Origin of the sequence: Aeromonas sp. ASNIH1 (assembly GCF_002934285.1) — a bacterium.
Lineage (GTDB): Bacteria > Pseudomonadota > Gammaproteobacteria > Enterobacterales > Aeromonadaceae > Aeromonas > Aeromonas caviae.
In genome coordinates, this window is record NZ_CP026228.1 from 510,107 (window position 1) to 621,077 (window position 110,971).

The 110,971-nt window shown below is 61.1% G+C and carries 118 protein-coding genes, 1 pseudogene and 1 riboswitch (2 of these 120 cut by a window edge); of the genes and pseudogenes, 34 read left to right on the forward strand and 85 right to left on the reverse strand.

The genetic code is table 11. The features are described 5' to 3' along the window. On the forward strand, positions 1–457 hold the 3' portion of the coding sequence (locus C2U37_RS02405; protein WP_041211190.1) for a putative RNA methyltransferase. 344 nt of this gene lie to the left of the window's left edge; 457 of the gene's 801 nt are visible here — the last part of the coding sequence; the start codon falls outside the window, past its left edge; it ends in the stop codon at positions 455–457. 139 nt (positions 458–596) lie between these two features. Here the strand turns inward: C2U37_RS02405 and C2U37_RS02410 are convergent, their stop codons facing one another. The 4 genes from C2U37_RS02410 to C2U37_RS02425 form a co-directional block, all read right to left on the reverse strand. Then, complete coding sequence (locus tag C2U37_RS02410) at positions 597–3,194, reverse strand: glycosyl hydrolase family 18 protein (RefSeq protein ID WP_104451754.1); 2,598 nt, start codon at positions 3,192–3,194, stop codon at positions 597–599. Positions 3,195–3,305: 111 nt separating this feature from the next. Further along, positions 3,306–3,392, reverse strand: a riboswitch (cyclic di-GMP riboswitch). A 201-nt stretch (positions 3,393–3,593) separates the two neighbouring features. Further along, entirely contained in the window at positions 3,594–7,055 is a 3,462-nt protein-coding gene (locus tag C2U37_RS02415) for a hybrid sensor histidine kinase/response regulator (RefSeq protein WP_104451755.1), read from the reverse strand. Between the two features lie 63 nt (positions 7,056–7,118). Continuing rightward, on the reverse strand, positions 7,119–8,261 hold the full coding sequence (locus C2U37_RS02420; protein ID WP_010673233.1) for a 3-phenylpropionate MFS transporter: 1,143 nt from the start codon (positions 8,259–8,261) through the stop codon (positions 7,119–7,121). A gap of 260 nt (positions 8,262–8,521) precedes the next feature. Continuing rightward, positions 8,522–10,615, reverse strand: coding sequence for a TonB-dependent hemoglobin/transferrin/lactoferrin family receptor (locus tag C2U37_RS02425; protein ID WP_104451756.1), 2,094 nt, complete (start codon positions 10,613–10,615; stop codon positions 8,522–8,524). Positions 10,616–10,811: 196 nt separating this feature from the next. Here C2U37_RS02425 and C2U37_RS02430 point away from each other — a divergent pair, with 196 nt between their 5' ends. From C2U37_RS02430 to C2U37_RS02440, 3 genes are read left to right on the forward strand one after another with little or no spacing between them, the layout of a single operon-like run. Further along, positions 10,812–11,780: a ChaN family lipoprotein gene (locus C2U37_RS02430; RefSeq protein ID WP_104451757.1), complete on the forward strand. Its 969-nt coding sequence runs from the start codon at positions 10,812–10,814 to the stop codon at positions 11,778–11,780. Positions 11,781–11,794: 14 nt separating this feature from the next. Beyond that, complete coding sequence (locus C2U37_RS02435) at positions 11,795–12,346, forward strand: cysteine hydrolase family protein (protein ID WP_010673230.1); 552 nt, start codon at positions 11,795–11,797, stop codon at positions 12,344–12,346. Between the two features lie 39 nt (positions 12,347–12,385). After that, positions 12,386–12,793: a hypothetical protein gene (locus tag C2U37_RS02440; RefSeq protein ID WP_041211184.1), complete on the forward strand. Its 408-nt coding sequence runs from the start codon at positions 12,386–12,388 to the stop codon at positions 12,791–12,793. A 64-nt stretch (positions 12,794–12,857) separates the two neighbouring features. Here the strand turns inward: C2U37_RS02440 and hutZ are convergent, their stop codons facing one another. Together hutZ and hutX are read right to left on the reverse strand one after the other, a co-directional pair. After that, positions 12,858–13,415 carry a heme utilization protein HutZ gene (hutZ, locus tag C2U37_RS02445; protein ID WP_104451758.1) on the reverse strand — a complete coding sequence of 186 codons (558 nt, stop codon included), beginning with the start codon at positions 13,413–13,415 and terminating at the stop codon, positions 12,858–12,860. Further along, positions 13,412–13,924, reverse strand: coding sequence for a heme utilization cystosolic carrier protein HutX (gene hutX, locus C2U37_RS02450; RefSeq protein ID WP_041214612.1), 513 nt, complete (start codon positions 13,922–13,924; stop codon positions 13,412–13,414). The genes hutZ and hutX overlap by 4 nt, the downstream gene beginning before the upstream one ends. Positions 13,925–14,091: 167 nt before the next feature. Here hutX and C2U37_RS02455 point away from each other — a divergent pair, with 167 nt between their 5' ends. Genes C2U37_RS02455 through C2U37_RS02465 form a run of 3 tightly spaced genes read left to right on the forward strand, consistent with a single transcriptional unit; the run spans position 14,092 to position 16,772 of the window. Beyond that, positions 14,092–14,937, forward strand: a complete 846-nt coding sequence (locus C2U37_RS02455; protein WP_103260746.1) for a heme/hemin ABC transporter substrate-binding protein — start codon at positions 14,092–14,094, stop codon at positions 14,935–14,937. Next, positions 14,934–15,965 carry a FecCD family ABC transporter permease gene (locus C2U37_RS02460; protein WP_164882007.1) on the forward strand — a complete coding sequence of 344 codons (1,032 nt, stop codon included), beginning with the start codon at positions 14,934–14,936 and terminating at the stop codon, positions 15,963–15,965. Before C2U37_RS02455 ends, C2U37_RS02460 begins: the two co-directional genes overlap by 4 nt. A 15-nt stretch (positions 15,966–15,980) precedes the next feature. Next, a complete protein-coding gene (locus tag C2U37_RS02465) occupies positions 15,981–16,772 on the forward strand; it encodes a heme ABC transporter ATP-binding protein (protein WP_104451759.1) in 792 nt (263 codons plus the stop codon). Between the two features lie 97 nt (positions 16,773–16,869). Here the strand turns inward: C2U37_RS02465 and C2U37_RS02470 are convergent, their stop codons facing one another. Continuing rightward, positions 16,870–17,478 (reverse strand): YitT family protein, encoded by a 609-nt coding sequence (locus C2U37_RS02470; protein ID WP_039040037.1) that lies wholly within the window; start codon positions 17,476–17,478, stop codon positions 16,870–16,872. 292 nt (positions 17,479–17,770) lie between these two features. Here C2U37_RS02470 and C2U37_RS02475 point away from each other — a divergent pair, with 292 nt between their 5' ends. Both C2U37_RS02475 and C2U37_RS02480 read left to right on the forward strand, forming a co-directional pair. Then, positions 17,771–19,120: a UDP-glucose dehydrogenase family protein gene (locus tag C2U37_RS02475; RefSeq protein WP_104451760.1), complete on the forward strand. Its 1,350-nt coding sequence runs from the start codon at positions 17,771–17,773 to the stop codon at positions 19,118–19,120. Beyond that, entirely contained in the window at positions 19,117–20,115 is a 999-nt protein-coding gene (locus C2U37_RS02480; RefSeq protein WP_104451761.1) for an NAD-dependent epimerase, read from the forward strand. The genes C2U37_RS02475 and C2U37_RS02480 overlap by 4 nt, the downstream gene beginning before the upstream one ends. A 42-nt stretch (positions 20,116–20,157) precedes the next feature. Here C2U37_RS02480 and C2U37_RS02485 read toward each other — a convergent pair whose 3' ends face one another. The 3 genes from C2U37_RS02485 to C2U37_RS02495 are packed head-to-tail and all read right to left on the reverse strand — an operon-like array spanning position 20,158 to position 22,935. Then, a complete protein-coding gene (locus tag C2U37_RS02485) occupies positions 20,158–21,846 on the reverse strand; it encodes an ArnT family glycosyltransferase (protein ID WP_052815197.1) in 1,689 nt (562 codons plus the stop codon). After that, positions 21,836–22,195 carry a lipid-A-disaccharide synthase N-terminal domain-containing protein gene (locus C2U37_RS02490; RefSeq protein ID WP_039040033.1) on the reverse strand — a complete coding sequence of 120 codons (360 nt, stop codon included), beginning with the start codon at positions 22,193–22,195 and terminating at the stop codon, positions 21,836–21,838. The genes C2U37_RS02485 and C2U37_RS02490 overlap by 11 nt, the downstream gene beginning before the upstream one ends. Next, positions 22,195–22,935, reverse strand: coding sequence for a glycosyltransferase family 2 protein (locus C2U37_RS02495; RefSeq protein WP_042016786.1), 741 nt, complete (start codon positions 22,933–22,935; stop codon positions 22,195–22,197). Before C2U37_RS02495 ends, C2U37_RS02490 begins: the two co-directional genes overlap by 1 nt. Positions 22,936–23,247: 312 nt before the next feature. On the opposite strand from C2U37_RS02495, the gene C2U37_RS02505 reads away from it, so the two are divergent. Continuing rightward, positions 23,248–24,093: a lytic transglycosylase domain-containing protein gene (locus C2U37_RS02505; RefSeq protein WP_104451762.1), complete on the forward strand. Its 846-nt coding sequence runs from the start codon at positions 23,248–23,250 to the stop codon at positions 24,091–24,093. A 566-nt stretch (positions 24,094–24,659) separates the two neighbouring features. Here C2U37_RS02505 and C2U37_RS02510 read toward each other — a convergent pair. The 30 genes from C2U37_RS02510 to C2U37_RS02650 all read right to left on the reverse strand — a co-directional run bounded on the left by C2U37_RS02510 (position 24,660) and on the right by C2U37_RS02650 (position 51,893). Then, entirely contained in the window at positions 24,660–24,944 is a 285-nt protein-coding gene (locus C2U37_RS02510) for a DUF2845 domain-containing protein (protein WP_158654933.1), read from the reverse strand. 302 nt (positions 24,945–25,246) lie between these two features. After that, positions 25,247–25,756, reverse strand: a complete 510-nt coding sequence (locus tag C2U37_RS02515) for a GspH/FimT family pseudopilin (protein ID WP_104451763.1) — start codon at positions 25,754–25,756, stop codon at positions 25,247–25,249. Between the two features lie 78 nt (positions 25,757–25,834). Next, a complete protein-coding gene (locus C2U37_RS02520; RefSeq protein ID WP_103244353.1) occupies positions 25,835–26,059 on the reverse strand; it encodes a hypothetical protein in 225 nt (74 codons plus the stop codon). Next, complete coding sequence (locus C2U37_RS02525; protein WP_104451764.1) at positions 26,056–28,002, reverse strand: hypothetical protein; 1,947 nt, start codon at positions 28,000–28,002, stop codon at positions 26,056–26,058. Before C2U37_RS02525 ends, C2U37_RS02520 begins: the two co-directional genes overlap by 4 nt. A 27-nt stretch (positions 28,003–28,029) precedes the next feature. Continuing rightward, entirely contained in the window at positions 28,030–28,434 is a 405-nt protein-coding gene (locus tag C2U37_RS02530) for a hypothetical protein (RefSeq protein WP_104451765.1), read from the reverse strand. A 22-nt stretch (positions 28,435–28,456) separates the two neighbouring features. Next, positions 28,457–28,903 (reverse strand): hypothetical protein, encoded by a 447-nt coding sequence (locus tag C2U37_RS24975; protein WP_233768446.1) that lies wholly within the window; start codon positions 28,901–28,903, stop codon positions 28,457–28,459. Positions 28,904–28,905: 2 nt separating this feature from the next. Then, the gene (locus C2U37_RS02540; protein ID WP_233768447.1) at positions 28,906–30,111 is read right to left on the reverse strand and encodes a hypothetical protein; all 1,206 of its coding nucleotides are present in this window, start codon (positions 30,109–30,111) and stop codon (positions 28,906–28,908) included. A gap of 47 nt (positions 30,112–30,158) precedes the next feature. Next, positions 30,159–33,776: a curculin (mannose-binding) lectin protein gene (locus tag C2U37_RS02545; RefSeq protein ID WP_104451767.1), complete on the reverse strand. Its 3,618-nt coding sequence runs from the start codon at positions 33,774–33,776 to the stop codon at positions 30,159–30,161. Next, a complete protein-coding gene (locus tag C2U37_RS02550; RefSeq protein WP_233768448.1) occupies positions 33,773–34,156 on the reverse strand; it encodes a hypothetical protein in 384 nt (127 codons plus the stop codon). The genes C2U37_RS02545 and C2U37_RS02550 overlap by 4 nt, the downstream gene beginning before the upstream one ends. Next, positions 34,156–37,731: a tape measure protein gene (locus tag C2U37_RS02555; protein ID WP_104451769.1), complete on the reverse strand. Its 3,576-nt coding sequence runs from the start codon at positions 37,729–37,731 to the stop codon at positions 34,156–34,158. The genes C2U37_RS02550 and C2U37_RS02555 overlap by 1 nt, the downstream gene beginning before the upstream one ends. 68 nt (positions 37,732–37,799) lie before the next feature. Next, a complete protein-coding gene (locus tag C2U37_RS02560; protein WP_199770500.1) occupies positions 37,800–38,573 on the reverse strand; it encodes an HNH endonuclease in 774 nt (257 codons plus the stop codon). Between the two features lie 82 nt (positions 38,574–38,655). Next, positions 38,656–39,405, reverse strand: coding sequence for a hypothetical protein (locus tag C2U37_RS02565; protein WP_104451771.1), 750 nt, complete (start codon positions 39,403–39,405; stop codon positions 38,656–38,658). Positions 39,406–39,444: 39 nt separating this feature from the next. Next, positions 39,445–39,867 carry a hypothetical protein gene (locus C2U37_RS02570; RefSeq protein WP_104451772.1) on the reverse strand — a complete coding sequence of 141 codons (423 nt, stop codon included), beginning with the start codon at positions 39,865–39,867 and terminating at the stop codon, positions 39,445–39,447. Next, positions 39,864–40,421, reverse strand: a complete 558-nt coding sequence (locus C2U37_RS02575; protein WP_104451773.1) for a phage tail protein — start codon at positions 40,419–40,421, stop codon at positions 39,864–39,866. Before C2U37_RS02575 ends, C2U37_RS02570 begins: the two co-directional genes overlap by 4 nt. Next, a complete protein-coding gene (locus tag C2U37_RS02580; protein ID WP_104451774.1) occupies positions 40,421–40,960 on the reverse strand; it encodes a hypothetical protein in 540 nt (179 codons plus the stop codon). Before C2U37_RS02580 ends, C2U37_RS02575 begins: the two co-directional genes overlap by 1 nt. An 8-nt stretch (positions 40,961–40,968) precedes the next feature. Beyond that, positions 40,969–41,280, reverse strand: coding sequence for a head-tail connector protein (locus C2U37_RS02585; RefSeq protein ID WP_042016765.1), 312 nt, complete (start codon positions 41,278–41,280; stop codon positions 40,969–40,971). Positions 41,281–41,282: 2 nt separating this feature from the next. Next, a complete protein-coding gene (locus C2U37_RS24520) occupies positions 41,283–41,456 on the reverse strand; it encodes a hypothetical protein (protein ID WP_154676067.1) in 174 nt (57 codons plus the stop codon). A gap of 66 nt (positions 41,457–41,522) precedes the next feature. Then, entirely contained in the window at positions 41,523–42,812 is a 1,290-nt protein-coding gene (locus tag C2U37_RS02590) for a phage major capsid protein (RefSeq protein ID WP_104451775.1), read from the reverse strand. A 68-nt stretch (positions 42,813–42,880) separates the two neighbouring features. Then, entirely contained in the window at positions 42,881–43,816 is a 936-nt protein-coding gene (locus C2U37_RS02595; RefSeq protein ID WP_104451776.1) for a S49 family peptidase, read from the reverse strand. Further along, positions 43,804–45,057 carry a phage portal protein gene (locus C2U37_RS02600; protein ID WP_104451777.1) on the reverse strand — a complete coding sequence of 418 codons (1,254 nt, stop codon included), beginning with the start codon at positions 45,055–45,057 and terminating at the stop codon, positions 43,804–43,806. The genes C2U37_RS02595 and C2U37_RS02600 overlap by 13 nt, the downstream gene beginning before the upstream one ends. Continuing rightward, complete coding sequence (locus tag C2U37_RS02605; protein ID WP_104451778.1) at positions 45,057–45,245, reverse strand: hypothetical protein; 189 nt, start codon at positions 45,243–45,245, stop codon at positions 45,057–45,059. The genes C2U37_RS02600 and C2U37_RS02605 overlap by 1 nt, the downstream gene beginning before the upstream one ends. Beyond that, the gene (locus C2U37_RS02610; protein WP_104451779.1) at positions 45,239–46,960 is read right to left on the reverse strand and encodes a terminase large subunit; all 1,722 of its coding nucleotides are present in this window, start codon (positions 46,958–46,960) and stop codon (positions 45,239–45,241) included. Before C2U37_RS02610 ends, C2U37_RS02605 begins: the two co-directional genes overlap by 7 nt. Before the next feature lie 9 nt (positions 46,961–46,969). Then, positions 46,970–47,455 (reverse strand): phage terminase small subunit P27 family, encoded by a 486-nt coding sequence (locus tag C2U37_RS02615; protein ID WP_104451780.1) that lies wholly within the window; start codon positions 47,453–47,455, stop codon positions 46,970–46,972. A gap of 95 nt (positions 47,456–47,550) precedes the next feature. Beyond that, positions 47,551–47,931 carry an HNH endonuclease gene (locus tag C2U37_RS02620; protein WP_042881759.1) on the reverse strand — a complete coding sequence of 127 codons (381 nt, stop codon included), beginning with the start codon at positions 47,929–47,931 and terminating at the stop codon, positions 47,551–47,553. A gap of 86 nt (positions 47,932–48,017) precedes the next feature. Further along, positions 48,018–48,536: a DUF2514 family protein gene (locus tag C2U37_RS02625; RefSeq protein WP_042881761.1), complete on the reverse strand. Its 519-nt coding sequence runs from the start codon at positions 48,534–48,536 to the stop codon at positions 48,018–48,020. Beyond that, positions 48,533–49,051, reverse strand: a complete 519-nt coding sequence (locus C2U37_RS02630; RefSeq protein WP_042881763.1) for a lysozyme — start codon at positions 49,049–49,051, stop codon at positions 48,533–48,535. The genes C2U37_RS02625 and C2U37_RS02630 overlap by 4 nt, the downstream gene beginning before the upstream one ends. Next, positions 49,038–49,367, reverse strand: coding sequence for a phage holin, lambda family (locus tag C2U37_RS02635; RefSeq protein WP_232038119.1), 330 nt, complete (start codon positions 49,365–49,367; stop codon positions 49,038–49,040). Before C2U37_RS02635 ends, C2U37_RS02630 begins: the two co-directional genes overlap by 14 nt. A 236-nt stretch (positions 49,368–49,603) precedes the next feature. Then, on the reverse strand, positions 49,604–50,671 hold the full coding sequence (locus C2U37_RS02640) for a DNA-methyltransferase (protein ID WP_042881766.1): 1,068 nt from the start codon (positions 50,669–50,671) through the stop codon (positions 49,604–49,606). After that, positions 50,583–50,801 carry a Com family DNA-binding transcriptional regulator gene (locus C2U37_RS25330; protein ID WP_042881768.1) on the reverse strand — a complete coding sequence of 73 codons (219 nt, stop codon included), beginning with the start codon at positions 50,799–50,801 and terminating at the stop codon, positions 50,583–50,585. Before C2U37_RS25330 ends, C2U37_RS02640 begins: the two co-directional genes overlap by 89 nt. A gap of 477 nt (positions 50,802–51,278) precedes the next feature. After that, a complete protein-coding gene (locus C2U37_RS02650; RefSeq protein WP_042881770.1) occupies positions 51,279–51,893 on the reverse strand; it encodes a tetracycline resistance transcriptional repressor TetR(E) in 615 nt (204 codons plus the stop codon). An 80-nt stretch (positions 51,894–51,973) separates the two neighbouring features. Between C2U37_RS02650 and tet(E) the strand changes: the two genes are divergently transcribed. Continuing rightward, entirely contained in the window at positions 51,974–53,167 is a 1,194-nt protein-coding gene (tet(E), locus tag C2U37_RS02655; RefSeq protein WP_042881772.1) for a tetracycline efflux MFS transporter Tet(E), read from the forward strand. Positions 53,168–53,257: 90 nt separating this feature from the next. Here tet(E) and C2U37_RS02660 read toward each other — a convergent pair whose 3' ends face one another. Further along, on the reverse strand, positions 53,258–53,896 hold the full coding sequence (locus C2U37_RS02660) for an SOS response-associated peptidase (RefSeq protein WP_052224804.1): 639 nt from the start codon (positions 53,894–53,896) through the stop codon (positions 53,258–53,260). A gap of 173 nt (positions 53,897–54,069) precedes the next feature. Here C2U37_RS02660 and umuD point away from each other — a divergent pair, with 173 nt between their 5' ends. Both umuD and umuC read left to right on the forward strand, forming a co-directional pair. After that, entirely contained in the window at positions 54,070–54,489 is a 420-nt protein-coding gene (gene umuD, locus C2U37_RS02665) for a translesion error-prone DNA polymerase V autoproteolytic subunit (RefSeq protein WP_042881774.1), read from the forward strand. A 2-nt stretch (positions 54,490–54,491) separates the two neighbouring features. After that, complete coding sequence (gene umuC, locus C2U37_RS02670; RefSeq protein WP_042881776.1) at positions 54,492–55,766, forward strand: translesion error-prone DNA polymerase V subunit UmuC; 1,275 nt, start codon at positions 54,492–54,494, stop codon at positions 55,764–55,766. On the opposite strand, the gene C2U37_RS02675 is transcribed toward umuC, so the two are convergent. The 20 genes and pseudogenes from C2U37_RS02675 to C2U37_RS25335 form a co-directional block, all read right to left on the reverse strand. Beyond that, positions 55,738–56,091: a hypothetical protein gene (locus tag C2U37_RS02675; RefSeq protein ID WP_174843546.1), complete on the reverse strand. Its 354-nt coding sequence runs from the start codon at positions 56,089–56,091 to the stop codon at positions 55,738–55,740. The two genes, umuC and C2U37_RS02675, sit on opposite strands and share 29 nt — an antisense overlap. Positions 56,092–56,138: 47 nt before the next feature. Then, positions 56,139–56,582, reverse strand: a complete 444-nt coding sequence (locus C2U37_RS02680) for a hypothetical protein (RefSeq protein ID WP_042881777.1) — start codon at positions 56,580–56,582, stop codon at positions 56,139–56,141. Positions 56,583–56,618: 36 nt separating this feature from the next. Further along, entirely contained in the window at positions 56,619–57,173 is a 555-nt protein-coding gene (locus C2U37_RS02685) for a hypothetical protein (protein ID WP_233768449.1), read from the reverse strand. Between the two features lie 77 nt (positions 57,174–57,250). Next, positions 57,251–58,150 carry a nucleotidyltransferase domain-containing protein gene (locus C2U37_RS02690; protein ID WP_081999444.1) on the reverse strand — a complete coding sequence of 300 codons (900 nt, stop codon included), beginning with the start codon at positions 58,148–58,150 and terminating at the stop codon, positions 57,251–57,253. A gap of 298 nt (positions 58,151–58,448) precedes the next feature. Continuing rightward, positions 58,449–59,069, reverse strand: coding sequence for an antitermination protein Q (locus C2U37_RS02695; protein WP_052224805.1), 621 nt, complete (start codon positions 59,067–59,069; stop codon positions 58,449–58,451). After that, positions 59,069–59,422, reverse strand: a complete 354-nt coding sequence (locus tag C2U37_RS02700) for a hypothetical protein (protein WP_042881781.1) — start codon at positions 59,420–59,422, stop codon at positions 59,069–59,071. The genes C2U37_RS02695 and C2U37_RS02700 overlap by 1 nt, the downstream gene beginning before the upstream one ends. Next, on the reverse strand, positions 59,419–60,408 hold the full coding sequence (locus C2U37_RS02705) for a DUF968 domain-containing protein (RefSeq protein ID WP_042881783.1): 990 nt from the start codon (positions 60,406–60,408) through the stop codon (positions 59,419–59,421). Before C2U37_RS02705 ends, C2U37_RS02700 begins: the two co-directional genes overlap by 4 nt. Next, the gene (locus C2U37_RS02710; protein WP_042881785.1) at positions 60,405–60,668 is read right to left on the reverse strand and encodes a hypothetical protein; all 264 of its coding nucleotides are present in this window, start codon (positions 60,666–60,668) and stop codon (positions 60,405–60,407) included. Before C2U37_RS02710 ends, C2U37_RS02705 begins: the two co-directional genes overlap by 4 nt. Next, on the reverse strand, positions 60,652–60,870 hold the full coding sequence (locus C2U37_RS02715; RefSeq protein ID WP_042881787.1) for a DUF3283 family protein: 219 nt from the start codon (positions 60,868–60,870) through the stop codon (positions 60,652–60,654). The genes C2U37_RS02710 and C2U37_RS02715 overlap by 17 nt, the downstream gene beginning before the upstream one ends. Positions 60,871–60,924: 54 nt before the next feature. Then, on the reverse strand, positions 60,925–61,734 hold the full coding sequence (locus tag C2U37_RS02720; RefSeq protein WP_052224807.1) for a BRO-N domain-containing protein: 810 nt from the start codon (positions 61,732–61,734) through the stop codon (positions 60,925–60,927). A 103-nt stretch (positions 61,735–61,837) separates the two neighbouring features. Then, positions 61,838–62,227, reverse strand: coding sequence for a DUF4406 domain-containing protein (locus C2U37_RS02725; protein WP_052224808.1), 390 nt, complete (start codon positions 62,225–62,227; stop codon positions 61,838–61,840). After that, positions 62,217–62,522, reverse strand: coding sequence for a hypothetical protein (locus tag C2U37_RS02730; RefSeq protein ID WP_042881789.1), 306 nt, complete (start codon positions 62,520–62,522; stop codon positions 62,217–62,219). The genes C2U37_RS02725 and C2U37_RS02730 overlap by 11 nt, the downstream gene beginning before the upstream one ends. Continuing rightward, a complete protein-coding gene (locus C2U37_RS02735) occupies positions 62,515–62,721 on the reverse strand; it encodes a hypothetical protein (RefSeq protein WP_130632540.1) in 207 nt (68 codons plus the stop codon). The genes C2U37_RS02730 and C2U37_RS02735 overlap by 8 nt, the downstream gene beginning before the upstream one ends. Beyond that, entirely contained in the window at positions 62,718–62,948 is a 231-nt protein-coding gene (locus C2U37_RS02740; protein ID WP_231563222.1) for a hypothetical protein, read from the reverse strand. Before C2U37_RS02740 ends, C2U37_RS02735 begins: the two co-directional genes overlap by 4 nt. Further along, positions 62,945–63,205, reverse strand: a complete 261-nt coding sequence (locus C2U37_RS02745) for a hypothetical protein (RefSeq protein ID WP_042881793.1) — start codon at positions 63,203–63,205, stop codon at positions 62,945–62,947. Before C2U37_RS02745 ends, C2U37_RS02740 begins: the two co-directional genes overlap by 4 nt. Beyond that, positions 63,205–63,690 carry a hypothetical protein gene (locus tag C2U37_RS02750; protein ID WP_081999445.1) on the reverse strand — a complete coding sequence of 162 codons (486 nt, stop codon included), beginning with the start codon at positions 63,688–63,690 and terminating at the stop codon, positions 63,205–63,207. Before C2U37_RS02750 ends, C2U37_RS02745 begins: the two co-directional genes overlap by 1 nt. Continuing rightward, a complete protein-coding gene (locus C2U37_RS02755) occupies positions 63,668–64,726 on the reverse strand; it encodes a conserved phage C-terminal domain-containing protein (RefSeq protein WP_231563224.1) in 1,059 nt (352 codons plus the stop codon). Before C2U37_RS02755 ends, C2U37_RS02750 begins: the two co-directional genes overlap by 23 nt. 52 nt (positions 64,727–64,778) lie before the next feature. Continuing rightward, positions 64,779–64,922 (reverse strand): hypothetical protein, encoded by a 144-nt coding sequence (locus C2U37_RS24525; RefSeq protein ID WP_154109895.1) that lies wholly within the window; start codon positions 64,920–64,922, stop codon positions 64,779–64,781. Continuing rightward, positions 64,915–65,574: a Rha family transcriptional regulator gene (locus tag C2U37_RS24980; RefSeq protein ID WP_231563225.1), complete on the reverse strand. Its 660-nt coding sequence runs from the start codon at positions 65,572–65,574 to the stop codon at positions 64,915–64,917. Before C2U37_RS24980 ends, C2U37_RS24525 begins: the two co-directional genes overlap by 8 nt. 42 nt (positions 65,575–65,616) lie before the next feature. Beyond that, positions 65,617–66,201: pseudogene (locus C2U37_RS25335) on the reverse strand (ash family protein); the annotation flags it as partial. 134 nt (positions 66,202–66,335) lie between these two features. On the opposite strand from C2U37_RS25335, the gene C2U37_RS02765 reads away from it, so the two are divergent. Continuing rightward, a complete protein-coding gene (locus tag C2U37_RS02765) occupies positions 66,336–66,593 on the forward strand; it encodes a hypothetical protein (RefSeq protein ID WP_042881797.1) in 258 nt (85 codons plus the stop codon). Positions 66,594–66,611: 18 nt separating this feature from the next. Here the strand turns inward: C2U37_RS02765 and C2U37_RS02770 are convergent, their stop codons facing one another. Both C2U37_RS02770 and C2U37_RS02775 read right to left on the reverse strand, forming a co-directional pair. Continuing rightward, the gene (locus tag C2U37_RS02770; RefSeq protein WP_231563226.1) at positions 66,612–67,067 is read right to left on the reverse strand and encodes a phage regulatory CII family protein; all 456 of its coding nucleotides are present in this window, start codon (positions 67,065–67,067) and stop codon (positions 66,612–66,614) included. A gap of 82 nt (positions 67,068–67,149) precedes the next feature. Further along, complete coding sequence (locus C2U37_RS02775) at positions 67,150–67,368, reverse strand: hypothetical protein (protein WP_042881802.1); 219 nt, start codon at positions 67,366–67,368, stop codon at positions 67,150–67,152. A gap of 236 nt (positions 67,369–67,604) precedes the next feature. Between C2U37_RS02775 and C2U37_RS02780 the strand changes: the two genes are divergently transcribed. Next, positions 67,605–68,168 (forward strand): LexA family protein, encoded by a 564-nt coding sequence (locus tag C2U37_RS02780; RefSeq protein ID WP_042881803.1) that lies wholly within the window; start codon positions 67,605–67,607, stop codon positions 68,166–68,168. 404 nt (positions 68,169–68,572) lie between these two features. On the opposite strand, the gene mphR(A) is transcribed toward C2U37_RS02780, so the two are convergent. Genes mphR(A) through C2U37_RS02800 form a run of 3 tightly spaced genes read right to left on the reverse strand, consistent with a single transcriptional unit; the run spans position 68,573 to position 71,297 of the window. Then, the gene (gene mphR(A), locus C2U37_RS02790; RefSeq protein WP_001137892.1) at positions 68,573–69,157 is read right to left on the reverse strand and encodes a macrolide-binding transcriptional repressor MphR(A); all 585 of its coding nucleotides are present in this window, start codon (positions 69,155–69,157) and stop codon (positions 68,573–68,575) included. Beyond that, on the reverse strand, positions 69,157–70,395 hold the full coding sequence (gene mrx(A) / locus C2U37_RS02795; protein WP_000004159.1) for a macrolide resistance MFS transporter Mrx(A): 1,239 nt from the start codon (positions 70,393–70,395) through the stop codon (positions 69,157–69,159). The genes mphR(A) and mrx(A) overlap by 1 nt, the downstream gene beginning before the upstream one ends. Then, positions 70,392–71,297 (reverse strand): Mph(A) family macrolide 2'-phosphotransferase, encoded by a 906-nt coding sequence (locus C2U37_RS02800; RefSeq protein WP_000219391.1) that lies wholly within the window; start codon positions 71,295–71,297, stop codon positions 70,392–70,394. The genes mrx(A) and C2U37_RS02800 overlap by 4 nt, the downstream gene beginning before the upstream one ends. Positions 71,298–72,446: 1,149 nt before the next feature. On the opposite strand from C2U37_RS02800, the gene C2U37_RS02805 reads away from it, so the two are divergent. From C2U37_RS02805 to C2U37_RS02850, 10 genes are all read left to right on the forward strand, one after another. Next, entirely contained in the window at positions 72,447–73,454 is a 1,008-nt protein-coding gene (locus C2U37_RS02805) for a phage N-6-adenine-methyltransferase (protein ID WP_233768450.1), read from the forward strand. Next, positions 73,451–74,086: a hypothetical protein gene (locus tag C2U37_RS24825; RefSeq protein ID WP_199770501.1), complete on the forward strand. Its 636-nt coding sequence runs from the start codon at positions 73,451–73,453 to the stop codon at positions 74,084–74,086. Before C2U37_RS02805 ends, C2U37_RS24825 begins: the two co-directional genes overlap by 4 nt. Before the next feature lie 8 nt (positions 74,087–74,094). Further along, a complete protein-coding gene (locus tag C2U37_RS24985; RefSeq protein ID WP_101149439.1) occupies positions 74,095–74,532 on the forward strand; it encodes a hypothetical protein in 438 nt (145 codons plus the stop codon). Then, complete coding sequence (locus C2U37_RS02820) at positions 74,508–74,702, forward strand: hypothetical protein (RefSeq protein ID WP_101149440.1); 195 nt, start codon at positions 74,508–74,510, stop codon at positions 74,700–74,702. Before C2U37_RS24985 ends, C2U37_RS02820 begins: the two co-directional genes overlap by 25 nt. Positions 74,703–74,759: 57 nt before the next feature. After that, a complete protein-coding gene (locus tag C2U37_RS02825) occupies positions 74,760–75,017 on the forward strand; it encodes a hypothetical protein (RefSeq protein ID WP_101149462.1) in 258 nt (85 codons plus the stop codon). A 71-nt stretch (positions 75,018–75,088) separates the two neighbouring features. Then, the gene (gene xisR / locus C2U37_RS02830) at positions 75,089–75,298 is read left to right on the forward strand and encodes an excisionase family protein (protein ID WP_101149441.1); all 210 of its coding nucleotides are present in this window, start codon (positions 75,089–75,091) and stop codon (positions 75,296–75,298) included. Beyond that, positions 75,274–76,581 (forward strand): site-specific integrase, encoded by a 1,308-nt coding sequence (locus C2U37_RS02835; RefSeq protein WP_101149442.1) that lies wholly within the window; start codon positions 75,274–75,276, stop codon positions 76,579–76,581. The genes xisR and C2U37_RS02835 overlap by 25 nt, the downstream gene beginning before the upstream one ends. A 28-nt stretch (positions 76,582–76,609) precedes the next feature. Continuing rightward, the gene (ettA, locus tag C2U37_RS02840; RefSeq protein ID WP_069651826.1) at positions 76,610–78,277 is read left to right on the forward strand and encodes an energy-dependent translational throttle protein EttA; all 1,668 of its coding nucleotides are present in this window, start codon (positions 76,610–76,612) and stop codon (positions 78,275–78,277) included. A 111-nt stretch (positions 78,278–78,388) separates the two neighbouring features. Further along, entirely contained in the window at positions 78,389–78,718 is a 330-nt protein-coding gene (locus tag C2U37_RS02845) for a hypothetical protein (RefSeq protein ID WP_104451781.1), read from the forward strand. 254 nt (positions 78,719–78,972) lie between these two features. Then, positions 78,973–80,328: an NCS2 family permease gene (locus C2U37_RS02850; RefSeq protein ID WP_104451782.1), complete on the forward strand. Its 1,356-nt coding sequence runs from the start codon at positions 78,973–78,975 to the stop codon at positions 80,326–80,328. Between the two features lie 64 nt (positions 80,329–80,392). Here the strand turns inward: C2U37_RS02850 and djlA are convergent, their stop codons facing one another. Genes djlA through C2U37_RS02865 form a run of 3 tightly spaced genes read right to left on the reverse strand, consistent with a single transcriptional unit; the run spans position 80,393 to position 82,888 of the window. After that, complete coding sequence (djlA, locus tag C2U37_RS02855) at positions 80,393–81,199, reverse strand: co-chaperone DjlA (protein ID WP_104451783.1); 807 nt, start codon at positions 81,197–81,199, stop codon at positions 80,393–80,395. A 19-nt stretch (positions 81,200–81,218) separates the two neighbouring features. Then, positions 81,219–81,887 (reverse strand): N-acetylmuramate alpha-1-phosphate uridylyltransferase MurU, encoded by a 669-nt coding sequence (gene murU / locus C2U37_RS02860; protein ID WP_104451784.1) that lies wholly within the window; start codon positions 81,885–81,887, stop codon positions 81,219–81,221. Beyond that, the gene (locus tag C2U37_RS02865) at positions 81,884–82,888 is read right to left on the reverse strand and encodes an aminoglycoside phosphotransferase family protein (RefSeq protein ID WP_104451785.1); all 1,005 of its coding nucleotides are present in this window, start codon (positions 82,886–82,888) and stop codon (positions 81,884–81,886) included. The genes murU and C2U37_RS02865 overlap by 4 nt, the downstream gene beginning before the upstream one ends. 174 nt (positions 82,889–83,062) lie before the next feature. Here C2U37_RS02865 and lptD point away from each other — a divergent pair, with 174 nt between their 5' ends. From lptD to C2U37_RS02895, 6 genes are read left to right on the forward strand one after another with little or no spacing between them, the layout of a single operon-like run. Continuing rightward, positions 83,063–85,495 (forward strand): LPS assembly protein LptD, encoded by a 2,433-nt coding sequence (gene lptD / locus C2U37_RS02870; RefSeq protein ID WP_104451786.1) that lies wholly within the window; start codon positions 83,063–83,065, stop codon positions 85,493–85,495. Between the two features lie 30 nt (positions 85,496–85,525). Then, positions 85,526–86,818, forward strand: coding sequence for a peptidylprolyl isomerase SurA (gene surA / locus C2U37_RS02875; protein ID WP_104451787.1), 1,293 nt, complete (start codon positions 85,526–85,528; stop codon positions 86,816–86,818). Positions 86,819–86,868: 50 nt separating this feature from the next. Beyond that, positions 86,869–87,864, forward strand: a complete 996-nt coding sequence (gene pdxA / locus C2U37_RS02880) for a 4-hydroxythreonine-4-phosphate dehydrogenase PdxA (RefSeq protein ID WP_042881321.1) — start codon at positions 86,869–86,871, stop codon at positions 87,862–87,864. Further along, a complete protein-coding gene (gene rsmA / locus C2U37_RS02885; RefSeq protein WP_010673207.1) occupies positions 87,854–88,666 on the forward strand; it encodes a 16S rRNA (adenine(1518)-N(6)/adenine(1519)-N(6))-dimethyltransferase RsmA in 813 nt (270 codons plus the stop codon). The genes pdxA and rsmA overlap by 11 nt, the downstream gene beginning before the upstream one ends. Before the next feature lie 4 nt (positions 88,667–88,670). Continuing rightward, complete coding sequence (apaG, locus tag C2U37_RS02890) at positions 88,671–89,033, forward strand: Co2+/Mg2+ efflux protein ApaG (RefSeq protein ID WP_010673206.1); 363 nt, start codon at positions 88,671–88,673, stop codon at positions 89,031–89,033. A gap of 6 nt (positions 89,034–89,039) precedes the next feature. Continuing rightward, entirely contained in the window at positions 89,040–89,861 is an 822-nt protein-coding gene (locus C2U37_RS02895; RefSeq protein WP_039040022.1) for a symmetrical bis(5'-nucleosyl)-tetraphosphatase, read from the forward strand. A 126-nt stretch (positions 89,862–89,987) separates the two neighbouring features. On the opposite strand, the gene C2U37_RS02900 is transcribed toward C2U37_RS02895, so the two are convergent. Next, on the reverse strand, positions 89,988–90,473 hold the full coding sequence (locus C2U37_RS02900; protein WP_041211140.1) for a 2TM domain-containing protein: 486 nt from the start codon (positions 90,471–90,473) through the stop codon (positions 89,988–89,990). A 184-nt stretch (positions 90,474–90,657) separates the two neighbouring features. Then, positions 90,658–91,647, reverse strand: coding sequence for a luciferase-like monooxygenase (locus tag C2U37_RS02905; protein WP_104451788.1), 990 nt, complete (start codon positions 91,645–91,647; stop codon positions 90,658–90,660). Between the two features lie 217 nt (positions 91,648–91,864). On the opposite strand from C2U37_RS02905, the gene C2U37_RS02910 reads away from it, so the two are divergent. Further along, the gene (locus C2U37_RS02910; RefSeq protein ID WP_104451789.1) at positions 91,865–94,750 is read left to right on the forward strand and encodes an HD domain-containing phosphohydrolase; all 2,886 of its coding nucleotides are present in this window, start codon (positions 91,865–91,867) and stop codon (positions 94,748–94,750) included. A 70-nt stretch (positions 94,751–94,820) separates the two neighbouring features. Here C2U37_RS02910 and C2U37_RS02915 read toward each other — a convergent pair whose 3' ends face one another. The 4 genes from C2U37_RS02915 to rplU all read right to left on the reverse strand — a co-directional run bounded on the left by C2U37_RS02915 (position 94,821) and on the right by rplU (position 98,536). After that, a complete protein-coding gene (locus C2U37_RS02915; RefSeq protein ID WP_104451790.1) occupies positions 94,821–96,191 on the reverse strand; it encodes a YjiH family protein in 1,371 nt (456 codons plus the stop codon). A 366-nt stretch (positions 96,192–96,557) separates the two neighbouring features. After that, positions 96,558–97,760: an Obg family GTPase CgtA gene (gene cgtA, locus C2U37_RS02920; protein WP_010673200.1), complete on the reverse strand. Its 1,203-nt coding sequence runs from the start codon at positions 97,758–97,760 to the stop codon at positions 96,558–96,560. A gap of 189 nt (positions 97,761–97,949) precedes the next feature. Next, the gene (rpmA, locus tag C2U37_RS02925) at positions 97,950–98,207 is read right to left on the reverse strand and encodes a 50S ribosomal protein L27 (RefSeq protein WP_010673199.1); all 258 of its coding nucleotides are present in this window, start codon (positions 98,205–98,207) and stop codon (positions 97,950–97,952) included. A 17-nt stretch (positions 98,208–98,224) separates the two neighbouring features. Further along, positions 98,225–98,536, reverse strand: coding sequence for a 50S ribosomal protein L21 (gene rplU, locus C2U37_RS02930; protein WP_005304210.1), 312 nt, complete (start codon positions 98,534–98,536; stop codon positions 98,225–98,227). Between the two features lie 242 nt (positions 98,537–98,778). On the opposite strand from rplU, the gene ispB reads away from it, so the two are divergent. Then, a complete protein-coding gene (gene ispB, locus C2U37_RS02935; RefSeq protein ID WP_010673198.1) occupies positions 98,779–99,750 on the forward strand; it encodes an octaprenyl diphosphate synthase in 972 nt (323 codons plus the stop codon). 88 nt (positions 99,751–99,838) lie between these two features. Here the strand turns inward: ispB and C2U37_RS02940 are convergent, their stop codons facing one another. From C2U37_RS02940 to C2U37_RS02985, 10 genes are all read right to left on the reverse strand, one after another. After that, positions 99,839–100,027, reverse strand: coding sequence for a DUF2065 domain-containing protein (locus C2U37_RS02940; protein ID WP_010673197.1), 189 nt, complete (start codon positions 100,025–100,027; stop codon positions 99,839–99,841). A 91-nt stretch (positions 100,028–100,118) separates the two neighbouring features. Next, positions 100,119–101,003: a protease modulator HflC gene (hflC, locus tag C2U37_RS02945; protein WP_010673196.1), complete on the reverse strand. Its 885-nt coding sequence runs from the start codon at positions 101,001–101,003 to the stop codon at positions 100,119–100,121. A gap of 3 nt (positions 101,004–101,006) precedes the next feature. Next, positions 101,007–102,158 carry an FtsH protease activity modulator HflK gene (gene hflK / locus C2U37_RS02950; protein ID WP_010673195.1) on the reverse strand — a complete coding sequence of 384 codons (1,152 nt, stop codon included), beginning with the start codon at positions 102,156–102,158 and terminating at the stop codon, positions 101,007–101,009. Between the two features lie 93 nt (positions 102,159–102,251). Next, positions 102,252–103,538 carry a ribosome rescue GTPase HflX gene (gene hflX / locus C2U37_RS02955; RefSeq protein ID WP_104451791.1) on the reverse strand — a complete coding sequence of 429 codons (1,287 nt, stop codon included), beginning with the start codon at positions 103,536–103,538 and terminating at the stop codon, positions 102,252–102,254. A 63-nt stretch (positions 103,539–103,601) separates the two neighbouring features. Next, positions 103,602–103,865, reverse strand: a complete 264-nt coding sequence (gene hfq / locus C2U37_RS02960) for an RNA chaperone Hfq (protein WP_011704864.1) — start codon at positions 103,863–103,865, stop codon at positions 103,602–103,604. A 72-nt stretch (positions 103,866–103,937) separates the two neighbouring features. Next, positions 103,938–104,855, reverse strand: coding sequence for a tRNA (adenosine(37)-N6)-dimethylallyltransferase MiaA (miaA, locus tag C2U37_RS02965; protein WP_104453178.1), 918 nt, complete (start codon positions 104,853–104,855; stop codon positions 103,938–103,940). A 92-nt stretch (positions 104,856–104,947) separates the two neighbouring features. Beyond that, the gene (mutL, locus tag C2U37_RS02970) at positions 104,948–106,831 is read right to left on the reverse strand and encodes a DNA mismatch repair endonuclease MutL (protein ID WP_104451792.1); all 1,884 of its coding nucleotides are present in this window, start codon (positions 106,829–106,831) and stop codon (positions 104,948–104,950) included. Between the two features lie 106 nt (positions 106,832–106,937). Next, a complete protein-coding gene (locus C2U37_RS02975; RefSeq protein WP_233768451.1) occupies positions 106,938–108,455 on the reverse strand; it encodes an N-acetylmuramoyl-L-alanine amidase in 1,518 nt (505 codons plus the stop codon). 23 nt (positions 108,456–108,478) lie between these two features. Next, entirely contained in the window at positions 108,479–108,952 is a 474-nt protein-coding gene (gene tsaE / locus C2U37_RS02980) for a tRNA (adenosine(37)-N6)-threonylcarbamoyltransferase complex ATPase subunit type 1 TsaE (protein WP_029313846.1), read from the reverse strand. A 17-nt stretch (positions 108,953–108,969) separates the two neighbouring features. Next, a complete protein-coding gene (locus C2U37_RS02985; RefSeq protein WP_104453179.1) occupies positions 108,970–110,472 on the reverse strand; it encodes an NAD(P)H-hydrate dehydratase in 1,503 nt (500 codons plus the stop codon). 99 nt (positions 110,473–110,571) lie between these two features. Here C2U37_RS02985 and queG point away from each other — a divergent pair, with 99 nt between their 5' ends. Continuing rightward, a protein-coding gene (gene queG / locus C2U37_RS02990; RefSeq protein ID WP_104451794.1) for a tRNA epoxyqueuosine(34) reductase QueG crosses the window boundary here: on the forward strand, positions 110,572–110,971 show its 5' portion. 755 nt of this gene lie beyond the right edge of the window; 400 of the gene's 1,155 nt are visible here — the first part of the coding sequence; it begins with the start codon at positions 110,572–110,574; its stop codon lies beyond the right edge, outside the window.

The following is a 110,971-nucleotide window of genomic DNA, read 5'->3' on the forward strand; positions in this document are numbered from 1 at the left end:
CAAGAATGCCATCTTCGCCGCCAACAAGGCGCAACCGGAAGGCCAGTTCGTCATCGCCGACCCGGCGCGCGCCCCGCTGCTGCCTGGCACGGCCCAGGTGCTGCTGGTCAACGACCTCAAGGTCAAGACGGAACTCCTGGTCAGCTGGCTGGCACCGGGCGGCTATCTGCTCCACGTGCAGCCAGGCCCTCGCCATCAGTGGCAATTGCGCGTCAGCCTCAATCCGGTGAGTATGGAACATCCCCTGAGCTGGCCCGCCCTCACCGGGCTTGTCAATGTTGCCCAGCAACGCGCCCAGTTCAGTACGGCGCTGGATCAGGGCCTGCGCGAGCACATTCTGGAGACCAGTCGCCTCGGCTGGCGTGCCAGCGGCGAGCAGCGTCACGCCTTCACCCATCAGGGGCCCGACGCCCTCGAGCAGGATCTGCTGCTCAGCCTGTGGCAAAAACCGCTGTGAACCGGTGACATACCATGAAAAAAGGCCCTGACGGGCCTTTTTGACAAAGCGAGTGCGCTTTTCCCCTGACAGGAAGAGACACCCGACCACGCAGCAAGACAAAAATGGGGCCCTCGGCCCCATTATTCATCACGGCAGATCAGTTGCAGCTCGCCGCGCCCTGATCGACCCAGACGGCGGCCTTGCCGGGCTCATCGCCCTTGGTCCAGTACTGGGCCTTCCACTTGCGGCCGTTGTGGCTGGTGACATCACCGCCGTTGTAGACCACTCCGGCATCCCAACCCAGTTGCACCTGGCTCACCAGTTTCCACTGATCGGCGGTGCGGCTCGGCTCGTTGCCCTGGGTCCAATACTTGGCCTGCCACACCAGTTGCTTGTGGCTCACCTTGTCATTGGTGTTGTAGACGGTACCTGCACTCCAGGCCGGATGGTTGGCCGCATCCGGATCGCTGGCCTCGCAGCCACCACCTGTACTGGCCGGCTTGACGGTCAGGCGGGTAACGGCTGTGGCATCCAGCGCCCCGTCGGTGACCACCAGGGTCAGATCGTAGGCCGTATCACTGGTCACGTTCGAACCCGTTACCACCAGGGTCGCGCTGTCCAGACCGGTGGCGCTGAGCCCGGCCGGCACTGTCCACTGATAGCTCAGGGCATCACCATTGGGGTCGGAAGCGGTGGCCTTGATGCTCACCTGCTTGCCGGCCTCGACGGTCGCACTGGCCGGTACGCTGACCACGGGGGGCAGGTTCGGCTGCGGCGCCTTGTTGGTGACCACCACCTGATCCTTGGCCGAGAGCCCCTGATCGTCGGTCACGGTCAGCTCGAACACCAGATTGATGTCGCTGCTGACGGCATCCAGTACCGCACGGGCCTTGGCCTGGGTGGCATCCAGCAGGCTGGCCTGGGGTCCGGAGACCTGTTTCCAGCTGTAGGTCAGCGCCCCGTTTTCCGGATCATGGGAGGCGCTGCCGTTGAGGGTCACCTCGGCCGGGCCGGTGGCACTCAGATCGCTGCCGGCATTGGCAACCGGCGGCTTGTTGACCGGCGGCAGCGTACCCTCGCCGTGGCCCAGCCCCTCGTGCATGGCGTTGAGGATGTCGCCGTTGTCCGCATCAATTTCCCAGGCGAACAGACCGCCGAGCTGGTTCGCCAGCACGTACTGCCCCTTGGCCTTGACCGAGCGGTCGTTGTCGAAGGTAATGAGGTCACCACTGCTGGCCTTGAAGACATAGGGGGCCTCGGCCGACTCGTCATAGCCCTGCTCCCAGCCTGCGCCCATGCGGTTGTTGACGATGTCGCGGTAATCCACCACGCCATTTTCCCAGGTACCGCTCACCGGTCCGGTGGCGGTGCCGGTGAAGGGGTTGCCGGCCTGGTAGTTCTTCACTCCGGTCCAGCCACGGCCATACATGGCCGCCCCCACCACTATCTTGCCCGGTGTCACCCCCTGACCCAGCAGCGCCTTGACGCCCTTGTCGGTGGTGTACTTGGTGGCCGGATCCCAGCTGGAGGCAAAGAGGTTGGTCTGGTGGGCCAGATTCGTCAGGTCGAAGGCGCCGCTGAAGTCGTAGCTCATCAGGAAGATGTGGTCCATGTACTGCTGGGCCGCCTGATAATCCACCTTGGCAATCTTGTCACCGCCGGCGCTGATGGCCGAGGTCAGCTCATACTGGCGGCCGGTCTCGGCTTCCAGTTCATCGAGCATGGCTCGCAACTCCTTCATCAGCACCACATAGGTGGCGCCGTCATTCGGGCCGCCCAGGCTGGGGTTGGCCCCCTGTCCGCCCGGGAACTCCCAGTCGATGTCCACGCCGTCGAAGAATTTCCAGGTCTGCAGGAACTCTTTGACCGAGGCGACGAAGGTATCGCGCTTGGTCTTGTCACCCAGGAAATAGAAGGGATCGGAGAGGGTCCATCCGCCGACCGACGGCAGGATCTTGAGGTCCGGGTGGGCCTGTTTGAGGGCCATCAGGTTGCCGAAGTTGCCCTTGTAGGGCTCATCCCAGGCGCTGAGGTTGCCCTGGGACATCTGGATCGCCGCCCAGGGATCATGGATGGAGACCTTGAAGTCTTCGCGGCCCGCACAGGAGCGCTGCAACGCCTCGAAGCTGCCCGAGATCTCTTTGAGGCTGTCGTTGATGCCGTTGCCACCGCAGATGGGGGTGAAGCCGTAGAGGATATGGGTCAGGTTCTGGGCCGGGATCTTGTCCACGGTAAATTTGCGACCATAGACACCCCACTCCACGTAGTAGGCCCCCACCACCTTGCCGGACTTGTTGGCGTAGGGCTTGTTGTTCTCCTTGAGGGGCGCATTGAGCGGCGCCAGGTGGCTGCCGTCGGTATCGGCGACCATCAGCTCCTTCTTGTCGGAGAGGGTGCAGCCGTCGGCGTTGCACAGGGCCACCTGCATCTGGTAACGCCCCCCCTTGGTGACCTTGAAGTTGGCGGTACCCGCGGCGGAGGCCGGGCCTGACCACACCTCCTTGCCATCCAGCAGTACCTTGGCGGTCTGTCCGACGTCACCGGACCAGAGGTTCCAGGTCACGCTGACGGGAGCGCCATCCTTGTGGACGGTCACCAGCTGGTTGTAGGCCGAAGCGGCCTGATTGACTTCAACGATGGCAAACTTGGTGGGGCCGGAGCCAATGGTGGGTTTGCCCGGGGCAGCGGCGAAGGCGGAGGTAGTGCAAAGCCCCCCGACCAGAAGCGCCAGCAGGGAAAGTTTTGGACTTAACATATTTGAACTTCCTTATTTCGTTATTGGAATTAACAACGAAAAAGGCAACGCAACCTGCCAGGTAACGCAGACAACATCGCAACCATGGCTTGGCCCATGGACGATACAACCTGTGGTGGCCCCGCTATCCTAGGTACGCAGACCCTTAGACCGGAAGCTTTGCGTCCCGGACTTTCATCCGGTTTGCCTTTTTGCACAACTTGATTTGCGACAAAAATAATCGCCGAATGACTATAGAGGAGAGTCGCCCGGGTGCCACCTGCCAAAAGTGACACCCAGCAAGACTCAATTATCACCAATCACGAAAAATGGCGACGAAAATGGCGCCATCATCGGCGATCATAACGCCTGGATGGCATTCAATAAATGTTCAGCCAATGCTGGATTCTGTGAGACCAGTCACTGAACCGGCATCAGCAGGCTGTTCATCAGGGCGCGCAGCTTGAGAGGTTTGACCGGTTTGCTCACGTAGCCGAAGCCGTGCTCACGGATCTGTGCCTGCAACTCGCTCTTGCGATCCGCACTGATGATGATGCCGCCGATACCGTTGCCGTGGGCCAGCCTGATCATGTGCAGCGCCTGCAACCCGGTCTTGCCGTCATCCAGGTGATAATCCGACAGCACCAGCGCAGGCAGGAAGCCGCCGCCGATGATCTCTTCCGCCTGCTCCAGGCTCTGGGCACAGCGCACCTCGCAGCCCCAGCGTCCCAGCAGCGAGGCCATGGCGATGAGGATATCCTCCTCGTTGTCGATGCAGAGGATCCTGACCCCTTCCAGCTGACTGTCTCGCAGGGCCGGGGTCGTCACCTGGCTGGGGATGACGGGCCGGGTCGCGAGGTTCAGGGTGATGGCAAAGACGGACCCCGCTCCGGGCCAGCTGCGCAGGGAGAGCTGATGACCCAGCACCAGCGAAATGCCGCGGGCGATGGCGAGCCCGAGGCCAAGCCCCTGCTCCCTGGCGGTGCGGGAGTGATCGAGGCGGGAAAACTCGTCGAAGATCGCCTCCTGCTTGCCCTCCGGGATGCCGGGGCCGTTGTCCCACACCTCGATGCGCACTTTATCCCCCATGCGGCGACAGCCGAGCAGCACCCGACCGCCGGGGTTGTAGCGAAATGCGTTGGTGAGGAAGTTCTGCAACACCCGCCGCAGCAAGCGCACATCGCTGTAGACCGCAAGGCGGCTCTCCACCACGGAGAACTGGATCCCACCGGCCTGGGCCAGCACGCCGAATTCCGCCTTGAGATTGTCCAGCACATCGCTCAGGGCGAAATCGAGCTTCTTCGCCTTGAACTTGCCCGCCTCGAGGCGCGAGATGTCCAGCAGATCCGTGATGAGATCCTCGGTCGCCCCCAGGGCGTCGTCGATGTGGCGAGCGATGCGGGCCGGTTCGTCCTCCGGGGGCAGCATCTCCAGCAAGGAGGAGGTAAAGAGCTTGGCCGCGTTCAGCGGCTGGGTCAGGTCGTGGCTCACCGCCGCAAGGAACCGGCTCTTGGACTGGTTGGCCCTCTCCACCTGCTGGTTTACCAGCAGCAGTTGGCGATTGAGTTCGGAGAGCTCGTGGGTGCGCTCGGCCACCCGCGCCTCCAGGTGCTCGTTCGCTTCTCGCAGCACCCGCTCCGCCGCCCTGAACGGGGTGATGTCGGTGAAGGTCATGACAAACCCCCCCGCTGGCATGGGGTTGCCCTGCATCTCGATGACCCGGCCATCGGGACGCTCCCGCGCCGAGACATGGGGGCTGCCACGCTTCATGAAGGCAACCCGCCGCGCCACCTGGGCCTCGATGTCTCCCTGACCGCACAACCCCTGTCCGGCGTTGTAGCGGATGATCTCCTCGATGGAACGGCCCACCTGAATGAGACCGGGGGGATAGGAGAACAGCTCGATGTAGCGTCGGTTCCAGGCCACCAGCCTGAGCTCCCTGTCCACCACGGAGATCCCCTGCCCCATGTGTTCGATTGCCCCCTGCAACAGGCCGCGGTTGAAGCGGAACATGTCGGAGGCCTCGTCCACTATGGTGGCGATCTCCTCGAGCTGCATGTTGCGCCCCTGCAGGGCGGAGGCCAGCACCAGGCGGGCGGACGAGGTACCGAACACCCCGGCCAGCAGTCGCTCCGTGTGGGCGATGAGCTCGGCGGAGGCCTGCATCTGGGGCGCCAGGGTGCCTCCCCGCTCGCCGGCGAAGCGGCCGAAGGCCCGCTTGACGCGGCTGGAACCGACGAAACGGGCCGCCAGCATCTCCAGCTCCTTCACCGAGACCCGCGCATGATAAAGCGCCGAGGTATCCCGGCTCGTCTTGCCGACGAAGTTGGCTGCCTGCAGCCGCTCACTCACCGCCGCCCGTGACAGCAGGGAGCCCGCCACATAGCCGGCGAGGTTGAGCAGAAGACTCAGGAAGAGGCACCAGGCCCCCAGGCTCAGATCCCGCACCGCCGGCCAGTCTGGGGGCGCCAGCAGGGCTTCGAGGGGGGAGCCAGCCAGCAGTCCGCTCTCCGCCAGCAGGGTCACGAACCAGAGGCTGACCCCGAGGGCGAGCCCGAGATAGACCCCCTTGCGATTGCCATGACGCCAGTACAGGCCGAGCAGCAGGGCTGGCGCGAACTGGGCCACGGCCCCGAACGAGAGATAGCCGATGCGCGACAGACTGGTGAGATCCCCGAGCCAGAGATAGAGCGCCCAGGCCGCCAGCAAAATCAGCAAGATGGCGCCCCGACGCACCTGCAGCAGCAACCGCATCAGGCGTTCGTCCCGCCCCTGTTGCCAGACCCGGCGCAGCAGGACCGGCAACACCAGATCGTTGCTCACCATGATGGCCAGGGCGATGGTGCAGACGATCACCATGCCGGTGGCCGCCGAGGTGCCGCCGAGAAATGCCAGCATCGCCATGCCGTCGAATCCGAGGGACATGGGGAGGCTTATCACATAGGTGTCCGAGGCCATGTCTGCCCCGACCCACTGCTTGCCTGCCAGCGCCAGCGGCCAGATGAAGAGCCCCATCAGGAAGAGATAGAGGGGGAAGAGCCAGCGGGCCCAGTGCAGATCCTGTCCCTGGTTGTTCTCCACCACGGTCACGTGAAACTGGCGCGGCAGGCAGATGACGGCGCACATGGCGATCAGGGTGTAGATGGCGAGCTCCAGCAGACTGCCCGGCGTCACCGCCACCACCGCATCGAGGAAGTCGCCCGCCACCAGGGTACGCGCCTCGCTCGGTCTGGCGATGATGAGCCAGAGCGCAAAGCCCCCCACCGCCATGAAGGCGAGCAGCTTGACCACGGACTCAAAGGCGATGGCCACCACCATGCCCCTGTGGTGCTCGGTGGCATCCAGGTTGCGGGTGCCGAACAGAATGCTGAACAGGGCCAGCAGCAGGGTGACCCCCAGTGCCAGCTCCGCCATGTTGCTGGTGGGGCTGACCCCCGTGCTGTTGGCCATCAGCAGATCGAGCCCGGTGACGATCGCCTTGAGCTGCAGCACCAGATAGGGAAGTATCCCCATGACGGCGATGAGGCTGATCACCATGGCCAGGCGCTGGGACTTGCCATAACGGGCGGCAATGAAATCGGCGATGGAGGTGATGTGCTCGCGCTTGGCCACCAGGATGAGGCGGGCCAGCAGGCGCCAGCCAAACAGGAACACCAGCATGGGGCCCAGGTAGATGGGCACCGGCGACCAGGGGGATTCGCTGGCCTGGCCCACGGTGCCGAAGAAGGTCCAGGAGGTGCAATAGACCGCCAGCGACAGGCTGTAGAGCAGAGGCTGCCCCTTGGGGCGACGGCGCTTGTTCTTGTCCGCCACATAGGCGATGAGGAACAGCAAGCCCAGATAGGCGAGCGACAACCCGATCAGCAGCCATCCTTGGTGCATCTCTCTACTTCCCTTTTCCAGATAAGTCGGAGGCCTGCCGCGCCAGAGACCGGCAGACCTGTGTCATCGGCCCTGTTCAGGGCTCTCTTCACGCAGCCGCAACACGAAGACCGGCAGCACTACCAGCACCATGATAAAGAAGATGCCGCCTCCCAGCGGCTCGAACAGCACGCCGCAGATCGCCATCAGGGCCGCCACCGTCATGCCGAGGCCGAGCGCCGCATAGAGCGCCTGGGTGGGGATCTGCTGCTCCGCGGGCAACTGGCGGGTCATGAAGCGGATGGCGCCAAGGTGACTGACGCAGAAGGTGACCCCGTGCAGCAGCTGGCCGAGCACCAGCACCGCCAGGTCGGTAGAACTGCCGAGCAGCACCCAGCGCACCACGCAGCCAAGGGCCCCCACCAGAAACAGGGTCTGGGCGCCGAAGCGCTGGAGGAAGCGCTTGTCCGCGGCGAACATGGCGATCTCCGCCACCACTCCCAGAGCCCAGAGATACCCGATCAGGGTGCCGCTGTAGCCGGCGCTCTTCCAGTAGATGGCGCTGAAACCGTAGTAGGCCGCATGGCTCCCCTGCAGCAGGGCGGTGATGAGCAGGAAGCGGCGCACCGGTGCCGACCTGAGCGTGACGAGCAACGAGGCCTTGGCCCGCTCCCCTTGCAGCTCCCGGGGGGCGGGTCGCAGCGGCAGCAGGCTGAGCCCCAGCATGATCAGCAGCCCGGCCACCATGGTGTGCAGCACCCAGTCGCTGCCAAAGTTGCCCACCAGGGCCCCCACCAGGGTGGAGGCGACGATAAAGGCAAAGGAGCCACACAGCCGCACCTTGCCGTAGTCGAGGTGAGTCTGAACCACCATGCGGGTGGCAAGCGCCTCTCCCATGGGCATCAGGGTCGGGTAGATGAAGTTGGCCGCCAGGGTCAGCACCACCAGCCACCAGAGGCTGTGGCCCAGATAGAAACCGAGGAAGGCCAGCAGACTCAGCAGACAGAGCAGCCGGGTGACGGGCAGCAACTGGCCGGCCCCCTTGACTCGCCCCATCACCATCAGGTTGCCGGCAAAGCGGATGGCCATGCCCACCCCCAGCAACAGCCCTATCTGTTCAGTACTCACCCCGATGCCTTCCAGCCAGAGCGACCAGAACGGCAGGTAGGCGCCATAAACGAAGTAGAAGGCGCCAAAAAACAGGGCTAACCAGGAGAACGCGGGCATAGGGGCTCGGCAGCGGGACAAGGGGCACAAATGATAACCGATTTCGGGACGGGGATCCCCAGGCGGCATGACAGATAAAAACCATAAATATCAATAAAGTTGAACCTTTGTCACATCCCCCTGTCTATTGGGTAACACCGCTTCCTGATGAGTGTTGCAATCCTTCCACCCGCCCCTGGCGGGTTTCTTTTTTGCAGACGCCGACCTTCATGACAAAAGGGGCCCGAGGGCCCCTTTTCCTTCATGCTGGTCCACGACCATCAGAACACGTACTTGACCCGTGCACTGAGGTTGCGGCCAGGCTCGGTCTGCTTGCTGGTATCCGCGGTGGCGGCAAGGCCGGTGATGCTCTCGTAGCTCACGTACTCCTTGTCAAACAGGTTGAACACCCCCACGTTGAGCTGCAGGTCCTGCACCGGCTTGAACTGGGCATAGAGATCCACCACGCCCCAGCCTGCGCTCTTGATGTTGTCGTTGCCTCGCGCATCCTTGCCCACCTTGTCCATGTCGTCGGCAAAGCGCAGGGCGGTGTTGATGTTCCAGTTCGGCTGCTCCAGACGCACTCCGACGCTGCCGTTCAGGGGGCTCAGGCTGTTGATGTAGTTGCCCTCGCCATCCTTGCCCTCGATGTAGGCCAGGTTGCCCCAGACGTTGACCAGCTCGTTCAACCAGTAGTCCGCCTTGGCCTCGGCCCCCTTGGTGGTCGCCTTGTCCAGGTTCTGGTACTGATAGAGGGCGGTACGGCCTTCGGTGCCCACGGCCGTCAGTTCGATGAAGTCGTCGAACTTGTTGTAGAAGGTGGCCACTTCATAGCTGAACCCGCCACGGCTGCCGCGCACCCCCAGATCGATGCCGTCGCTGCTCTCTGGCTTGAGGTTCGGGTTGGGCTCGATGCGATAGCCATACGCCTGGTGGTTCAGGGTGGAGAAGGCGTTGTCATACATGGGCGCCTTGAAGCCGTGGCTGTACTGGGCGAACAGGTTCGCCGCCTCGTGCGCCTTGAACACCAGCCCCTGCTTGGGAGAGAACTCCCCTTCGGAGATCTTCTTCATGCTCTCGCCCGTGTAGGCGGGATCCTCGTCCGGGGTCATCTTGTAGTAGTCGTAACGCACGCCCGGGGTCAGCACCCAACGCTCGCCGAACTTGATCTCGTCAAAGGCCCAGAGCGCACTGCGCTCGCTGGTGGTGGAGGGGAAGCTCAGCTCGTTGTAGCCGACGAAGTCACCCGGAACGGTCGGCCCCTTGAAGCGGGTGCGCTCGTTGTCGGTGTGCTCGTATTCCAGGCCCCAGGCCAGACGCTGGCTGGCGAGCGCCTTGTTGAACTTCACCTGGGCGCCCAGGCTCTCCTGCTCGAAACCGTTGTGATCCAGGGAGTTCTTGGTCACATAGGGGTTGCCCGGCATGACCGGATACTTGGACGAAGCGTACTGATCCAGGGTCTGCTTGGCGCGGCTGTAGTAGATCTTGCTGTCCACGCGATCCGCCCAGGGGGCGTTCAGGGCGAGGCCATGATCCAGTACCAGGGAGAGGTTGTCGGTCTCTTTGTCGGTAATGGGCTGGTTGAAGACGGAGCCCGCCTTGGTCAGATCGATGGCATCCGGATCCTGCCCCTCGGTGAAGTAATCCACCGTCAGTTTCAGGAACTGATCATCGGAGAGATTCCACTTGCTCTTGAACAGCACGGCCTGACTGACGATGTCGAACTCGTTCTTGTCGCCGTCATAATTCTGGGTGACACCGCCATCGCGCCAGGTGTAGCGCAGCAGGTTCTCGACTTCCCCGGTGCGCAGCGCCCCCGTGATGCCGGCCATTCTCTGGTGGCTGCTGGAGGCATAACCCGTGGTCGCATCCAGATAGCTGTCGCGGCCCTTGAGGAAGTCGCCAGCATCCTTGGTGGTGATGGCAATGACGCCTCCCAGAGCATCGGAACCGTAAGCGGCGGAGGCCGGCCCTTTGGCCACTTCCACCTGCTTGATCATGTCGGTGTCGAAGTAGGTCTGACCCACGCCGCCATTCTTGTAGGCATCGTTCTGGCGCACACCGTCCTGCACCACCTTGACCCGGTTTTCGCTCATGCCGCGAATGGTGAAGGTCTGGGCATCTCCTGCGCCTCCCTGCACGCTCACCCCGGGCTCATAGCGGAACAGATCGGCGACGTTGCTGACGACCTGCTCTTCAATCTGCTCCGAGGTAATGACGGCGATGGGACCGGAAACATCTTCCAGCTTCTGTTCCATCCGTGAGCCGCTGACGACCATGACTTCATCGGCTTTCTTGTCTGCGGCGAAAGCGGGGGAGATCAGCCCGGCCGCCACGGCGAGGGCTATCAGGGAGGGGGGGTTGTTGTGCGCCACTGCAAAGCCCTTATTGAGAATTATTATCAAGCGGAAGGCATATTACCCCGCCAGAGACAAAGATCAATAATAAAGTGAATCATTCTCATTTCACTTTATCATCATTCCCCCTTACACTGGCGCCACTTTTTCGCTCGCCATGCCGCCATCCCATGGTGCAGCCTTTTCCCATCCCCTGTTTCTTGAGTGAGTAACCATGACCCGACGACTCCCCCTGCTCGCCCTGCCCCTGCTGCTGGCCGCCTGCGCCACCACGCCGCAGACTCCCCCACCCGAGACGCTCTATGACGCACGGCTCGATACGGCCCAGGGGCAGGCGCTGACCTTCGAGCAGGCGGTGACACGGGTGGCGGATGCCGACATCGTGCTGGTGGGGGAGCTTCACACTCACCCGGCCATCCATCTGTTGCAGGCCCGTCTGCTGGCAGGGCTTGACGAGATGTCGCAAGCCGATGGCCGGGCCCTGGTGCTCTCCATGGAGCAGTTCAGCCGCGCCGATCAGCCGGTGCTGGATGCCTACCTGGCCGGACGCATCGGCGAATCGGTCCTCATTCGAGATGGCCATGCCTGGCCCAACTACCAGAGTGATTACCGCCCTCTGGTGGAATTCGCCAAGGCGCAGCACCTGCCAGTGATCGCCGCCAATGCCCCCAAACCCCTGGTGAGCTGCGTCGGTCAGGAGGGACCGGCCTGGCTCGACAAACTGCCGGCCAATCGCCGCAGCCAGCTTGCCCGCGAGCTGACTCTGGGGGATGACGGCTACCGCCAGAAGTTCATGGCCTCCATGCACCATGGGGATGCGGACGGCAATGCCCGTCGCTTCGCCGCCCAGACCAGCTGGGACGACACCATGGCCGAAAGCATGGTGGATTATCTGGGCAAGCATCCCGGCAGGCGCATCATGCATATCGCAGGCAACTTCCACGTGGAGGGGGGACTCGGGATCGCCAGTCGCATCGCCAGCCGCAATCCGGCACTCAAGGTGGCGCTCATCGTGCCGCAAACCGGTGACGAGACAGCCCCCGGGAGAGACGCAGATGTCAGGGTCCACATCGCTCCCCTGCCGGAACGCTGGCTAAATGCAAAGGAAATGAAGCAAGATATGGGCGCACTGCATCAATCCCGAAGCCGTGACTGCAGCCAATGGTTGCAACCCTCAAAATAGCCCAAGGATTTCATATGGATGTGTTACTCGTCATCGACATGCAACAGGGGTTGTTCGATAACCCCCGCCATCAGGATGCCCAGGTCATCGCCAACATCAATCGTCTGGCCGATCGCGTGCGGGGCCAACACGGACGGGTCATCTATGTGCAACACGACGAACCGGGTTCCGAACTGGAACCTGGCAGTGCGGGCTGGCAACTGCACGCCGATCTGACCCCGTCTCCCCACGACAGCCGGGTGCGCAAGACTGCCTGTGACAGCTTCCTCGACACCGAGCTCGGCTTCCTGCTGGCAGAGCAGTCGGTAGACAGACTGCTCATCTGCGGCTGTGCCACCGACTTTTGCGTCGATACCACGTTGCGCAGCGCCGCCGCCAGGGGCTTTGACGCCTTTGCGGTGACCGACGCCCATACCACGGCGGACAGGCCGCACCTGAGTGCGGAGCAGATCATCCAGCACCACCACTTCATGTGGCGGCATCTGAGCCTGCCTCAGGGCAGAAGCGTGACCCTGCTCACGACGGATGAGCTGCTGGCCACCATTCAACCCGAGCGGGCGTGTTAAGCTGCCCGTCCTGATGTGAACACCCGATTGGAGTCTTGTGTGCGTCTACTCTCTGCCGTTGCCCTCACGCTGCTGTTACCGGCGCTCACCGCCTGCTCCGGCTTGCCGGGGGCAGCCCCCGATGGCCCGGCCCCCCTGTTCCACACCCATATCAGCGACGACGGGAGCAAGCGCTTCACCTTCGAGGCCGCCCCTCTCGACGTCCTGCCAACCCGGTTGCAGGAGGGAGATGACAACCGGCTGAGCCGCCGTGACAAGAGCCTGCTGGAACGCCGGGAAGCCCTGCAGGACGAGCAGCTCACCCAGATGCTGGCCACGCGCAAGTATTGCCGAAGCGGCTATATCGTCCTCAGCCAGACCTCCTGGAAGATCCGCGGGGAATGCAACGAAAGCGCCACCCAGGCCGATCGCGATGCCTTCCCCAACCAGGCAGGCTGGCAGGAGTAACCCGGGACATAACAACAAAACGGGCAGCCCAGGCTGCCCGTTTCTCATCTCGCTAATTGTTCCCTCAAACGGGTTCATCCGCCGGGCTGGTCAGCTCGGCGCCATTGTCGATGCGTTTGTGCCCTTCCACCAGGTGAACGAAGTCCACCAGCTCGTCACCGGAGACCCGGAACGCCTGGCCGAAGCCCTTGACGAACAGACCCTGCTCTGGCTTGAGGCGAAACAGCACGAAGTCCTTGAGGTTGGAGAGCCCTTTGACTATCTCGCCGAAACGCCCTTCCAGCGCCGCGATCGCCTTGCCCCAGCGCTCGTCATCCCGTGCCACCACCTCGGCGACCGCATCGAAGGTCAGACGCTTGCGGGCAAACAGCTCGCGGGCACCGGTTTCGTCCTCAATCAGCATCAGCGATACCTTGGGCACCTGTTGCAGGTTGCGGGCGTGGCGAGCTATCTCGGAGATGAGCACATAGTATCCATCTTCCTGCAGCACGAAGGGGGCATAGCTGGCATTGGGGTTGCCTTCGCCATCCACAGTGGCGAGCTGCAGGGTACGGCAACCGTCGCGGAACTCGCGGATCTCCGGTTGCAGGCGGTTTTGCAGGCGCTCCTGACGTTCACTCATGCTTTCACTTCCTCTTGATACTGACGGCGCAGGGCCATGAAACGCTCCACCTGCTCAGGCAGCAGTTGACGCTGCTCGTCCCGGCCCAGGTAGATCTTGAAAATGCAGCGGCCACTGTGGCCGAAGAACTGGAAGGAGTGGCCTTCCTTGCCCATGAAGAGCTTGCTGACCAGGGCGATGCCCGCCACGTTATCGAGCTTGAGGTGGCCGTGCAGCTCCCCGTCCCGCCCCATCAGGTTGTAGTAGCCGCGCGCGTTCTTGCCCTTGGGGAAGGGAGCCTTCACCTCGAAGATGGAGCCATCGGATTCGACGATGGTGGTCACCTGACCCCAGCTGGCCAGGTCCGCCAGCAGGGCTTCGGCCTCCCCGGCCGGCACTTGCGTCATCAGGGCGGCAGGCAGATGGCGTACCACCTCCCATTCGCTGACTGCCAGCTCGGTGGCGAGGGTGGACGGGTGGGCGCTGGGGTCTTGCTCCAGCAGCGCGTGAATGCGTTGTGCAATGCTCATCGGTTCTCCCTGGATGATCTGGCGATGGTGCTCGGTGTCGCGGCGGATACTGTAATAAAGCGCCCCAAGTAACGCAATTGATAATCGCTTTCATTCTCAGTGCATTTTGATGGGCGACTTGATATTCTCGGCGGCAACCCTATTTCATTCACCCTTCGGAGGTTCGCATGGGCCGTCGTTTTGCCCTCGCATTCAGCCTGCTCGGCTGTGCCCTTTCCCTCTCTTCCCCATCCGTCATGGCGGGGGAGCGTATCGTCAGCATAGGCCCGGCCACCACGGAACTCATCCTGGCACTGGGGGGCGAGCAGAGCCTGGTCGCCACCGATGTCAGCAGTCCGGAGCCCAGAGGCGTGCCCAAGGTCGGCTATCACCGTGCCCTCGCCGCCGAAGGGATCCTGAGTCTCTCTCCGACCCTGGTGGTCGGCAGCGACGAGATGGGCCCGAACAGCACACTTGATCAGTTGCGCCGTGCCAACGTCAAGGTCGAGGTCATGGCCACAGCCCCTACGCTGGCCAACCTCAACGAGCGTATCGACACCCTGGCCCATCTCCTGGGTGACCAGGCGGCAGGGAGCAAGCTCAAGGAGGAGATTGCCGCCCAGAGCGACACCCTGGCGGCGCAGGCGAAGCAGAACAAGCCCCTCAAGGTCGCCTTCCTGCTGTTGCACAAGGGTCAGCCCACCAGCATCGCCGGTGGCAACACCACCGCCAGCGCCCTCGTCACCCTGGCGGGCGGCGTCAATCCGGTGGCTGGGCTCCACGACTACAAGCCCGTCTCCACCGAATCCCTCATCGAGCTGCAACCTGATCTGGTGCTGGTGAGCGGCCGCGACTGGCAGCAGTATCAGGATCCCGACGCCGTCCTGAGTCAGGTGCCCGCCCTGTCAGCCACCCCGGCAGGCAAGAACAAGGCTATCCACGCCATCGACGGACATGCCCTGCAAGGGGGCCTCAGCCTTCGTTCCTTGCAACAGGCGAACCAGATCGCCCAGTGGATCAAGCAGGGTTCCTGATGCGCCTGCCTCTGCCCTGGCTGCTCGCCCTGACCGGCTGCGCGCTGGCGTTGCTGCTGGTCGGGTCCCTCGCGACCGGCCCCATGTCCCTCTCCCTTGGTGAGAGCCTGCGCGCCCTGTTTGCCGGACCACAGAGCGGGATTGAGGCTCACAAATTATTGATCGTGCAGGAGATCCGTCTGCCACGAACCCTGCTCTGCATCGCCGTGGGGGGCATTCTCGGCCTCTGCGGCGCCGTGATGCAGGGACTGTTTCGCAACCCCCTGGCAGACCCCGGCATCATAGGGGTGTCGGGTGGGGCGGCACTCGGCGCGGCCCTGGCCATCGTGTTGCTCGCCCCGTTGGGCTCGCACCTGCAGAGCCTGCTCGGCCTGGGGTTGCTGCCCCTGCTCGCCTTTCTCGGCGGAGCCCTCACCACCACCCTCGTCTATCTGCTGGGTACCCGGGAAGGGGGCACCTCGGTCACCGTGATGCTGCTGGCCGGGGTGGCCATCACGGCGCTCTCCGGCGCCGTCATCGGACTGCTCACCTATCTCGCCGACGATCAGATGCTGCGCAACCTGAGCCTGTGGCAGATGGGCTCCCTGGCGGCAGGCAAGCCGGTCGATGTGACGCTGGCGCTGCTGACCCTGGCCGCTTTGCTGCTGTTGTTCATGCGCGATGCCAATCCCCTCAACGCCCTGCTGCTGGGAGAAGGAGAAGCACGGCATCTGGGGGTGAGCGTGCAGACACTGAAGCGTCGCCTCATCCTGCTCACCGCTGCCGGTGTCGGCGTGGCGGTGGCCGTGGCGGGCATGATCGGCTTTGTCGGCCTGGTGGTTCCCCATCTGGTACGGCTGCTGGCCGGTCCCAACCATGTCCGCCTGTTGCCGCTGTCTGCCCTGTTGGGGGCTGGCCTGCTGCTGGGGGCCGACATGCTGGCACGCACCCTGCTCGCTCCGGCCGAGCTGCCCGTCGGCATCATCACCGCCCTGCTGGGTGCCCCCTTCTTCATCTGGCTCTTGGTCAAGAGCCGCCGAACCCTGTAACAGGAGATCGCCACCTTGCCCGGATCCCCCTCCCCCCTGCTCAGTTGCCGGGGTCTTCGCCTCAGTCGTGGCAACCGGCTTATCCTGGACAGCCTGGATCTCGACCTGCATGCCGGCAGCCTGACCGCCCTGCTCGGCCCCAACGGGGCGGGCAAAAGCTCGCTGCTCAAGTGCCTGACCGGCGAGCTGGAACATGAAGGGGAGATCCACCTGTTCGGCCAGACCCGCAGGGGGTGGACCGACAACGCTCTGGCCCACCGGGTCGGTGTGCTGCCGCAAAGCTCCTCCTTGAGCTTCCCCTTCCTGTGCGAAGAGGTGGTGGCCATGGGCCGGCTGCCCCACAGCGAGCCTGCCAGCCGGCGCGACGAGATAGTCCGCGCCGCCATGACCCACGCCGGGGTCGACCATCTGGCGAACCGCCTCTATCCCGGCCTTTCAGGCGGGGAGCGTCAACGGGTGCAGTTCGCCCGGGTGCTGGCCCAGATCTGGCAGGCCCCGGAGGAACCGCAGCAAGCGCGGCTGCTGCTGCTGGACGAGCCCACCTCGGCGCTGGATCTCAAATACCAGCACCAGTTGCTCGCCATGGCCCGGGCGCTGGCCGGTCGCAACACCGCCGTGCTGGTGGTGTTGCACGACCTCAATCTGGCAGCCCGCTACGCCGATAGGCTGGTGATGCTGGAGCAGGGCAGGCTGATGGCTGACGGCAGCGCAGGCGAGGTGCTGACCCCGGCGCTCATCGCGCGCCTCTACGGCTACCCCGCCCAGGTGATCCGCCACCCCGAGAGCGGCGTCCCCATGGTGGTGTGACACCCAGGGGCAGATAGCAACAGAGCGCCATCAGGCGCTCTGTCTTTTTGCGGTATCCAGCCCTGGGCTGACCAGCAGGGCAATCCCCACGGGCACATCAGGCTATCTGGTAGCGCCCCGGCTTGTGATTGAGTGTCAACACCAGGTTACAGATGATGGCAGCCACCACAGAAAGCGCCAGCAGCCAGGGGGAGACCACGAAGAAAGAGGCGACCACGATGGCGCAATCCAGCCCCATTTGCAGCTTGCCTGCCCGCACACCCCATCTGTCCTGAATGAAGAGCGCCAGGATGTTGAAGCCCCCCAGGCTCGCCTTGTGGCGGAACATGATGAGCAGCCCCATGCCGATCAGGGTGCCGCCGATCAGCGCCGCATAGACGGGTTCGATCTTGCCGATTTGCAGCACGGCGTTGAGGTGATCCGTCATGAAGGAGACGGTGGCCACGGCGGCAAAGGTATTGAGGGTGAAGCGCGGCCCCATTCTGAGCCAGGCCAGGGCATAGAAAGGCAGGTTCATGGCGAAGAACAGCAGGCCGAAGCTGATGCCGGTCACCTGTTGCAGCAGCAGCGCCAAGCCGGCGGTGCCACCGGTGAGCAGGCCGACCTGATGGAACAGGAAGATGCCGAGGGAAACGAAGCCTGCTGCGGTCAGCAAGGCGAGCACATCCTCATAGAGCGGGTGCGCAGAGCGTGAAGTGTTGTCCATAACCAGGTATCCAGTCGCGAAGCAAGAGAGTGTTGGCCGCCCGTCGGGCGGAGCGAGCCCCGTGAACCGAGGCTTCGTTATGCCGACAGTCTCCAATTTGAGTGAGATGGATCACAAGTCCCGCCCTTCACGCGCCAAAATGGTGCGCGTCATCCAGGCGTTACAATCCTTGCACCAAAATGTCCCACACTCACCGCCGGCATGATGCTGAAAAACCTGAAACGGGCCGCTGCCCCCGCGCCCGAATCGTTCTAGAATGAGTCGCTTGTCACTGCCAGCGGAACAACAGCGGATGAGAGTCACCGTATTCGGAATAGGTTATGTCGGGTTGGTTCAGGCCGCCGTACTGGCCGAGATGGGTCACAAGGTGGCCTGCGTGGATGTGGATGCCGACAAGGTCGCGGGCCTGAAAGAGGGGCGCATTCCCCTCTTCGAGCCCGGCCTCGCCCCTCTGGTGCAGCGCAACCATCAGGCCGGTCGCCTGATCTTCACCACAGACCCGGCCCGGGCGGTGGAGTTTGCCGAGCTTATCTTCATCGCGGTCGGAACGCCGCCGGACGAGGACGGATCCGCCGACCTCCATCAGGTAATGACGGTGGCGGACACCATAGGCCGCCTGATGCAAGGGGGCAAGGTGGTGGTCAACAAGAGCACTGTCCCTGTCGGCACCGCCAGCCGGGTACGGCGACACATTGCGGAGCGCCTCGCCGACCGTGGTCTCGATCTTCCGCTCGACGTGGTCTCCAACCCCGAATTTCTCAAGGAGGGCGCCGCCGTCGCCGACTGCCTGCGGCCGGATCGCATCATCATCGGCACCGACTCCGATCACGCCTTCTCCCTGCTGGAGGAGCTCTACGCCCCCTTCAACCGCAAGCGAGACCGCATCCTGCGGATGGATGCACGCAGCGCCGAACTGACCAAGTACGCCGCCAACGCCATGCTGGCGACCCGCATCTCCTTCATAAACGAGATGGCCACCCTGGCCGAAGCCCTGGGCGCCGATATCGAGGAGGTGCGCAAGGGTATCGGTGCCGATCCGCGCATCGGCCACCACTTCATCTACCCGGGCTGCGGTTATGGCGGATCCTGCTTCCCCAAGGATGTCAGGGCGCTGATCCACACCGCGAAGGAGGCGGGGTGCGAGACCCCCCTGCTGCGCTCGGTGGAGCAGGTCAACGAGGCACAGAAGCACAGGCTCATGACCCGGCTGCACCACCATTTTGGTGCCAGTCTGTCGGGGCGCACCTTCGCGTTATGGGGACTCGCCTTCAAACCCAATACCGACGACATGCGCGAAGCCCCGAGCAGGGTGCTGATGGAGGCGATCTGGGCGGCAGGAGGCAAGGTGCAGGCGTTCGACCCCGAGGCCATGACCGAGGCCACCCGCCTCTATGGCCAGCGGGCGGACTTGACCCTGTGCGACACCCAGGAAACCGCCCTCCAGGGGGCCGACGCCCTGCTCGTCTGCACCGAGTGGCAACAGTTCCGCGCACCGGATTTCGACCTGCTTCGCCAGACCCTGAAGCAGGCCATCATCTTCGACGGCCGCAACCTCTATGATCCGGCCCGTCTGCGCCAGCGCGGTTTCACCTACTATGCCATCGGCCGTGGCGACAGCCTGGCTCATCAGGAGGAGCGATGAAGTACCTCGTCACCGGCGCCGCCGGGTTTATCGGATTTCATGTGGCGCGCAGGCTCTGTGGCGACGGCCATCAGGTGGTGGGGATAGACAACCTCAACGACTACTACGTGGTGAGTCTCAAGGAGGCGCGCCTCGCCCTGCTCACGCCTCTGCCCGGCTTTCGCTTCGAGCGCACCGATCTCGCGGACCGCGCGGCCATGGCTTCGCTCTTTGCCCGCGAGCAGTTTGACCGGGTGATCCATCTGGGGGCCCAGGCCGGAGTGCGCTACTCCCTGGACAACCCCTTCGCCTACGCCGACAGCAACCTCACCGGCCACCTTACCGTGCTGGAGGGGTGTCGCCAGACCCGGGTGCAGCATCTGGTCTATGCCTCCTCCAGCTCGGTCTACGGGCTGAACGAACAGATGCCGTTCAAGCCGTCCGATGGGGCGGATCATCCCGTCTCCCTCTATGCGGCGAGCAAGAAGGCGGGGGAGCTGATGGCCCACTCCTACTCCCATCTCTACGGCCTGCCCACCACAGGGCTGCGCTTCTTCACCGTCTACGGCCCCTGGGGCCGGCCCGACATGGCCCTGTTCAAGTTCGTGCACGCCATCCTGAACGGCGACCCCATCGACCTCTACAACCAGGGCCAGCTCAGCCGGGATTTCACCCATGTCGACGACATCGTCGAGGGGATAGTACTCATCTCTGACAGCCCCCCCGCGGGCGATGCCCACTGGCAGGGAGCCCCGGACGCCAGCCCGGCCCCCTATCGCCTCTTCAACATCGGCAACGGCAGCCCGGTCAGGCTGCTGGACTTCGTGAATGCCATCGAGTCGGCCCTCGGCAAACGGGCCATCCGCAACATGCTGCCCATGCAGCCCGGCGACGTGCTCGCCACCTGGGCCGACACCCGCTCGTTGTTCGACGCCACGGGCTATCGCCCCCGTGTCGGGCTCCAGGAAGGGGTAGACAGCTTTGTCCGCTGGTATCGGGACTACTACCGGGTCTGAGCCAGGCGAGGTGGCAGGGTCCCCTGGCTCGCGACCCTGCGCTCAGGATGAAGGGGTATAGCTGAAGGGCACCATGGTGGGGGAGAGCCCACGGCAGGCGGATTTAAGTGCCTGCGGGCCTGCCAGCAGCCAGTCGGTGCGGTGACGGTTGCCGAGATTTTCCATCTTCGCGGGGTCAAAACACCTCACCATCAGGTCGGCGCTCCCCAGTACCCAGCGCCCGGGAGCAGCCCCTATCCAGGCGGCAGCTTCCCGGGCCTGCTCCCCGTCCCCCATCAGATAAGGGTAATGTTTCACTGGTTGCAGGCTAAACAGCAGATGCTGCTCCTTGAATCCCGCCAGCAGCAGTTCATCCCCCGCAGGCACCCTCTGCGCCGCCAATGCCATGACTCCCTGAGGGGTGCGCACCTCGTTGAGGCGCACGCTTATCCAGCAGGAGTAGATCAGCCACCCCACCGCCAGGGAGCAGAGAATGGCGGTCAGTGGCGCCCGGCGAAGCCAGGCATTGATCAGCAGCAAGGATCCCCCCAGCACCAGCAGGGGAAGCCAGGGATCCGGCCCCAGTTCCCCCAGACGGCTGGCCACTCTGTCGCTAAATGCCAGCACCAGAGCCCCCACCAGCCCTGCCCCTCCCAGCAGCCAGCCGAGTCCGGCCAGCAGTCGCCCCGGCCAGACCCGGACCAGCAGGGTGCCGATGAAGGGTGCGGTCAGGAGCGCCAGGGCGGGCGTACCGGGCGTGATGTAGACGCCCCGCTTGCCCGGCGAGCAGGAGAAAAACAGCACCACCAGCACCAGATAACCCAGCAGCAGCAGGATACGCCTGTCCTGCGCCCGAATGGCGCGCCGCCAGGCTACCACCAGCCAGGGCAGCAGCAGGGAGAGCGGCAGCCAGAACGGCGGGATCACCGAGGTGAGGTAGTACCAGAAGGGTTTGACGTGGTGCCAGGCGCTGGTATAGCGAGTCACCGTCTGGCGCAGCAGTATGTTGTCTCTGTAGGCCAGCAGGAGGGGATCTCCGCTTCGGGTCACGGCCTCCAGCATGGGGACCAGCCAGAGGCCCATCGCCAGAGCCATGGCCAGCGGCCCGAGCAGGGCCTTCAGCCAGGCTGACAAGGGCGCGGCGCGGATTTGCGACCTGTGGGTCCAGAGCGCGGGAAGCAGCACCAGCAGGGCCAGTACTCCTACCCCCTTGGTGATGACGCCAAGCCCAGCAGCAAACCAGCCGAGCCAGTACCAGCGCCACCCTCCCTCGCAGAGCAGGAAGCGCAGAAAACCATAGAGACCGAGGGTGATGAAGGCCGTCGCCAGGGCATCGATCTGCGCCGTCTTGGCCTGCAGGGTGAACTGGACGGTGAACAGCAGCAATAGCCCGGCCATAAAGCCGACCGCTGGGTTCCATAACCGACGCCCCAGGTCCCACACCAGCAAGATGGTCAGCAAGCCAGACAGCAGGGAGGGCAGCAGAAAGGCCACCTTGATGGAGCCAGTCAACACATAACCGATCGCGATCCCCCACATAAACAGCGGCGGCTTGTCCGGATAGAGCTCCCCGCCACGCATGGGGAAGAGCCACTGGCCGCTCTCCACCATCTCCCGGGCGATCAGGGCAAAACGCGGCTCGTCCGCCGGCCAGGGATCCCGCAGACCCAGCCCGGCCCCCAGCACCACCAGCGCGATCAGCAGCAACCAGCCAAGGGACGTCTGATTGAGCAGGGTGCGATCACTCACCATGACGAGCCTCCCCGGTCACTGCCTTGTCCCGCCGCCAGCCCCGATGCTGGATATCGAGATAGAGGCTGTAGAGCGCGGTGAAGGTGGGGAAGAGGTTTTGCAGCACACCGACAGAGTCCTGCTTGGGAGAGAAGGTGAAGTAGCTGAGCGTCATCAGGCTACCGATCACGCTCATGTACCAGAACAGGCGCGGGATGACGGGTCGTCCCGCCCGCCTGGACGCCAGAAACTGCACCAGCCAGCGTCCGCCGAACATCAGCGCCCCTGTATAGCCGATCAGCTTCCAGCCAGTGACATGCACCCCGGTCCAGTCCAGCCAGTCGATGGGGGCAGACAGCCAGGCGTCCATCACTCCAGCATCTCCCGGATTTCAACCACCTTGGATCGGCGCTGCAACCACCAGACCCCGACCACGTCCACCAGCCCGACCCAGAGCCGGTTCCAGACCCCATATTTGGAGATGCCCGCCTGGCGTGGCCTGTGGTTGACCGGCCAGGGCGCCATGCGCCCCCCTTGTGCCTGGATCAGCGCGGGGATGTAGCGGTGCATGTGATTGAAGGCGGGCAGTTTCAGATACCAGTCGCGACGCACCACCTTGAGCCCGCAGCCGGTATCCGGAATACCGTCGCGCAGCAGCAGATCGCGAAAGCCGTTGGCCAGCTTTGAAGAGAGGCGCTTGACCCAGTCGTCACGGCGGTTGACCCGGTGGCCGATGAGGCCCACCTGGTATGGATCGCTCTGGTAGCGGCGCATCGCCTCCTCCAGCATGGCGGGAATGTCGGCGGGATCGTTCTGACCATCGCCGTCGAGTACCACCAGCCAGTCGCCACGCCCGTGGCGCACTCCGCTCAGCACCGCCATGCTCTGGCCCACGGCATGGACATGACGTAGCACCTTCAGCCTGGTGAAACGCGTCTGCAAATCGCGCAGTACCACATGGCTGTCGTCCACACTGCCATCGTCCACATAGATCAGTTCGTACTCGAACCTGCCCCCAAGGGCGGCATCTATTTCGCCGACAAGCGGGGCCAGATTGTCCCGCTCATCCTTGGCAGGCACCACGACAGAGATATCGACCGATTCGACCATATGCACATCCTGCCCTCATCAGAGGCGCTATCGATTCACCCGGCAGACCCGACGACATTGCATCGATGGCCTGGCTGACATCATGCAAATACAAGGCGTTAGAAAACAACTGTGTCAGCATATTGAACCTCAATTAACAAATCTGTCAAAGCAGTCACTGACCCGGGTGTCATACCGCCTCTCCCCTGCACCAAAAGTTCCATACCGTTTTCATCTCTGTTGCTCACCCACATAACCAGATGTTCCATCTGCTGGCTGGCGTCCCTCCCCGGATCGGGCCTATATGTTGCGGATACCAACGACGAGGTTTCCATGAAAAAACGACTCTGGGGCTGGGGACTCCTGATACTGCTGGCCACCACTTCCCACGCAGATCCCTTTCGTCAGGCCCCCAAGGCCATGAGCGCACTGCGCCAGGGTGCCGCCATGGAACAGGGAAACCCGCGGCAGGCCATCGCCCACTACTGCACCGCCGCCAACCTTGGCAACCCGGAAGCCTATTACCGCATCGGCCGCCTGCTGGCCCGCGGCCCCCAGGGGATCCGCAATGCCCGCAGCGCCAACGCCTACCTGGCCATGGCCATGCGCCTTGGCAACCAGCAGGCCGCCCGTTACTACAACGAGCGGGTCGGCAATGCCCCCCTGGGTACCTGCGGCATCGGAGGCGGTGGCGGTGGAGCTCCCTGGGTACGCCCCAGCACCCCCTTCGATCAGGAGCGCTACCTGGCCAGACAGTCACAGGCCAAGCAAAAGCTGGCCGTCATGATCCGCCTGGCCGCCCAGCGTCACAAAGTGGACCCCCAGCTCGCCCTGGCCATCGCCATCGCCGAATCCAATCTGAACAGCACCGCCGTCTCCCCCAAGCAGGCGCAGGGCGTCATGCAGCTCATTCCCGAAACCCAGGCCCGCTTCGGCGTGACCCGGCCGTTCGATGCCCAGCAGAACATCCGTGGCGCCATGATCTACCTGAAGTGGCTGGAGAAGCAGTTCGGTCCGGACTGGGTGAGGATCAGCGCCGCCTACAACGCCGGGGAACAGGCCGTGCTGCGCCACGGCGGTGTGCCGCCCTATCAGGAAACCCAGGAGTATGTGCAGCGGGTGCTCTACTACTCGGGGCAGGATCCTGACAAACCGGCCCGCCGCAACTCACCGCGCTGAGCTTGCCCGGTTGCCCCTCTTCCCTCGCGCTTGTCGGCCGTCCCGGCCTGCGGCGCCCGGCTTTGCCGCCCCTCTCCCATTGGTTTACAATCGACGGGTTTTTTGGAACCGGGTTGACGGCCCGTCGACCCGGCCCCACCACGACATCAGTTTGTTAATGCCAAGACATTAAACTGCTGAAAGGAAGAGAATTAGCCAATGGCTCAATTTATTTACACGATGAACCATTGAGGCAGAACGAAAGCTAGATAGAGCTACCAAGAGCCGCATAAAGCTGGCTAATTCATAATCTTAGGCTCACTCCCCATCAGCTAACCTCGGCTTTCCACAGCTCTTTTCGTGGCCCCATTTTGGCCCCAAACTCATCAGTTCTGTATTTTTTGGCCCCAGGATGGCCCCAATTTTTGAGGCCTTTTGCTGGAGATGATGGCTCCAATCACCAAGAGATACAGCACTGTTAGATCTGACAGTTGCCAAGATGGCAAGAGGGGGGAAGTGTGCCGTGAGTGAATGGCTCATTGATTTACCTGAGGCAGGAATGGCCACATTGCGTGGCCATTGTCACATCAGCGGGTGAGGTCTTCTATCTGGGTCACCTTGCCATTGATGATGGTCACGGCCTGAGGGATGTCACTTTCGCGGGCCTGATAGGTCCAACGTTCCCCAATCTTCGGGGCATCCAGAAGGCGTTCATCAATGATGTCCTCTTTCATCTGCGGTTGACCGCACTTCTTCTGCACGTTGAAAGATGAATCTCCCTCACTGATGAGCGCGTTCTTACAACGCATTGCTCCTGCATGAGATGTCAGTGGCACAAGAGCAATCACACACAACAGCATCCATTGTTTCATAGCCATTCCTTGTCAGAGGTGTATTGGTCAATTTCAGGCATCAATTGTAGTCCGACCTCAAAGACATGGACTCAAACTTCCATCTCAAATGTTGGTAGATCAGGGGCCCATCCTGCCATCTCACTACTTCGGTAAAACGCCTTCTGGCCGATGGCCACCCCTCCCCCCTCGCACGATCACCACGTCCCCGCCCGTGTAGCCCGCCACGAAAAATGAGAAATTCTTACGGGGAAAATGGCCATCGACTGGAACATGGTATTTATCATTCTCGGCGATGCAGATTACGCCGAGAATGAAAGATGCTATTGGCAGATGAATGCTTGAGTTTCTTGACGGGTTCGGCCACCTGGCGGCGTCACAAGATTGACCTGTGCATTACCTGAGATACAGAGGCTGATGACATGTTCATCTTCATCGTCGATATCCCGAGTACCATCCGGGCTGAAAGTGCTAGAGGTGATGCTGTTGGTTGCTGTCAGTGAGCTGGGGAAATCTGCACTTCTTACCAAAACCTGCTCTCCATTGTTCAGGACGTCATTTGCATTGTCGTCAATGAACACCAAGAAATGCGAGGGGTCTGCCGTTACGCAATTGTCGTTGGCATCAGCCAAACACGCAGTCACTACCGTCTGATTGTCAATTGCTTGGCTACGAGCGAATCTCATGATTTTCAGTATGTTACGGGACTCGAAATGCAGAGCGTTTCCGCTGAGCAAGCTGGATAAAGCCGGGGCCCCAATACCGAGTAAAATGACGCCCAAACTGACCGCTATCATCAGTTCAAGCAATGTGAATCCTTTCACATTCTTCATAGCGATATCCTCCTTGAACAAATAAAGCCTAACCACTGATTGCCATATCGCCAGAAAAAGCCAACGTTTGACAGGGGTTTAAACCTCGATTTCATAGGTTGGTAAATCAGGCGCGGGCCCAATGATGGCACCTCCCTGGTAAAACGCCTTCTGGCCGATGGCCACCCCTCCCCCACGCACGATCACCACGCCCCCGCCCGGGGTCTCCAGCGTGGTGCCAGTGCCCGTCGTTGCGGTGACGGTACCGACCAGCAGCGGGTCGGCACCGGGTATCAGCGCTTGGAACTGCTTGAACAGGTTCATACAAATCGCTCCACACTCAGTTGCTGGCGCACCGTCATGGCCTTGTTCTGCAGCTCAGCAGAAACCCTGACGCCCCGGTTGTATCCCTTCCAGCCATCCACCGCGAGCAACGCCCCGGGCAGGATGAGCCCCGTATCGGCAGACAATGGCAGCTGGATGGTCTGGGTGCGCTTCGGCAGGGTCTTGGCCAGCCCCACCACACCCTGGGCGCGGGCCGCCACCACATCGCACACCAGCGAGTGGGTGATGGCCAAAGCCTGCCGCTCCCCTGCAGTGCCTTGGCGCAGCACCCGCGCGTTGATGCCCTGATGGCCACCGCTGACATAGATGCCGTTCGCCGGCTGTCCCGGCTGGAAGTCGCTGCCCAGCGTCGTGATGATGGCGCGGGGGATGGCCACGTCTGCCAGCGCTCCATCGATCTGCCAGGGCACGGTCGGATAGCGCGGCTTGATGACCAGGTGCCGATCGCGCTGGTGCGGCAACACGAACCCACCCGCCGCCTCGGCCAGGTACTTGATCGCCTCGATGGGAGTCTGGCTATCGAGGCTGAAGAAGCCGCCAGGTACCAGCCAATCCGGCGCCTGCCAGTCCAGGGTCCAGCCGAACGGCAGCAGTGCCTCTGCGAGCTGGGCCATGGTCGCTGCACCGATCTCGCTCACAGCCTGGGGTAAGACATGAGTCGGTGACAAATAGGCCGTGCGAGAGCGCCCGGTGAGGGTCGCCGACTCACGGGCAAAGCTCTGGCTTGACTGCCAACCATCGCACACGCAATCCCACTGCTGGCCGTTGACGAAGATGCTTACCTCCTCCTCGTCCGTCATCTCGGCTGCCGCGATGCGGGGGATCTGGGCCGTGAACTGCCAGGCCCAGGAGTCGGTGTCGAGTTCGATGCTCAGCGAGGTGGCGGGAATGTCGAGCCCGTCCCTGACTCGCACTATCTGTGCTGTGTTGCTCACCAGGTAAACCCTCCGGGTTGGAATAACGATGTGGGCTTGCCCGAACCAGACAAACTCCAGGGAGGCATCCCCCCGGGGGCGGCCGAACGCCAGCTTGCGGCTGCGCTTGTCCGGGCGCTCCGGGGTGATGGGGGGCTTGGGGGGCGGCGTGATGCCCCAGGGGGGCTGTATCGCCTCATCCCACCCATCCCGCCAGCTTTTGCGAAGGGGCAGGCCCCACTGCCAGCGCTGGCCGGTCAGGGTGAACCCCAGCCCGATACCCTGGGCCCAGCCGCCCTGCCACTCCTTGTCCAGGCGCGGCAGGTCGCGATAACCGCTCACCTGCCAGCACCCCGCCCTGGTGGCCTCACGCCACAACGAGCGCGGGGTGACATCGCAGCGCGGCAGGCTGGTAAAGCCGGTGCCGTGGGTCGTGCCCAGTGCAGGGCCTTCTTCAAAGCGATCCTGCACCTGGTTATCGCAGCGCGGCATCTGAGCCGCGACACCTACCAGAGTGCTCTCCAGCGCCGTGCCCTCTTGCCAGGACTGCTGATGGTGCGCCTGGGCCACCCCGGGGCGCTCCCAGTGGCTGATGACGCTGGCCACTACATCCTGGGCTTGCTGCCATTGCCCCTGGCTGGTGTGGCTCGGCCCCCGAAACACGTTGATGTCATAGCCCGCCTCAATCTGGTAGAGCGCGGCCCGCGCCGTCACGGCCAACGTCGCATCGATCACCACGCTGGCGGTGATGTCCGTGACCGTGGCAGGGGCCGTGCTGGCCAGGGTAGCCGGATGGATGGGCGTGATCGTGACATCTGTCAGCGGTGCCTGCCCCTGCCCCTGCAAGACGGCAGGCAGCACCAGCCCGGGGGAGCTGGCGAAGGTGGGCGGCAGACAGGTGCCCTGCAGCACGGCCACATAGCGCACCACCATGGCCGGGTTCAGCTCCAGGGCAGCGGACGACTTGCGGGCCTTCTGCAGCGCCAGGCGGGCGTCGGTTCTGGCCATGCTGACCTCTTGGCTCACGCAGAGCAGTTAGGGTTCGGTGAAGGTGGCATTGTTGATGCGCACCAAGGCGCCCGCATACAGCTCGTTGGCCGGGATCTCGATGTCGGCGCCACTCTCCGGTAGCCCCACGTCGAGATCCGCCACAAAGTCGCCGTCCCGATTGGCGATGCGCCCCCAGGCCTGGACCCCGCTGGCGGTGACCATCTGTTCGGCCAGAGGCTTGAGGGTCAGCACCCCGCCCGTCACGCTCTGGGCGCAAGGGTGGGTGAACTGCAGCGTCACCAAGAGCACCTGGCTGGTGATGGCCGCCCCTGGGGCGGGGCGTCCACCGGTGTAGATCTTGAGGGTCGCGGGCCCCGCGCTGCCCTCGTCGATGGCGCTGGCCAGCAGCTGGGCGCGGCTGGTGCGCAGGGCATCTGCATACGTGAACATAGTACCTCCTGGTGCGGCCCTATCAGGCCAGGCCGACCCCCTCACCGGGGGCGTAAGGGGTGGGGAGCTGGAAATCAGCCGCCACGGCGTTGTAATCGGCCGGGCCGAACGCCGGATCGTCCTGGGCGACCAGCATGTAACGTTGGGCCAGCCAAAGACTGTCGAACCGATATTTGCCATCTCCTGCCCGGCTCATGGTCTCGGCGATCAGATCCCCCGACTGGGTGAAGCAGAGCACACGGCGAGCGACCCCTTCACCGTTGATGGTGACGGTGCTCTCGATGTAGCCCATGGCGCGGGAACGGCCTTCTGGCGTCACCATCATCAAGGCATCGTAAGCCCCCAGACCAGGTTGACAGGTCAGCGGCAGATGCCGAGTTTCAAGCAGGGGAAATGCCTCGGTCGGGGTTTCCTGATTGCCCCACACCAGCCCAGGACCGATAACGGCGAATGGATAGAGTGGGTCCATCGCTACCTCCAGGGGCCAGTGATGTCAAAGGCCACTAGCGTCGCAGCCAAAGATGAGAAGACGTTCGTGGCATACGTCGCCCTGATGAAGCGTACCGTGCGCACCCCCAAGAGCGGCAGATCGCTGAATGTTTTGCCATCGTAGGCCGTGATGTCGCCATAAGGATTGATTAAACCCGGCAAGGAACCGCGCATGGTGTCTCCTCCTTCCAACACCATTGTTGGCTCTTTGGCCAGATAAAACCCGTTGTCTGCTGGATTGGGAACCGCTAGACCGGCCCCCATTCGGGAGAATAGCCCGATAGTCTGCCAACTGATGGCTCCAAATAACTGGCTATGTGGGCGAGCAAGAATACGGTTGGCCGTTGCACCATGAGCGAGAAAATCCCCCATAACAAAGTTGTTTCCGTTACCGCTGGGGGCGGTGTTGCTGGTCCAAGAGATAGCGTTGGTGGCACCGATATTATTAATTATGCCAGCAAGCACAGCATGATAACGATCACCAGGTCGGACGGAATTGATATATCCGGCGGCCAGACAGGAACGGCCATTGCGGCTGGCATAGGCTGGCACAAAATAGAACAGTAGGTTGTCACCAAACAGATCCCAGCGACCATCGGAATACCGTTTGGTGGCTGGCCATGCTTGCATATTGATCAGCGTGAAGGTGGTCAGATCCTGCACGTCCTCAACCATGCTGACCTTGGCGAAGTAATAGTAATTGCTCGCATGTGTCCACCCACTGAACGCGCTGTTGTCAATGTGGTAGCAGACCGGGTACTGGTCCACCGACTCCGGGCTGCGGATGATCATGGTCTGTCCATCCGCACTTTCCGCCAACAGCGTCCAGCCCAGCCCCGGGATCTTGATGCTGATGGTCCCGGTGGCATTGCTGCCCGGGTTGCCCCCATCCAGCTCGAACCACACCTTGGTCGCATTCACCTGTTTGACCCGATGCTCACCATTGTAGGCGGCCGGGGTAGCGCCGCTGATGGCGATCACCGATTCAGGCAGGTAGCTGTGCCCGCTGTCGATGGTGGCCACTGCGCACCCCATGGCGGCATCCCATGCCAGGCTGCTGACCGTCAGGTTGCCAAACCCCGTGATCAAACACGCCTTGAGCAGAGCGGCCAAGGCGCCGGGAGCGGTATCCCCCAGACTCGGGGCCCCCTGCATTGCATTGCTGTACCATTTCACCGGAAACGCCATGATGATCTCCTATGGGGTGGGGCAGGTTGCCCCACCTGGTTGGTCCCTTATGGGGTGTTGATGTTGCCGCGCAGGGCCAGCTCGAACTTGTCGGTATCCTGTGACGCCACCGACTGCAACACGGTACGGATCGGCCAGAAGGGGGCGCCGGCTGCCTCGGTGGTGAAACGCAGCACGTTGCCACTAGCCCATCCTGCCCCCCAGCCCCTCGCGTCCAGCCGGAAATAGGGCTGGCCGTTGTTGGGGTTGATGGGGGCCAAGTCGGTGTTCACGTCCCCCACCGCGATCTGGCCCACATGCTCCCCAACCAGCACAAAGTTGGTGCTGGAGGTGAATATCACCGCCCAGCGCTCCTGCAGGGCGCCCCGGTTGGTGACCAGGAGCGGGTAAACCGTGTCGTTGTATTGCGCCGTGGACTGGTCGCCGATGAGGAAATCAGACCAGACATTGGTCCACGCCTTCTGATCGAACAGGTTGGTATACCTGGCCCACAGGTCGCCGATGATGAGGGCGCTGGAGACATAGGTATCTGCCGGGTCATAGGCATGGGACAGCGCCTTGGTCAGCAGCAGGCGGCCCGAGATCTCCACGTCGCTGACCAGGCTCATGTCCTCGATGCGATGCACGGCATAGAGGGGTTCGACATAGCCGGTCAGGTCTAATGGAGTGCCGAGCGTCACCACGCCGCTATCCAGGTTGACGCTGTAGAGGGTGGTCGCCAGCGCCTTGCCGTTCTTGTCCTCCACATGGGCATGCGCCAAGCGGGTGCGGCCGGTGCTGAGCTGCTGCCCGGCACTGACCCCCAGCGGGAACGCCGACTTGCGGGTGCTGTGAACCACCACCGTGGTCCCCTTGCGGATGAAGGGCACCCGGCCATCGGACGGCAGACGCACCGGATCCAGCCCGATGATGTCGGCATCGAGGGGCAGATAGCTGAACACCACACAGTTGAACAGGATGGTGTCGGCCACCACGCTGATGGGGCGCCAGATCTTGCCGTCCAGCCCCACCTGGTCAACGTCATACCAGGGCTGGCTCTCGTTGCCCGCAGCGGTGACGAACCGACCAAAGCGCACCGTCACCACCCCGGTCTGGTAGTTCACCCGGCCATCCATGTCGGTGGTGGTGAAATAGCCGTCCCCGTCCGCCGTGGCCTCGATGCGCCGCCCGCTCGCGGTGTTGGCGCTGATGTAGAGGCTACCCGGCGCCACCGGGGCCCCCGGGGTACGGAAGGTCACCTCATCCACCGACTGGGCGCTGAACGAGGTGGCCAGGGACTGCAGCGACGGCTGCGCCGTCTGCCCGGCCGCCCAGTCAGACAGCACCGCCAAGCCGTTCGAGTAGTCGATGGTGCCTGCCTGGATACCGGATCCCGTTTCCGGGTCCGGGTTGCGGTAGAGCAAGCCTTGGCGGTCTACATAGACCTCCCCCCCCAGGGTGAAGCGCAGCGACCCTTCCAGAATGGCCTCCGCAAACCCGGGGGTGACATCAATGCGCAGCGCCTGGGCGGTCAGGGTGGCGTTTTGCGCCAGGGCACTGTTGTTGTTGCGGTAGGTCACTTCGACCCAGCCCCCCTCGCCATCGGGGAAGGTGTACGCCGTGTTGTGGTACTCGATGCCGGTCATGGTCCAGCGCTGCACCGCCACCTGGTTGTTGCCCACCCATTTGGTGCCCACGGTCACCCAGGCATAGGTCGGCTTGGGCAAGGGGGCACTGCCATCCGGCATGAAATGCAGGGTGCCGGCGGCGTAGTTGATGGCCCCCAGGGTGTTGCCGCTGGCGTCCTTGAGGTTGCCCTGGCCGTCATCCAGTAGGGTGATCACCGGGTCGCGGGTCTGGATCACCAGCTCCTGATCGTCCACATCGAACTTGTGATAGAGCGCGTTGAATTTGACATGCACCGACCCGGGGGTCAGGTTGGTGGCCCCGCCGCCTGCGCCGTCCAGGGTGATGGAGAGGTGCCCCACCTGGCCGGGGGTACTCAGGCGCCCCGGTTCAACGTGGCGCTCGGTCACCGGCTCACCGTACTGGTACTGGGCGAGGTACTCCTGGCCCAGCGCCGGCAGGGTGATGTGATCGAGAATGATCACCCCCTCGGCATAGTTGATGGTGCCGGTGATGTCGCCGCGCAGGCGCCCATCCCCCACCGCATCGTTGGCCGTTTGGCCGCTGCCCCAGGTCAGGATCACGCTCTTGGGGGTGATCCCGGTGTGGGGCAGTTGCCATGCCGACTTGCTGATGCTGATGGGCTGGTTGCTGCGGTTGGTGTAGTTGACCGGGGTCGCCCAGCTGAACAGGATTGCGGTGTCCACGTCCGGCAGGGCCCCCAGGGTCAGCATGACCGACCCGGTGGCCAGGTTGACGATCCCGGTGCCGAACGAGCGATCCGCGCCGAACAGCTCGCCGCGCCCGTTGTCCTTCAAGTCGTACCATTTCCCCTGCGCCATAAACGACACCGTGAGGGTGCCCGGTGCCGGAGTCGGCAGCAGGGTGATGGTGTAGGCATAGCCCCGGTTGTTGGCCTTGATGTCGATCCTGGCCGTGTCAGCGATACGGGACGGGCGAGACGCTGGCCAGAAGCTGATGGTTTTGCTGGCGGCCCCGTAGTTCGGGCACTGGGCGTTGAACTCCAGCTGACCACGGCCATAGTCGATAGCACCCACCACGGACCCGGCCACAACCAGCTCGCCCCCCTTGTCGATGATGACGGCCGCACCGATGGTGATGGTCAGGGTGCCGGGTTTCACGCCCGTGCCGAGGAACAGGCCCCGGCTGGGGGCAATGCTGACCACGGTCGAAAAGCTGACCAGGCCCTTGCCCGAATCCACCAGGCTGGCCATTTCGCCAGCCGCTGTCAGATCCACCGCTGGGGTCTCGGTGCGGGCAGACGGCACGATCTGGGTAAAGATCGTCTTGGCCCGCACCTGCATGGCGCCCAGGTTCACCGCCTCCGCCAGCTTGGTGGTGGCGAAGTAGTTGGCGGCATCGGCCACCACGGTTTCCCGCAGGGCGGTTTTGACGTTGGTCACCACATCATAGGGGGTCGGCTGCTCCCCCTCGAAGGTGTAGCGCAACGGGTCAGCCAGCTTGCAGGTCACCACGTTGCGGGTGAACTCGGGCACTCCTGGCACCTGGAACTTGGCAAGCTGCTGGGTGACTTCCAGCACCCGCACATACTGCTCGAACTCCCCCGCCTTGCCCTCGTTGCCAACCAGCACCAGGGTCTCCCCCACTTCCGGCAGGCGCACTTCGACGCGCTGGAAGAAGCGGATCGCCCGCTGGCCTTCGAGCTGGGTGTCGTACAGGAATCCGCGCCACTTGGGACCACGGGCCAGATAGCGCTCCAGCACGTCGCGGGCATTGGCGCGGGTGTCGTGATGATCCCGGGTGTTGATGAGGCATAGCCCCACGTTCGGGTCAGCCGGGGGCACCTGCACGATGATATGGGCACCCCGATAGGTGTCCGTGTCATCCGTCTGCACCGCCAGAAACGCCTTGCGCATGCTGACCACCCCGTAAGTGCGGTCGAGATCGCTGATGTCCTGAAACAGGCCATTGTGCTCGCCGCTCACGATCTCCTGCCCGGTGATGCGGCCGCCGCCGTCCGTGGTGTCAGTCAACCGCTGACTGGCCATCAGTTTGATGTCGCCGGAATGAATGGTCATGGGGTTACCTCAAGAAGGCGAAGGGTGATTTCATAAGGGGTCTGGGCATCCGGATCCGCGATCCGGTAGAGTTGCTTTGCCTCCAGCCCACCGCTGTTTTCTCGACGCCATATGACGGTGAAGATGCGCCCGTTGAGGAAGAGCGGCATCCGAGTAGACGGGGCCGCAGCCAATGACTGCAATGCCAACACGGTCGAACGCCTTACCCATGCCTCACCATCAGAGCGAAGAGTGATGGGCCGTCCCTCGGATTGGACGGACTCTTCGACGATGATGGCCCCTGAAAGCGTTGGGGTTATGACCTGTCCAACAGGCTCCCACGCGAACTCATCTTCCCAGTCCAGGTCATCTGGCAATTCGATACCCGCTAATGTGATCATCAGCTTCTGAGTCCTTGCTGTTTCAACAGACGCAGCAACGCATCCAGGTTTTCCTCATCGGACTGGAGTTCTGCGCTGTGAGTGTCGGATTTGAGATAGATGGTGACCGTTTTATTACTGCCTGATGGCATCGGTGCACTCTGTTGTTGCGGCGGCGTGGTCCCTACAGTCGGCTGAGTCGTCGCTTTCTCCGCTTCCTTCTGCTGCGCCTTATTCAACTCCTTCTGGAGCTGGGCACGCATGGCCTCCATCTCCTTCTGAAATTTCTCTGCGTACCACTTGCTCCACTCGCTGTAGGCGGGGATGTCCCTGACTTTCTGGCTGTAGCGGGCCAGCTCGTCCTCCACTCCGGCCAGGGTGTTGGCCAGGGCATCGGCGTTGCCGCGGAGCTGGTTGATATCCACCGTTTTGTAGAAGAAGGAGCCAGCACCAACCGTGCGAGTCACATCCCCTCGCCCCGCCCCCGACAAGGCAGAGCTGCCACCACTCGTACTGCTGATGGCGTCTTCAACATCGGCTTTGGTCTTTTTGGCCTCTTCTTGCACCCCTTTGAGGTTTTCCCTCATGGTGTCGGTGGCCTTCTTCGACTTATCCGCCGCGGTGTTGAAGCCATCACCAATCTCTGCTGCTTTCGCTTTGGTCTGGCGGATATGATCATCCAGATAGGTAAGCCCGCGTCCTTGCTCCTGTGCAGAGACCTTTCCCGCCTGCCCTACCGATAACCAGACCTTTCTCAGCTCCTCCAGCTCTTGCACCGTGTCTGCCTTGTTGACGGCCGCCTTCATGGCGGCGGCAATGTCTTGCGAGGTGGCATTCACATCGGTAGCAACAGCGCGGAAGGTGTCGATGGTCTGGCGGCCTACGGCATCAATACCGGTATGGAGCGCTTGATAATCCACGCCCAGGCGGCGCAGCTTTTCTGACAGCACCGACTCGGTGATCTGGGCCGTGCTGATGGCACCATTCTTCATGGTGTCAAAAGCCGCCATTGACTGGACCTTCAATACCTCGAGATCCTGTAGGCTCATGTCCTGCAGACTCTTGCGCAGCCCCGCATCAATCTCGGTCTGGGTGACCTTGCCCTGCTCACGCAGCGACTCGAGCGCCAGGGTAATGTTCTGCAGAGAGGTGGGATCCCCCAATTGCAGCCCCTTGAACATCTCGCTGATCCCGGTAGCCGTTTCCTTCCCTTTTGCCTTGAGCAAGTCAAAGTCGGCCACCAGCTTCAGCACGGCTGGCCGAGTCTTGGCGTCAATGGTCTGGCCAGCCATGTCGGCGCCAGCCGCCAGATCGAGAAATCCCTGTCGCATGCTGGCCAGTGCAGCATCGGCCTGATACTGCATGGACTCTGCCTTGAGCCCGGAGGCTTCAAGCGCCTTTTGCACCTGCAACTGGCCCGTCAGGTACTCGCGATGGCCTTTGAGCCGCTGCTCGTAGGCTGCCCGCTCGACGGCAGAGAGGTTGGCGACCTCCTGTGCAGTGAGGATCTGCACATTCTTGAACTCGTCAAACTGCGCCATGGTGGTCATGCCCTGGCGCTGCAGTTGGGCGAAGAAGGCGCGAGACTGCTCGGCCACTCGCTGCTCAACCTCCCCAGCCTCGCCCATCTTGGCCGCCCAGACACCGGCGTCTTCGGCCAGCTTGGCCAACCCTTTTCCCCCCTCGTAGACAAGAACAGAGAGGCCAGCCGCAACTGCCCCATTACCCAGGGTAAGCGCCCCCAGCACCCCATTGAGCTTGACCGCTTTCTTGCTCGTCTTGTCGAGCTCTTTGCCGGCCTCTGCTGCCGGCTGTACCACCCCTGTTTTCATCGCCTGCCCGAAGCCGAGCAGCTGGGTACTCCACTGGATCACCTTCATGGTGCCCCAGACCTTCACCACCAGCCCGATCCCATCTCTCATCTCGACAAGGGTTTCGGTGATCCCACGAATGGCGATGGCACCAGATCTCATGCCATCGGACACACCTTGTGCCCAGGTTGCCAAACTGCCGTCTGCCGCTGCGGCTTTGATCTGGGCAGTGACCTCTGCCAGCTCGGATTTGATGAAGGCAAAAATCCCCGCATCGGCCACGGCCAGTTCGACCTGGTTGAGCTGCTCGAGAAAGTTCGACCATATTCCACTGAAGGTCTGCGCCATCTCCTCCGACGCACCGGCCGCATCCTCGCCCATCGCCTTGATCAGCAGTTCGATCTCGTTTCGACCCAGCTTGCCTGCCGTGGCCATGGCGATGATCTCGTCAGTGGTCTTGCCCATGGCTTTCGACAGCAGTTTGGCCGCTGCCACCGAGCGCTCATTGAGCTGGTTCATCTCCTCCGCTTGCAGCTTGCCTTTCACATAGGCTTGCCCGAGAGCGGTGATGACCCCTTCCAGATCCTGATAGGTGCCGGCCGTCTTGGCGGTGTAGTTGGCCGTGGCCTGCAGCACCCCGTTATAGGGGTCCAATCCGAAGTTCTTGGCCTTGATAAAGGCGGTGGTGATCTCGTTGAGTTGGAACGGGGTCTTCTCGTTGAACTCCCGCAACCAGGCCAGTGCCTTTTCACCGCCGGCGGCACTCCCTTCCACGCTCTTGAGCGAGACGCCCAGGCGCTCAATCTCATCCGCTGTTCTGACCATCCCGGTAGTGCGGGCAGCCAGTTGATCAAAACTGAGAAAGGCTGCTGCAACGCCGGTGATCTTGCCCGCCAGAGCTGCCCATCCTTGCTCGCCACTCTGAACCGCTTCATGCAGCTGTTCGGTGTTCTGCTCCGCCTGCTTGGCTTTCTTGCTGTATGCCTCCATCCCGGCGGCATTTGAGCGCAATTGCCCTGCCTGTCCAGCAAGCTGGCTCTTCAGGTATGCCACCTGGGCCCCGGCCTGTTGGCTGGCCGTTTCAATCCGCTTCTGCTCGCTGGCCAGCTTGCGGGTGTCGACCCCAGCCTCGGTCAGGGCGCGGCGCAGCCCATTGAGCGTGGTGTTCTGCCGCTGATACTGGCTATCGAGGGACTGCACTTCCCGGCGAGCAGAGTTGAACTCCCGGGCTTGCTGCCGCAGCGCCTTCTCGCTGGCATCCAGCCCGTTCTTGAGGGCATTGGTTTGCCCCGCGCTCTCTTTGTACTGGTCCCCCAGTAGGCGAACCTGATCCCGTGCATCCTTGAGCGCCTGGCGCTGTTCCTTGGTGACGCTGGTCGCCTCGCTGTTGGCCTGGCGCAGCAGGTCCACCTTGGCCTTGGCTTCCGCATGAGCGCTCGCCAGCCGCTCGGTCTCCTGCCGATTGGCACTGTAGGCAGCATTGGACGCCGTCAGCTCCTTCTTGGCATCTGCTAGTGCCTTGCCCATGCCGGTAGCACGGGTGCGGGCAGCCTCGAGCCCCTCCCCCAGATCGGCGGTGCTGCGCTTGAGGTTGGCAAACTGGGTCAGGGTCGCGTTTTGCTCACCGAGGCGCTGCAGCTCATCCCCCAGGGAGCCGACCTGCTCGCTGCTCGATTCGGTCTCACCACCCAGGGTATCCACCTCGGCGATGAGCTTGCTGATCTCGGCCAGCCCCTCAACGGCGGCGCGGATCCGCAGCTGGATATCGGTGTCATTGCTGGCCATGGGGATTCCTTAGAAATGAAAAAACCCGCCGAAGCGGGTATGTTTTTAAAATAAATTAATAGCCCTTTCTATCTACCTAACTTTTGAGACAGTATTTTCTTGAATTCTATAGCTAACATTTCCTTACCCTCACCATAATGGGCCTCTCTATGGTGCGTTGGACATAATGCAATAACATTCCTTGTGGTATCTTCACCATTATCACAAAGTGGAACGATATGATGACTTTCAAGATAGATGGCGCCACTAGCTGTTCTAAAACTACCTAACCCGCAATATTCACATTTTCCCGCAGCTCGATTCAATGCATTAGTTCGAACTTCAGCTTTCCGCTCATATACATGACCATTGACTTCATATCTCTTTGATAAAGACGTGTTCTCTTCAAATTGGTCAGCAAAACTACAACGAGGCCCCCGAATGATACGGCAGGCTCCAGTCAAATCATCATACTCTCCAACATGCCATGCCACACTATCAAGCAGTCTGCACTTCGAGTCACTAATCACCATAACCTGCAATTCTAGGTTATTTAAGAAGGCATATTGAATCCATTTATCTACGTTGTTAGCCCTGGATTTCCAAGTTGGTTTTTCATTAATCCAATCTGCTCTGTAGTTTTCAGCAAGATAAATACCATCGTCATCTCGCAATGATTCCCACCAAATGGTCAGCAAGATTTTATCACCATCATTAAATATCCACTCATAGCAGTAAGATGGATTCTGGGACGGGTGTTTACCGTCGTAATCTCGCCAACCAGATGTATCAATACCAGCTTTCTCAACCATTGAAATTACAGTTGCCCGTTTTTTGGGATTCAAGGTGTCTAGAAGTTTCACTGACTACTCTCCACATATGGGAATATAGTCATTCTTACATTTTTCAATGAGCCCATACATGGTATGAGCTCATTTTTTAGCTTTAGTTCAAAATCTCCATCCGATACGGCTCGGACTTGCCGGGCTGGGTGACCAGGGAGCCTTCCAGCTCCCCTTCCATAAACTCGCCACTCATCAGCGCCAGTGCGCCCTGGGCGGCCAGCATGGCCTGGTCGATGGTGACGCGCACCCGCTGGCCGGGGTTGGCCAGGTTCTCGCCGTCGATCAGGAAGTAGCGCGGCTTGAGGGTCTCGGTGGTGCCGGTGTAGGTGGTGCCGGTCACGGCCGCCTTGGTGTAGCTCACCTTGCAAGCGACAGCCGCCGTGTCGTTCAGCGCCATCACCATGTTGCCATTCACCTTGTAATCGGTGTCGAGCACCAGCGTGGTGCTGCCGCTGGCGAGTTTCACGACGATGGTACCGGGCTTGATGTAGGCGTTGCCCAACTCGACCCATCCCTCTTTACTGAGGGTCACCGGTTCATCCACCACCGGATCCTCGGCCTGGGTGAAGGCCACCTGCTTGCCGGCGATAGCATCGGCCAGCAGCTGCTTGGTCATGGAGTCCCACTTCAGTGAGATCTTGGCCGGGTCTTTCGGCAGTTGGACCGAGTCCAGCGCTTGCCCGAAGGTGCTGCGCTTCTTGGAGATACGCGACTTCTCCTCGGTGGTCGGCGGGGTGACGGTGATCTCGTTGACGTTGATGGGGCCAATCAGGGGCCCTTTCACGCTATTGGTGATTTCGGCGATGTAGACATCACCGGCCAGCAGCAGGCCTTTGTCGGTAAATGACATGCTTGGATGCTCCTATGGTATCCAGATGGTGGAGCCAACCTAGAGGCTGGCGGTGTAGGTGAGGCTGAATTGGATGGAGGTCAGCAAGGTGTCGCTGCCGATTTCTTCGGGTTCCAGATTGATGGTGCCAACCGAGATAGTGAGCAGCGTCGTGCCCGGCAGGGGGATCCCCGCAGTCGAGGGCACCAGCGCCGCCAGCACCTCTGACAGCAACTGGTCACGCCCTGCCCGCCCGTCACTCGCCGGTTGGTAGAGGTCCACCTGGATGTTGCGGGTACGCTTCCACTCCCGCCCCCGACGCTCCGGTTTGATCTCGGTCAGCTCCCGAAAATGGGCCAGCGGCAGCGGGGTATGCTGGTCGATCTGCGGGTCGCAGTCACACACCCTGTCTTCTGGCGACAGTGAAGGCACGCTGCGCAATTTGGCCAGCAGCGCATCGATGATGACGGTCGCTTCGGTCATGTCACTCTCCTGGTGAAGGTGCTGGCAAGGTTGGCTTGCAGCTCATCGAGGAACTGCTCGGTGATGATGTCGTTCCACCAACCCCGCAGGCCCACACCGCCCGCCATCACCAGTCGCGGCTTGCCGGCTTTCGCATAACGGATCATCGGTCGACGTTTCTTGCCGTAGGGGTTGATAAAGCCGTAGACCTGCACGCGCTTGCCGCCCCGCAGCACCCAGACGCTGGCCCGGGTGCCGGTGCCGTCGGTGCGCTGACTGGCAAATTTGACTCGGCTGAACGGGATCTTCTTCAGGTCCAGGCTGATGGTGGCAACGTCGTTGCTGGCGTTCGCCTTGTCGAGCCGGATCCGCGCCCTGACCGAGGCAGTATTGAATCCATCGGCGGCAATGCGGTTGACCATGTCACTCCGGGTGGCGGTGGCCACGTCATTGACTGCGGCCACCAGCTGCTTGCGGATCGTGGCAGGGAGCGCCTTGAATGCATCGACGCTCTCGCTCAGGCCGGTGACGTTGATCGCCCTGGCCCTGCGCTTTCGGCTTAGCCCGCCCGGCATCAGACCACCATCACTCGGAGCGTGGTGCCGTTGTCACTGCCCTCAATCAGCCCATCGATACGATGTTGCCTGCCACGCAAGGTGATCTGGTCACCCTGGCGTGCAAAGGGGGGGACGAGCTCAGGCAGGATCAGGTCTATCTGGTGTCGCGGCTCGCTACGGGCCCCCACCATCACGTTCTCAGCCGCCAAGAAGGCGGTGACCGGGTATGGCTCCCCATGCTTCGGGGTGTAGGTGGCTGGCTCGCCGGAGAGTTTGCGGGCCGAGATCTGCAAGGCGCCAGGCTCGCTGGCGGTGTCTTCGATCAAGTACCAGCAGGCATTTCCCTTCAGCAACTGCCCGGGCAGGATATCGCCCCGAGCCCGCACCGTGATCAAGGTCGAACCGGTTGCATAGATACTGGCCTGTGCCTCGCGCCCTGCCGCCTTCGGGTCAATGATCTTCGCCCACAGTTTGCCAAGCAGCGGCCATTCTGGGGGCGTGCCGGTTGCGGCGCCAAAGCGCGTCAGCCGGGTGTCGAGTTCGCCACTTTTAAGCATGCGTCCCCCTAGCCCACCACGATGTCACGGTAGGGGTGGATCAGCGAGTCATACGCCAGCGGCAGAGTCGTGGCAATGGTGCCCGTCACCACGGCCTCCCGGTTGGTGTACCAATGACCGATCAGTAGCAAGGCCGCCAGCTTGAGCGCAGGAGTGAGGGGCTGTCCCTCCTCCCCTGCAGCCACCAGCGGCTTGTTGATGTCGGACTGGATGTGGCTGATCGCCGCTTCAATCAAACCGGTCAGAAGCGCATCTTCGTCGGTCATCTCCGGTTCGATTCGGCACTGAGCCTTGGCTTCAACCACGGTGATCAGCAACATGTTTACTCCTCACCCTCGGCTGCGGTGTAGGCCTCAGCCACGCCACCGTCGATCAAGGCCTGCGCCTTGGCTGCGTCAAATCCGGTGATGTCGCCGGGGCTGTAGTTCTTGAAGGGGCGGATCACCTTGATAAGCATTACGGTGGGTTCGCTCCCCGCCTTGTCTGGTTTGGCCATGATGGCTCTCCTGAACGGTCTTGATAGGGAAATGGAAGGGGCCGCGAAGCAGCCCCATGGCAGGGTTTACCAGGTAACGGCAGTCCCCAGCACCAGCCCCTCTACGTGACGGAAGCCCACGTCGTGGTTACCGACCAGACGGATCAGGGACTGGTTGCGGGCAAAGGAGCTGACCAGCTCGCCGGCAGCATCCACATAGGTGGCTTCGCGGCTGAAGTCGATGGTCATGTTGTCCTGCTCGCCGATCACCACGTCGTTCCAGTCGGCGAAGTAGATCTCGGTCTGGTTGGTACCCGCGCCGAGGTTCACCGGGATGGTGTTGGTATGGGCAACCGGGTAGCCCTTCAGCAGGCCTTGGGCCATTTCCGGATAGACCTTATTACCGTTGCCATCGCGCAGGCCAAACAGCTTCATCCAGGAGCGCGGGCTCATGCCCCAACCCGGGTTGATCATCATGGAGTCGGAGCTCATCAGTTTCAGGATGAGCAAGTCGAGGTAAGCATCGATGGTGTCCAGATCCGCCGTGCCGGTCCAGGCAACAGTACGGCCCGCGTCGGTGGCCACTTTCTTGAAGCCGATCGGAGTATTGTTGCTGCCGTCATCGCGCAGGAACGCCTTGTCTTCACGACCGCCCATGGCCGCGAGCATGTCACCCAGCACCAGCTGTTCGACGTTGTACCCGGCACGCCCGATCAGCTGGTTGCTAATCGGCACCAGGGTGATCATGGTCTTGGCGGCCAGCTTCACGTCATCGAAGCTGCCACCGGTAGCCTTGGCATCAACTCCTTCCCCCACGTAGCTGGAGGTGGCCCCACCGGACATGCGCGGCATGCTCAGATTGCCGTTGGGCAGCGGCACCGGCCGGGCCCCGAGTTTGCGAACGATGGTGCGGGGGCGCAGCAACTCGATCACCTCGGAGTGCAGGTTCTCAGGGATGAGAGCACCGCCGGAACCAGCCGCGGTGCTGATAGCCATGGCAATCCCGGCATCACCGATCTCGTTGGCGGCAAACTGCTCTGCCAGCTTCATGTCCCCCTCACCTGCAGCAACGGCCATGGCGAGACGAGCCATACCAGCGCCGGGGTACTGCTTCAGCTCCTGCTTCACATGAACGGCAGGCGAGCCAATCATTGATACAGAGGCCGTGACTGGCACTGCCTGCTGAGCTGCCAGCCGCTCTGCAGTTTCCAGACGGGTGATCTGGGCACTGATTTCCGCGACTTTGCTCTCGAGTGAAGTGAACTCGGCCAACTGCTCAGCACTCAGAGTCCCGCCCTGCTTTTCGATATCAGCCAGGGCGGTGATCTGGGCGACGATTTCGCCACGCTCGCGGCGGAGGGTTTCGATAGTTTTCATCGAGTGGTTTCCTTTGGGTATAAAAAAAGCCCCTGATGGGGCTTATTGGGATGGGCTCCGCCGCAGGGCTAGAGCTGGTTCTGCAATTCGATGGCCCTGGCCCGCAGGCCGATGGTCTGTTGGGGTTTGCCCTGGCTGGCCAAGCTGGCGGCGAGGGCGTTGAGGTAGTCTTGGGGATTGGCCAGTTCGTCTGCCAGGCCATTGGCCACGGCTTCACTGCCGCTGAAGAGGGCAGCCTCGGTGGCCTTCACTTCCTCTACCGGCAGGTCGCGATAGCGGGCGACGGAGCTAACGAATAGCTCGTAGGCCTTATCCATCCGGTGATCGATGGCGGCCATCGCACCCTCGGAAAGGGGCTCGTGCGGGGTGCCGTCTTTCTTGCGCTCGCCGCGGTAGAAGGTGGTGAAGGTGAGACCCACTTCCTGCTCCCACTTGCTCACCTCCATGTGCTCCATGATGACGCCCACCGAGCCGCAACCGCCGGTCTCGCTCACCACCACCCTGGTGCAAGCAGCAGCGACGAAGTAGGCGGCCGAGTAGGCGGCGAAATTGACCAGGGCGGTAATCGGTTTGACGCTGCGCTTGGAAAAGATGTATTCCGCCAGCTCCTTGCAGCCCACCGCCATGCCGCCGCCAGAGTTGATGTCGAGCACGATCTCCTTGACCCGTTCGTCAGCCAGCGCGGTGGCGATCTGCATCCTCACCCACTCGTAGCTGGTCAGCTCGGTGCAGGTGGCATCAATGTGACCACGCCGCGCCATCAGGATGCCGTGCACTGGGATCACCGCCAGACCACCGATGCGGTTCTTGAACTCACCTCTGGCCTCCAGCGGCGCAGGCTCGAACCCGTCCGGCAACTCGTCGGCGGCCATGATGTCTCGCTGGTTGCCCAGCATCCGTGGCAGCAGCAGGCTCTTCACCCCGGCCAGAACTTCCTGGGTGGCATAGAGGGGTTGGCCAAACGCCATGCTGGCCAGATGGGGGTAATTGATCAGCTTCGGCATAGGATGGCCTCGATCTCGTTGAGTTGTTCGGCGCTGGCTTTGGTGATGCCTGGCGGGAGGGAGCCAGTGCTCACCATGTTTAGCGGAGTCAGGTAGATATCTCCACCTGCTACCGGCGGCAGGTTCTCCAGCCGGCGGATATCGTTGACGCTGAGCCAGCCCCATTGACGGCCGAGGGCATAGGCCTCGTAGCGGGACTTCTGATCTGCCCGTAGCAACCCGGAGACGTTGAACTCGATGTAGAGGTTCTTTCGCTCCGCTGGCAACAGCAGGTCGCGCATCATGGCGCCTTCGATCCGCTTGACCCATGCCAGCAGGGTGTAAATGACAAACTGCAGCCCCTGGTGCTCGATGTTGTTGTTCGTCGCCCGCTCCAGCTCGCCGACCATGTGCGGCGGTACCTTGTAGAGCCGGCAGATCTCGTTGGCGCCATACTTGCGGGACTCCAGCAGCTGCGCCTGCTCGTTGTTCATGGCGAGCTGTTTGTACTGCATCCCCTCCTGCAGTAATGCGACCGAAAAGGCGTTGCGCAGTCCGGAATGGCGCTCTACAAACTTGCCGAGGAACGCATCCACCTTGGCCTGTGAGTCGAACTTGGCGCCATCCTTCGGGCTCTCGATGACTCCGGAGAGCGTGGTGCCGTTAGCAAACACCCGTCCCGCATGCTCATCCACCGCCATCGCAAGTCCGATGGTGTCCGGGTTGGTCTGGATTGGTGACAATCCCAGGTAGCCGTCAAGACTGAACGCCTTGACGTGGTGCACCATCCGCATCGGCAGGATCTGGTTGCTGCCATCCAACAACTGGTAGTAGGGCAACCCATCCGGCCCCTTAAGCACAGCTACCTTGTCCGGGTTGATGGGAATGAGTTCGGTGATGAAACCCCGCCCATCCCGGTCGATCAGGCTGTAGCTGTTACCCCGCAGGCCCAGGTGGCCCATGCGTTGTTCGTTGTACTCAAACGCCGTGTCTTTCTGGTTCGGCTGGTTGTGGATCAGGTCGTAAAGAGGGTGGTCGGTGGCACGCAGCCGCTTGTCATCGTCACGGCGGTAGAGCTCGCAAGGGAGCTGGGCCACCGACTCCGCCAGCAGGGTGACACAGGCACGCACGACGCCTTGTGCCAAGGCAGTCTCCGGCGTCACCAGCACCCCAGCCTTGGTCGTCTTACCGGCCATGCTGCTGATCCACTGACTGAAGTTGCCGCCCTTGCGCCCGCTGCCGAACATCATTGGCAGGAACATCAGCTATCCCCCTTGTTGCGTTTGGCAAACTCGGTGGCCGCCACTGCCCGGCTCATCAGAAATGACCAGGCGAGGCAGAGCAGGCCACCGACCACCCAGCCAAGGGGCTGTGAGTAGAGACTGGCGCCATAGGCCAGTGCCGCAGCCCCCAGCAGGCCCACGATGAAAATTGAAAGTTGTGTCAGCATAAAACGTCCGAGGTTTCGTAGATGGAGCGCTCATCTTCACGGCCCGGCACCATGGCCCGACCGATGGCCATCATCAGCGCGACCGCACCGTCTATCTTCTGATCCGCGCTCTCCTTGACCGGGCGCACCATGTCATCGTTACCGGGCAGATGCTTGCCGATCACGTTGCCAATGCACCAGGTCATCAAGCTGTTGCCGTCGTGGTGGAAGCGGCCTGCCGTGATGGCCGCCTCCAGCTCCTTCATGGCGCCGGACATGTTCTGATAGTTCTGGGTGATGGTGATGGGGGTCATCCCTTCGTCCGCCAATGAATGCGAGAGAGCGATGGCGCCCGCCGGGTCGAGGGGTGTTTCCAGCACCTTGTTGTCGAGGTTGGCCTCTTTGGCCTCCTCGAAGATCTCGCGATAGTCGATCTCCGCGCCATCGGTGGTACTGAGTTCACCCAGATTGACCCACTTCTGGTATCGCTCCGCCAGACGCCGGTTGTCGTTATCGAACACGGTATCTTCCGGCACCCAGAATCGGGGGGCCACGGAGTAGTAGTGGCGCTTGCCGTCGATATCGCGCCAGAACAGGCGGGCCATGGAGTTCATGTCGAGCTTGCGTGCCAGGTCGAAGCCGAGAATGCACTCGTCACCGGCGAACTGCTCCAGGGTGAGGCTCTTGTCCTCGCAGGCCGCCCAGCGCTGCATGTTGTAGAACGCCGTCTTGGCCGAGACCCAGACGTTGAGGTGTTTGGTCTTGAAGATGTTGGCAAAGCGGGCCGACTTTATTGCCTTGGCCTGCTGCGCCAGCAGGTGATCTGAGTAGACCGAGATCCCCATATTGGGGTTGGCCTTGGCCAGCACCGCAGGATCTGCCCAGTCATCACCTTCGTCGATGGTGTAGATGATCCCGAACAGCTCATCGTCCGGCACTGTGCCGGCCAGCATCTCGATGACCTCCCGCCGCTTGTCGTAACAGGGCCCGTCGATGTTGTAGCCCGCGGTAGTGATGATCCACATCAGGGGCTGCTTGCGGGCCCCCATACCGGTGATCATGGTGGTATAGAGGTCGTCGCTGTCGTGCTCGTGGTATTCGTCCACGATGGCGCAGGATGGTGACTGGCCGTCACCAGGGTTGCCGATCAGCGGCTCGAAACGGGCGCCGTCAGCCGGGATGTTCATGTTGCTGGCGTTGACCTCGATGCCGTAATGATCGAGCAGCGCCGGGGTACGCTTGGCCATCAGGCGGGCCGGGCGGAATACCTCCCACGCCTGTTTCTCTGTCGTGGCGCCGGAGTAAACCTCGGCGCCAAATTCGTTATCCGCCGCGAAGCAGTAGAGGCCAACCGGGGCGGAGAGCGCCGACTTGCCGTTCTTGCGGGGGATCTCGTTGTAAACCTCGCGAAAGCGCCGCAGGCCGCTTCCTTTGCGCACCCATCCGAACACGCAGCAGAGGATGAACAGCTGCCACGGCTCAAGGTTCAGGGTCTGGCGCTTGAAGGCCCACTCCCCCTTGGTGTGGGGCATGAGCTGGACGAACTTGGCGGCCCGCTCGGCTTTGTCCTTGTCGAAACGGTAGCGAAACTTGGCCGACTTCTCCTTGGCCAGATCATCGAGATGACGCTGGCATGCCTGGATCACATAGCGGCAGGCAGGGATCTTGCCGCGCACTATGTCGCGGGCGTAGCCATTGGCCACGTTGACGTAGGGATAGATTTTGCGTGCGGCCATGGTCCATCCCTACAAAGCAGCGAACGGGTTGCCGCCTCCCTTCTTCTTGTTGCCGCCGATCAGGCGCGAGCGGCTGGAAGGGTCCAGCCCGAGCAGGGCCCCGTATGTGGTCATTTGCTTGAGTGATTCGTTGGCGACGGTACAGGCCGGATTCTTGACTGGACCACCAGTGGCCCCTTCAACCACCAGGCCGTGCTTGGTGATCTCAATCTCGGCTCTGCGCCAGCGGGAGTAAGCGGCGCAGAACGCCTCCAGGTTGTGCAGATCGGTGATGCACAGCACCTCGGCGGCGCACAGTTCTTTGATGACCATATCCCACAGCGTGGGAGCCCATGGATCCTCTGCCAGCCACTCAGGGCAGGCTACCCCGATGAGAGGGGTGAAGGTGGGTTCGTCTTTATTCAGTGCCCGCTTGCCGGCATTGCCCCCCAGGCGCTTCAGTGCGGTCGGCTTGGGCTTTCTGCCGCGCCCGGGCACGGCAGCTGCACCGGCCATCGCGCCCTCCATTTAAATTTTTAATTTCGCGGGTATAAAAATTTCGCGGGGCGGAGCAGTGGTGAGGTCGAAAGGTTGGGAGGAATTGATCCCCCCTACCCCCTCGGCAGCCCCGTCCGGCGTGCAGCCAGCGCCTCTGCTCGCGTCTTGCTGGCATGGCAAGGGTCGCAGATTGCCTGCAGGTTGCGCTCATCATCGGTACCGCCAGCGGCTTTGTTGGCGATGTGATCGACTTGAGTCGCTGGTGTCACAATGCCCAAGGCAAGGCACACCTGGCACAGGTAGCTATCCCTCACCAGGATCCGCTTGCGCAGCTTGCGCCATGCCCAGTCATAGCCGCGAACATCGGCACTGACCTTGGCCACCTTCTTCCATCCATCCAGCAAGTGCACGTGGGCAGGGCAGTAGCCGTGGCGCTCTGTCGTCAGCTGATGACAGGTGCGCTCTCGGCACACCTTTGGGACTCGTAGTGGCATGGTGATTACCTGATGGGTGCCGCACCGGCACACATAAACGCGGGACGACCCGCCTGATTGGAGAGTGACCCGGTGCGGCGATTCGGTTACTGCTTCGCACTCAGGGAGAGGTAGGCGCTTTCGCAGGCCAGGCCCGATGCTCGAGCTCGGTCATAAGCTGCTGCCAACTCTCCCGCTCGCGCATCAGCCCGGCTGAGCAGCTCGGCGAGCACCACGGCGGGCTGTCCATTTGTCGAGCCTGGCTGGGCAGTTGCGGGATGGCTGGTGCACTGACTTGCTCGCTCTGCCAATCGGCGGGCTTGCTCGTGCACCCCAGCAGCAACAGCGCTGGCAGCAGCAGCGTCAGCCTCAGCCCGAGCAATCTGTTGTTCGGCATGTTGTCTCACCTCATCAATGCTGGTTTGGCGACGGCGCTCTTCCTCACGCGCCAGCTCCAGTGCGGTAGCCTTGGCATCGACCAGCTCCTTAGCCTGTGCGTTCCACTTCAATTCCCAAGCGGTGTCGGTGACGCTGACCCCATGGCGATAGGCTCCCCACAGGCAGCCCAGTACGGTAGCGATAGTCAGCAGGTAGGGTATGGCGCGGCGGAATAGTTCTGGGTTCATGCTGCAGCCACCCCCTTCTTGATGGCTGTAGCTCCATCCATGCCCCTGAACAGGCATTCCTCTGCCACACGCCGGCGGGTCAACCCGCGCATCACCTTGCCGTCATTCTTGTTCCACTTACGGAATTCCAGTGCTGCGCCTTCATGGTCACCGGCATTCAGCTTGTACAACAGCGTGGAGTCACCCAATCCTTCGGCAAGCGTATCGGCATCGATGTCTGAACCGACGTTGTAGGCGAATGACACCAGCGCATCGAACTGGCCTTGGGTCAGTGGCACCTTGACCAGAGACAGCACATCACGTTCAAAGCGGCGTAGATCCTCAATGAATGCCGCATCTGCCTGTGCTTGCGTCCAGACCAAACCAGGCTTTACCTCCGGCCCGGTGTGGCCCCAGCCAATGGTCCAGGGTTCCCCATTCTTACTGCCGGGGTCCGGGTAAGCCTTGAGCTTGCAGGTCTCGAAGTAGTGCGTGACGCTGATGCAATGCGGCGATGCCCGCTCAATCCTGACCATTGCCGAACCTCCGATCCAGCCAGCGGCTGGCCACATCGCGGATCTTCTCAACGCCAAGGAAGCCGATGAACCCGCCGACAAAGCCTGAAGCGGTGGCCGGGATGCCAATCATGTCCATCCCTGACATAACGGACAGCGAGATGGCACCACACAGTACCGACTCAAGCAGACGCTGCCGAACGGCTCCACCGGTGTAAGTCACCCGCAGCCAGGAGATCACCACTGACAGGGTGAAGCCATACAGGGCGGGCCAGTGAGTGTCGGCCCACGCCAGCAGCCAGGCCAACAGACCAAGGTCTTTATCAGGCATCTTCATACCCACCACCCCGCAGGGCCTCTGAAATGAAAAAACCCCGGCAAGGCCGAGGTTTGGAAGGGGAAATAAAAAAGGACCGAACCCTTTCGGGTGCAGTCCTCCATCGTTGATATTCAAGTTAGCAAATAGTGTCAGGAGGGTAAAGCTGCATCGTAAGATGGCATAATGATCTACTGCTAACTCTATGGCCCAGCAAGAAAAATAACATCCCCGCTGGTCCCTGCTAGCCGTTGCGGTTAGACCTTCTCCCCCTTTTCTACCGCCGTTTCCATTTCAGCACATGTCTGCCGATACCTGGGTTCTTCCAGCTCCACGCCAAGGAAGCGTCGGCCCAACTTGATAGCGGCCTTGCCCGTGGAGCCAGACCCCATAAAGAAGTCTGCTACCACATCCCCTGGGCGACTACTGGTCCGGATGATGTGCTCCATCATGGCCAGTGGCTTCTCACATGGGTGTTTCCCTGGGTAGGCCTGCACCGATGGGTACAACCACACATCGGTGAACGGCACTTCCTGGGTGACAGAGAACGGTCGGCGCAACAGCTCATACTCCGCTCGCAACTCATCATAGGATGCCACCAAGTGGCTATAGGTCTGATGCAACCCCTGATAGGTTTCGCTCAGCCCTGCATAATCCTTCCCAAGCGCCCTGCCCCGCTCGGCAAACAACACCTGCAACTGGGAATACTGCTCTCGGCTCGGTAATTGCCACTGGCTGGCGCCGAACCAGTGGCCGGCCATCTTGGTGCCAGTTACCAGGTTGATATCCGCAGCACTGACACCAGCCATCTCCCGGGCGTGACGGAAATACTCGATGAGCGGCGCAAAAACCTGACGGCGCAGATCATGGCATGCCTTCGCATAACCTGACCCTACCTTAGCACTCCCCTCTGCCCCTACCTGCTCGGCGAAGATGATCCGTTCGCTTGCCGGCCAGAACGCCCGCATATCGGCCTTTCGCATCCGGTTCCATACCCCTGACGGTTTGGCCCACACGATATGGTTCAACACCCGGAAGCGATCCCGGATCAGCATCTCCACATCTGCATTCATCCGCGGTGAGCAGAACAGGTACACAGAACCATTTGGCTTGAGTACCCGCCGGAACTCCACCAAGAAGGCATCGAGCCAGGCTAGGAACTCGACACCATTCTCCCACTGGTTGTCCCATACCTCCTGCTTCACTCCGAAATAGGGCGGGTCCGTCGCAATCAGATCAACACTTGCCGCCGGCAGCGTCTTGATAAACTTCAGCGAGTCCGCGTTCACCAGCCGCACCCACCCGTCCTGTAATTGTCTTTCCATCACGACCTCCTAGCAGGAGCTCAGAGGCACTCGCATTGTTGATGACCTTGCATCGGGGACACTTAATGTCGATCTGTCCCACAAAATTCGCCAATTTTCGGCCGCACTGGCCGCATCGTAATTCGTACATATGATCAGGGATCCTCAAGCGTGATAAGCTCACCCCGCTCTGCAGAGCAATGGTGGCCTTGGCTTAGCCCGTGACCTCATTCATGTGGCTAGGTGATCTGGTGGCGTTGCAAGCACCACCAGGTCGCCACCATCTCTCAGGCAACAAAAAAGCCCGCCACATTGCTGTGCGGGCTTAGTTTCGAACCAATGAAAAAGGACCATTCCCGTTAGGGAACAGTCCTCTATCATTGGGATTTATCCTACAAAAAATTGCAGCACTTAGTCAACTGAGCTCTTGAGCGAACTTAGAAAACATTCCTTCCAATACATGGTCATTACAAGGTAATATCACAATAGAACTTCCATTATGGAAAACGCTAATAACGCCAGATAAAATAGAATAATCTATAAATTGATAAACACCAATCTACCCCCATTTACAACGGTTTGAATGAATATCACCACGACATTATATTCATTCATTATCCTTAGTAATTTAATCCTGTTTTTTTTCATCCAACTGCGCTGAGAACCCACTTATTAAAGATTTCAATCCAAAGTTAAAAGCCATTTCAGCAGTGGTTCTCGTCTGAACATTAAGTGCCTCTTGTAATAATGGTGGCACAGCGTCCATCGCTGTATTGTATTCTGTTGAATTTGTGGCTTGCTCTTCCAATACTGCACCAAGCGTAAAATGGCTGATAGATTGCAGAATGAAAAGAGCCTCCTCGACCGAAAACCCTGCATCGCATAGACAGCGTAGTTGCGCCTCTGCTTGTTCAAACTGGGGGGGTGTAGGAGAGGTCCCTATATGCAATCGGGCTCCATCACGATGGACCAGCAATGCTTTACGGAAACTCAGAGCATTTTCCTGAAGAAACTGTTGCCAACTCTCAGTCGGTAACGGTACTGAACGGGTGTGATGCTTCGCCAGTATTGCCTCTGAAAGCATATTCATAAGGGTCTGCTTATTGCGCACGTGCCAATACAGTGTCGGTTGCTCAATTTTGAGCGACTGCGCCAACTTACGCGTCGTCAAGCCCTCTAGCCCTTCTCTGTCCAGCAGGGTGAGCGCCATTGAAATTACGTCGTCCAAGCTTAGTCGTGCCATCACGATCTCCTTTTGCTGTTGACAATCTATCACCGATAGAGTTAATTTTCAATCCCTATCACAGATAGAGAACGTTAACAATGAACCGCACTGTAATGATGGCACTGGTCATTATTTTTTTAGATGCTATGGGGATTGGCATAATTATGCCTGTCTTGCCGGCGTTATTACGAGAGTTTGTTGGAAAGGCTAGTGTTGCAGAGCACTATGGTGTTTTATTGGCGCTGTATGCAATGATGCAAGTGATTTTTGCCCCTCTTCTCGGCCGCTGGTCAGATCGTATAGGTCGTCGCCCTGTACTATTACTTTCACTTTTAGGCGCAACCCTGGACTACGCATTAATGGCAACAGCCCGCGTAGTGTGGGTGTTGTATCTGGGACGCTTAATTGCGGGTATTACCGGTGCGACTGGAGCTGTTGCAGCATCAACAATTGCCGATGTTACACCTGAGGAATCCAGGACACATTGGTTTGGTATGATGGGAGCCTGTTTTGGTGGCGGTATGATTGCTGGACCAGTCATTGGTGGTTTTACCGGTCAACTTTCAGTGCAGGCACCGTTTATGTTCGCTGCTGTTATTAACGGGCTGGTATTTCTGGTCTCCCTATTAATTTTACATGAGACCCATAATGCCAATCAGGTTAGTGATGAGATAAAGAATGAAACAATCAATGAAACCACATCCTCCATACGCGAGATGATCTCCCCATTATCGGGATTGCTAGTTGTTTTTTTCATCATTCAATTGATTGGCCAAATCCCTGCAACATTATGGGTTTTATTCGGAGAAGAGCGCTTCGCATGGGATGGCGTAATGGTCGGTGTTTCATTGGCTGTGTTTGGGCTTACACACGCACTGTTTCAAGGACTTGCTGCTGGTTTTATCGCTAAACATTTGGGAGAACAGAAAGCTATCGTGGTTGGCATCTTGGCTGATGGCTGTGGCCTACTTTTATTGGCAGTCATTACTCAAAGCTGGATGGTTTGGCCGGTTGTACTGTTACTCGCTTGTGGTGGCATAACTCTTCCCGCTTTGCAGGGAATTATATCTGTTCGTGTCGGTCAGGTAGCACAGGGACAATTGCAAGGGTTGCTGACCAGTTTGACTCACCTTACGGGTGTAATCGGTCCACTTATTTTTGCATTTTTGTATAGTGCAACCCACGAATCTTGGAATGGTTGGGTGTGGATAGTTGGCTGCGGATTGTATGTAGTGGCACTGACTATACTGAGGTTTTTCTATCCCAGCCGGCTCCCCACAGCGAAGTGCTGATGCAGGTGATAGACAAGATTCTCTGCACGACACCACTCAGCAATCACACTTTGGTGTTGAGTGGCTAGGCGTAACATCGCAGAGTTGTCGTTAGCCTCCACGTAGGAGTGACATCGGCGTCCCGACCAGCCGCTCAGTGACCAGCTGCACCAGGTAGGTTTGCGCCAACTCCGGCTCACGGCAACCCAACCAGGTGTCGTAGTCATCTGGCGACACAATGACCAGGCTCCGCTTCTCGTCTCCTGGCTTGTGCATTCGCCGCAACAGTGGGTGCATGTCAGCATTGATTGTGAGCTGGGAGAAGCTAAAGGTGTAGCCCTGCTCCTCCGGCCATGCCCGCCAGATGCCGGCAACCGCGAAAGGCGTGCCAGCGGCCATGCTGATCCGCCAACGCTCGGCCTTGCCACTCTCGTAACAGGGCTCGAAGAAGCCGGTCATGGGCACCAGACAGAGATGCCCCTGCTGCCAGGCGCGGCGGTACGTCGGCTTTTCACCCACCGTCTCGGCCCTAGCGTTCATCGTGGCGTAGTGCTTGCCGCCGGGCTGCACCTTCCTCTTCGGCACCAACCCATAGCTGGCGACCAGAGCCTGCCGCCGACCGTCTCGCTGGATCAGGATCGGGGCCTGATAGTCTTGCCACACCTCCCCTTTCCATTCGAACCCAGGGTCATCGACCCCGAAGTATTCCACCAGCACTGCCTTTGTCGGCGGGATGTAGTTGATGCACATGAGCTGCGCCCCATTGCGTGTAGTGGTCGAGGCCTGCTGGCCGACCTATGCCCAGCATAATCCGTCACGGCGCGCCCCGCCCTGCCCTGCCCTGCCAAGACCCGATCGCCAACCGATGATCTTTCCGGATCCCTCAGTTAGAATGACTGTATGTTCATACAGTGACTTTTGCCATGATCCCCCATGCCACCGATGCACCTATCATAGAGCTCCCTTTATTCCTCACCCCTGCCGCCTGCGGGTTCCCCTCCCCGGCTCAGGACTATGTGGAACAGACCATCGACCTCAACCAGCACTGTGTCTCCCACCCGGCGGCCACCTTCTACGTGAAAGCCAGTGGTCACAGCATGGTGGAAGAAGGTATCAACGACGGCGACATGCTGGTCATCGACCGCGCCATCACCGCCCGCCACGGTGATATCGTGCTGGCCTGCCTGGATGGCGAGTTCACCGTCAAGAAGCTGCAGGTGCAGCCCGTCCCCGCCCTGCTGCCGGGTAACCCAGATTTTCCGCCGATCTACCCGCAAGAAGGCCAGGAGCTGGATATCTTCGGCGTCGTCACCTTCGTCCTGCACAAAACCCGGCGAGGGTAGCCATGCCAACCGCCATTGCACTGGTCGACGTGAACAACTTCTACGCCTCCTGCGAGCGGCTGTTTCGCCCCGACCTCAAGGGGGTACCGATCGTCGTGCTCTCCAACAACGATGGCTGTGTGGTAGCCCGCTCTGCAGAGGCCAAGCGGTTGGGGATCAAGATGGGGGTGCCCTACTTCCAGATCCGCGAGCGCTATGAGGAGCAGGGCGGTACCTGGTTCAGCTCCAACTACGCCCTCTACGGCGACATGTCGAACCGGGTGATGACGACCCTGGAGAGCATGGCGCCAACAGTCGAGGTCTACAGCATCGATGAAGCGTTTATCGAGCTCGGGGAATTTTGGGCCGGCGACTTGATGGAATATGGCCGCCAGATCCGCCAACGGGTGCAGCAGTGGACCGGCCTCACCGTGGGAGTCGGCATTGCACCGACCAAGACCCTGGCCAAGCTCGCCAACTACGCCGCCAAGAAGTGGCCGGCTACCGGTGGCGTCGTTGATCTGCGTGATGAAGAGCGCCGCGCCAAGCTGATGGCCATCACCCCGGTCGATGAAATCTGGGGGATCGGCCGCCAGCTCACCGCCAAGCTGACGGCCCAGGGCATCACCACCGTAGCTGGCCTGGTGGCGGCCGACCCCAAGAGCCTGCGCAGCCGGTATGGCGTCGTCGTCGAGCGCACCGTGCAAGAGCTGCGGGGGATCCCCTGCGCCGACTTGGAGCCCCTGGCCCCGACTAAACAGCAGATCATCTGTAGTAGGAGCTTCGGGGCGCGCATCACCCAAATCGGCCCCATGCGTGAGGCCCTGGCTGGCTACATGGAGCGGGCCGCCGAAAAGCTACGGGCCGAAGGTCAACGTTGCCGCCATGTGACCCTGTTTATCCGCAGCAGCCCCTTTTCGGAGCGAGAGACCTACTACAGCAACCAGATCGCCACCCGGTTATCCACCCCAACAGCCGACACCCGCGAACTGCTCGCCCAGATCGAACCGCTACTGCGCCGGATCTGGCGGGATGATATCCGCTATATGAAGGGCGGCGTCATACTGGCCGACTTCACCCCCATGAGCATGCAGCAAGGAGACCTGTTCGCCGCGGAGCAGCAATCCCCCCGCAGCGAAGCACTCATGCAAGTCATCGACAAGATCAACCAAGGGCGGTTGGGGAAGGTCTACTTCGCGGCTAGGGGGATAGACCGCTCGGAGTGGATGATGAAAAGGGAGCAGCTAAGCCCCCGCTACACCACCTGCATCAGCGAGCTCCCCGCGGTGAAGGCATGAGTTTGACCAGCTTGGTCAACTGTTGATGGATAGACGCCGACTTTGGCGCCGGCGGCAACTTCTGGGGCCTTGGCGGAACTTCGGGATGGATGCAGAACACCTTGATAAAGATCCGTTTAGGAGCTCTCCCCTTCTCCTTCAGCCCTCCTCGGACTTCGGCAACCAGCTCCACACTATCCAGCCGGCGCAAGTAGATCATTAGCTGGCCTGCCTGGCCACTGGGGATCTCAAACACTTCGGCGATGTCATAAAGATCGAAGAAATCCCCATGAAGCAGCCCCCAACCCGCCATCTTCAGGGCGGGTGCTTTCAATACGCTATCCATGCGTTGTAGCCCCATCCTCGCTCTTGCAGTTCAGTACCAACCCCAGCTCAGCTCGGTACTTGCTCCAGACTCACAGTTCTACCTTGCTGACCTTCGAAGGTGGCCGCCAACTCAACTGCCTTCTCATGACTGAACCCTCTGGCATCGCGAATTTCTGTTGATGCGCGAGACTTGCCATCTCGACTCAGGCTTGAAATATAGAGGGGGCCGATCGGTAGTCCCTCATCCTTGAGGCGAACAATCCAACTACCAGGAGCAGCCTTCATAGGAATAGGCAGTTCCTCATGTTGCAACTTCCCGCTTTCATCGCGCACGATGGCAACTGCAACCGCATATCCGGGCCCCCGACGGTTTGCCGACGCCCATGCCTTTGCCGCAGTCTCGTACAGCAGGGCAGCTGCCGGATCCCAGAGGTAATTGCTTGGTGATGCTGTGGTCAGGTACCCACTTTCAATCTCACTGTAAACTGCATATCCAATGCGTTCAGACATAATTGCTCCTATTATTTCACCGGCAGCAGCATCTTATTATTTGCTCAGATCGCGCTCGGCCTGCTCATATGTTGCATACAGTTTTACAACTTTACTGAATAATTTCATTCCACCTTTCGTCGCTCTGTCAGTCCAATAGTGCCCCTCAAGCTCCTCAACTGGTGAACCATGAATCTCAAGAGCAAAAGAACCGTGGTGAATTTCACTCCTTACACCCTGCAGCTCGATTTTTGGTTCGTTCCTATATACTCCCACAAGCTTGAATAAATCTTCATCCTCTTGTTGCTCAATGCTATGCGCAACAAGAACTGATCGAGATTCCTTCGTCATCAATCTCAGGCTTAGATTTGTTAAAGACTGTCGAACAACCGCGTATCCATAAATTGGATCAATTCCTTTTCCAGTTTCAGGGTTAATCCAACTACTTTTAAGCTCAACCTTCCATGTCCCTCGTAAATCTGGACGTTTAACGTACCAGCCTTTAAATATTTTCCACGACCAAAGATATTTATTAAAAAGGGTGACAAGTAGTGTAATAACACCGACAACAGTTCCAAAAGGCTTAACAAAATCAGCACTTAGCACAGGCATCCCCTGTATCCAAAGAGCTATCAACCAAACTGCGATTGTGAGACCAATGAATGAAGATATATGAAGTCTAGTGAGCATTATTTGTACCCTATGTAATCCCAAGCATCACTCAGAAACTGATGCGCACCCTGTCTAGTCCAAGGTTGAGAACCTCTGAATAAATATTTAAGCTCGCTAACCTCACCCCATTCTAAACATTTCTCATCAGTAATTGTGTTATTGTATAGCTCAGCAAGAACAGCACGAACCATTTGCATATAAGTCAAATAATTAAAACAGGGGCTTGAAGCATTAAAAACTAGGCACTCGATCAGAAAGCTAGGAGCACGTTTTGCTGATTCAATTCCATTGCCGGCCATTTCATTCGACAGTGTCTTAATAATCCTGACAACGCGTTTATACCTTCTGGATGTAGAATCGTTCTTTGACACACCATTAATATAATGCTGTTCCGGCCAATTTCTTATAATAGATGGCTTTCCATCATCAGGGCGCATTTCTACACCAGATAAATACCTAGTGGAAGATATGTATCTCCTATGTTCGAAGAAAGCAGCTACGTCAGACTCCACCCGATAAGTATTTTCTTTTATGTCGAAAGATTTGCTGCCTCTAGATACGGACGCCCGACCAAATCTAGCTACTAGAGCTTCTTCGAGCTCATTTTTGAAAGCGAAATAAGTATAGGTTCCATCGCTAAAACTTTTACTCAGCTCAGCTTTGACGTTATCATCAGGATATTCTGGAAAAAAGGTGTCATAACAGACCACACCAATATCAACATCACTATCTTTTCGTACATTTACTCGATTTCTGTAAGAGCCCTGAGTAAATACCTTTATATCTCGACTTTGCAGCTTAGGGCTACTTTGAATTGCTTGTCTGATTTGTCGTTCTGCATTTTCTGCCCTCGCTTGCTCAGTCTCGCTTGGACCTCTAGCCCATGTTGAAAAGACTGACTCCCAATCCCTATTCATACTGAATCCTTTCGTAATGGTGCGTAGCGACTCATCGATTATTCGTTGGTATGCCCGCATAGGCACCTGATCTAAGTTTAAGTTTCGAGTCTATCCGACTGACTACGTTACGAAAAGGGATACTAATGAGTTTCTTGTCAGACATTTATCGTCGACAAGCAGACGATCACCTAGGCAGTCGTCCGGATACTGATATCTGCCAACTTGGGTATCATCGCCAAGATAAAACCAGAGTTGGCCATGCCCACTATCGAGTACTCATAAAACAGCAGCAGGGCCAATGGCCCCGCTTATCAAATCACGCTGCAGTCACTCGGTTGTAGAGTGCCGCTACCTCGCTCTCCTGCACATGACACCAGGCCAGCACCGCTTGATAGAGCGGGTACCACTGCCGCTCCCACTCACCGCGGCTCAGCGTGCCCAGCAGCGGCTCGATAGCACGTCGGATCTGCGCGCCAGGAATGGGGCGCAAGCCGGTGCCACCACAGCGGGGGCAAGGCTTGTCGATGGACTTGCCGTGTAACCGGGACGCCTCCATGTCACGCACGTTCCCCCTCCCCTTGCACTGGCAAGCTGCCCCTGGCGTATCTGCGGTGCGGCAGTAGTGCTGCACTGACACCGCAGCGATCGCCTTCAGCGCCATCCCCTGGCCACGTGTCTTGATGCTCCCCACATACCTAGGTGCCAGCTTGCTACACTCCGCCATCACCCCGATCACGGCCTTATGATGGCTGGCCTTGTCCTTGGTGTAGCGAGCCATCATCAGCGCCAACCCCACCCCTTCATACTTCTGCACCAACCCCAACGCCCCCAGCACATCGGCCTGAGTCAGGTGAGAAGGACCAGTGGAGCGGGACTGGATAGCCTGGATCATCGCCGAGCGGGGTTCCCCTATCGATAGCGCATATTCGAGTCGCATCAGAATGCCTCCAGTGACCAGTGGGCGCCATGGCGCTGTACCCCGACGAAGGTGAACATCCAGTGCTGCTTGGCGGCCACCTTGATCTTCACCCGGGCATCATCCTCCCAGAACCCCTTCACCTCGTGCAGCTCGATCAGCCCATCCCGGCGCACCACCATGAAATCCGGGGTGTAGAAGGTCTTGTCGGCCAACCGCAGCTTGAGCGGCTCAAACTCGTAGTGCAGCACCTCGCCCGCCAGCATCAGCATGCGCAGGTGGCCAGCATAGGCCTCCTCGGTCTTGTTCATGGATCCCGGTACCGGCTGCGGGCGGGCCCGCGCCTTGACCCCACTTCCACTATATGGCGTCATCCAAACACTCCCAGGCCGGCGGCCTTGTTCAACGTCATCACGACGTGCTCCAGCTGGCTGCCGTGGGTCTGCTCCCACTGCTGCCAGCCCTTGTTGTGCAATTCCATGTGTGCCTGGTGGCAGAGCGGAAAGGTCATCAGATCATGGGTCTTGCTGCCCATCACGCTGAGCCCGTGCCCCACCACATGGTGCGCCTCGATGCCCTCGGTCTCCCCGGTCACCACGCACGGCAACTGGCGGACGAACGCCAGATAGTTGGCCGACTCCCAGCGCCGCATCTTGGGGCGGGGGATATGCAGCATCGGCGGCTCCGGGTCGATGGCCTTCACCGCTGGCTTGATGCGCACCCGGCCGCGCAGCTCGGCCAGCGGATCCTGCTCCAGCAGTTCGGTGCGATTCACCGGATAGCGGGCATCCGTCTCGCGATAGCCACGTCCGGGGCGCAGCACCCGCTCCGGCTCGAGAGCTGACAAGCGGCAGGCATGGCGTACCACCTCGATGGGTAGCAGACCCAGCACCTTGAACACGCTGGCCCACCAGCAGAGATCCCGCGCCTGCAACTGGGCAAGGGCAACCCCACACCAACCCGCCACCCGGGTCAGCAGAGCCCGGGCGATCGCCGCGGCATGCTCACCCTGGTTGAACGGCAGCTGACCATCCCGGTATTCGTTGTCGTGGTGCCAACACAGGGGGAGCGGCAGGCCCCCCATCTCAGTGGTCACCGACTCCCCAATGCAGCCATGACCGATCAGGCACTGGCCCAGGCTGCGCAAGGCCAGCTCGCCGCCGGCGGCGTTGACGATGGAAGGGTTGAGAAGGGCACTGGCCAGCTCTGGGAACTGAGCCAGCAGGTCGCCGCCTTCGGGGGCTGGGACCAGTACCGCCGGGCGGTTGGCCAGGGAGGTGCGCAGTGCAGCCAGCCCCTCCCCCACCTTCAGCAGCACCATCCCCATCTCTGGCACAAAGACCGGATGGGTCGGCATCATCCCAGCTTCTCCACCATCTCGAGCTTGTCGAGCAGCGGGCCCAGGCGGGCAAGCAACTGATAGCTGGCGGTACGACGTAGGGCGATTGATTCAGACGCGATAACTCGGCGGGCGGCCTCGGCGGCGGTCATGCCCGGGCAGGCGGTGTCGATAGAACGGAACAGCTCGGCGCTGGCATTGATGGCGGCCCCGGCCGGGTTGCTGGCCTGCTGCTGCAGGTGCTGCACTCTGGCCGCGCTGCGGCTAGTAAACTTGCTCATGTGATCCCTTTACCTCACGGTAGTGGTTCAGCCGATCGCGAAAATACTCCTGGTGCTCCACGGGCTGATTGATGATTGCCCTGGCAACATCCTCTCGGGTCGCCAGGTTGCGGCGGCACTGCCAAACCAGCAAAGCCGCCTGCTTATCCAACTCTATCCGCTGACGCTTCTGATCAGGTAGCCGCGCCAGATTGAATGTCATGGCCAGCGCTCACTCCCCCTCTCAGCCCCTGCTTGAAGGCGTTCAGTATGTGGATCACGCCGCCACCTTCCCCAGCCCGACCTTGGCCAGCAGCTCGGCGAACCGGCTCTGGTACCAGTGCGGCTGCGTCTCGCGTTGGCAGCGCGGATCCACGATGTTCTTGCCGTACAGCAGCCCCTTGGGCGTGATCGCCCAGAATTCTTTCTGCCTAACCGGTGACTTGGTGGAAGGGCGGCGCATCTTGGTCAGCAACCCGTTCGACTCGAGCAGGGCGTTGAAGTAGCGCACCCCCATGCTCACCCCGTGCTGTTTCAGCCCCTCGGTGGCCGAGAAGGTCGGCCGCGAACTGCCATCGGTGGCATCGCTCGGCGCATCGATGGCGTAAGAGGGCAGCAGGTTCGGCAACCCATGCTGGCGCTGAATGGTCTGCAGCATGCCCAGCTTGCCGGAGTTGCTCACGTTCAGCATCCTGGCCGCCGTCTCGACGAACAGCAGCTCGACCTGTACCGCCTCCACGTTGATGACCGGGGTCTGGCCGATCGCGTACTGCCCCGTCTTGCGGATACTGGGCAGCACCTCACCGGTAACCCACTGCTTGAACCCCTTGGCCGCGGGCAACTTGCTGCCGAAGATCAAGGCATAGACCCCGCTCTCGCACAGGAAGCTGACCTCCTGCATCCCGCTGGTCGTCGGGGTGTCGCGTTTCACGACATCCCCCTCATCCACATGGCGCTTCACCGCATCCCGCGCATTGCTGTAGCCCAGCGCCTTACACACATCGACGGCACAGAACAGCACGCGCCCATCCTCCTGGATCAGGCGCACCTTGCCAAACTCCACACTGTCGAAACTTAACACCTGCATGTCACTCTCCCGATTGTCATGTCCTTGGTATAGCCCCAAAAGATACTGTTTATTTATACAGCCATCAATCACCGTTTGTTAGGTTCTCACTGCGGGATATGACCTACACCATCAACGGCAGATGCTGCCTGACCAGCAACCCCAGCGGGATCTCCTCGATGTCCAACTGCAGCAGCACCAGGCCGAAGGCGTGCGCCCGAGTGAACTCCTGCCGTGCCCCGCGGCTCTGCTGCCAGCCTGGCAGAAACGCCACCGCCTCACACTCCATCAGCATGGGGATGGCGATCCGCATATAGGCATCATGCTCCCAACCATCCGGCAGCACAGCGGGGTTCATCACCCTGGCCCCCTGCCCCTGTAGATAGGCTTCCGCCGCGTAGAACGCCGGCCGGTTAAACTGCGGCAAGCCGGTCATCGGCCCCGCGATATACACCTTCACCCCGGCCAGGTCGATCAGTCCCTGTTCGTTCAGTTCCTTCGGCTTAACGGTCATGATGGGCCTCCTCGGCCAGATCGCGGTTGATTCGGTTCAGTGTCACCAGCACCAGCTTGGCGACCGCCACCAGCAGGGTGCCAATCCAGACAAGCACCAGCAGCAGGGCTCGAAAAGGGGCCAGCAGTGACCGTGCAACAAAGCATGGGAACATGATCAGCACCCAGCCCCCCAACACAGCCCAGACCACCGGGGCCCCCAGCAACTGCCAACTCACGCCACCCTGGTAGGGCACATGGGCCAGAACAAACAACACCACAAACACATACATCAGCAGGAAGAAGGCCTTAACCATGACTGGCCTCCTTGGTCTTCGCCGCCAGCTCGGAGAGCTCACGGCAGGCTGACACCAGCCGCGGCTCGTCGATGGCAGGATCCGGCTCATGATCCGAGTCCCCTTCTTCATGGAGCAGGCGCCAGACCTCTACCGCCACCAATGCCAGCAGCAACAGCCAACTGCAGATCAACACCCCATACGTCATGTTTATACTCATCCTTTCCTCCCCCTCCCGGTGGTGGCTTGATGGGCTGCCCTGCTCATGGCAGTCCCGACGATCACGCCTATCTCGATGCTCCAGGCACTAAACCCGATATCGTGGATCACCCACATCCCGATCGACACACAGATGCCGGCCTCCTGCGCCTTCACCAACTCCTCGATGCCCAGCAGCGGGGCATCCCAATCCCGGGTCGGGGTGTGCTGGGCGTAGTAGTGCATCATGCCCCTACCCTCACCAGCTCCACCGCCTTACCCCGGATCCGCGCTGCTTCCACCCGCGCCTCCTCGGCCCCATCCCACACCAGGTAATACCCGGCACTGGTGGCAGCATCGGTCATGCCCAGGGTGTCCAGCGAGTTCGACACCTCCAGGTGCACCCGTTCCCCCACCCAGCCCCGCACCGGCGGATAGATGACCACCCGGCAGAACTTCGCCTCACGCACATCGCGCTCGACGTTCGCGTTGAATTGACCAGCCATCACCGAATCCTCCCCGTGATCGTCACACCCTCACTGCGCAGCTCTGCCAGCAGTTGCTGTAACTCGGCCTGCACCGCTGCATCGGTAACCTGGCGGTCACGCACATAGACCCGGGCCTCCGCTTGCATCTCGCAGGCACGGATGGAGATCTGGCGACCAGCCGGGGCACACTTCGGTACCGGATTGCGCTGCAAGATGGCGGCTTTGACCTCGGCCGGGCGCGGGGCAAACTGGCGGCTGGTATCGCCGGCCAGCTCCAGCACCGCTTCGGTGATCTGGTCAGGGGTCAATCCGCTCAACTGAAGACCCCACGCCATCGCCACCCCGCGAACGTTGCTGTCGAGCTGGTTGGCACTGGCAGGCCAGAGGCCGGCCATCAGCGGCAGCAGCTCATCGGCAAGAAATACCGACATGTTGACGCTCAGTTGCATGACTTCAGGCACGGCAGGCAGAGCAGATGAATTACAGAGGTGTGTTGCGGTCATAGCCGGCCCCTCCCGTTGCGGCCATGATGGCCTGGGCCTGCTGCTGGGCCTGCGCAAGATTGGACAAGGGGCGCTTGCGCTCAAAGCCCTCCCACTCCCCATTCACGCAACGCGGACGCCCAACCTGCTCCCAGCGCCGGGCCGCGGCGAGATACCCCGGGAACTTCTGCGGGGCATACACCGTCATCGGGCGCAGGTACTCAGCCATCTTCAGGTCGGCTGCCCAGTGGGTGCTCTTGAACTCGGCCACCAGCATCAGGTCAGCAACGCTGTGACCCTCTGCAAGCCGGGCGTTGATGTTCTGCAGAGCGGTTGGCTTGGCCTGATAACGGCGGTCGGTAACCGAGTTGAAGTGTGCCAGCACGGCCTTGGCATCAACGCTGACGGCCAGCGAGGCGGTGCCCTTCCGGTCTCGTTCGGTTTCGTCAGAAACCGGACAAGAGATCTGTTTAAGATCCTCTGTAGTTTCCTCTTCTTTTACTTCTTGTTCTGTTGTCGCGACGGTCGGGGCCCCGATGGGCGAGACAGTGGGCGCCCCATCACCACCATTCAAGGCCACGCCAGACAAGGGATTGGGCGGGACACTCGGCACCCCGGTCGGTACCCCGATGGGCACCCCATATGTCGCGCCCTCAAACTGCTCTGTTGAAAACGATTCGCAATTGGTTGCCACCGGCTGCACCGCAGCCTGATAGTCGTCGTAGTGGCAAACCTCGATGATGGTCCCCCAGGGGGTACCACGCAGCTCGATCATCCCCTCCTTGGCGAACCAGGCCAGCATGCGCTCGGTGCCTTTCTTGTCGAGCCCCCTGCCCCGCTCATCACGAAGCTGCATACCCAGCTCGGTGGCGCTGATCACCAACTGGCCACGCAGCAGATGCCAGTCACGCCCCTTGTAGTGCACCGGACCAGCCTCATAGGCTGCCATGCCAATCAACCGCATCCAGGCCGCCAGCTTGGTGGCATTGCGAGCCCACTCTGCCTGTAGCAACGAACGCCAGCACACCACATAACCACTGCGCCGGTTGTCACTCATGCTGCAACCTCGTTGCGTTGGGGCGGCCACCGGGGCCGCCAGTCTGACCACCTCACCCATGACCCACCTCCAATCGCTGCAGTTGGGAAAATACCGCCTTGGCTTGCGCCGGGCTGATGGGCAGGGCCACCCCCATCACCACCAGCTGATAACCGTTCACCCACTTCAAATAGAGCAACACCTTGGGCTTATTCATGGCGCCCCCCGGAGCAGTGAAGGCCGCCAGTCGAAGCAGAGCGCACGCCGCAAGCCTGGGCACGGGGGAACACCGGCGGCCGGGTCGCCGCCAGCGCCTCAGTCATCGTCAGCTCGCAGCCGCTGTGCTTGGCAATCGTTTGTACCGACCAGCAAGCCAGGTGCACCCGATCGTGCAAAGAGACCGCCAGCGGCGAACCCAGCGCCTTGAGCCCCGGATAAAGCTGCTCGTCCCAGGCCTGCCGGATCACTGCCAGATGTTGCAGGGTGGCCGACACCGCATCACGCAGGTGTGCCTGATCGAGCTGGGCGAGGTAGTCAGGGAAGCGGAGCCGCTGCTCCATGGCATTGAAGGCCCCGATATAGGCCTCCTTGAACTCGGCGGCACGGCGGCCGGTAAAGCCCATCGCCACGAAGAAGAAGCCATCGCGGGTCAGCAGGTAGCAGGGTAGAGAGCGGCCGGTAGGGTCGTCATAAGCACTGACCGTAAAATTGCGGGCAGTGAATTCAAGGGAACATTCGAGAGAGCGGATCTTGCGGATCACGTCGTCGTGACGTTTGCCAAAGTAGGCAGCAAGATCGAGGGACGTGGTGACGGCCTGGCCGTCGATCACCCGAACAACGGGTGTAAGGGGGGTAGGGACAGTAGCCATGATGGCAGCCTCTATGGTCGATAGAATGTCACTACCGACCTGAGGTTCCAATCTCATGGTGGTAGCCCGGATGGGGTTGGAACTACCGGCGACCATAGAGAGAACCGGCCAGCCCGAAGGCTGCCCCACCCGAGCCACCATAACGCTGCAGATGCCGAACGCCGGGTAGGCGAGCAGCACCCAAGTAAATGGGGGTCGAGTGCCGACAAAAAACCACGCAAGAGCGTGGGTCGGCTCTACAGTCAGTTTCGGGGTTCCAATCCCGGCTGCGGATTTTGCCGCAGCACCCACAGTATAGCGATGGTTTGCCCACAGATTCAATCTGTAAGCAAATGAAAGGAGATGGCCCTGCACAGTTTGAAGATCCACTGCTGAACGTTCTAGGGAAGCTTGAGAAATTGATAGTGGCTGCCTACGCTCAACGGGTATCCAGATTAGGGTCTGGGATACGATTGGTTTAACGTTCACTTGGCCCCGGCTGTCATGACAGTTCGGGGCCTTTTCTTGTCGAACCCCGCTAACTGCAGCCTGTGGACATCGATACAGGCACAAGTCTGTGACTTGCCCTCTTCCCGCTGATTTCGTATGCTTTTTCATGTTCTCATCTCCGCACGATGACTGAACCATGGCCCCGGCTGTTGACGCAGCGCGGGGCCGCTCCTTTGTTGGTGCCCTTCACGCCGGGCCGCGACCTGTATGAGTCAGGCTCTCTTCCGTGCTATGGTCGTGTTGCTCAATCCACCACCAGCACAGGAGCTGCTATGTCAACCGATCACGATGATTCCGTCTTCCCGGTCGCCAGCTGGACTATCGGCCCACTGCCGTCCTACAACTGCGTCCTCTTCAAACCGAACTATCTGTCTTCCCCGATGCAACCGGTTGAGGAAGCACACCAAGGCCATCGCTTTGTCCTGACGCCAGAGCAAGCCGTAGAGCTTGCCAATTCACTGTTGCGATCAGTCCAGACGCTTGAAACACTCTCTGCTCAAGGCGCTCCAGATCACGAGCGTTTACAGTGAATGGCAGTCGCTGTTGCATCATGACTTCACTCCTTGGGCTGTAACCGGTAGTGGCCGCACATTGGCGCCGGTGCTGCTGATCAGTCCCAGCACATGCTCCGCGGCCTGGGTGCCGATGCGCTCGATTTGCCCCTGCTCTATCCTGTCGATCACCCCATCCGCCCGGGCGTCGTGAATGGCCTGCATCAGCTTGCCGAACACCGCCTGCGCCAGCAGCACCTGCTCCACCAGGTCATCGTCACTGACCACCCCAACTGGCAGATCCACTAGCACCTTTCCGCGGCTCACCGCCCAGGCTTCGAGGATGGCGTTGTCACCGGTGATCTCGGTGACGGCGACCGCCTCGGCCAGGGTGAGATGGCGGTCATCGCAATCCGGGTTGAGCTTCTTGCAAAACTCCGCCGGCTTGCGCCCCATCAGTCGCGCCAGTTCGCTGGCGTTGAAGCGGTGGCCAATGCTATAAGCCGCAGCCATCACGTCCGATGACCGGAAAACCGCTCTGACTTTTGCCGTGGTGTCATTCCGTTGCTCTGTCATAGTGATTCCTAACGGTTGGTTATAATTGCCCGGTGAATGCTGATACAATCGCCCGCCCTTCGTCAGTCAGAGGCAATTCAGCGAGCTCAGATTGGCTCAAACCTTGCTGCTTGAGCTTGGCCACCCAGGTGCTTGGCACCTTGCCACGCCTGAAAGCGTTGCTGACGCCCTCCGGGGTGATGCCGAGTGCAGCCGCGATGGCACTCTTGGTACCGAATCGAGTTAACAGGGTATGCATGGCGTCCTCTGGCGTTTTACACACACAAAATCATAACTCTTGGTTAGTAAAATGCGCAAGAGGTTAAAGTTAGGTCAAATTGACAAACAATAACTGGACGTTAGGAAATGGATGAGAAACAAACACCAATGGCGCGTTATGAAGCCGACAAAATGGCATTCTCGCAGCGACTCAATGCCGCTCTCGATGAAATGGGCTGGCCCGTTAGAGGCCGAATAGTTCGGCTTAAGCGCACGTTGCGAGAAGATCTGTCTGAGGTCTCGGTAGGGAAATGGCTGAAAGGTGAGGGGCTGCCAGAGGTCAAACGGCTGGGAGAGCTCTCGCGCATCACCGGCAAGAGCGTGCAGTGGTTGCTGACTGGCACCGATACGAGCGACGGCAATGTCGAACCACAGCCTTTCCCTGTCTACCAGGTTCCCCTGATCTCTTGGGTCAGCGCCGGTGAGTTCAAAGACTGCGGCGATATCCCAACCCTGGAAGAGGCAGAAGAGATCACCATCAGCCCAGTTCGCGTCAGCACCCGGGCCTATGCCGTACGGGTGAAGGGCGACTCCATGGTGGCCCCCATGGGGGGCAAGTCATACCCTGACGGCACCATCATCATCGTGGATCCTGAGGTGGAGCCCGCCCCGGGCAAGAAGGTGATCGCCCGCTACGGCAGCGACATGACCTTCAAAGAGCTGGTGATGGATTCCGGTTCCTGGTGGTTAAAGCCTCTCAACCCGCAATACCCCCTGCTGCCGGTCAATGAGGATGTGCAGATATGCGCCGTGCTAGTCTGCTCGGTGATGGTGGAGTGAAGCCAACCCGCAATCGGGTTATGAATCTGCATCGCGATTCGCAATCAGCTGTCTCTTGAGCATGTCGAACTCCTGCGATGTTATCTCGCCGTGCTCGTGCTGCTACACCAACTTGTCCAACTCATCCGCCACACCGCTCCCCACCACCTGCGATGGCCAGGTTGTTTGCTGGGCGCATTGGCGGAGTATCGTCTCGACCCGGGACACCCACACCGGCACAACCTTACGGGAGTGATTCACTGTCAAAGAATCGGCCCGGTGCTCTGACGCAAGTATCGGGATGGTCACCATTTGTAAGCCGTAGACCTGAGTGGTGATCAAGACTTCGATACCACCGACCGTACCGGTACTAATCGACGACGGTCGTGTTCGTCGCCTGCCGCAGGGACTCTGCACACCTCCGTTTACGCATGTGCCTGGAGGAGTTGGAAATCGTCGTGTTCGGGAAACATTAAACACAGGATGGCAGCGATCTGAGCCAGCACATGATCAGCTAGCTCACCATCCGGATCGACGGCCCACTGCATCGTCGCGCCAGCGATGACCGAGTGCAGGAGCAACTCAGCTGCCGCAGGAGCACCTGGGGGCAGTCGCTTGCGGATCCCCTCCACCACCGCGCGGTTCCGCTGGATCGCAAGCGTGCGTAGCTCCGGCACCTGGAGCTCGTACCAGGAGATGAGATAGTTCACCGAGAAGTCGTTGCGAGTGTTCATGCTCCGAACGAGCACCTGCAAAAATTCCCAGAGCCCTTGCGGCCCTGCGCCTATCGGTATCGCATTCAGGTAATGCCGCACCTGCTCGACGCCGCGCTCCATCATCCTCACCAGCAGCGTATCGCGGTTGGTGAAGCGCTGGATTAACGCTGCGCGGGAGAGCCCCACCTCCTTTGCTACTCCGCTGAGCGTGAACTCTATGGGACCGCAACGCTTCAGCACTACGGTGGCGGCCTCGAGTACCTCGTCATCGGACTTGAGCTTGGGGCGGGGCATCAGTGTTCACCTTCTGTATGGGTTGGGGCGGAGGCTGTGGCTGCCGCCGCCATTGTAGCAAATTGAAGACGGAGCGAGAGTAGAGCCACGAGCCCCGCAAACACGGCCGATACAACGAGGCCAGGGAGCGGACCAGCAAGGTCGACAAACGCGCCGGCCGCAAGCATAACCATGGGCGAGGCTGACAGCATCACCGCCGAGACCGTGCCGAGTACCCGGCCGAGAAGTTCTGGCGGCGTGCGGTTGTAGATGGCAGCGTTGAGAATGGGAGAGACTGAGCCGGTCAGCAGTCCCACGAGCGCGCCCAACAACATCAGCACCGGCACGCCTGGCAACTGTGAAAGCAGAAGCGAGCCCACCGCAGAGCCACAAAATGCCACCGCCAGCCAGTTCTGCGCTGATATCCGGGCGCCGACCGACGCATGAATGGCAATGCCAAGGAGACCACCAGCCCCCATCATTGAGGAGAACAGCCCGAGCTCTGCTACTTGGCGTCCTGCATCTACAAACAGCGCAGGCATGATGACGCTGCCGTTGGCGCCAACGATGCCCACGAAGATCATCACTATACCAAAGAGAGGGCGCAGCAGGGGTTCGCTCCAGAGAAAAGCGACGCCGGCGCGCATGGAGAGAGTCGCCGTCGTGGTCATCGTCCGAGCGGCACGCGCGGGAAGCACCCACGCGCCGAGCAGACCTGCAAGGACGGAGCAGAACGCCGTCAGCCCGAGCGTTGGCGCAGCGCCAAGCAGGCCGATTGCGGCCCCCCCAAGGGCCGGGCCACCTAGAATCGCGACGTTCCCGATCACCGCTTTCAGTGACGAGACGCGCTCAACGGAGAGCCCGGCGACGTGGCCGAGTTTGGGCAGCTCACTGTCCTGCGCGGCCATACCGGGTGCGTCGAACGCGGCACCGAGCACCACGCAAGCGATCAGCCCAGTGTTCGAGAGGGCGCCAACGGCATCGAGCAGTGGGATGCTCGCCATGGCCACGCCGCCCACCACACCCGAGATCAATGCGACGGGCGCGCGCCCGAACCGATCGACGAGGCCACCACCAACCCACGCGCCGATGATGGTCGCGATGACGCTGCTAGCGGCCGTGGCGCCCGCCCAGGCCGCGCTCTTTGTATGAGACAGGACGAACCATGGAAGCGCGAGGGCCGCCACCGCGTTGCCGATCCGGAAGAGAAAGGTCGCCGCGAACAGCGTCGCGAGCGGGCTATATCGACGTTCGCTCATTCCGCTGCGGCGAGCTGCGCCTTCGCCGCAGCGAGGTACTCTTCGTTACCCGAGTCGAGGGCGAAGAGTGCGTAGGTGACCGCCCCGAACGCAAGGCGCTCCGCGATGTGGTGGGCGAGCCGCGGCCACACCCGGCCACCGGCCGCTTCATACGTGAGGAGGAGCTTCGCGAGCCCCTCTTCACCAAAGACCATAAGGTGCGCGGCCATGTCGATGGCAGGGTCATCAACGCGGGCCTCGCTCCAGTCGATCATCCCGCTGACGCGCTCCGTGTTGTCGATGAGCACATGGCCCACGTAGAGATCGCCATGCACCACCACGGAGAAATCTGGCCACGACGAATCGTCGTCGAGCCAGCGCTGCCACCGGTGGAGGCGCTTGTCGTTCACCACGAACTCGCGTCGGACGCGGTCAACGTCGTCGGCCACCTTCTGACGGGCCTGCGTCGGTGTACGGATGAGCATCCCCGCATCCACGGCGGCGGAAATGGGGACGGCATGCAGGGCGGCGAGCGCGGTCGCGAAGCTCTCCGCGAAGACCTCCGAGTCCTGCGGCACGACCCAGTCGGGCGTGGACGAACCAGGCTGGATGACCATCGCAGTCGAGTCTTCGAGCATGGGATAGGCAACGAGCTCGGCGTTGGCCACGCGCCAGTCCGGCACCGCGAACGGCAGGCGATTCTTGAGCATTGCCAGCACCCGCGCCTCTGGTTCGACCTTCGCGCTTACCTCGGCTCGGCGCGGGATGCGCAGCACCCACCGACGTCCATCGTCGACGGTGGCGATCACGATCCTATAGTCGAGCCCAAGCTCATTGACAGTCAGCGGGCCATGGAGCTTGAGCCCATGTCGGGCTGCAAGTGCGTACAGTTGGGAGGTATCGGCGGTCGTGACTACGGTCATGATTCACTCCTGAGGGCTTGACGGGTTTAGCCACCTAAATATAACAGTCACGTCGGTTATATTCAATCCTCATGCGAATCGGGGTACGACCCACAGCCCCCTCAGTACAGGTCCATCGTCACACCCGAGATCGTTGGGGTCCAGCTCCCAGTGGTTCGGAGCAACGGGCGGCAGGGCAATGATCCGAAAATTACCCCTTCCTTTGCGTCACCACAGCTTGCACCAACTGACCCTGAATTAAAAAATTGAAAAACTAACTTTTGGGTGTTGACTTAAAGCAAACCAAGCATATGCTAACCAATAGTTAGCAAATTGATTTCGCACGATGGACAACCCCAGCCGGAGGACCAGCACAACACTGGCAGCGGTGGCAACAAACCGCTTGGGGAAATAACACCGGCAACCGGGCTGACTAACCTCCCCGCTCTCCCTTGGCAAGGCTGGAATGCATGCCGACCAAGGTGAATGGAAATTAAGGCAGTGACCGGCTGACAGCTGGAAAGACAGCACAGTTGAAGTGATAGCGAACACAGCGAGTGGCGGGTCTGACTCCCCAGCCACCCACCCGGTGAAAGGCCGGGACACAACCGGGATTGCATTGCAGGTGAGCCAAGGCCCATGGGGTACCGCACGAGAGACCCGGAGACCAATGCAATCCACGGTTGTGGTGAATGGGAAGGTCTTTGCGCCAACCGGCATTCGTAGGGATGCCCCCTAGACCTCGGCCGGTGTCAGACCCGGCCACCACAACCAACCGATATGACCACCCCAAGGAGGTGATCACATCTCCCACCGCAGGGTTAAGCGGATGCCTGGTCCCGCTGTGAAGCGCCACCCAGGCCCTCGCCGAGAGGCGACCGTTTCGAATGGTAGGTCTGCCCGTGAGGGCGCACCGGTACCGACAGCAAGAACGGCTGACTCACTGTGAAGTGCTCAAGCCACCACCACAGGTGCAATGCATGTGGTTACAGCTCTCTCCTGGCCCCGGCAACGGGGCCCTTATCCCACACGCGATAGCGGCCCAACAGCGGGTCACGGACTCCTATTGCCTGTCGTTTGTGTGATGAGACCAGTTTCAAAGGAAGACAGAACCGGCCAAGAAGGCCAAGCCCGGATCCGGGGTTCGGGTCATATCTCGACGATGAGGCAATGATGAACCACTACGCCCAAACACTGGCCGAGCTGCAACTCCAGCCTGACCACGAACTCAAGCAGATCGGCGACCAGTGGCAGACCCCCAAGGCACTAGCCTGGGGCCTGTTTCACCAGTTCGCCCCCACCCTGGGACCAGTCGTACTCGATATGTTCGCCGACGACTGCAATGCCCTGGTGCCGAACTACTACGACGCCGAGGACAATGCCCTCACCCAGGAGCTGGCCGCCGACCTGCGCCGGCTTGGTGGCGCCGCCTTCGGCAACCCACCCTACTCCCGCCCGTGTACGGATAGTGAGGGCAGCCCCATCACCGGGATGGAGGCCATCCTCAACTACTGCCGAGAGCAGCGGGCTCAGGGCGCCAAGATTATGCTGCTCATCAAGGCTGCCACCAGCGAAACCTGGTGGCCGGAAGATGCCGACTTCATCCAGTTCATCAGCGGGCGCATCGGCTTTGAGGTGCCGAGCTGGTACGTCCCCCGCGATCCGAAGAAGGACAAGCCCAGCTCGAGTGGCTTCGCCTCGGCCGTGGTGATCTTCGATGCCAGCTGGCAGGGCGAGCCCCACCCCGAGGCCCGCTTGCGCCGTGACGACCTCATCACCACCGGCCAGATCATCCTCGACATGATCCACCGTCAGGCTGTTGCGCTGAACGAAGAGGCTAGCCAGGCCATCGCCAAGGCCGTTTCTACCAAGACAGCCCTGCTGCAGGACCAGCCAGTGGTCGTTGAGCCGATACCGGTAGCCACAGCGGCAAGTGTTGAACCTCTTCATGACTGGCAGCATTTCCCTGCCATCAAGTCGGTCATCTATCAGATCGATGAAGCGGATCTGCTTACCCCGGCCAATTCCCGCCTGCTGGCAGGCTACATCCGCGATCTGCAGGATGGCGGGGTTGACCAAGAGGCCACGCTCAGTGGCGCGACCCAAATGGCCAAACGCCTGCTGAATCCGGATCACGATCAACTGACACTGACCTTGGATGACGGGGAGGCAGCATGAGCAAGCACACTGATGACCACGCCGTTGAACGATTCGCCATTGCCATGAAGGCGAAACTAACAGATGCACGGGCCAAAGGCCGGGGTGGCTGGGATGACCCGTCCTCCTGTTCAGTCGAACACCTTGCCGCGCTCTTGATCGGACACATTAGCAAGGGGAACCCAGGCAATTTCGAGGACATTGCCAACCTGGCGATGATGCTCCACCAGCGAGAGGCAGACCCAGCAATACTGGCAGGGAAGCTGCCCGAACGCACCGATGTCGATCCCACCCGGACAGGGATTGTCATAAATGTGACAGAAACTATCCGCACCGCGCCATCGCGCATCTGGTTACAGGTTGGCGATCGAGGCAGCGACCACGACTATCCATTCCCAATTTGGTCCCACGAGGTTAGTTGGTGCGCGGACTCTATGGTCGCTTGCGAGGTGCCTTATGTTCGAGCAGATCTGGCAGGAAAGCCGCAAGACCAACATGAGCAGCCGCCCACAATGGTGCCGGAAGGGTGGCAAATAGTCCCGATTGAGTTTACTGACAAGATGTTTGAAGCAGCTGAAAATGCGGTCTCGGCAACGGGTGGACTGCCTGAGATTTGGGAGGCCATGCTCTCCGCTGCTCCAACACTTGAATGAGGTGCTGCATGAGCATAGTTCAGGACGTTGCAGCGTGGATTCATGCCCGAACTGGTGGCGCCATCAGTGCCGAGGTGGCCGCCGAGTTTTCCCTGACCGTCAGCAAGGCCAGCATCGTGATGGGCCAAATCCACAGGGAGTCCCGCTTCACAACTCGGATAGAGCACTTCTGCATGGTTGGGGAGAATGGCAGAGGGCGGCACACCCGCCGCCTCTACGTGGACCAGGTGCTACCACCACAGTGGCGCAAGACCCCGGTAATAGGTATCGCAGGAGATCAGGTCGTCAGGTTCGCCAGCGTCTCGGACGCTGAGACGGAAGGTGGATTTACTAGGGTCAGCATCACCCGCTGCCTTGCTGGCCAGCAGGAGAAGCACGGCGGGTACCACTGGCATGCTGATACAACAGAAGGAGCATCATCATGCACCGATACCACTACACCCTGAATGCCGCCACCGAGCTGGGGGCCACGCCGGATCGACTGACTGGCACCATCGAGGCACACCACCCGATGACCCATCAGCAGATACGGCTTGCCGCTATCGATCAGGCGCCGGCTCCATACCTCAACTTCACCGAGCTGGAGTACCGGGAGCTCAAACCAGGTACAGATTGAAGGGCTGGTCACGTAGGCCAGGACGCAGCAAACACAATGACTGTCCGGGAGGACACGATGGACCAACGACTTCACAAGCGCAATTACAGGGATGACCTCAAGCAGGCCATCCACCAAGAGCAGTCTGGCAACCACCAGGATGCGGCTCTCTCCTACAAGAAGGCGCAGCACCACGCCGCCAGTGCCGACATGCAAGACAAGGCCCTGTTCGCGATGGCTCGCCGCATTCACTGCCTCAAGCAGGCAAAGGATCCGCAATGGAAACAGCTCAATGCCAGTTTCCAGCAGCTCTTTCAAGCACTGGGGCCCAACTGATAAGTCATGTAATGACTGGTGGCCCCATGGGGCCACACTTCTCGCCGTGAGGGCGCAAAGGAGACATGAATATGCAGCAGAAATTGGTTGTCATGGAGCGTCCCAGCTGGGTGCTACCTAGGGTTTTGGGGGAGATGTTCGGATACACTGAGAAGGCCATCAGCGAGAAGCGGAAGAAGGGCCAACTGATCGAAGGGGTCCACTATAAGTTGGCCCCGGATGGGAAGTATGTCTATCACTGGCGGAGATATGAGGATTGGCTGAGCGGAACCAAGAACTGACCGACATCGTTGCTGAAATGCCAGGTATCGAGCTGCACGGCAAGAGCCTTCGCATCGACTTCCGCTTCCACGGCAAGCGATGCCGGGAAACGCTCAACATGCCGGCCACCAAAGCCAACATCAAGCACGCCTTCCGAAAACGGGAGGCCATTCTGCATGAGATCGCCATTGGGGTGTTCGACTACGCCAAGCACTTCCCAGACAGCAAGAATGCTCACCGGTTTGCAGGAACAACCGCAAGCCGGGACATTTCGTTGGGTGAACTGGTAGAGCACTACCTGAAGATCAAGGATGTGGATATCGGCGATAATGCTCGCGGTCGCTATCGCTCCATTCTGGGAATGATGGCTTCAGACCTGGACCACACCCGGATCGTCAGCACCTTCCGAACTGAAGACCTGCAGCAATGGCGCCGGTTCCTGATGACCGAACCGCGGGACAGAACCAAAAAGCCTTTGGCTCCCAGATCGGTCAACTACTACATGATGGTCGCCGCCGGGTTGTTCAACTTTGCCAAGCAGAATGGCTACACCCACCAGGGCCTATCTTCAGTGCTGGCTAAGGTAGAGGTGATCCGAGATAAACCAGACCCATTTGATCAGGATGAGTTTCGGCGCCTGCAGGAGGCCGCCAGGCACGAAATGGACGCAATGTGGGTCCAGCTCGCCTGCTGGACAGGCATGCGCACCGGGGAGCTCTGCACGCTTGCATGGGAAGATGTCGACCTCGAGCGCGGAGTAATCCAGATCCGCCGCAACATCACCCAGACCCGCAACTTCAAGGTACCGAAGACCGGCCATGAGCGAACCATTGTGCTCCTCCCACCAGCGATAGAAGCACTGAAGCGTATGCGGCCAATGACAGCAATGCGCCAATCCCACCACATCAAGAAGACGTTGAGGGACCGCCGGCAGATTGATGAGAAGGTCACGTTTGTATTTAGCCCAGATGTCACCAGCAAAACTCCTGGGCTCAGCATCTGCTACACGGCCTTCACTTTGGGTGACAAATGGGACAGGCTGATAAAGAGGGCTGGCATTCGCCGCCGAACCCAATACCATATGCGCCATACATTTGCTTGCTGGATGCTGACCGCTGGCGCAAACCCTGAATGGGTTGCGTCATACCTTGGGCACGAGGACAGTACCATGGTGCGCACAGTCTATGGCAAATGGATCCCCGAGCAAGACCGCGACGAAGCGGACAGGGTTTGGGGCAGGCTTGGGGCCAGCTTTTCAGATTTGGCCCCAATACAGCCCCAAGAATTTAAAGCAACTCAATAACAACCTGTAAATTAAAGAGAATTAGCCAATGGCTCAATTTATTTACACCATGAACAGGGTTGGCAAGGTCGTGCCGCCCAAGCGTCATATTCTCAAGAACATCTCCCTCTCCTTCTTCCCGGGGGCCAAGATAGGCGTGCTGGGTCTGAACGGCGCCGGGAAATCGACCCTGCTGCGCATCATGGCGGGCATCGACACCGAGATCGAAGGGGAAGCCCGTCCGCAGCCCGGCATCAAGATCGGCTACCTGCCTCAGGAGCCGAAGCTGGATCCGGAGCAGACCGTGCGCGAAGCGGTGGAAGAGGCAGTCGGCGAGGTGAAACGCGCCATGGCGCGCCTGGACGAGGTCTATGCGGCCTACGCGGATCCGGATGCGGATTTTGACAAGCTGGCCCGCGAGCAGGGCGAGCTGGAAGCCATCATCGCCGCCCAGGGCGGTCACAACATGGAGAACCAGCTGGAGCGTGCGGCCGACGCCCTGCGCCTGCCGGCCTGGGATGCCCAGATCAAGCACCTCTCCGGGGGTGAGCGCCGCCGGGTAGCCCTGTGCCGCCTGCTGCTGGAAAAACCGGACATGCTGCTGCTGGACGAGCCGACCAACCACCTGGATGCGGAATCCGTGGCCTGGCTGGAGCGCTTCCTGCACGACTACGAAGGCACCGTCGTGGCCATCACCCACGACCGCTACTTCCTCGACAACGTGGCGGGCTGGATCCTGGAGCTGGACCGCGGCGAAGGCATCCCCTGGGAGGGCAACTACTCCTCCTGGCTGGAGCAAAAAGATGCCCGTCTGGCCCAGGAAGCGAGTTCCGAAGCCGCCCGTCGCAAGTCCATCGAGAAGGAACTGGAGTGGGTTCGTCAGAACCCGAAAGGCCGTCAGGCCAAATCCAAGGCTCGTATGGCTCGCTTCGAAGAGCTCAACACCAACGACTACCAGAAGCGCAACGAGACCAACGAGCTGTTCATTCCGCCCGGACCGCGCCTCGGCGACAAGGTGGTGGAGGTGGCCAACCTCTGCAAGTCCTATGGCGACCGCCAGCTGATCGACGATCTCTCCTTCTCCATTCCGAAGGGTGCCATCGTCGGCATCATCGGTCCGAACGGTGCCGGTAAATCGACCCTGTTCCGCATGATGTCGGGTCAGGAGCAGCCGGATTCCGGTTCCATCACCCTGGGTGACACCGTGGTGCTGGCCTCCGTGGATCAGTTCCGCGACAGCATGAACGACAAGAAGACGGTATTCGAGGAAGTCGCCGACGGCCAGGACATCCTGCGCATCGGCAACTACGAGTTCCCGAGCCGCGCCTACATCGGCCGCTTCAACTTCAAGGGTTCCGACCAGCAGAAGCGGGTCGGCGAGCTCTCCGGTGGTGAACGTGGCCGTCTGCACCTTGCCAAGCTGCTGCAGACCGGCGGCAACGTGCTGCTGCTGGATGAACCGACCAACGATCTGGACATCGAAACCCTGCGCGCCCTCGAGAACGCCCTGCTGGAGTTCCCGGGTTGCGCCATGGTCATCTCCCACGACCGCTGGTTCCTCGACCGCATCGCCACCCACATCCTGGACTACCAGGACGAGGGCAAGATCGAATTCTTTGAAGGCAACTTCACCGAATACGAAGAGTGGAAGAAGAAGACCTACGGTGCCGAGGCTATTCAGCCGCGCCGCGCCAAGTACAAGCGCATTGCCAAGTAAGGCGAGGCAACAGCCGCGCCGCCAGGCATGACGTCACAAGGGGAGCCGGGGCTCCCCTTTTTTGCCTCTTCTGACTTACAATCTCCACCTCTACCCCAGCGATAGCGACCCATGATCCAAGCCTCCACCACCAGACTCACCATCCAGATCCGGCTCGAACCCGGCTGTCTGGGGCCGGATGGCAAGCAGCACATCGATACCTTCTGCGCGGCAGCCAACCGGATCCTCGCCGCCATCGAACCCCGACGGGTGCACTGGGTGCTGCTGCCCCGCCATGACAAGCAACTGGCCGAGCAGGCCTACTTCCTTGATGGCCGCCCCTTGAGCGAAACCCAGGCCACCCTGCTGCTGCAACGCATGGGGGTCGCCCTCGATCCCTTGCTGGAGCAGAGCGATGCCGTGCTGAGCCAGCTTATCGAACGCTACCAGAAAAACCGTTGATCTCGATGTGGAAACGGGGCTCTATTGGTCCCCTTTCTCCTGCCTTCGGGGGAAAACGTTTGAATTTTTACTCTATTCATTGATCCGCCTCGCACATCCGGGGTTTGTAAACCTGGCCGCCTGTGTGAAAATGTGCGCGCTGTCACGGTATCAGGACGAGTCTGGTCACTTCACCGCCAGAATCAGGGTCCGTTGCCCCGCATGGATGGGCCGACCCCCTGCTGCCTATTTCACGTCACCCATTGGAATCCAACATGAATCAACCACATCACGCTACCGGGCAGACCGCCAGCCCGGCTGCCGGGCAGGGATTGCTCGAGCGCCTGTTTGCCCTGCGCGGTCATGGCACCACGGCCCGCACCGAGGTGATCGCCGGCATCACCACCTTCCTGACCATGGTCTACATCGTCTTCGTCAACCCGCAGATCCTCTCTGCGGCAGGCATGGACACCCAGGCCGTGTTCGTTACCACCTGCCTCATCGCCGGCATCGGCAGCATCCTGATGGGTCTGCTGGCGAACCTGCCCATCGCCCTGGCTCCCGCCATGGGCCTCAATGCCTTCTTCGCTTTCGTGGTGGTGGCCGGCATGGGCTACTCCTGGCAGGTCGGCATGGGCACCATCTTCTGGGGTGCGCTGGGCCTGCTGATCCTGACCCTGCTGCGGGTACGCTACTGGCTCATCGCCAACATTCCCCTGACCCTGCGGGTCGGCATCACCGCCGGCATCGGCCTGCTGATCGCCCTGCTCGGCCTGCACAATGCCGGCATCGTGGTCGCGAGCCCCGCCACCATGGTGACCGTGGGCAACCTCACCTCCCTGCCCTGCCTGCTGGGGCTGCTCGGCTTCTTCCTCATCTGCATCTTCTCCGCCCGTGGCGTCCACTCCGCCGTGCTCATCGCCATCGTCGTCACCACCACCCTGGGCTGGCTGTTCGGCGATGTCACCTTCAAGGGCTTCGTCTCCGTGCCGCCGAGCATCACCCCCGTCTTCGGCCAGCTGGATCTGATGGGATCACTGGACATCAGCCTCGCCGGGATCATCTTCTCCTTCATGCTGGTCAACCTGTTCGACTCTTCCGGCACCCTGATCGGCGTGACCAACCGCGCCAAGCTGGCCGATGACAAGGGGCACTTCCCGCGCATGAAGCAGGCCCTGGTGGTGGACAGCGTCAGCTCCGTCGGCGGCGCCTTCATGGGGACCTCGTCCGTGACGGCCTACATCGAGAGCAGCTCCGGCGTCGCCGTCGGCGGTCGCACCGGTCTGACCGCCATCGTGGTCGGCGTGCTCTTCCTGCTGGCGATCTTCTTCTCGCCGCTGGCCGCCATGGTGCCCGCCTATGCCGCCGCCGGCGCCCTCATCTACGTGGGCGTGCTGATGTGCTCCGAGCTGACCAAGGTGAAGTGGGACGATCTGACCGAAGCGGTGCCGGCCTTCATGACCGCAGTCATGATGCCGTTCAGCTTCTCCATCACCGAGGGGATCGCCGTGGGCTTCATCTCCTACTGCGTGATGAAGGCGGGCACCGGCCGCTGGCGCGAGATCAACCCCTGCGTCTGGGTCGTCGCCCTGCTGTTCGTGCTCAAGTTCGTCTGGGTCGACAGCCACTAAGCCCGGCTTTCGCAAACAAAAATGCCCGTCATCGACGGGCATTTTCATATCTGGAATCTGGCGCTCAACGGATGCCGCGGGCCTCGCGGATCCACTCCCAGGCCTGCTGGATCTCCTGGGTCTTCTCCTTCGCCATCTCCATCATCTCGGGGGGCAGCCCCTTGGCAGCCAGCTTGTCCGGATGATGCTTGCTCATCTCCTTGCGATAGGCGCGCTTGATCTCCTGATCGCTGTCGCCCTCGCTCACCCCCAGCAGTTGATAGGCATCCTTGAGGCGGTCCTTGGTGGGAGCCTGTCGCTGCTGCCCCTGCCCGCCCTGCTGCTGACGGTGGAAGAAGTTCATCTGCGCCTCGGCCATGGCCAGGATGCGGGCCAGCTCGATCTGGCTGAAGCCCAGCTCGTCCGCGATGGTCTGCAGTATGGCGCGCTCGTCGGCCTCGACCCGGCCGTCGGCGAAGGCGGCCTGCAGCTGCACCTCTAGGAAGAAGCGCAAGATATCGCGCTGCCCCAGGCTGGCGCGTCTGAACTCGGCCAGGGTCTCCCGCAACGGGAAGCCGCTCTCCTTGCCCTGGCGGAACGACTCCTGCGCCCGTACCCGCTGCTCGCCACTGAGCCGCATCCTGTCCATCAGGTTGGAGGCGACCCGGATCTCCTGCTCGGTGACCTGGCCGCTCGCCTTGGCGATGTGGCCCATGACGGCGAAGGTGGCGTGGAAGAACACCGCCTGTTGTTGCTGGGTGGGGGCGCGGCGGAAGCTCATGCCCATGCCCCGATCGAAACGATGGCCTATCCAGAGGCCAAGCAGGGCACCGAAGATGTTGCCGAGCAGAAAACCGAAGAAGGTGCCGAGCACCTTACCCCAAATACGCATGGTTCAAGACCTCGTGAAATTAATGAGTGCGTCCTTGCAACTGATCGTCCAGCTCCCGCAGCCGCGCCACGGTGCCGATGTCGCGCCACTCGCCGGCCAGCAGGCTGCCACCGACCCGGCCCTCGGCCATCCACTGCCGCAGCAGGGGGGCCAGCTTGCGCGCCCCCGGCGCCAGCTCGGCGAAGGCGGCGGGCCGATAGAGGCCGACGCCGCTGAAGGTCAGCGCGGGGGCGTCCAGCACCCTGTCTCCTCCCAGGGAGAAATCCCCGTGCGGGTGCTGGGGTGGATTGGGCACCAGCCAGAGGTGGGCGAGATCATCCCCCAGTGGCCGAGCCACCAGGGCGGCATAGTCGAGATCGAGCCAGGTATCGCCGTTGATCACCAGAAACGGCTCGTCCCCCAGCAGCGGCAGCGCCTGCACGATGCCGCCTGCGGTCTCGAGGGCGCTCTCCTCCGCCGACCACTGGATGCTGACCCCGAGTTCGCTGCCGTCGCCGAGCGCCGCCACCAACTGGTGACCGAGCCAGGCGTGGTTGATGACCAGCTCCCGCACCCCGGCGGCCTTCAGCTTCTCGATATGGTGCACGATGAGCGGCTTGCCCCCCACCGCCAGCAGCGGCTTGGGCAGGCTGTCGGTGAGCGGTCGCATCCGCTCGCCGCGACCGGCGGCCAAGAGCATCGCCTTCATGCCGAGACCTCGCTCAACCCCGGCAGTACGCGCCGCTGCAGCCAGTCACCGAAGCGGGCCAGCACCGGATAGGCGGTGCCATGGCTGCGACAGACATCGACCACGTAGCCCAGGGTACGAGGAATGTCCTTGAGGTAGCCGGCCTTGCCATCGCGGTGATAGAGGCGGGTGAAGAGACCCGCCGCCTTGAGATGGCGCTGCATGCCGGTGAGATCTGCTGCGCGACGAAACACGGCATAGTCCAGATTGCCGAGCAGGCCGGCCTCTTGCAGGGTGTCGAAGCCAAGTCGCATGCCCTGCTCGATCACCGCGTCCGGCCAGCGCACGTAGCAGTCTTTCAGCAGGGAGACCAGGTCATAGCTCAGCGGCCCGATGACCATGTCCTGGAAGTCGATAAGGGCGAGGTCGCTCTCCTTCGGATTCGTCCCGCCGCACACCATCAGGTTGCGGCTGTGGAAGTCCCGGTGCATCACTCCTTGTGGCTGGGCCAGGTTGCTCGCCGTGAGGCAGGCGAAGGTCTCCGCCAGCAACTGCTGCTCTTCATCACTCAGGGCCAATTGCAAGTGATGTCCCAGCAACCACTCGGGGAAGATGGCATTTTCGCGGGCCATGAAGGCCTCATCGAAGGGCTCGAGCTCGAGCGCCACGGCGCCGAGCCCTGGCAGCAGGGCGATGGCCTTGCCATACCAGGCCAGTACGCTCTCTTCGTTCAGGCAGCCGATAAGCTGGGTATCCCCCAGATCCGTCACCGCCAGCAATCCCTGCTCGTAGTCGACCCCCTTTACCTCGGGGGCCAGCAGCCCCGCATCGTGCAGGGCGGCCGCATTGCGAACGAATTCATGATTTTTTTCGGTTTTCGGATTAGCATCCACCCACACCAGACCGCCACCCCGGAAGTAGCGGCGGAAACTGGCGTCACCGGAAATAAGCGTCAACGAGAGGTTGGCGTCACCGGAAATCCGGCGAGCCCATTGCAAAAGCAGGGAAGCGCGATCGTGCATGAGTCGGGAACCAAATTGGAAAGCAGCACTTGGCTGTTAGCCCTGGCCGCAATAATGCTTTATCATTGCCGGCTAACATAAAGCAATGACATGCAATGTCAACTCGATGGATCCTGACATAAAATGCATGCCCTGAATCCACCGTTTTTACTACGGATTGCGCGAGCCTTTCACATGACAAAATGGACACTGGGATACTCCTGTCCCATCGCCCTGACCATCAGCCTTGTTCCTGCCCTGAGTCCGCTCATGGCCCAGGCAGCGCCACTCAATGCGCCACCCGCTACCGGGATCCTCGACAGCCTCTGCTATGACTATGTCCCCAAGATAGAGAAGCCCAGTGCGGGCCAGGACGCCAATGCCCAGCCCGTCGAGGTGGATGCCGATCGCCTGGAGGCCAAGCAGGGCGGTACCGCCGTCTACGAGGGTGACGTCAAGGTGCGCCAGGGCGTGCGCAAGTTCGACTCCGACTATGCCCAGCTCGACCAGAAGAGCCGGGATGTCATCGCCATCGGCAACATCTATTACAACGATGGCCAGATCACGGTCACCAGCGACAAGACCCTGAAATCCAACCTGGACACCAAGAACTCCGAGCTGGAAGAGGGCAAGTATCAGGTCCATGGCTCACCGGTGCGCGGCTTCGCCGAAAAGGTGACCATGACCAACAACAACCAGAACATCACTCTGGAAGGGGCCCAGTACACCACCTGCCCACCGGGCCAGGAGGCCTGGACCCTGAAGGCCGGCAGCATCGACATCGATCAGTCCGAGGTATTCGGGGAGGCCTGGAACGCCAGCCTCTGGCTCTATGACTATCCGGTCTTCTACTTCCCCTATATCAACTTCCCCATCAAGGATGAGCGCAAGACCGGTCTGCTCTACCCGGGCTATACCCAAAGCTCCAAGAACGGCATGGACATCACCCAGCCGTTCTACTGGAACATCGCCCCCAACTACGATGCCACCATCACCTCCCGCTTCATGGACAGACGGGGCCTGATGGAACAGGTCGAGTTCCGCTACATGCCGGACCCGGCCCACGTGGGGAGCCTCTACTTCGAGAACCTGGCAGACGACAAGCAGTACGACGAGACGGCCAGCCTCAATCAGCATCTCTCTGACGGTCACCGTTACCTGCTGAGTGCCCGCCACACCTCCATGTTCATGGACAACGCCATGCGGGTGTCGGTGGACTACACCAAGGTACGGGACCAGGACTACAACTACTTCAACGACTTCACCCCCAAGGTGGGGACCCAGGTCGACAACCAGTTGCAGCAATCCCTGAAGGCAGGTTACTACCAGCAGAACTGGAACCTCGATGCCGAGGTACGGACCTACCAGATCCTGCTGGCCAGCGCCCAGCAACCCCACGAGCTGATGCCGCGCATCAACCACAACTACTACCAGCAGGGCAACTGGTACGATCTGGCATGGAATACCGAGCTGACCAACTTCGGCTACAACAACGATCAGGCCATCGAGCAGAACAAGGGGGAAGCCTACACCGGCACCCGGGTCTACACGGCCCCCACCCTGACCATCCCCCTCGTTGACGAGGCAGGCTACTTCCTCGACAGCCAATACAAGCTGATGTACACCCGTTACGACCAGACGGTGCCTGACCAGATGAGCAGCACCTTCACCAATCGTTTCACCCCGAGAGAGGGCGGCGACGTCACCCTGGAAGAGGGGACCATCACCCGGGTACTGCCCTCGTTCCGTCTCAAGGGCGGCATGACCTTCGAGCGGGATCAGCAGTGGTTTGGCGAGGGAGCCAACCAGACACTGGAGCCTGAATTCCAGTACCTCTATGTGCCCTACAAGGATCAGGACAACATCGGTGTCTATGACTCCACCACCATGCGCCAGGACTACTACAGCCTCTTCAGCGATCGCCGCTTCGCCGGTCTGGACCGCATCAGCGACTCCAACCGGCTCTCCTTGGGGGTCACCACCCGCATTTATGATCCGGCCGGGGATGAACGAATCCGGTTGGCCGTTGCCCAAGCCTTCGACTTCGTGGCGCCCAGGGTCAAGCTTTACAGCAGCGATGAGCTGAGTACCAATACCCGCTCCCCGCTATCGTTCGAGGGTGACGCCAAGATCAACGAGCAGTGGTATGCCCATGCGGGGGCACAATATGATATGGAACAGCGCCAGATAAGCTCAGCCAACAGCGCCCTGGAGTACCGTCACGAGAAGTTGATCAGCCAGTTGAACCACCGCTTCGTGCGGGATGCCAACTACGACCTCGACCACAAGGGCCAGGTGACGGATCTCAACCAGATCGGCCTGCTGCTGACCACCCCGCTGGACGATCGCTGGCACCTTTATGGCGGCTACTATCAGGAGCTCAACCAGAACGTCAAAGTGGACCGCAAGGTGGGTCTGAAATACGACTCCTGCTGCTGGAGCATCAACTTCAACCTGGAATGGGTCAACACGCCAGACAACGTGAACCTGACCCCGACGTCCGAGCGCAGCCTCGGCATTCAATTTGAAATGAAAGGATTGGGTAGCGTGGGTACCGGCTCCAAGGGCACCTCCCTGGACACCGAAGCACTGCCTTACATTCGTCCGTTTAACCTGCGAGACCAGTAATCGGTCTGGCAAACGCCTTGAGAGATGGATATGAAGAAGACGTTGATTTCCCTGCTGACCGCAGGCCTGTTCGGAGTCATGAGCCAGGGTGCCCTCGCCGCCCCCGAGCTGATGGACAAGGTGCTTGCCGTGGTCAACAAGGATGTGGTGCTGGCCAGTCAGCAGGAGGCCCTGGTGCAAAAGGTCAAGGCCTCCGCCCAGGAGAGCGGCCAGTCCCTGCCCGATGACGTCACCCTGCGCAAGCAGGCGCTGGATCGCCTGATCCAGGAGAGCCTGCAACTGCAACTGGCGGAGCGCCAGGGGCTCAAGATCAGTGACACCCAGCTGGAACAGGCCATTCAGAGCATCGCCGCCGACAACAAGATGAACCTGGAGCAACTGCGCGCCCAACTGGAGCGGGAAGGCCTGACCTACGCCCAGTACCGTGAGGAGGTGCGCCGCGAGATCCTGATGAACGAGGTGCGCCGCAGCCAGGTCCGCCGTCGCATCAACATCTCCGATCAGGAGGTCAAGCAGGTGGTCGAGGCCCTGAGCAAACAGGGCCAGCAGCAGACGTCATATCATATCGGCCATATCCAGGTCGCGCTGCCGGACAACCCGAATGCCGAGCAGCTCAACGCTGCCAAGGCCAAGATCGAGCGCATTCTGGCGTCCCTGAAAGAGGGGGCCGACTTCCGCAAGCTGGCCATTGCCGAGAGTAACGGTCCCAAGGCGCTGGAAGGGGGTGACTGGGGCTGGTTGAGCCCGCAGGAGATGCCCACCCTGATGGCGGAAGCCGTGCAAGGGGCCGGCAAGGGTGACATCGTCGGCCCGCTGCGCTCCGGCGCCGGTCTGCACATCATCAAGATCTTCGACACCAAGGGTCAGCAACAGATCATGCAGACCGAGGTCAAGGCGCGCCACATCCTGATCAAGCCCTCCATCATCCTGAGCGAGGAGAAGGCCAAGGGCACCCTGGACGGCATCCTGCACGACATCAAGAGCGGCAAGGCCAGCTTTGCCAGCATGGCAGAGAAATACTCCGAGGATCCGGGCTCTGCGGTGCAGGGTGGCGAGCTGGGCTGGTCTGATCCCAACGTCTATGTGCCGGAATTCCGCGACATGCTGGGTCGCCTGCAACCGGGCCAGATCAGCGAACCCTTCCGTACCAGCCACGGCTGGCACATCGTGCAGCTCGAGGAGCGCCGCAGCCAGGACGCCACCGGCAAGGCCCAGGAGCAACGCGCCTACCAGCTCATCTTCAACCGCCGCTTCGCCGAAGAGTCCCAGGCCTGGCTGGATGAGCTGCGCGACGAAGCCTACATCCAGATCGAACCCAATTGATGGGCGACAAGCAGATGAACAAGGCGCATCCAGGGCACGCCGAGGCACAGCTGAGCTGCCACCGGCTTGCCATCACCCCGGGTGAACCGGCTGGCATAGGCCCGGATCTGGTCCTGCAGATTGCCCAGCGGGCCTGGCCCCATCAGTTGGTGGTGATCGCCGATCCCGCCCTGTTGCGCGAACGGGCCGCCCTGCTGGGGCTGTCCGTCGAGCTTGAACCCTATGACGAAAGCGCCCCCACCCGTCCGCAGCGGGCGGGGACTCTGACCGTCTGCCCCGTGCCGCTCGGCGCCCCCGTGGTGCCAGGCAAGCTGGATGAGGGCAACGGCGCCTATGTGCTGGCTACCTTGCAGCGCGCCTGCGACGGCAACCTGAGCGGCGAATTTGCCGCCGTGGTGACCGGGCCGGTGCACAAGGGGATCATCAACCAGGCGGGCGTCTCGTTCAGCGGTCACACCGAGTTCTTCGCCCAGCAGTCCGACACCGCCGATGTGGTGATGCTGCTGGCCACCGAAGGGCTGAGAGTGGCCCTCGCGACCACCCATATTCCCCTTGCCTATGTGGCCAAGGCCATCACCGAGGATCGCCTTGGCAAGGTGATCCGCATCCTGGATGCGGATCTCAAGCGCAAATTCGGCATCGAACAGCCCCGGATCTATGTCTGCGGCCTCAATCCCCATGCCGGGGAAGGGGGTCATCTGGGCCGTGAAGAGATCGATGTCATCGAACCCGCCCTGGTCGCCCTGCGCCAGGAAGGGATCGATCTGGTCGGCCCGCTGCCGGCCGATACCCTGTTCCAGGACAAATACCTCAAGGATGCGGATGCGGTACTCGCCATGTACCACGATCAGGGGCTGCCCGTGCTCAAGTACAAGGGCTTTGGCAACTCGGTCAACATCACCCTCGGACTTCCCTTCATCCGTACCTCGGTGGACCACGGCACCGCGCTGGATCTGGCAGGCAAGAACCTGGCAGACCCCGGCAGCCTCACCACCGCGATCAACCACGCCATCCAGATGGTAGAGAAAAAAAGATATGAGCAGTAAGGTGCACATGGGCCACACGGCCCGTAAGCGTTTCGGTCAGAACTTCTTGCACGACCGGTATGTGATCGACCAGATAGTGGCCGCCATCAACCCGCAACCGGGTCAGAATCTGGTGGAGATAGGCCCGGGTCTGGCCGCGCTCACCGAGCCGGTCGCCGCCCAGATGGACAAGATGACCGTGGTCGAGCTGGACCGGGATCTTGCCGCACGTCTGCGCGAACACCCGACCCTGAAAGAGAAGCTGACCGTCATCGAAGCCGATGCCATGCGCTTTGACTTCAGTACCCTGATGGGGGAAGGCAAGGGGCCGCTGCGCATCTTCGGCAACCTGCCCTACAACATCTCCACCCCGCTCATCTTCCACCTGTGCGAATTTGCCGACCGGGTGGAGGACATGCACTTCATGCTGCAAAAGGAAGTGGTGCTGCGTCTGGCCGCCGGCCCGGGCAGCAAGGCCTATGGCCGTCTGAGCGTGATGACCCAGTACTACTGTCAGGTAGTGCCGGTGCTGGAAGTGGGCCCGGGCGCCTTCAAGCCGGCGCCGAAGGTGGATTCCGCCGTGGTGCGTCTGATCCCGCACAAGAACCCGACTATCGTCGCGAAAGACATTCGTTGCTTGAACCGGGTCTGCACCGAGGGCTTCGGCCAGCGTCGCAAGACCATTCGCAACAGCTTCTCCAACTTCATCACCGACGCCCAGCTGACCGAGCTTGGCATCGATGGCAACCTGCGCCCGGAGAATCTCTCCCTCGAGCAGTTCGTCACGATCGCCAACTGGCTGGCCGACCAGCAACAGGCCTGATCCCATGACCCAAGCCCGGATAGTGGTCCGCCCCCACCCCAGCTATGTGGCGGGAACCGCAGATCCCTACCATTTTCTCTATCGCATCGAGATTGAGAACCTGGGTCCGGGCACGGTGCAACTGCTGCATCGACGCTGGCTCATTACGGATGCCAATGGCAAGATGCTGGAAGTGGAAGGTCCCGGCGTGGTCGGTGAACAACCCCTGATCGCCCCCGGCGAGACCTTTTCCTACCAGAGTGGCGTTCCCCTCGCCACACCGCTTGGCGTGATGGAAGGCAGCTACATCCTGCAGGATGAATCGGGGCAACAATTCGAAGCCCCCATCGCCCCCTTCACGCTGGCCGTCCCCAACATAATCAACTGAGGTTTCATGGCGAACTGTTTCGTCGGTGATATCCAGGGCTGCTACGACGATTTGCGCCGTCTGCTGGATCTTGCCGAGTTCGACTTCGATAACGACACGCTCTGGCTGTGCGGCGATCTCGTCGCCCGGGGGCCGGACTCCCTCAACACCCTGCGTTTCGTCAAATCACTGGGGCAGCAGGCCGTCACCGTGCTCGGCAACCACGACCTGCACCTGCTGGCGGTGGCCCACGGGGTCGCCCCGCTCAAGAAGAAAGACAAGTTGCAGGCGCTGATGGAGGCGCCGGATCGGGACGAGCTGCTGGAGTGGCTGCGTCACCGTCCCCTGCTGGCAGAACACCCCGACCTGCCCATCATGATGGTGCATGCGGGCCTCTCCCCCGCCTGGGACGCCCACACCGCCCGCAGTTGTGCCCGGGAGGTGGAGAGCCTGCTGCGCGGGGATCAGTACAGCTGGCTGCTGCACAACATGTATGGCGATCAGCCCGACAGCTGGAACGACAACCTGCTGGGCATAGAGCGTTACCGCTACATCATCAACAGCTTCACCCGGATGCGCTTTTGCTACTTCGACGGGCGCCTCGACTTCAAATGCAAGAAGGGCCCCACCGAATCGACCCCGGGCCTGCGCCCCTGGTTCGAGCAGCGCGAGCACCATGTGGATGACCCCATCCTGGTCTTCGGCCACTGGGCGGCCCTGATGGGCAACACCGGCAAATCCGATATCAAGGGACTCGACACCGGGTGCGTCTGGGGCAACAGCCTCACCCTGTGGCGCTACGAGGACGACGCCCTGATCGCCACCCCCTGCCCGGCCTATGCCAAGTAGATCGGCTCTTTGCGGAACAAGGGAATGATCCGCCGTTGAGAGGAGAGCAATGCCCTCTCCTGTGAAATGGAGCTGAAAACAGAACGGGCCCGGCAATGCCGGGCCCGTTTTTTCATGATGAGCGGATCAGAGCCTGCGCCCCAGCCGTTTCTCGACCTGGCGTCGCTCCCATTCCGGGCCAAACAGCTTGAAGGGCTGGAACAGGTTGATGGCGTGGGAAGCCAGCCCCAGCCCCCATCCCAGCATGGGCCACCAGGCCCAGATATAGTCCGGGTTGCTCAGGTAGTTGATGACAAACAGCCCCCCTATCACCAGCACATAGCTCATGAGGTGGCCGTAGAAGCCCCTGAGCCCCTCCACGAACTTCATCGCCTCCCGCTCATCCCGCGCCACCTGCACGCGTCCCCGATCTTCGCCCTCATTCCCTTTCATCTCGCTCTCCTGCAGTTGGGTCACATCGAGCTCGAAGACGGCGGCCAGGGCCTTGAGGGATTCCAGTCCGGGTTGTTGTCCCTGCTCTATTCGCTGAATGGTGCGAACGCTCAGGCCTGTGAGGGTCGCCAGCTGTTCCTGGGACCATCCCCGTTGCAATCTCAACTTCCTGACGATCATCTTGCGCTCCTTGTGGTGATTGACAGGGCCAGCATAGGGAAAGGGGATGAGAGGCAACACGACAGATGGCCGACACTCACCTGACTTCCTTTAAAAATCAAAATCTTACTACCACGCAATCGTGGCTCTTGCGCCCCGAGCAACCAGGCTTGGCGTGCCGCTGGCGGCCAGGCGTCGCGGGGGCTTACAACCCCTGCATCAGCTCGGCACCAATCTCGAAGGAGCGCAGGCGCGCCTGATGATCGACGATGGGGCCGTTGAACATCAGCTCGTCCGCTCCGGTCTCTGCCAGCAGAGCCTTGAGGCCGTGGCGTACCCGATCCGGCTCCCCCACCAGGGAGCGAGCCAGGGTCTGCTCCATCGCCATCAATTCGCGGGGAGACCACTCATCCCCCAGCGTCTGCACCGGCAGTGGCAGCTTGCCGGCATCCCCCCGGTAGAGACGCAGGAACTGCTGCTGCAGGGTGGTGAACAGGAAGCGGGCCTCACGGTCGGTGTCGGCGGCGATCAGATTGACGCACACCACCGCATGGGGTTTGGGCCAGCGGGCAGAGGGGCGGTATTGGGTACGGTAGAGCTCCAGCGCCTGCAGCAACATGGCGGGAGCGAAGTGGGAAGCAAAGCCGAACGGCAACCCCATGGCCGCAGCCAGTTGGGCACTGTAGAGGCTGGAGCCCAGCAGCCAGATGGGCACATGGAGTCCCTGACCCGGCACCGCCTGCACGGCACCGACCTCGTCGCCAAAATAACTCATCAGTTCGCGTACATCCGCCGGGAAATCATCCACCTCGCCGCTGCGCTGGCGGCGCAGCGCCTGCATGGTGCGCTGATCGCTGCCAGGGGCGCGGCCCAGGCCGAGATCGATGCGATCCGGATAGAGGGAACTCAGCGTACCGAACTGCTCCGCAATGACCAGGGGGGAGTGGTTCGGCAACATGATGCCGCCAGCCCCGAGCCGCAACGTCGTGGTGCCCCCGGCCAGGTGGCCAATCAGCACCGCTGTGGCGGCGCTGGCAATGCCCGGCATGTTGTGGTGCTCCGCCAGCCAGTAGCGATGGTAACCCCAGCGCTCCGCATGGCGAGCCAGATCCAGCGAGTGGCGAAACGACTCGGCCGGCAGACCACCTTCGGGAACGGGCACCAGATCCAGCACGGAATAGGGGACGACAGACATGGGACACTCCATTGGTTCACAGGGCGTTTATCAGGGGAGCAATGTAGCACGAGATATCTGAACGAATCATCTCACCACAGGGGCAAGGACGCAGCGCGAAGGCCGGCTGTTGATTTGGGGCTGAAGAGCGCAAGATCGAGTCCTAGGCTTTTTGTCATCCAGCAAGCACACTGTTAGGTGACCAATACGGCGATCGCCAGGGGACAAGGATCCGTCCATGACAAACGCAAGTCTCAGTCGCAGACCCTTTTACGTATACATTGCCACCCTTTTCATCCTGCTCTTCTCCTTGCTGGGGGGCGCCCTCATCGTGCTGCAGTTCCAGCAGGGCATGCAGCAGGGGCTGGAGCACGAACGTCAGAGCTTCCAGCAATACCGGGAGCAGCTTGCCCTCGCCATCAAGCTGAACCAGCGACCGGCCCGCATGTCCCTGAATCTGCTGCGCAGCGGCCAGCTGTCCGCCATGACAGGGCTGGAGACGCGGCTAGCCTTCCTGCCCCAGCTGGCAGAAGTACTGGCCAACAGCACCAGTTACGGCGCCATCTATGCCGGTTACGAGGACGGCGATTTCTTTCTGGTACGCAAGCTGACCGAACGGGCGAGAGGGGCGTTGGAGGCGCCTCCGCCCGAGAGCCGCCTGCTGGTCCAGAGCCTGCATCAGGGACAGGGAGAGTTCCTCTATTTCGACCAGCGGCTGCGGCTGCTGGAGCGGCGCCCCATGCCGGATTACCGTTTCGATCCGCGAGATCGGGGCTGGTACAAGGAGGCGCGCTGGAACACCGGCATCATAGTGACCCACCCCTACCTCTTCTTCACTACCCGGGAGCCAGGCATGACACTGGCGGTGGAGAGCGACGATCGCCGGGCGGTGATCGGACTCGATGCGGGCATGGAGGGGCTCTCTTCCCTCATCGGCGAGTTGCCCCTGCCCGGTCACAGCCAGTTGGTGCTGTTTGACGAGGTCGGGACCCTGCTGGCCACGGATCCCGAGCGCCTTCCAAGCTTCGAGCAACTGAGCCGCCTGCCCATGCTGTCGGCCCTCAATCACCCCATTCTCACCAGGCTGCAACAGGAGATGGCCGCGCGGCCAGCCCTGCTGCATCACCCCGCCGAGCTGACCCTGGCAACGGTTCAGGGTCAGGAGTGGCTGGTCAACCTCTCCTCCCTCGGGGAAGAGTCTCCGTTTTATCTCGCCCTCCTGGTGCCCACCGAGGTGCTCACCGCCCCGGCGCGCCAGGATGCACTGCACAATCTCGCCTGGGCCCTTGCCGGTCTGCTGCTCCTGCTGCCCGTCATCTGGCTGGCAGCCCGGCGCACTGCCGCCCCTTTGCTGGTATTGACCGGGGAGGCTGAGCGGATCCAGCACTTCGACTTTGGCGAAAGCCCGGGGCCGGATTCGGCGATCCGCGAAATTGACGACCTCGCCCGCGCCATGTCCAGCATGCGCCTGACCCTCGGCAATTTCATGAACATGGGCCGGGCGCTGGCGGCAGAGCATCGCTTCGATTCGTTGCTCAGCCGCATCCTGCACGAGACGGTGGCGGCAGCCCAGGCCGAGGGCGGCTGCCTCTTCCTGGCCCAGGAGAGCGAGATGCAGGCCGTTCACGCCATCTGGCAGGGGCAGCCGCTGGCGTGCGAACAGGTACAGTGGCAGGCGGCGCTGCTCGGCGGTCTCTACCACACGGAGCGCCTCTGCCTGCCCCTCGACGAGGCACAGTGGGCCCGCTTCCTCACCGACTGGGGCCCCTTCCCCGGTGCCTGCCAACTGCTGGTCGAACCCCTTCACAACCACCGTCAGGAGCTGATCGGCTGCCTGCTGCTGATCCTGCCAGACTGCTCGGCCCGCGAACTGGCCTCGCGCATCAGCCTCATCGAGGCGCTGGCGGGCACCTCCTCCTCCGCCATCGAAAACCAGCGTCTGCTGGAGGAGCAGAAACAACTGCTGGAAGCCTTCATCGAGCTCATCGCTGGTGCCATCGATGCCAAGAGCCCCTACACCGGCGGCCACTGCCAGCGGGTGCCGGAACTGGCCAGGATGCTGACCCAGGCCGCCTGCGCACAGCAGACGGGGCCCTTTGCCGATTTCCGGCTCAACGAAGAGGAGTGGGAGGCCATCCATATCGCGAGCTGGCTGCACGACTGCGGCAAGGTCACCACCCCGGAGTTCGTGGTGGACAAGGCGACCAAGCTCGAGACCATTTACGACAGGATCCACGAGATCCGCACCCGCTTCGAGGTGCTCAAGCGGGATGCCCACATCGAGGCGCTCTGCGCCCTGCTGCCTCCATCCGGGCAGCAGGCCGCCCTCGAGGCTGTAACCCCCCTCTGGCACACCCTGGATCAGGAGTTCGCCTTCGTGGCCGAGTGCAATCTGGGGGGCGAGTGGATGGCGCCGGAGAAACTCGCCAGGCTGGATGCCATCGCCAGCCGCACCTGGTTGCGCACTCTGGACGATCGGCTCGGCATCAGTCAGGAGGAGCGCAAGCGCCACCAGGAGGCACCCTCTCCCCTCCCCTGCCGAGAGTCGCTGCTCGCCGACAAGGCGGTCCATCTCATCCCTCGCCCCGAGCACGACAATCTCGCCCGACACAACCCATGGGGCTTCAAGGTGCGGGTGCCCACCCACCTCTACAACAGGGGGGAACGTTACAATCTCGCCATCGGCCGTGGCACCCTCACCGAAGAAGAGCGCTACAAGATCAACGATCACATCATCCAGACCATACGCATGCTGGAGAAGCTTCCCTTCCCCCGCCATTTGCGCAAGGTGCCGGAGATTGCGGGGGGCCATCACGAGCGGATGGACGGCACGGGCTATCCGCGCCAGTTGCAAGGGGGGCAGATGAGCATTCCAGCCCGCATCATGGCCATTGCAGACATCTTCGAGGCGCTGACGGCGAGCGATCGCCCCTACAAGTCAGGCAAGACGGTCTCCCAGTCCCTGGCCATCATGGTGAAGATGGTGCAGGAACAGCACATAGACCCGGCCCTGTTTGCCCTCTTCATCGAGAGCGGCATCTGGCGGGACTACGCCAGACGCTTCCTCGCCCCCGAGCAGTTGGACGAGGTCGAATGCCAGGCCCTGCTGGCAGGATCACACTGACCTTCCGCTGACACTCGCCCATAAAAAAACGGTCAACCCGGGTTGACCGTTTTTCGTTCCACTTCGCCCCTTAGAACAGCAGGTGCGCCACACCGGCAATCACCGGCAGGGTGACCAGGGTGCGCAGCAGGAAGATGACGAACAGCTCCCACAACTTGACCGGGATCTTGCTGCCCAGCAACAGAGCGCCCACTTCCGACATGTAGATGAGCTGGGTGACCGACATGGCGGCGATCACGAAGCGGGTGATGTCACTCTCGATAGTGGAGGCCAGCACCGCCGGGATGAACATGTCGGCGAAGCCCACCATGATGGTCTTGGAAGCGGCTTCCGCCTCCGGCAGTTGCAGCAGCTCGAGCAAAGGCACGAAGGGCGCCCCCAGCCAGTTGAACACCGGGGTGTGCTCCGCCAGCATCAGGGCACAGGTCCCGACGGCCATCACCACCGGCAGCACGCCAAACACCATGTCCAGGGCGTTTTTCACCCCTTCACGCGCCACGGCGCCGAGATCCGTCATGCTGTCGGCCTTGGTCAGGGCACGATGGTAGCCGTAGCTCAGTACGCTGTGCTGATGGGGGATGGCCTCCTGCTTGCGGCACAGGGGAGTACCGTCGCTGTAGACATCCTTCTTCCAGGAGAGCGGCGGCAGGCGCGGCACCACGATGGCGGCCACCACACCGGCCAGGCAGACGGTCAGGTAGAAGGGGACGAACATGTGCTCCAGCTTCACCTGGGAGATCACCACCAGACAGAAGGTGATGGAGACGGCGGAGAAGGTGGTACCGATGACGGCCGCTTCCCGCTGGGTGTAAAACTTGCCTTCATACTGCTTGCTGGTCAGCAGGATCCCGACGCTGCCATCACCGAGCCAGGAGGCGAAACAGTCCACCGCAGAACGCCCCGGCAGACGGAACACCGGACGCATGATGCGGGTCATCATGGTACCGACAAACTCCAGCAGACCAAAATCCAGCAGCAAGGGCAGCAGCAGGCCCGCAAAGATGAAGACGGAGAACAGTACCGGCAGCAGATCGTGCAACACCAGGCCGCCGGTCGCCCCTGAGCGCAGCACCTCGGGACCGGCTTCAAAGAAGGTCAACAGCACGAAGACCCCGCCCAGCACCCGCACGCACGCCCAGAAGGGGGGGACGTTGAACAGGCTGTTGAGGAAGGGCCGTTTCACCAGGATCGCCGGTTTGAACAGCCAGGCGATCAGGGTCATCAGCATGGTGGTGGTGATGATGGCGCTGACCATGGCCACCAGATGATCGGCAAACACCGTTTGAACCAGCTTCGCCAACACGGCGACGGGAATGGTGACATTGCCGTCATAGATGACCGGGGTCATGAACAGCAGGATCCCGATCAGTGACGGGATCAAAAACATCAGCACGTTGCGGCGAGTACGGATTGCCGGTGCTTCCAGGGTCTTTTCCAACATATAAACAGCCTTAAATGTGACTTTTCCTTCAGCCGGGCCGCCTGCATACTCATGCCCTCACCCGGAAAACGGGCGCAAGAATAACCCAAAAAACTGCACAAACAAGCCATTAATTGATCATTTCAAGCATAAATATTTTATCAGGCGAACCATCCATAAGAACAAACCAAAACAGTCATGCATATCGATTCAATTTGAATGGTTAGCACAATGTTTCATACAGGTTACATTCAGGTGCGCAGTATAATCCGCAGCCACTGTCAGGCAATAAGAGACATGAAAAATATATCTATAGGGTGATCCCGTCGATCCTCCCATAAAAAAACCGGAGCCTGTCTGGCTCCGGTCTTGTCACGAACATGATGCTCAATCGCGAACGTAAATGACTTCGACGCCGTCGTCGTCCTCATCGTCCCAGTCGTCATCGTCCAGGCCATCATCGAAGGCCTTGGACGCCGCCAGGGCATCGGCTTCCGCCTTGGCAAGCTGGTTCTTGTGGTAGTCGTCCCACTTGAACTCCACCTTCTCGATGGCGTCTCTGGCATCCTCCGCCAGCTGACGGGGCATGGTGTCCAGCAGATCCAGGATGTCGTAGCACACCTTCTTGGTGCCTTCCTTGCTGATGGCGGTAATGGCGTAGACCGGACCTTCGTGGTTGAGGGCTGCCTTGACTCTGTCCATCACTTCCTGAGCCTCTTCTTCCAGGATCAGGTCCATCTTGTTGAACACCAGCCAGCGCGGCTTGCCCGCCAGCTCGGGACTGTATTTTTCCAGCTCCCGGACGATGGTCACGGCGTTCTCGGCAGGATCGGAGCCATCCACCGGGCAGATATCCACCAGGTGGATCAGGACGCGGCAACGCTCCAGGTGCTTGAGGAAGCGGATCCCCAGGCCTGCACCCTCGGCAGCCCCTTCGATGAGGCCGGGAATGTCTGCAATGACGAAGGAGCGGGAGTTCTCGCCACGTACCACACCCAGGTTCGGTACCAGGGTGGTGAAGGGGTAGTCTGCCACTTTCGGACGGGCCGCAGAAACGGCGCGAATGAAGGTGGACTTGCCTGCGTTCGGCAAACCCAGCATGCCGACATCCGCCAGCAGCAGCAGCTCCAGCCTCAGGGTACGCACTTCACCCGGGGTGCCGTTGCTCTTCTGGCGCGGCGCCCGGTTGACCGAACTCTTGAAGCGGGTGTTGCCAAGGCCGTGGAAGCCGCCCTTGGCAACCAGCAGCTTCTGATCGTGACTGGTCAAATCCCCCAGCAGTTCGCCGGTGTCTTCATCGGTGGCACGGGTTCCCACCGGCACGCGCAGGATCTTGTCCTTGCCGCGACGACCGGTACAGTTGGCACTCTGGCCGTTCTCGCCACGCTCGGCGGCGTGGAAGCGCTCGAAACGGTAGTCGATCAGGGTATTCAGGTTTTCATCGGCCACCAGATACACGTCGCCACCATCACCGCCGTCACCGCCGTCCGGGCCGCCGTTCGGGATGTACTTCTCGCGGCGGAAGCTCACACAACCGTTACCACCGTCACCGGCATCGACTCGAATCTGGACTTCATCAACAAACTTCATAGGTAACCGTCACCTTAATTCGAAAAACCGATACGCAATTATAGTGATACGGGCCCCTTCGGGCGAGGCGCATCTGGCCGATGAGGGCTGTCTGCGCCGGCTCATCCGCGTGCCGTTTTTTCGTCAAACTCATCAGAAAAACAAAAGCCCCGCCATGTTGGCGGGGCTTCGGATCCTTGCGGTCCGTAATTACTCAGCAACGATGCTGACGTACTTACGATTCTGCGGACCTTTAACTTCGAACTGCACTTTACCGTTCGCGGTAGCGAACAGAGTGTGGTCCTTGCCCAGACCAACGTTCTCACCAGCGTGGAACTTGGTGCCGCGCTGACGAACGATGATGCTGCCAGCCAGAACTGTTTCGCCGCCGAAACGCTTCACGCCGAGGCGTTTAGCTTCAGAATCGCGACCGTTGCGGGATGAACCGCCAGCTTTTTTGTGTGCCATCTATCGGACTCCTCTAATTAAGCGCTGATGCCAGTGATTTTGACTTCAGTGAACCACTGACGGTGGCCCGCTTGCTTACGGTGGTGCTTACGACGACGGAACTTGACGATAGTCACTTTCTCGCCACGGCCGTGAGCCACAACTTCAGCCACAACCTTGCCACCTTCAACGAAAGGAGCACCTACTTTGAAAGTGTCGCCTGCAGCAACCATCAGCACTTCGTTGAAGTCGATGGTAGCGCCAGTCTCAACGTTCAGCTTTTCCAGACGAACGATTTGACCTTCGGCCACACGGTGTTGTTTTCCGCCGCTTTGGAATACCGCGTACATTTGATTAACTCCGTAAAGGCGTGTCTTTTGCTCAAGGCCAGACACGCACAAAAACCTATAACAATGGGCGGGCATTCTACGCAGAACGATTTGCCGAGGCAAGGCCAATTTAGCAAAAAGTTTATTTTGTGCGCATATCTGCCCCCGTGAATAAACGCCTAACTGTAACCCATTGTGAAATCGTGTAGAATCCCCGCCATTGCTAAAAACGCAGTAAATGCTGCCGTCACGTTACGAGACTTATGGACCAACAGACTATCCGTGCGCTCTGTGCCGCCGACATGACGGCGGTCAATGAACTGATCCTGGCGAGACTCCAGTCCGATGTCAGCCTGATCAACCAGCTGGGTTTCTATATTGTCAGTGCAGGCGGAAAACGGATGCGCCCCATGCTGACCGTGATGGCCGCACGCGCACTGGGCTATGAGGGTGAAGATCACCTGAAACTGGCCGCCATCATCGAGTTCATTCACACCTCCACCCTGCTGCACGACGACGTGGTCGACGAATCCGACCTGCGCCGCGGCCGGGAAACCGCCAACGCCCTGTTTGGCAACGCCGCCAGTGTCCTGGTGGGTGACTACCTCTACAGCCGCTCCTTCCAGATGATGAGCGAACTCTCCAACCTGAAGGTGATGGAGATCCTCTCCGATGCCACCAACACCATCGCCGAAGGAGAAGTGCTGCAGCTGATGAACTGCAACGATCCGGATACCACGGAAGAGAGCTACATGACGGTCATCTACTGCAAGACCGCCAAGCTGTTTGAAGCCGCGACCCGACTCGCCGCCGTGCTGACCCATCAGCCCGAGCCCGTCGAGCAGGCCATGACCGACTACGGCAAGTACCTGGGTACCGCGTTCCAGATCATCGACGACGTGATGGACTACTGCTCCCAGAGCGAGGAGATGGGCAAGAACGTGGGTGACGATCTGGCCGAAGGCAAGCCGACCCTGCCGCTGTTGCGTGCCATGGAAGTGGGTACCCCGGAAGAGCGTCAACTGGTGCGCGATGCCATCGAGCACCGCAACGGTATGGATCACCTGGAGCGTATTCTGGGCATCCTGGATCGCACCGGAGCTCTCGAATACTCCCGCCAGCGAGCTCGGGAAGAGGCTGACAAGGCCATCGCCGCCCTCGCCATCCTGCCGGACTCCCGGCACAAGCAAGCGCTGGAGACCCTGGCCCACATGGCAGTGCAGCGCAGCGCCTGATGCCAGCCGGCGGACAATAAAAAAGAGGCCAGAGGGCCTCTTTTTTATTGTCCGAATTCTCCGTGCCACTGTCGTATCAACACAGGCTCTAACGGGCCAACGCCCACAAGATGACGCCACCTGCCACCACCAGACAGCCGCCGATGCGGCGCAGCTGTTCCGGCGGCAACTCCCCGAGCAGGCGCAGCATCTGCTGCCATGCCCTGGGAGCGAGCAAGGGCCCCAATCCTTCGAAGAGCAGCAGCAACCCCAGCCCCATCAACATGGATGTCAGCATCACCTCTCCTTATCCCTGATCCCCTGCCGGTCTGTGACCGGCAAACAAAAGGGCCTGAATCATCAGGCCCTTGGGTCATATCAACACATGTTTACTGCTTGTTGCCGTGCGGCGACTTGAGGTAGCGGAAGAACTCGCTGTCCGGTTTCAGGACCATGAGGTCGTTGCCACCGGCGAAGCTCTTGCGATAGGCCTCCATGCTGCGCACGAAACTGAAGAACTCCGGGTCCTTCTTGTAGCTGTCGGCATAGATCCTGGCGGCTTCGGCATCCCCTTCACCACGCAGTTGACGGGCATTACTCTCGGCGTCGGCGATCATCACGGTCACCTTGCGGTCGATGTCGGCACGCAGGATCTCGGCCTGCTCGCGACCCTGTGAACGGTGTTCACGGGCAACCGCAGTCCGCTCGGCACGCATCCGCTGATAGATGGAGCTGGAAACTTCCACCGGCAGGTTGATCTGCTTGATGCGCACATCCACCACCTTGATGCCGAGCTCGGAGGAGCGCGCCATCTTCATCAGGGCATCTTCCATCACGGTACTGCGCTCGCCGGAGACGATGTCCTTGATGGTGCGGTTACCGATCTCGGAACGCAGGCCGTTGTTGATCTTGCGCTTGAGCAGGTCTTCAGCCTGGATCTTGTTGCCACCACCGGTCGCCAGGTAGTACTTGGAGAAGTCCTCGATCTTCCACTTCACGTAGGAGTCGATGATGAGATCCTTCTTCTCGGACGTAACGAAGCGATCCGCCTGGCCTTCCAGGGTCTGGATGCGGGCATCCATCTTGCGTACCTGGTCGATGAGCGGCACCTTGAAGTGCAGGCCCGGCTCGTACAGGCGCGGTTCACCAGAGTCGACCCGTTTCACCTTGCCAAACTGCACCACGATCCCCTTCTGTCCTTCATCGACGATGAAGATGGAAGAGAAGCAGACCATGGCGGCCACAGCGATGACACCAATAGCTAGCTTTTTCATCTATCAGTTTCTCCCTGTGCTGAAACGATCACCGCCACGCAGCGGGGTCGGAGTGGAGTTGGCCCCTTCGTTGGACGGCTGGGCCGCCTCGACTGCTGGGGTGCCCGCAGGACGTGCCGGTTGCACGGCATTCGCCTTGCCAGAGAGCTTGTCGAGCGGCAGGTAGATCATGCTGTTGTTGCCAGCCGGCATGTCGACCACCACCTTGTTGGCCTGCTGATAGAGCTCTTCCATGGTTTCCAGGTAGATACGATCACGGGTCAGCTCGGGCGCGGCCTGATACTGGGGCAGCAGCTCGTTGAAGCGAGCGACTTCACCCTTGGCCTTCAACACGATCTGGGACTTGTAGGCTTCGGCCTCCTGCTCCAGACGTTTGACCTGGCCACGAGCCTTGGGCTCCACTTCACGGGCATAGGCTTCCGCTTCACGGATGAAACGCTGCTCATCTTCCTGGGCGGAAATGGCGTCATCAAACGCATCCTTCACCTCTTCCGGCGGACGCGCCGGCAGGAAGTTGACGTCCACGATCTGCAGACCCATCTGATAGGGCTCGATGATGCTGTCGATCACCTGCCAGGTTTCCTGACGCACCTTCTCACGACCCGTGGTCAGCACATCATCCATCCGGGTGTGACCCACCACGTAGCGCAGGGCGCTGTCGGTGGCCTGGCTCAGGCTCTCGTCGGCGTTGGTCACGCTGAACAGGTACTGCTCGGGATCGACCACGCGATACTGCACGTCCATCTCGACCCGCACCACGTTTTCATCCTGGGTCAGCATGAAACCGGACGCCGGCAGGGAACGGACAGACTCCACGTCCACCGGGATCACCCGGTCGATGAAGGTCGGTTTCCAGCGCAGGCCGGGATCCACGTTGTGGGAGTATTCGCCAAAGCGCAGCACCACGCCTCGCTCGGCTTCGCGAATGGTGTAGAAGCCGCTGACGACCCACACCACCACGGCCACCACCAAGGCGATGGAGAGGCCGAACTTGCCGACGTCACCACCACCGGATTTGCCACCACCGAGCAGACCGCCAAAACGACGGCTCACCTTGCGAAGCATCTCGTCCAGATCAGGGGGGCCCTGATTCTTGCCGTTGTTCCCCCAGGGGTCACGGTCTTTGCCATTGTTACCAGGCTCATTCCAAGCCATCAGCGTCTCCATTAATACATGCGGATGGATATCATCTCTATCGGGCCACAGAGGGGCGATGAAGTCAGCAAACCATTTATGTTCATCGACCCATCAATGCCTGATAAAGCGTTGTAAACTCTCACCTTCTTGTTTCATGAGGCGGTTCCAGTCAGCCAGTTGCAGGCGTACTTCCAGCACAAAGTCCCCCTCCTCGCTGAAACCTTCCTGCTCGATACCTTTCAGCCGATAGAGCGCACTGCGCAGTCTGGCGGCGGAAGGGGGCAGTTGCAGGGTGTGATGCACCATGGAGCCGGCCAGCAGTTCGGTCAGTGCCTGGAACAGGTATTCACTACCCTCGCCAGTCTGGGCCGACAACCAGACTCGCACCGGTCGTCCAGCCTCATCCCGTTCAAGACCAGCCGGACGATCCCCCAGCTTGTCGATCTTGTTGCAGATCATCAGTTGGGGACTGTCATCCGCCTCGATCTCGGCCAGCACACGCTGGACCGACTCGATATTCTCCTGCATCTGTTCATCGGCACAGTCCACCACGTGCAGCAGCAGGTCCGCTTCGCGAGTCTCCTGCAGGGTCGCCTTGAAGGCCGCGACCAGATCATGGGGCAAGTGCCGAATAAATCCAACTGTATCCGCCAGGATCACATCACCCACATCCTGAATCACCAATTTACGCAGGGTGGGGTCCAGGGTTGCGAACAATTGGTCGGCAGCATACACGCTGGCATCTGTAAGTTGGTTGAACAAAGTGGATTTTCCGGCGTTGGTATACCCCACCAGAGAAACGGTCGGCACTTCGTTGCGGTTGCGGGCACGGCGCCCCTGCTCCCGCTGCTTGGCCACCTTGTCGAGGCGGCGCAAAATGGCCTTGATGCGCTCACGCAGCAGGCGTCGGTCGGTTTCAAGCTGGGTTTCACCCGGGCCGCGCAGACCGATCCCCCCCTTTTGTCGCTCAAGGTGGGTCCAGCCTCGCACCAGACGAGTGGAAAGATGGCGCAACTGGGCCAGTTCGACCTGCAACTTGCCTTCGTGAGTGCGGGCGCGCTGGGCGAAGATATCGAGGATAAGGCCAGTCCTGTCCACGACCCGGCACTGGAACAGACGCTCCAGGTTGCGCTCCTGGGCAGGGGTCAGGGCATGGTTGAAGATGACCACGTCGGCGTCCAGCATCTGGACCTGGGACGCGATCTCTTCCGCCTTGCCGCTGCCGACAAAAAATTTGGCGCTGGGTGCGCTGCGACTGGTGGTGATCACCCCCAGTGCATTGACCCCGGCCGAGCTCACCAGCATCTTGAGCTCGTCCAGATCCTCCCGCTCGCCCTCATCGCTGAAGTTGACATGTACCAGAACGGCCTGTTCACCAGCTTCGTAACGGTCAAACAAGCGCTTGCTCCTTGACAGGTATCATGATGGATCTGAGTTGGCGAGTGAACTCGCCGCAGGATATCACGCCTCGGCTTCACCCTGCTCTTCACCGGCGGCGCCCGGGGCGTGCTGGTGATGGTTGACGGCACGGGCCGGCACCACGGTGGAAATGGCGTGCTTGTAGACCATCTGGCTCACGGTGTTCTTCAGCAGAATGACAAACTGGTCAAACGATTCGATCTGACCCTGCAGTTTGATGCCGTTCACCAAATAGATAGAAACAGGAATACGCTCACGGCGCAGCGCATTCAAAAACGGGTCTTGGAGAGATTGCCCCTTAGCCATCTTTCTTTTCCTTATAGTTTGTTGTTTTTAAACACCGGATATTCAATATAACAACCTGATTATACAGGAGTGTCAAGCCGGACCAGCTTGGGCGACGACCCTGGCCAGATTGCCAGACTCACCAGATTCCAACCAGGTCACATCAGGCCAACCGCGCAACCAGGTCATCTGACGCTTGGCCAACTGGCGGGTGGCAACAATGCCGCGATAACGCATCTCATCATACTCCACTTCCCCCGCCAGGTAGTCCCACATTTGGCGGTATCCCACGCAGCGAATGGAGGGAAGATCCGGGGTGAGATCCCCCCGCTCGTAAAGCGCCCTCACCTCCTGCTCGAAGCCGCTGCCCAGCATCTTGTCAAACCGCTGCTCGATGCGCTGGTGCAGCACGGCCCGATCCCTCGGCGCGATGGCAAACTGCAGCGCCCGGTAGGGCAGCCCCTCTCCCTGTACCTGGGTCAGCTCGGTGAGGGTCTTGCCGCTGATGCGGTAAACCTCGAGCGCCCGGCACAGGCGCTGGGGATCGTTGGGGTGGATGCGGGCACCGGCCACCGGGTCGATGCGCACCAGTTCGTCATGGAGCGCCTGCCAGCCGAGGCGGGAAGCCTCTTCCTCGATGCCGGTCCGAATGACGGGGTCGGCGGAAGGCAGTGGAGAAAGCCCCTCCAGCAGCGCCTTGAAATAAAGCATGGTGCCGCCCACCAGCAGCGGAATGCGGCCACGGTCGGCGATCTCTTTCATCTCCCGCAGGGCATCCTTGCAAAAATCCGCCGCCGAATAGCTCATGGCGGGATCCAGGATGTCGATGAGCCGGTGCGGGGCCTGCGCCAGCTCGGCTGGCGTCGGCTTGGCGGTGCCTATGTCCATGCCGCGATAGATGAGCGCGGAGTCCACGCTGATGATGTCGCAGGGCAGGGCCTGGCACAGTTCAATGGCGAGATCCGTCTTGCCGGAGGCCGTCGGCCCCATCAGAAAAATTGCAGTCGGCAAGTCAGCCACGTTAAACACTCCCTTCGGCCGCCCCTTCACGGGCGAACCGGCATAAAACTGGTCATATGGATGCAACAGACGACGAGACGCCGTCAGTTGCCATCGGCAAACTCGGCCAGCACGTTCGCCAGCGGCAACGGGCGCACCATGCGAACGTCTGCCAGTTGGTCACTGAAATCGGTAACAAGTTCCGTCAACAACCGGGTGGCAGTGGCAAAATCGTATATTTTTTCGGCACTTATGCCTTGTTCCACCAACCACTGGCATAGTACCCCAGCCTGCGCGTCGGCATCACTGTCAGATCCGCTCTCGACCAGTTGCAACAATTCGGGTAAGAGGCGGGCCAGATCGGTCTGGCGCAGCAGGGCGGGCACCCGAGTCAGGATCATGGTGTCGCGCCCCCCGCTTTTCAACTCCAGCCCCATGCGTTTGAGCAGGCGTTCCCGCTCCTCCACCAGGGCGACCAGGTTTTTCGGCAGCTTGAAGGAGACCGGCAGCAACAGAGGCTGGGCCGCCAGCCCCTGGCCCCAGGCATCCAGCAGCCAGTGGCGCAGCAACAGACGCTCGGCGCGCACCAGGGAGAGCAGCGCCAGTTGCCCCTGACGCTCCATCAGCAGATAGGCCTGCTCGACCAGGCTCAGGGCGCGCCACTCCCCCGTTCGGGCTGGCGTCTCGACGGCACCGCTCTCGGCTCCGGGCCGGGATGCCGGCGTCGCCACCTCGGGCAGGGTGGTGAGCAAGGCGCCCATGCCTCGCATCGCGGCCCGGCTCGGGGGTTCGGGAGGCTGGTAGTGTCCTCCCCTGCCACCACCGCCTTCCCGCACGCCGTCGCCATCTCGTGCAGGGGCAGGAGCCCGATAGCCGTGTTCGGCACCGTACCACTCGGTGCGCGGCGCCTGACCCGGATAGGTGATCTCCGGGCTGCCCGGCAGCTCGACCTGGGTCTCGGCCAGGGGTGCATCGGTGGCGCTCCCTGCCCCGTCCTGACGCAGGGCGGTAAACAACGCCTGGAAGATGAAATCGTGGATGAGACGCGCCTGATGGAAACGCACTTCGTGCTTGGCCGGATGGACGTTGACATCCACCTGGCGGGGATCCAGCTCGATATAGAGCACATAGGCCGCGAAGCGATCGGCGGGCAGCAGCTCGTCATAGGCCTGGCGAATGGCGTGATTGATGAGCTTGTCCCGCATCATGCGGCCATTGACATAGGTGTATTGCAGGTCGTTCTGCGGCCTGGCTCCTGCCGGGGTGGCCAGCCAGCCCCACAACCGCACGTCGCTGTGTTCGCTCGATACCGCCAGGGCATGGTGCATGAAGGGGGAACCGCAGACGGCGGCGAGGCGGCGCTCCTGCTCCGCCACCGTGTTGGCCGCCTTGTACTGGCGCACCACCTTGCCGTTGTGGCGCAGGATCAGGGTAGCGTCGAAGCGGGAGAGCGCGATGCGGCGCACCAGTTCGTCGATGTGGGCAAATTCGGTCTTTTCGCTGCGCATGAACTTGCGCCGCGCCGGGGTGTTGAAGAAGAGATCCACCACCTCCACCGTGGTGCCCACCGGGTGGGCTGCCGGCTTGACGGTGACGCTCATCTCACGTCCTTCCGCCTGGGCCTGCCAGGCCTCGCTCTGCTCTGCCGTACGGGAGGTGAAGGTGAGGCGGGAGACGGAGCTGATGGAGGCGAGCGCCTCCCCGCGAAAGCCCAGGCTGTTGATCCCTTCCAGATCGTCCAGGGTCGCCACCTTGGAGGTGGCGTGGCGCGACAGCGCCAGCACCAGCTCATCCCTGGCGACACCGCAGCCGTTGTCACGAATGCGGATAAGCTTGGCGCCTCCCTTGTCGATGTCGATCTCGACTCGGTCGGCCCCCGCATCCAGGCTGTTTTCCACCAGTTCCTTCACCACGGAGGAGGGCCGCTCCACGACCTCACCGGCAGCAATCTGGTTGGCCAGAATCGGCGGCAATATACGGATTGGCATCGCTTGCTCCTGCAGATGAAAAAGGGGAAGAGGTGGACCTGGCGCCATCAATGCTCACCGCCCCTCCCTGCCATCGGCAGAGAAGGGCGGCGTTCTTCAGCCCGCGCTATTTTCGCGGAATATAGAGCACCTGCCCTATCTGGATGTCCCGCGACTTGAGCTTGTTGATCTCCACCAGTCGCGCCTGGCTCACCCCGTGTTTCTCGGCGAGCCGGGAGAGACTCTGGCCACGGGTGACCACGTGGCGGATCATGTTGGACTTGTCGTTGCTCTGCACGCTGGCTACCGGCGCACTCGGCTCCTGGGCTGCGACCTTGTAAGGTTTGATCACGCCGGCACCGGAGGCGCTGCCGACACTGCTGACCGGGGCGCCGCCCTCACCGACGCGATAGGGCTCGCTCGCCGGCATCCGGTTGGTCACGACCTGCTGCGTTGGCTGGGCAGCCGGCTTGCTGACAGCGACCGGCTTGCTGGCAGGCGCCTGACGCGGCGGGGCAGCAACCTGGCCCTTGCCGGTGAGCATGGGCCCCTTGGTCGGATGACTGCGGTAATAGTTGCGGATCCCCTCGAAGATGGCCCGGGCCAGCTGATCCTGATAGCTGGCGGTGGCCAGCAGCTTCTCCTCGGCGTGGTTCGAGATAAAGCCCGTCTCCACCAGTACCGAGGGGATGTCCGGCGCCTTCAGCACCGCCAGACTCGCATGTTCCGGCGCCTTCTTGTGCAATCTGGCCACCCGCCCGAGCGAGCGCAGGATCTGGCGGCTGACGTCATAGCCTTCGGCCCTGGACTTGTCCATGGAGAGATCCAGGAAGGTCTGCGCCAGATAGGGGTTGGGATCAGACTCGGCCAATACCTTGCCAACGCCCCCCAGCAGCTCCCCCTGTTTCTCCTGCTTCTCGAGCCAGCTACCCATCTCGCGGTTGGCGCGGTTGGTCGACAGCACCCAGACGGAGGCGCCGCGAGGAGTCGAGTTGTGGAAGCTGTCGGCATGCACCGACACCAGCAGGTCAGCCTTGGCCTTTCGGGCAATCTCGGAACGCTTGTTGAGATCGACGAAGTAGTCGCCACGGCGGGTCAGCACGGCCCGCATGCCGGGCTCCCGGTCGATGAGGGCCGCCAGCTTCTGGGAGACCGCCAGGGTCACCCGCTTCTCGTAGGTGCGGCGCGGGCCGATGGAGCCCGGGTCTTCCCCGCCGTGACCAGGATCGATGGCGATGACGATGGCCTTGCCGTGCCCCCCGACGGGAGCGGGCTGCGCCGCAGCGCTCCCCTTCTCTTCATAGGGAAGATCGATCACAAGACGGTGGCCATAGGGGCCTGCCGGCGCCAGCGGGAAGACCACCGGCTTGATGGCAGAGCCGAGATCCAGCACCAGTCGCAGGCCGCCCTTCTCCAGCGGCGTGCTCTCGCGGATCTTGCGCACCAGCTCGCTCTTGTTCTCGATGCCGGCCAGGTTGGTGGCGTTGCTCGCCCCTTTCAGGTCGATGACCAGACGGTTCGGACCGGTCAGGGTGAAGTAGTTGAAATTGGGGGCGCTGCTCATGTCGAGCACCACCCGGGTGTTGTCCGGTGATGGCCACACCCGCACACTCTTGAGCTGATTGGCCCAGGTGGGCAATGCCATCAGGGAGAGAACAAAAACAAGGATCACGCGCACTGAGATGACAACCGTTCCAGAATGGCTTCGCCGATAGCAGTGCGGGCATCAATCTGCACCTCGCGCTGCTCGTTTGCATAACTCAGGGTGATCTCGAGATCCGGGGCTGGCAGCCAGCCGTCGCCCTTCTCTGGCCACTCCACCAGGCAGAGGGTATCGGCGGCGAAATAGTCGCGAATGCCCATGAACTCCAGCTCTTCCGGGTCCGCCAGTCGATAGAGATCGAAGTGATAGACCTGCCACTGGGCAAGCTCATAGGGCTCCACCAGGGTATAGGTCGGACTCTTGACCTTGCCCTCATGACCCAGTCCCTGCACCCAGCCTCGGGTCAGGGTGGTTTTGCCGGCCCCGAGGGCACCGTGCAGAAATACCGTGGTGGCCTGTTGGCACGCCTTTGCCAGACGGCCACCCAGCGCCACTGTTGCTGCCTCGTCCGGCAGTGTCATCATCAAGGTTTTTGCCATGTTCTTCTTGTTACTTGTTACTGTGTCGGATTGACCAGACGACGGATCCAGGGCAGCAGATCCGATGCCAGCATGCCCCTCTCACCCTCGGCAGCCGCCAGATCGGCGGCCTCTGCGTGGATCACGGCCCCGAGTCGGGTGGCCATGCCCGCAGACCAGCCCTGAGCCAGAAGGGCGGCGATTATACCAGACAAGAGGTCACCCATGCCGCCACTGGCCATGCCGGGGTTGCCCTCGTCGCACAGGGAAATGCGCCTGCCGTCGCAGATGAGCGACCCCGCCCCCTTGAGCAGCACCACGCCACCGTAGCGCTGTTGCAGCCGCGAGACGGCCGCAAACCTGTCCCCCTCGACCTCGGCGATGGTGCAGCCCAGCAGGCGAGCCGCCTCCCCGGGGTGGGGCGTGAGCACCCAATTATCCTGATGACGGGGGACCTGCGCCAGCCAATTCAATCCATCGGCGTCCAATACCAGTGGCACGGCGGCTCCGATGCCCTGTTCGAACCGGGCCCGGCCCCACTCATCCTGACCGAGCCCGGGGCCCAGTACCTGCACCGATGCCCACCCTTCATCCATGTCCGCCGGGCATCCCATCAGCTCGGGTTGAACCAGGCTGGCCGCCGGGCAATCAGGGTGCTGGCGCAGGCGTACCAATCCCGCCCCCGCCCGCAGACAGGCCTGACCCGCCAGCAGGATGGCCCCCTGCATGCCGAGGTTCCCCCCCGTCAGCAGTACCTTGCCGCTGTGTCCCTTGTGAGCCGAGCGCCTGCGCGGGGTCAGCAACCCCTTGAGGCTGGGATAATCGATCCGCTCGGCAGCGGGAACCCGTTCCTCCCCCGGCGTCACTCCCAGGGGATCCCGGTCGAGGTGGCCGACTCCGTCCACCCCGTCGGCGGTGAGCATGCCCTGCTTGATGCCGATGAAAGTGAGGGTGCGGGTGGCACGCACCAGTGCGCCCATGGCGCGGCCGGTGTCGGCATTGAGACCGGAGGGGAGATCCACTGCCAGCACGGGCGCGTTCAAGCCATTGATTGTTGCGACGATCTTTGTCATTGACGAGGAGAGGGGAAGCTGGACGCCGGTACCGAGCAGTGCGTCTATGACCAGATCCGGCGGCGGCAGCGTGGCGGGCAGCAGATCCTCGGCCATGGTCACGCTCCCCCCCGATGCGAGCCACTCTTCGGCAGCCCGCCTGGCATCTCCCCTCAGCAGGCCGGGAGCCCGGGCGGCAATCACCAAAGGTTCGAGGCCGATGCGCCGGGCAAGGCGGGCCAGCACGTAGCCATCCCCACCGTTGTTGCCAGGGCCGACGAAGATCCACCACTGGCGGCTGTCGGGCCAGTGGTGACAGGCATAGTTGCACAGCGCAGTCCCGGCCCGCTCCATCAGCACATAGAGGGGAAGCCCCTCCTGCTCGGCCCAGCGCCGTTCCATGCTGCGGATCTGCTCGGCCCGCCACAGGGGTTGTGCTAGACTCTCCCACTCATTTTTGCGGATAGCGTCCCCGAACACCTCTACCATGACGGCCCCCACGTTTCATCATCCCATGACCCGGCAACTGGCACGCCATATTGCCGCCCTGCGCCTGCCACACTCCTGCAGGCAGAGGGGGGATGCTGCATGACGGCTGCCGAACTTGCGCAACTGGCCCACGATATCAAGCTCTGGGCAAGGGAGCTAGGATTTGACCAGGTCGGCATCGCCGACACCGACCTCACTCTGGAAGAGCCGAGGTTGCAGGCCTGGCTGGATGCCGGTTATCACGGCACCATGGACTACATGGCGCGCCACGGCATGATGAGGGCCCGCCCCCACGAGCTGTTGCCGAGCACCTTGCGGGTCATCTCGGTGCGGATGAACTACCTCCCGTTCGAGGCGGGCTTTGCCGCCACCCTGCGCGATCCCACCCTCGGCTACATCAGCCGCTATGCCCTCGGCCGCGACTACCACAAGGTGCTGCGCAACCGGCTCAAGCAGTTGGGGGAGCGCATCGAGCAGCGGTGCGACACCCTGTTGCGAG

Bases quoted from the DNA above. Each gene is read 5' to 3' on its own strand.
- C2U37_RS02520 (WP_103244353.1), bottom strand. From the start codon at position 26,059: ATGAACCTGTTCAAGCAGTTCCAAGCGCTGATACCCGGTGCCGACCCG.
- C2U37_RS02420 (WP_010673233.1), bottom strand. From the start codon at position 8,261: ATGCCCGCGTTCTCCTGGTTAGCCCTGTTTTTTGGCGCCTTCTACTTC.
- C2U37_RS02490 (WP_039040033.1), bottom strand. From the start codon at position 22,195: ATGGACGCCTGGCTGTCTGCCCCCATCGACTGGCTGGACTGGACCGGG.
- ispB (WP_010673198.1), top strand. From the start codon at position 98,779: ATGGACCAACAGACTATCCGTGCGCTCTGTGCCGCCGACATGACGGCG.
- C2U37_RS02910 (WP_104451789.1), top strand. From the start codon at position 91,865: ATGACAAACGCAAGTCTCAGTCGCAGACCCTTTTACGTATACATTGCC.
- C2U37_RS02720 (WP_052224807.1), bottom strand. From the start codon at position 61,734: ATGCAGGTGTTAAGTTTCGACAGTGTGGAGTTTGGCAAGGTGCGCCTG.
- C2U37_RS02600 (WP_104451777.1), bottom strand. From the start codon at position 45,057: ATGTTCCTGCCAATGATGTTCGGCAGCGGGCGCAAGGGCGGCAACTTC.
- C2U37_RS02510 (WP_158654933.1), bottom strand. From the start codon at position 24,944: ATGAAACAATGGATGCTGTTGTGTGTGATTGCTCTTGTGCCACTGACA.
- C2U37_RS02985 (WP_104453179.1), bottom strand. From the start codon at position 110,472: ATGGTAGAGGTGTTCGGGGACGCTATCCGCAAAAATGAGTGGGAGAGT.
- hutZ (WP_104451758.1), bottom strand. From the start codon at position 13,415: ATGAGTGAACGTCAGGAGCGCCTGCAAAACCGCCTGCAACCGGAGATC.
- ettA (WP_069651826.1), top strand. From the start codon at position 76,610: ATGGCTCAATTTATTTACACCATGAACAGGGTTGGCAAGGTCGTGCCG.
- C2U37_RS02975 (WP_233768451.1), bottom strand. From the start codon at position 108,455: ATGGCATTGCCCACCTGGGCCAATCAGCTCAAGAGTGTGCGGGTGTGG.
- C2U37_RS02750 (WP_081999445.1), bottom strand. From the start codon at position 63,690: ATGACCGCAACACACCTCTGTAATTCATCTGCTCTGCCTGCCGTGCCT.
- C2U37_RS02640 (WP_042881766.1), bottom strand. From the start codon at position 50,671: ATGGAAAGACAATTACAGGACGGGTGGGTGCGGCTGGTGAACGCGGAC.
- C2U37_RS02545 (WP_104451767.1), bottom strand. From the start codon at position 33,776: ATGACCATTCATTCCGGCGACATCAAACTGATGGCCAGTCAGCGGTTG.
- rpmA (WP_010673199.1), bottom strand. From the start codon at position 98,207: ATGGCACACAAAAAAGCTGGCGGTTCATCCCGCAACGGTCGCGATTCT.
- C2U37_RS02900 (WP_041211140.1), bottom strand. From the start codon at position 90,473: ATGATCGTCAGGAAGTTGAGATTGCAACGGGGATGGTCCCAGGAACAG.
- C2U37_RS02525 (WP_104451764.1), bottom strand. From the start codon at position 28,002: ATGGCCAGAACCGACGCCCGCCTGGCGCTGCAGAAGGCCCGCAAGTCG.
- C2U37_RS02595 (WP_104451776.1), bottom strand. From the start codon at position 43,816: ATGCCGAAGCTGATCAATTACCCCCATCTGGCCAGCATGGCGTTTGGC.
- C2U37_RS02755 (WP_231563224.1), bottom strand. From the start codon at position 64,726: ATGAGTGACAACCGGCGCAGTGGTTATGTGGTGTGCTGGCGTTCGTTG.
- tsaE (WP_029313846.1), bottom strand. From the start codon at position 108,952: ATGGCAAAAACCTTGATGATGACACTGCCGGACGAGGCAGCAACAGTG.
- C2U37_RS02650 (WP_042881770.1), bottom strand. From the start codon at position 51,893: ATGGCACGACTAAGCTTGGACGACGTAATTTCAATGGCGCTCACCCTG.
- C2U37_RS02745 (WP_042881793.1), bottom strand. From the start codon at position 63,205: ATGGCTGGTCAATTCAACGCGAACGTCGAGCGCGATGTGCGTGAGGCG.
- C2U37_RS02540 (WP_233768447.1), bottom strand. From the start codon at position 30,111: ATGGCGTTTCCGGTGAAATGGTACAGCAATGCAATGCAGGGGGCCCCG.
- C2U37_RS02850 (WP_104451782.1), top strand. From the start codon at position 78,973: ATGAATCAACCACATCACGCTACCGGGCAGACCGCCAGCCCGGCTGCC.
- C2U37_RS24980 (WP_231563225.1), bottom strand. From the start codon at position 65,574: ATGGCTACTGTCCCTACCCCCCTTACACCCGTTGTTCGGGTGATCGAC.
- C2U37_RS02690 (WP_081999444.1), bottom strand. From the start codon at position 58,150: ATGAATAGGGATTGGGAGTCAGTCTTTTCAACATGGGCTAGAGGTCCA.
- C2U37_RS02820 (WP_101149440.1), top strand. From the start codon at position 74,508: ATGCACCGATACCACTACACCCTGAATGCCGCCACCGAGCTGGGGGCC.
- C2U37_RS02730 (WP_042881789.1), bottom strand. From the start codon at position 62,522: ATGGTTAAGGCCTTCTTCCTGCTGATGTATGTGTTTGTGGTGTTGTTT.
- C2U37_RS02530 (WP_104451765.1), bottom strand. From the start codon at position 28,434: ATGTTCACGTATGCAGATGCCCTGCGCACCAGCCGCGCCCAGCTGCTG.
- hflC (WP_010673196.1), bottom strand. From the start codon at position 101,003: ATGAAAAAGCTAGCTATTGGTGTCATCGCTGTGGCCGCCATGGTCTGC.
- apaG (WP_010673206.1), top strand. From the start codon at position 88,671: ATGACCCAAGCCCGGATAGTGGTCCGCCCCCACCCCAGCTATGTGGCG.
- C2U37_RS02660 (WP_052224804.1), bottom strand. From the start codon at position 53,896: ATGTGCATCAACTACATCCCGCCGACAAAGGCAGTGCTGGTGGAATAC.
- C2U37_RS02635 (WP_232038119.1), bottom strand. From the start codon at position 49,367: ATGAAGATGCCTGATAAAGACCTTGGTCTGTTGGCCTGGCTGCTGGCG.
- C2U37_RS02695 (WP_052224805.1), bottom strand. From the start codon at position 59,069: ATGCGACTCGAATATGCGCTATCGATAGGGGAACCCCGCTCGGCGATG.
- C2U37_RS02865 (WP_104451785.1), bottom strand. From the start codon at position 82,888: ATGCACGATCGCGCTTCCCTGCTTTTGCAATGGGCTCGCCGGATTTCC.
- C2U37_RS02940 (WP_010673197.1), bottom strand. From the start codon at position 100,027: ATGCTGACATCCATGTTGATGGGGCTGGGGTTGCTGCTGCTCTTCGAA.
- C2U37_RS02550 (WP_233768448.1), bottom strand. From the start codon at position 34,156: ATGATCACATTAGCGGGTATCGAATTGCCAGATGACCTGGACTGGGAA.
- C2U37_RS02585 (WP_042016765.1), bottom strand. From the start codon at position 41,280: ATGTTGCTGATCACCGTGGTTGAAGCCAAGGCTCAGTGCCGAATCGAA.
- C2U37_RS02765 (WP_042881797.1), top strand. From the start codon at position 66,336: ATGTCAACCGATCACGATGATTCCGTCTTCCCGGTCGCCAGCTGGACT.
- C2U37_RS02575 (WP_104451773.1), bottom strand. From the start codon at position 40,421: ATGCCGGGCGGGCTAAGCCGAAAGCGCAGGGCCAGGGCGATCAACGTC.
- C2U37_RS02495 (WP_042016786.1), bottom strand. From the start codon at position 22,935: ATGGTCGAATCGGTCGATATCTCTGTCGTGGTGCCTGCCAAGGATGAG.
- C2U37_RS02735 (WP_130632540.1), bottom strand. From the start codon at position 62,721: ATGAGTATAAACATGACGTATGGGGTGTTGATCTGCAGTTGGCTGTTG.
- C2U37_RS02505 (WP_104451762.1), top strand. From the start codon at position 23,248: ATGAAAAAACGACTCTGGGGCTGGGGACTCCTGATACTGCTGGCCACC.
- C2U37_RS02580 (WP_104451774.1), bottom strand. From the start codon at position 40,960: ATGCTTAAAAGTGGCGAACTCGACACCCGGCTGACGCGCTTTGGCGCC.
- umuC (WP_042881776.1), top strand. From the start codon at position 54,492: ATGCCAACCGCCATTGCACTGGTCGACGTGAACAACTTCTACGCCTCC.
- C2U37_RS02680 (WP_042881777.1), bottom strand. From the start codon at position 56,582: ATGTCTGAACGCATTGGATATGCAGTTTACAGTGAGATTGAAAGTGGG.
- surA (WP_104451787.1), top strand. From the start codon at position 85,526: ATGAAGAAGACGTTGATTTCCCTGCTGACCGCAGGCCTGTTCGGAGTC.
- C2U37_RS02710 (WP_042881785.1), bottom strand. From the start codon at position 60,668: ATGAGCAAGTTTACTAGCCGCAGCGCGGCCAGAGTGCAGCACCTGCAG.
- C2U37_RS02845 (WP_104451781.1), top strand. From the start codon at position 78,389: ATGATCCAAGCCTCCACCACCAGACTCACCATCCAGATCCGGCTCGAA.
- C2U37_RS02515 (WP_104451763.1), bottom strand. From the start codon at position 25,756: ATGAAGAATGTGAAAGGATTCACATTGCTTGAACTGATGATAGCGGTC.
- djlA (WP_104451783.1), bottom strand. From the start codon at position 81,199: ATGCGTATTTGGGGTAAGGTGCTCGGCACCTTCTTCGGTTTTCTGCTC.
- C2U37_RS02430 (WP_104451757.1), top strand. From the start codon at position 10,812: ATGACCCGACGACTCCCCCTGCTCGCCCTGCCCCTGCTGCTGGCCGCC.
- C2U37_RS02615 (WP_104451780.1), bottom strand. From the start codon at position 47,455: ATGGCCGGTGCAGCTGCCGTGCCCGGGCGCGGCAGAAAGCCCAAGCCG.
- C2U37_RS02470 (WP_039040037.1), bottom strand. From the start codon at position 17,478: ATGGACAACACTTCACGCTCTGCGCACCCGCTCTATGAGGATGTGCTC.
- C2U37_RS02555 (WP_104451769.1), bottom strand. From the start codon at position 37,731: ATGGCCAGCAATGACACCGATATCCAGCTGCGGATCCGCGCCGCCGTT.
- lptD (WP_104451786.1), top strand. From the start codon at position 83,063: ATGACAAAATGGACACTGGGATACTCCTGTCCCATCGCCCTGACCATC.
- rsmA (WP_010673207.1), top strand. From the start codon at position 87,854: ATGAGCAGTAAGGTGCACATGGGCCACACGGCCCGTAAGCGTTTCGGT.
- C2U37_RS02905 (WP_104451788.1), bottom strand. From the start codon at position 91,647: ATGTCTGTCGTCCCCTATTCCGTGCTGGATCTGGTGCCCGTTCCCGAA.
- C2U37_RS02725 (WP_052224808.1), bottom strand. From the start codon at position 62,227: ATGACCGTTAAGCCGAAGGAACTGAACGAACAGGGACTGATCGACCTG.
- C2U37_RS02705 (WP_042881783.1), bottom strand. From the start codon at position 60,408: ATGATGCCGACCCATCCGGTCTTTGTGCCAGAGATGGGGATGGTGCTG.
- C2U37_RS02825 (WP_101149462.1), top strand. From the start codon at position 74,760: ATGGACCAACGACTTCACAAGCGCAATTACAGGGATGACCTCAAGCAG.
- C2U37_RS02455 (WP_103260746.1), top strand. From the start codon at position 14,092: ATGGGCCGTCGTTTTGCCCTCGCATTCAGCCTGCTCGGCTGTGCCCTT.
- murU (WP_104451784.1), bottom strand. From the start codon at position 81,887: ATGAAGGCGATGCTCTTGGCCGCCGGTCGCGGCGAGCGGATGCGACCG.
- xisR (WP_101149441.1), top strand. From the start codon at position 75,089: ATGCAGCAGAAATTGGTTGTCATGGAGCGTCCCAGCTGGGTGCTACCT.
- C2U37_RS02805 (WP_233768450.1), top strand. From the start codon at position 72,447: ATGATGAACCACTACGCCCAAACACTGGCCGAGCTGCAACTCCAGCCT.
- C2U37_RS02605 (WP_104451778.1), bottom strand. From the start codon at position 45,245: ATGCTGACACAACTTTCAATTTTCATCGTGGGCCTGCTGGGGGCTGCG.
- C2U37_RS02480 (WP_104451761.1), top strand. From the start codon at position 19,117: ATGAAGTACCTCGTCACCGGCGCCGCCGGGTTTATCGGATTTCATGTG.
- C2U37_RS24525 (WP_154109895.1), bottom strand. From the start codon at position 64,922: ATGAATAAGCCCAAGGTGTTGCTCTATTTGAAGTGGGTGAACGGTTAT.
- C2U37_RS02590 (WP_104451775.1), bottom strand. From the start codon at position 42,812: ATGAAAACTATCGAAACCCTCCGCCGCGAGCGTGGCGAAATCGTCGCC.
- C2U37_RS02895 (WP_039040022.1), top strand. From the start codon at position 89,040: ATGGCGAACTGTTTCGTCGGTGATATCCAGGGCTGCTACGACGATTTG.
- umuD (WP_042881774.1), top strand. From the start codon at position 54,070: ATGATCCCCCATGCCACCGATGCACCTATCATAGAGCTCCCTTTATTC.
- C2U37_RS02410 (WP_104451754.1), bottom strand. From the start codon at position 3,194: ATGTTAAGTCCAAAACTTTCCCTGCTGGCGCTTCTGGTCGGGGGGCTT.
- C2U37_RS02620 (WP_042881759.1), bottom strand. From the start codon at position 47,931: ATGCCACTACGAGTCCCAAAGGTGTGCCGAGAGCGCACCTGTCATCAG.
- C2U37_RS02675 (WP_174843546.1), bottom strand. From the start codon at position 56,091: ATGGATAGCGTATTGAAAGCACCCGCCCTGAAGATGGCGGGTTGGGGG.
- C2U37_RS02415 (WP_104451755.1), bottom strand. From the start codon at position 7,055: ATGCACCAAGGATGGCTGCTGATCGGGTTGTCGCTCGCCTATCTGGGC.
- cgtA (WP_010673200.1), bottom strand. From the start codon at position 97,760: ATGAAGTTTGTTGATGAAGTCCAGATTCGAGTCGATGCCGGTGACGGT.
- C2U37_RS02570 (WP_104451772.1), bottom strand. From the start codon at position 39,867: ATGACCGAAGCGACCGTCATCATCGATGCGCTGCTGGCCAAATTGCGC.
- C2U37_RS02485 (WP_052815197.1), bottom strand. From the start codon at position 21,846: ATGGTGAGTGATCGCACCCTGCTCAATCAGACGTCCCTTGGCTGGTTG.
- C2U37_RS02475 (WP_104451760.1), top strand. From the start codon at position 17,771: ATGAGAGTCACCGTATTCGGAATAGGTTATGTCGGGTTGGTTCAGGCC.
- C2U37_RS02740 (WP_231563222.1), bottom strand. From the start codon at position 62,948: ATGATGCACTACTACGCCCAGCACACCCCGACCCGGGATTGGGATGCC.
- hfq (WP_011704864.1), bottom strand. From the start codon at position 103,865: ATGGCTAAGGGGCAATCTCTCCAAGACCCGTTTTTGAATGCGCTGCGC.
- C2U37_RS24520 (WP_154676067.1), bottom strand. From the start codon at position 41,456: ATGGCCAAACCAGACAAGGCGGGGAGCGAACCCACCGTAATGCTTATC.
- C2U37_RS02610 (WP_104451779.1), bottom strand. From the start codon at position 46,960: ATGGCCGCACGCAAAATCTATCCCTACGTCAACGTGGCCAATGGCTAC.
- C2U37_RS02770 (WP_231563226.1), bottom strand. From the start codon at position 67,067: ATGGCTGCGGCTTATAGCATTGGCCACCGCTTCAACGCCAGCGAACTG.
- C2U37_RS02800 (WP_000219391.1), bottom strand. From the start codon at position 71,297: ATGACCGTAGTCACGACCGCCGATACCTCCCAACTGTACGCACTTGCA.
- C2U37_RS02685 (WP_233768449.1), bottom strand. From the start codon at position 57,173: ATGCCTGTGCTAAGTGCTGATTTTGTTAAGCCTTTTGGAACTGTTGTC.
- C2U37_RS02775 (WP_042881802.1), bottom strand. From the start codon at position 67,368: ATGCATACCCTGTTAACTCGATTCGGTACCAAGAGTGCCATCGCGGCT.
- C2U37_RS02700 (WP_042881781.1), bottom strand. From the start codon at position 59,422: ATGACGCCATATAGTGGAAGTGGGGTCAAGGCGCGGGCCCGCCCGCAG.
- C2U37_RS02630 (WP_042881763.1), bottom strand. From the start codon at position 49,051: ATGGTCAGGATTGAGCGGGCATCGCCGCATTGCATCAGCGTCACGCAC.
- rplU (WP_005304210.1), bottom strand. From the start codon at position 98,536: ATGTACGCGGTATTCCAAAGCGGCGGAAAACAACACCGTGTGGCCGAA.
- hutX (WP_041214612.1), bottom strand. From the start codon at position 13,924: ATGAGCATTGCACAACGCATTCACGCGCTGCTGGAGCAAGACCCCAGC.
- hflK (WP_010673195.1), bottom strand. From the start codon at position 102,158: ATGGCTTGGAATGAGCCTGGTAACAATGGCAAAGACCGTGACCCCTGG.
- C2U37_RS02625 (WP_042881761.1), bottom strand. From the start codon at position 48,536: ATGAACCCAGAACTATTCCGCCGCGCCATACCCTACCTGCTGACTATC.
- C2U37_RS02565 (WP_104451771.1), bottom strand. From the start codon at position 39,405: ATGTCATTTACCGACAAAGGCCTGCTGCTGGCCGGTGATGTCTACATC.
- C2U37_RS02435 (WP_010673230.1), top strand. From the start codon at position 11,795: ATGGATGTGTTACTCGTCATCGACATGCAACAGGGGTTGTTCGATAAC.
- C2U37_RS25330 (WP_042881768.1), bottom strand. From the start codon at position 50,801: ATGTACGAATTACGATGCGGCCAGTGCGGCCGAAAATTGGCGAATTTT.
- C2U37_RS02915 (WP_104451790.1), bottom strand. From the start codon at position 96,191: ATGTTGGAAAAGACCCTGGAAGCACCGGCAATCCGTACTCGCCGCAAC.
- C2U37_RS02715 (WP_042881787.1), bottom strand. From the start codon at position 60,870: ATGACATTCAATCTGGCGCGGCTACCTGATCAGAAGCGTCAGCGGATA.
- C2U37_RS24975 (WP_233768446.1), bottom strand. From the start codon at position 28,903: ATGGACCCACTCTATCCATTCGCCGTTATCGGTCCTGGGCTGGTGTGG.
- mutL (WP_104451792.1), bottom strand. From the start codon at position 106,831: ATGCCAATCCGTATATTGCCGCCGATTCTGGCCAACCAGATTGCTGCC.
- C2U37_RS24985 (WP_101149439.1), top strand. From the start codon at position 74,095: ATGAGCATAGTTCAGGACGTTGCAGCGTGGATTCATGCCCGAACTGGT.
- C2U37_RS24825 (WP_199770501.1), top strand. From the start codon at position 73,451: ATGAGCAAGCACACTGATGACCACGCCGTTGAACGATTCGCCATTGCC.